This window comes from Saccharopolyspora flava (assembly GCF_900116135.1).
GTDB lineage: Bacteria > Actinomycetota > Actinomycetes > Mycobacteriales > Pseudonocardiaceae > Saccharopolyspora > Saccharopolyspora flava.
The window spans coordinates 114,377-227,185 of record NZ_FOZX01000002.1 but is presented as its reverse complement, the minus strand read 5'-3'; the positions used below and the strand labels follow the sequence as shown (position 1 = coordinate 227,185).

Genomic DNA, 112,809 nt, shown 5'->3' with positions numbered 1-112,809 from the left:
CCGAGGAGCACCCGCAGCTGGCGGTCTACCAGCTGGCCGCCGCGCTGGGTGCGTTCGGGGACGAGGACGACGAGCCCGGCGGGGCCCGGCTGCTCTACGTCGCCAAGTCCGACCGCAAGGGCGCCGCCACCGAGCGCGCGCAGGAACCCCTCGACGAGGACAAGATCAAGGTGTGGCTCGACGTGGTGCACAGCGCCGCCGAGTCCAGCCTCGGACCGGCCTACGTGGCCAGCGAGAACACCGACTGCCCGCGCTGCCCGGCGCGCACCAGCTGCCCGGTCCACCCCGCGGGGAGGCAGGTTTCGCAGTGATCACCCCGCAGCGGATCGCCCAGGCCCTGGGCCTGCACGAGCCGACGCCCGAGCAGGCCGAGGTCATCGCCGCCCCGCCCGAACCGGCCCTGGTGGTCGCGGGCGCGGGCGCCGGCAAGACCGAGACGATGGCCGCCCGCGTCGTCTGGCTGGTCGCCAACCAGCTGGTCACGCCGGAACGCGTGCTGGGCCTGACGTTCACCCGCAAGGCCGCCCGCCAGCTCGCCGACCGGGTGCGCGCCCGGCTGCGCAGGCTCGCCGGTTCCGGGCTGCTCGACGAGGTCGACCCCAGCGGCCAGCTGCGCTCGGCGGTGCTCACCGAGGAACCCACGGTGCTCACCTACCACGCCTACGCGGGCCGGATCGTCGGCGAGCACGGTCTGCGGGTGCCGGTCGAGCCGGGGGCGCGGCTGCTCACCGCGACCGCGTCCTGGCAGCTCGCGCACCGCGTCGTGTCGACCTGGACCGAGGACCTCGACACCGACAAGGTGCCCACCACCGTCACCGGCTACCTCCTGGCGCTGGCCGGGGAGCTCGCCGAGCACCTGGTCAGCCCCGACGAGCTGCGCGCCCACGCCGACAAGCTCTGCGAGGCGGTGGAGAACGCGCCGCGCGCCAAGGGCCAGCGCGCCAACCTGCCGCAGGACCTGGTGAAGGTCGTTGCCGCGCAACGGCTCCGGGCCGCGCTGCTGCCGCTGGTCGAGGAGTACGGGCAGCGCAAGCGCCGCGAGGGCGCGATGGACTTCGCCGACCAGATGTCGCTGGCCGCCCACCTCGCCGCCGAGCACCCGGAGGTCGTCGACGGCGAGCGCGCCCGCTACGGCGCGGTGCTGCTCGACGAGTACCAGGACACCGGCCACGCCCAGCGCGTCCTGCTGCGGTCGCTGTTCGGCGGTGACGCCGATCCGCTGCCGGTCACGTCGGTGGGCGACCCGGCGCAGGCCATCTACGGCTGGCGCGGCGCGAGCGCGGCGAACCTGCCGCGCTTCCGCACCGACTTCCCGCGCACCGAGGTCGACCGGCGGGTGCCCGCGCACCGCTACGGGCTGCTGACCAGCTTCCGCAACCCCGACGAGGTGCTGCGCGTGGCCAACGCGGTCTCCGAACCGCTGCGCCGCATCGGCCTGGAGGTCGACGAGCTGCGCGCCCGCGACGGCGCCGACGACGGCGACATCCGGGTGCTGCTGGCCGAGCACGTCCGCGCCGAGCGCGAGTGGGTCGCCGACCGCATCCACGCCCAGTGGCAGTCGGCGATCGACGAGACCGGCCGCCCGCCGACGGCGGCGGTGCTGGTGCGGCGGCGCGCCGACATGGCCGACATCGCCGTGGCGCTGCGCGAACGAGGCCTGCCGGTGGAGGTCGTCGGGCTCGGCGGGCTCCTCGACGAACCCGAGGTCCGCGACCTGGTCAGCGCCCTGCGGCTGCTCGTCGACCCGCTGGCCGGCACCGCCGCCGCGCGGCTGCTCACCGGGTCCCGCTGGCGCATCGGCGCCGCCGACCTGGCCGCGCTGTGGGAGCGGGCGCGGGAGCTGGGCACCCAGTTCTACGGCGAACCCGACCCCGACGACCCGGCCGCCGTCGTGCACGCGGCGCTGCCCGGGGAGAACGCCGAGCAGGCGGGCCTGGCCGACGCCCTCGACGACCCGGGCAAGCCCGAGCGCTACTCGGAGCAGGGCTACGAGCGCATCCGCAGGCTCGGCGGCGAACTCGCCGCGCTGCGGCGGCGTCTCGACCAGCCGCTGCCCGAGCTGGTCGCCGACGTCGAGCGCACCTTGATGCTCGACATCGAGAGCCTGGCGCGCCCGACCGGTGCCGGGCGCATCCACCTCGACGCGTTCGCCGACGTCGTCACCTCGTTCACCACGGCCAGCCCGTCGGCGACGCTGCCGTCGCTGCTGGACTACTTCGCCGCCGCCGAGCGCGCCGAGGACGGCCTGGAACCGGGGGAGGTGGAGGTCGCCGACGACCGCGTGCAGATCCTCACGGTGCACGCCGCCAAGGGCCTGGAGTGGCAGGTGGTGGCCGTTCCGCACCTGGTCAACGACGTCTTCCCGGGCAAGCGCAAGTCCTCGTCGTGGCTGCGGTCGGTGACCGCGCTGCCCGCCGAGCTGCGCGGCGACGCCCCCGACCTGCCCACCCTCGACGTGAACCGGCTCGACGGCCTGGACCGCAAGGAGCTCAGCGAGGCGCTGAGCATCCACGACGAGGAGTTCGAGGCCCGCCGCCTCGCCGAGGAGCGCCGCCTGTTCTACGTCGCGGTGACCCGCTCGGAGCGCACGCTGCTGCTGTCCGGGCACTGGTGGGGCGAGAGCGGCGACCGGCCCAAGGGCCCGTCGGACTTCCTCACCGAGACCGCGCAGGTGGTGCACGACGACAAGGTCGGCGTCATCGACGAGTGGTGCCCGGCGCCCGACGAGGACGCCGAGAACCCGCTGGCCGACGAGGTCCGCTCCGCCGAGTGGCCGGTGGACCCGCTGGGCCCGCGCCGCGAATCCGTCGCCGAGGGAGCCGAACTCGTGCGCGCCGCCATGTCCACTTCGGACCCGGCGCCCGACGAGGAGGACCCGGACGGCTGGGCCCGCGACGTCGACGTGCTGCTGGCCGAGCGGGCCGCCGCGGCGCAGCGCCGCGAGCAGGTGCGGCTGCCGGACCACCTGTCGGTGAGCCAGCTCGTCGAGCTCGCCGGCGACACCGACGCGCTGGCCCGCAGGCTGCGGCGTCCGCTGCCCTACCCGCCGAACCCGATGACCCGCCGCGGCACGGCCTTCCACGCCTGGCTGGAGCACCGGTTCACCTCGTCCGCGCTGCTCGACGTGGACGAACTCCCCGGCGCCGCCGACGATTCCGCGCCGATGCACGAGGACCTCGAGGAGCTGCAGAAGGCGTTTCTGCGGGGCTCGTGGGCGGACCGCACCCCGCACCGGGTGGAGGTGCCGTTCGAGACGCAGGTGGAGGGGATCGTGCTGCGCGGCCGGATGGACGCGGTGTTCGCCGATCCCGACGGCGGCTGGACGGTCGTGGACTGGAAGACCGGGGGAGTGCCGGGTGGCGACCAGATCCCGTCGCTGTCGGTGCAGCTGGCGGCCTACCGGCTGGCGTGGGCGGAGCTGTCGCGCACGCCGCTGGAGAAGGTGCGCGCCGCGTTCCACTACGTGCGCCACGACTACACGCTGCGACCTGCGGATCTGCGCGATTCGGCGGGTCTGCGGGAGCTCATCACCGCGATCCCGAAGAACGATTGAAGGTCTACACGTTCGGGTGGTGAAGCTTGAGTTCGGCGTGCGCGGCGGACGACTATGCCCGCGATGAACACCGACTGGAAGCTCTCCACTCCGCCGGAATCCGCTGTGCGCGTGGACACCGAAGTGCTCGCTCTGCGCGCCCCTCTGGTGCGGGTCCACCGCGACGATGAGGGAACCTGGTCCTTCGAGGGGCCGGGCGCCACGGGTCGGGAGTCCAAGCAGACCAAGCTGCAGGCCGTCGTCGGCGCGTGGCCGCACGTGGCGGCGCTGTCCGACCTCGACGCCGGGACCGCCGTGGTCTGGTCGTGGCAGCAGCACGGCTGGGCCAGCGAGTTCGAGTGCGAGTGCGGCAACTGCGAGACGCCGGTCGCCGGCGACATCGACCGCCAGTCCTGGCCGTCGGAGCTGCAGCCGCAGACCATCATCAGCGTCGAGCAGGTGGCGCTGTCCGGGCAGCGGCCGCTCACCGACATCCTGTCCACGCCGGGTGGGATCGCGATGCTCGGTCCCGGTGATCACCGGCGCACGGTGGACCAGATGACCCCGGTCGCGCTGGCCAACGTCATCCGCCGCTGGCCGCACACGGTTCAGGCGATGCGCGTCCTCCAGGAGGGCCGCGGAATGCGCTGGAACCCCGAAGGTCTCAACTGGCACGAATACGTCCTCGCCTGACCTGGGGTGGGGAAGTTTTCATGAAAACTTCCCCACCCCCAAGACCACGACGAAATCCGGAGAAACCTCCACGACGTGGGGTTTTCCCGGCGACTTCCCTCGTGGGTGGGGGAAGTTTTCATGAAAACTGTCACTCCCCGGGGGTTCGACAGTTTTCATGAAAACTGCGCCCACGTCGGGGACGAGAGAGTCGGGATCGGGAGAGTCGAGGGATCGGGAGAGTCCGGGGTCGGAGGACTACTGGGTCAGGCGTTCTCCGTGATGTGCGGGTTCTCCAGCAGCCGCGAGTACAGGACCTCCAGCAGCCACCGGCCGAACATCGACGAGCCGAACTCGGCCGCCCGGTTCTCCGGCTCCAGCACGAGCCTGCCCGCGTCGTCGGGACCGGTGGTGACGATGCCGGCGCCGTAGTAGTCCAGCTCCAGCATCGACAGCGGGTCCTCCTGGTGCTGACCGGGCAGGACGACGGCGCACGGCGCGAGGCTGAGCAGCATCCCGCACGCCCGCAGCGCGCGCGAGGGCTTCGACACCGGGACCAGGATCCCGATCAGGTCGACGGCCGCCACCGGCAGCTGGTCGTGGTGCTCGGGTTCGGACCACGCCTTGAACCAGGCGGGGTCGAGCTCGGGTCCCCACCCGTGGTGCAGACGCCACTGGTGGACGTCCTGCCGGATGCGGGCCACCGCCGTGAAGCGGGTGCCGAGCACCTCCACATCCGGTACGAGTCGCCCGTCCCACCCGAGGGCGCGGGCCGCGTGCTGAAGCTGCTGCACCGTCGCATGGTAAACGTCCGAACCGCCTTTTCGGGATGGTGTTCTGCCAGGAATTCGACACAATTCCGGGCGGTCGTCGTCCACATGTGCGGAGCGGTTACTGTTCAACGCCGTGAGTGGTCGGAACGTCGGGGAGCGCAACTCATGAATCGAGGTCCGAGCCAGCTGTTCGGCAGGCACAACGCCGAGGAAGAGCTGAGCACCAGACCCGATCACGCGCTCGTCGGGGTCATCCGGATGCCGGGAACCGTGATCAGCCCGGTGCGCTCCATCATCCGCCGCATCATCGGTGCGCTGATCGCGCTGGCCGCCACGGTCGCCATCGTCTACGTCGGCCGCGACGGGTACGAGGACTCCGCCGGTGGTGAGCTCAGCGTCCTCGACGTCATCTACTACGCGACGGTGTCGCTGTCGACGACCGGCTACGGCGACATCACCCCGGTCACCGAGCAGGCGCGCCTGGTGAACGTGCTGGTCATCACTCCGCTGCGGGTGCTGTTCCTGATCGTGCTGGTCGGTACGACACTGGAAGTGCTCACCGAGCGTTCGCGGCAGGCTTTCAAGATCCAACGCTGGAGGTCGAAGGTGCGCGACCACGTGGTCGTCATCGGATACGGAACGAAGGGCCGTTCCGCGGTCACCGCGCTGCTCGGCGAGGGCGCGGACCCGGGTCGCATCGTGGTGGTCGACACCGACCGCGCGTCGCTGGAGTCGGCGTCGGCGCAGGGCCTGGTGACGGTCAACGGTTCCGGTACCCGCTCGGACGTGCTGCGCGTGGCGGGTCTGCCGCGCGCCCGCGCGATCGTGATCGCCCCGGCCCGCGACGACACGGCGGTGCTGGTGACGCTGACGGCCCGCGAGCTGGCGCCGAAGGCCCAGATCGTCGCCGCCGTCCGGGAGGCGGAGAACGTGCACCTGCTGCGCCAGTCGGGCGCGGACTCGGTGGTGGTCTCCAGCGAGACGGCGGGCCGGCTGCTGGGTATGGCGACGTCGACGCCGTCGGTGGTGGAGATGTTCGAGGACCTGCTCAGCCCCGAGGTGGGGTTGGCGATCGCCGAGCGCGAGGTGGAGCGCCAGGAGGTCGGCGGTTCGCCGCGGCACCTGGGCGACATAGTGCTGGGCGTGGTCCGCAACGGCGAGCTCTACCGGGTCGACGCTCCGGAGGCGGACGCGATCGAGGAGGGCGACCGGCTGCTCTACGTGCGGAAGGTGTCGCCGCCGCAAACGTGATCGTCTCCTGACCGGGTATCCCGGGATGCCGCAACGCGTTTCTGGGACTATCGGTGATGTGGGAAGCACGCGAGGTGAGGCCTCGGTGGCGTCGATCCTGCTCGTCCTGGGATTTCTCGGTGTGGTGGTCGCGGGCGTGACGGTGTGGCCGCTGGTCGCGGCGTCCGGTGAGCGGAAGACCGCCGAGCGCGAGGCGACGGCGGTGGTCGTCGAGCCGCGTCCGTGCGGTCAGCGCGCGGCGGGCGATGTCGTGGAGGTGCGGATCGACGGCAAGCCGCAGCGCGCCACCTTCGACGGCTGCGGGCACACCCGGGGCCAGCGCCTGCAGGTGATGGTGCCGACCCACCCGTCGGGCCAGTTGCGGGTCGGTCCGGTGAAGGACCAGGCGACGGAGCTGGAAGCGCTGGCGTGGCGCACCAACATCGTGCTGGTGACCCTGGCCGCCGTGGCGGGCGGCGGTTTCGGGATGCTGCTGGGTCGGCGCTAGTCCACGTCGCTGGACGGCGACAGCCAGGTGTTGCACTGGGTGACGCGGTTCTTGCTGAATCCCTGCTGCACCCAGGTGGAGTTGGTCTGGATGCTGCCGTGGTCGGCGACGCTGCTGTTCTCGTCGCCGCGTCCGGCGGAGTCGCGCAGCGCGGGGAAGATGATGTCGTCGCTGACCCCGCCGTTCTGCAGGGCGGCGAGGGTCATGCCTTCGAAGCAGGTGGCTTGGAGTTCGGAGCGCCGGGTGAGTTCGAGCCCGGCTTCGCCCTGGGCGGTGGCCGAGGCCTGCCCGTAGGCGGCGTTGATGCCGGAGAGCCGTTGCAGCGCGTGGCCGAACTCGTGCGCGAACTGGCCGAGGAACACGCCGGCTTCGCTGCGTCCCTCGACTTCGGAGTAGTAGCGCGCGGTCATGTAGATGGTGTTGTCCTGCGGGCAGTACAGCGCGGTCTGGTTCCAGGTCCGCAGCCCGCAGGGCGTGTTGGTGTCGCTGCCGGTGGTGACGACGCGAGGCATGTCGGTGGGCAGGTTCGCCTGCTGCAGCGCGGGTTTCCAGGCGCGCATGAGGCAGGGGAGCGCGGCCTGGTAGAAGGCGTCCTGCGCGGCCACGTCGGTGTCGAAGGCCGGTAACGAGCACGGGGTGGTGACGGCCCCGCTGCCGTCGATGTTGATCGGGTTGTCGCCGAGCTTGACCACGGGTCGCGCGGTCGAGGACGGTGCGTCCGAGGTGGTGGGTTCGTCGGAAGTGGTGGTTTCCGAAGTGGTTTCGGTGGTCGTGGTGGGTTCGTCGCTGGAGCTGGGCGCGGTCTGCTGGTAGGAGCGCTGCTCGGCCCGGTTCGCCGACATCGACGCTCCGACGGCTCCGACGGTCCCGATCACGAACACGGTCACCGCGGCGAGCACGATCCCGACGACGAGGCCGTGGTTGTTCCGCTTCGGAGGCTCCTGGTGGAAGGCGGGGCCGGGCGGCACCCAGGCGGGCGCGGCCCGCTGCCACCCCGCCTGCTGCGACCCGGCCTGTTGCGATCCGGCCTGCTGTGGCCCGGCCTGCTGCGCCCCGGCCTGCCAGGGGTCGGTTTGCCATTGCGGCGCTTGAGGATTCGCCTGCCAGGCCTGCGGTTGCCCAGGCTGCTGTCCTTGGTGTCCGGATTGCTGGTGACCGGGCCGAGGCTGTCCGGGCTGTTGCCCTGGCTGCCCGGTCTGCGGGAGACCCGGCTGCTGCCCGAACGCCGCGGGAGGCGGGCCGACGTGCGGACGTCCGACGGGCGCCGCGGGGAGCGGCTGCCCGGGCGGTGGTGCCGGGAAGGCCTGCCCACCCCGGTCACCGTTCTGCGGCTGCTCCCAGGGCGGGCGCGGAGGTAAGGGAGGCCGAGTCATCCTCGCAGCTCCGACCACCGGAAACGACGGGTCTCAACCACCCCGCCCAGCCATAACGCGCTCATGCCACCGACTTCCCACAACACGAAGATCGCTCAGCACCCTAACCCCAGCAGCACCCCCGCACCCCCACTTTCCCCAAACCCATCCCCCCGGATCCCGGGTACGGCGTCTCCTCACCCGGGAAGCGGCGTCGCGTGCCTGGGGACCTCACCAGGGGACAGTTTTTTCTAGAATTGCCCCATGATCATGTCCGTTTTGTCTGGACAGTTTTAGCTAAAACTGCCCTCTCGCGAGCTGCGCCCCTCACGAGTCGATGGCTTCGAGGCGGACTCCTCCGAGGATCGGACCTCCGCGCAGGACGAGCTTCGAGCTATAGGTCCCGGCGGGCACACGCGAGGCGTTGAGCTCCACCGCTCGGAAGATCTTGCCGTCCTGCATGAAGAAGAGAAGCTGCCCAGGTCCGGAGTAGTGGTCGTCGATGTCGACCTCGCTGTGAACCTTGGCCTGAACGTCCTTCTTGCTGGTGTACTCCTCGAAGACGTGCACCGTGTCCCACGGGCCCGGCTGCATGTCGCGCATCGCCCGCTCACGCCCGGGTTGGGTGAGACTGTTGATCTGTTCGTAGAGGCCCGGATCGCGCTCAGGCTCGACGCCACCCGGAGCGCAACCTCCCGCCAACAATGCGAGCAGTGAACCCACAGCGATACGCCGCAGCATGTCAGTAGTTCCCATCGGTCGTTCCGTAACTGTCCGCGTCGTTGCCTGGGTTGTAACCCCCGGACCAGTGGTAGTCGGGTTCTCTGGGGGTGTGGCCTCCGGTATCCGGTGCTGCCTGTGCCTTCCCGGACTGACCGATCTCGACCTGGTCGCTGTACTTCAGGTTTCCTTGTTGGTCGTGGACGAGCACGTCCCCATTGCGTACCGCTTCCTCAACGTGGCGGGCTAGCTCTTCGGGACCCGCATCGGGGTGGGCCTGGGCGATGTTCCGGCCGACCTCGTTGTTGTACAGATCCATTGCTTCGACCGTCGATGCGTTTGCCTGGTCTTGAGGTAGCCGCTCGTGCGCGGTCGTGTAGCTCTCGGTCCATTCGGGTCCGAAGCGTTGGGTCAGAAGCGCGTTCCAGTAGGTGTGCCGGAACGCGTCTCCGTGCCCGTCGGTGGTGCCCTGGCCTCCGAACGCATCGGCTCCGGAGGCTTGGGCGCGTTCGTAAATGTCGTACGCGTCCTTGATCCCAGCCACACCGAGGTCGGTGAGCAGTGAAGCCTCTCCGGCGGTCATCGTCTTGGGTTCAAAACCGAGCTGGTCGGCGAGCCAGCCCATTGGTCCGTCGGGGAAGGTGACCATGCCGTCCGGGTCGGGGGTGACCTGGTACTCGCGCAGGATCTCGTCGATCGGTTTTCGCTGGTCTCCGTTGGCGGCGGTGAGGAACACCACGGGGCCGAAAGGGCCTGACGTGATCGAGGTGAGCTTCTTCGCGGTCTCCTCGTCCGAGGTCTGGACGTTGGTCAGGAGCTTCGCGGCGTTCTGCACGGCTTCGCTCGCTTGCGTCGCGAGGTCGGTCGCGACAGGCGAGGTTGCTGCGTCGGGCGGGAGCGCGTCTGCCTTGTTCTGCAGGTCGAGCAGGTATTGCTGCAGCGCCGAGTGCTCTTGGTGCGCGGATCGAAGCGAATCGGCGACGGTGGTCAGCAGTTTGCTCGCTGCGGTGAAGAGCGCGGTGTCGGTCTCCAGTTCTTTCGCCGACGAGGTCAGCGCGCCGGTTGCCGCGTCGGCTGCCTGGCCGCTCCAGACAGCGGGCAGCTGGTCCGTGGCCATCCTCGTCGAGTCCTGCTGGGTTCCGTCGAGGCCTTGACCTGCTCGGCTGAAGGCGTGAACGAGATCATCGAGTCCGCCAGGATTCCCGAGCGGTTCTCCAAGGGACCGACGAGCGTTGGCGATCGACGCGGCGAGGTTGTCGGGTCGCATGGACTCCGCGATCCTCTGCAGGTCAGCGGCACGGCTTGCCAGGTCGTCGATGGTCGCCTGGTTCACCGGACGCCGCCGATCTGTCCTCGACCGGACTCGTCGGCGGCGTCGTAGGTGTTTGCGCTGGTGTGCACGTCCTGCGCGGTCCGCTCCAACGCATCCAGTCGCTTCGACAGGTTGTCGAACAGGGCTTGTTGGAAGGCGTTGAAGGCTTCACCGCACGTCGTGGTCGCGAAAGCTCGGGCGCCCTCGGCGGTAGCTCCGTCCCAGGCGGAGCGGACCGATCGCAGATCCGTCGCCAGCATGTCGATCTCGCGCGAAGCGTTCCGCATCTCATCGGGCGTGGTGTTGAACCCGGTCATGCTTGCGACTCCTCCCCGGTGTGTGCGCCATGTCCGGAGAGTCTTGCAAAACAGGAGCGGCCACATCGGCGAATTGGGTGATCTTGTCGGGTTCTGGAGGAGTGCTTGCGTGCCCGATGTGGAGGTGCGGTTGGTGCTCTGCGTCGCCAGGGGACAGTTTTTCCTCTAATTGCCCCATGATCATGTCCGTTTTGCCCGGACAGTTTTAACTAAAACTGCCCTGTGCCCAGTAGTGCGGGGCGGGAGGTGACGGAGTTCGGCGGGAGTGCATCGCCCGGGTCGTGGTGGGGAGCCACCAGAGGGTGGCGAGGGGGAGGGCGATGAGGAGTTGGGTGAGGCTTCCGAGGTTGCCGTTGAGGAGGGTCGTGGTGCCACTGATCGCGTAGAGGGCGCAGCAGATCGTGACCAGGATTCTGCCCGTTCGGCTGCCTCGGAGGAGGGAGAGGAGGCTGCCTCCGATGCCGAGGGTGATCGTGAGGGTGGCCGCGGTGAGCAGCAGCGCGCCGGCGAGGTGGTGACCCGTTTCGAAGCCGCGCTTGATGCTCATGGCTCCGAGCAGCGCGAAGCCGCCGAGGGAGACGCCGGAGGTGGTCAGCGCGGCGACGATCAGGACTGCGATGGAGCCCTGCTTAGGCGGATCGGCCGGGGGCCGGGTGAGTTGGGGCGGGAGTTGCGGGTCGAACATCGGGTTGTGCACGGCGGGAATTCCCTTCAGTAGTCCCAGGTGTGGTCGCGGTGTTCTTCGCGGTCGGCGATGACCGCGCATTCCGGGCAGCGTTCGGTGATCGCCTTGGTGAGGGGCTCGCGCGGCCACGGGGTGGCGGTGGGGATGAGCAACCAGGTTTCGCAGAGCGCCGGAACCCAAGCGCCGGTATATACCGATCCGGGAAGCGTCGTCATCGCGTGGCGAATCTTGAATCCCGAGCCGACGATCCAGAACACGTCCGTTCGCTCTCGTCGAAACACGTCGAAAACCATCCCTTTGAGTCCTCTGCTTCTGAACACGTGGAACCGGAATGGGATGGGAAGTTAGGTTCGTTTCGGCAGTTCATCCACCAGTGAAACGTTTCCCCGGGAATCGAAGCAGTGAAACGGAATTCGAAACGGGGAGCCGGTCACGCATCTCCCCGGAGGTCAGGGTGTCGGCGAGATCCCGACTGTTTCGCGTCAACCTCGGCGCGGAGCTCCGAACCCTGCGCGAGCGCGCGAGAATGTCCACCCGAACGGTGGCCACGCGATTGGGCACCAGCCCGGCGTGGGTCAGCAGAACGGAGACCGGAGTCCGCTACCCGACCCCGGAGGAGGTCGCCGCCCTCTGCGACCTCTACGGCGCCACCGGCGAGATGCGCGACCTGCTCACCGCCAAGGCTGAGTCCAACGACGGCACGACCATCAACCTGCCGTCCCACGACCAGTTCGCCGACCAACTGGCCAACATCATGCTGCTGGAGACCGAGGCCCGACGGGTGACGGAGTACGAGCTGGCCCTCGTACCAGGGCTGTTGCAGACGGCGGGCTATGCGCGCGAGATCTTCTCGACGATCGAGCGTCCGCAGGCGGAGATCGAGCGCCTGGTCTCCACGCGTCTGGGACGCCAACCGCTGCTGACCAGGCCGAGAGGCCCGGAGCTCCAGTTCCTTCTGGACGAGTTCGTGCTGCGCAGGCTGATCGGTGGTCCGGAGGTGATGCGTGAGCAGCTGTGCAAGATCGTCAGGGAAGCGGAGCGTCCGAACGTTCGCGTGCGGGTCGTACCTGCGACGGCCGGGGCGCACGCCGGTTTGGTGGGGACTTTCGCCGTGTACGAGTTCGCAGCGGTCGAGACCTACGTGTACCTGGAGCACAAGAGAGGTGGCGTTTTCCTTACTGACCCCGAAGACACGCGTGGGTATGTTGATGTTCGGGACGAACTTTGGGAGTCGGCGCTCGACGAGCAGGCATCGGTCGAGTTGGTCGGCACGTTGGCAGAAGGGCTTGTCGATGACTGACCTCGTGTGGCGGAAGAGCAGCCGTAGCGGCCCCGAGACGAAGTGCGTCGAAGTCGCGCAGGCCCCCGATTCGATCGCCGTCCGTGACTCCAAGGATCCGGAGGGTGGTCAGCTGCGAGTCCAGGCAGCCCAGTGGGGCGCCTTCATGCAGGGCCTCAAGAGCGGGCGGTTTCGCTCCGCCGAGTAGGTGATCTTCGCGTTGTGACCTGGGCGGGAGTGTGGCCCAGGTCAAGTTTGTCCAGATTCCCCGGAACCGTTACGCGCGCGGGCGCGTCCAGCTAAAGTAACCACGGTTCATGGGGGATCACAGGGTCCGGAGGATCTGGGATGACTAGCGCAGAGAGCGGGTTCGCCGCCGCCAAAGAGGGCCTGAAGGCCGTCAGCGGCCAGACGCAATGGATCAACTCGCAGGTCAGCGCGGGCAAGCTGGCGCTGGACCCCGAGGTCGCCGAGAGGGCTGCCAAGCGTTGCGAGGAGGAAGGCGACGAGCTCACGAAGCTGATCAACGAAGCGCGTGCGATCACTCGTGTCAGTGGACTTGGCGATTACAAGCCCGGAGCACAGCTGGCGCAGCGTTTCGAGGACAAGGCTGAGGGGGAAGCCGGAGCCTTGAAATTGATCCGTGACATGCAGGCTGAGCTGGATAAGCAGGCCGCAGCCTTCCGTGAAGCTGCGAAGCAGTACCGAGCCACCGACGAGCAGAACGCCGACGACTTTAGACGAGGTTTGCAGTGAAGAAGCTTTCCCGGTCCCTGATCGCAACGGCCGCAGGTGCAGCCCTTCTTGGGCTTTCTGCTTGCGGAACTGGATCGGGCTCTGGCGGTGGCAACACGGAGGCGCCCGAAACGACTTCGTCGCAAGCCGGGTTGGCTAGTTTTGACCCGTGCACGTTCTTTCAGCCCGATCAGCTGACCTCGTTCGGCTTGGGGACTCAGTCGGAACCGTTTGCGCCGGTCAGCTACGAGCCTGGCTGTCGCTGGACGGGTGAGAAGTTCATCCTCTCGCTGCAGAAGAACGCGGAGGAGACCGTCGCGTCGTACGAGACGACGGGAAGCTGGGACAGCTACACGAAGAAGACCATCGCAGGCCGGTCAGCTGCAGTGGCTCTTGAATCCGGAGCGACCGGCGTCGGCAGCTGCTCGGTGCTCGTTGACGCCGGAGGCGGCGTGGCCATCTTCATGCTCGATGGTCAGCGGCAGGATTCCGTGCCGGACCCGTGCGGGGAAACCGAAAAGATCGTTAGTCAAGTGGCTTCTCAATTGCCGAAGTGATTTGGGGGAGTTATGGGATTGCTTGGCGACCTCGTCGACACGGTCGACAACGCGGGTGCCCATGTCTTCGGTGGCCTTGGCTGGGAGGGTGCAGCTGACGACCAGCGCAACGAGCTGGCCGCGCAGGGCAAGCAGTTCGCTCAGCAGCAGCAGGCTGCTATCGCCCAGAACGTCAAGGGCCTGAACGTTTCAGGGTATGACTCGCCCGCGATCAGCGAGTGCGTCAACTGGGACGGATACAGCCACGCTGACATCTACAAGACCAACGAAGAGTCGATCAAGCCCAGTAGGGTCGGTGAGTCTGCCCAGGCCTGGGTCACCCTCGCTGAGAAGCTCCGCGAGCGCGGCACGAACTACAGCCGGGACCTGGGTGAGATCGTTCGCGGCGGTTGGCAGGGTGAAGCAGCTGAAGCGGCTGCTGAAGTCGGCAAACCCGCCTCTGAGTGGATGATCGCCAGCGCGGACGCGTTCCAGGCGACCGGCGAGAATCTCCGGATCGCGGGCGATGCGGCGGGTGAGTCGAAGAACCTCGTGCCCAAGCCCGAGGGATTCAGCTGGGGAGAGACGGCGGCCAGTGCAGTTCCGTTCGGGCTTGCTGGTGGCGGAATCAATGCGCTTTCTCAGATGGAAGCGCAAGAAGAAGCTGAAAAGGCTGCTCGCGAGACCATGGGTCGGGTTTACAGCCCCACGCTGACTCAGGTCGACGCGAAGATGCCGCAGTACACCGCCCCGGACGGGTCGACCGCGAACCCTCCGCCGGTGTCTCCGCCTCCTGGAACTGACTGGGGTGGCGGCCCTGGCAACGGCGGCAACGTCCCTGGTGGTTCCGGAGCCGGTTCGGGTGCTGGCGGCGGTTATTCCGGTAGCGGAATGCCTGGTGGTTCGGGCGGCATTCCAGGTGGGGGTTACAGCGGTGGCGCCTACCCGGGCGGTACGAGTCCGGCGGGCACTGGAACTGCATGGGCGAACCCGCCTGGCGGTGGTGCTTACCCCGGCGGAATGCCCCCAGGAGCGGGCGGAGCCGGTGGGGCTGCTGGCGGCGCCGGCGGTTTTGGTCTCGCCGGTGGTCTCGGTGCTGGAGCTGGCGCGGGAATGGGCGCTGGTGGCAAAGCTGGCGGTGTCGGCGGTGCTGGTGGTGGCGCCGGTGCCCGCGGTGCGGGAATGGGCGCCGGTGGTCGCGCAGGCGCAGGTGGCCTTGGTGCCGGTGCGGGCGCCGGAGCAGCTGGCGCTGGTGCTGGCGGTCGTGGTGCTGCTGGCCGCGGTGGCATGGGCGGCATGGGTGCCGGTGCCGGTCGTCGCGGTGAAGGCTCTGAGGACGACGAGCACGAGCGTCCCTCCTGGCTTGAGGAGCAGGACGACGTGTGGATGAACGACATGCCTAAGACGGCGCCTCCTGTCCTCGGGGAGTGATGACCTGACCTCCGTTCTCTGAACGGACCTTTTGTGGATCGAGTGGTGGGGAAGTTTTCATGAAAACTTCCCCACCACCTCCACGAGTCTCTTTCTGCTTCCACGGGTGGGAGAAAGCTCAGTGAGTGTGTTGGGGCGGTGGCAGCTGCTGCCGGTTCACCTGGACATCGTTCTCAAGTATCTGAAGATCGACGGGTTGACGTTGCCGATCAGCAGTCGATCTTTCGGACGTACTGGGTCGGAGTTCAACGCGATCGTGAGGACGGAAGTCCCGAACATGGAGGCGGCCGGGCTGGTCGTCGACGACGAGGTGGTGCCTCCGCTGGTGGAGGCGCTGAAAACCCTTGCCACGCCCTATCTGTGGGTCGACTCGATGTGGTTCCCCCAGCCGGGTAGCGACCACTGCTGGCGGGCCGTCGCCGTGTTCACCGAGGGCGATCGCGTGGTGCTCGGCGTGCAGGCGCCCAGCGAGGACCCCAAGCGCGGCGGGCTGCTGACCGTCGAGGTGCACCAGAACGTGCCGCTGCCGTCGGTCGTGCTCGCCACGCTGCCGCCCGCGAAGCCCGGCATCAACGGTCCGATCCGGGTGCCGCACTCGTCGCTGCAGGGCGAGCAGATCGAGGACTACGACCCGTCGAGCATGATGCAGACCGCCACCCGGCAGCGCGGCAGCAGCGGTGACCAGCAGGTCGAGCTCTACGAGCGGGTCGGCAAGGCGCAGCACGCGCGGCTCGGTCAGCTCGCGGCGAACCTGCGCGACCAGCACGGCCGGCGTCGCCGCACCCAGCCCGTGTCCTGGTTCGACAACCTCGAACCGGACGGTCGTTACCTCGATCGTGTGGAACGCGGCAGCACCGGCGAACCGCTCTACGCGCTGCTGCCCGCCGACGCCCGCATGATCGGAAACGAGATCAACTCGTTGATCAACCAGGTCCGGGCGGGCTGAGCGCATCCCGGCTGGTCGGTATGTCGCATCGGGGCAGGTCAACGGCCTATCCGGCATTACTCCGGTTGTCGTCTCGACGCCTCCGGCAGCCCGCCCGACACGCCGAAAGCGTTCGAAGGGGGCACGCGCGGCTTGACAGCCCGCACGTAGGCTGCACGACATGGTCGAACCCCAGCTGCATCGCGTTACTCTGCCCAATGGGCTGCGCGTGGTGTTGGCACCGGACTCGGCAGCGGGCCAAGCGTCATCAGGGCAGGCCCCTGTGGTCGGTGTCAGCGTGCACTACGACGTGGGCTTCCGCTCCGAACCCGAAGGGCGCACCGGCTTCGCGCACCTGTTCGAGCACCTGATGTTCCAGGGCAGCGAAAGCCTCGAGAAACTCGCCCACTTCCGGCACGTGCAGGGCTCCGGCGGCACGTTCAACGGTTCGACGCACCAGGACTACACCGACTACTTCCAGGTCCTGCCCTCCGCGGCCCTGGAACGCGCGCTGTTCCTGGAAGCCGACCGGATGCGCGCCCCCAAGCTCACCGAGGAGAACCTCGCCAACCAGGTGGACGTGGTCAAGGAGGAGATCCGGCTCAACGTCCTCAACCGCCCCTACGGCGGCTTCCCCTGGATCCTGCTCCCGCCGGTGCTGTACTCGACCTTCGCCAACGCGCACAACGGCTACGGCGACTTCACCGACCTCGAACAGGCCACCGTCGACGACTGCGCCGCCTTCTTCGACACCTTCTACTCGCCCGGCAACGCCGTGCTCACCGTCGCCGGTGACCTCGACGTCGACCGGACGATCAAGCTGATCGAGAAGCACTTCGGCGACGTCCCCGCCCGCGACGTCCCGCAGCGGCCGTCGTTCGGCGAGCCGTTCCCCACCAGCGAGGTCCGCGGCAAGCACGCCGACCCGCACGCGCCGCTGCCGGCCGTCGCGCTCGGCTACCGGCTGCCCGACCCGGTCGGCGAGCTCGACGCCTACCTGGCCAACGTCGTGCTCTCCGGCATCCTCTCCGACGGCGACGCCTCCCGGCTCCAGCAGCGGCTCGTGCACGGCGAAGCCCTCGTCGTCGACGTCAGCGCCGGAACCGGCCTGATGGGCGCGCCGCTGGACGCGCGCGACCCCGACACCTTCACCTTCACCGCCATCCACACCCCCGACGTCGGGGTGGAGCGCGTGATCGGGGCCATCGACGAGGAGATCGACAAGCTCGCCACCGAAGGCCCCAGCGAAGAGGAACTGCACCGGGTCACCGCCCGCTGGGCCGCCTCGCTGCACCGCGAGCACGACCGCGTCGTCTCCCGCACCCTCGACCTCGGCAGCGCCGAACTGCTGCACGGCCGGGCCGAGCTCATCGCCGAACTGCCCGAGCGCATCGGCAACGTCCGCGCCCAGGACGTCGCCAACGCGGCCAAGGAGCTGCGCTCCGACGCCCGCGCCGTCCTGGAGATCGAACCCGCAGGTGACGAGAACGGAGGTGCGGCATGACCCGCGCAACGCACCGCAGCGCCGAGGAGATCGGCCGCACCGAGCTCGGCCCGCGGCCGCTGCCGCCGCTCGGTGAGCCCCGCACCGGCGTCCCGCCGGCCGTCGTCGACACCGTCCTGTCCAACGGGCTCCGCGTCATCGCCGCCCGCCACGGCCAGGTGCCGATGGTCGAGATGCGGCTGCGCATCCCGTTCGCCGGAGACGACGCGCTGCACCCGGCCACCGCCGAGGTGCTGGCCGAAACGCTGCTCACCGGCACCGAACGCCGCGACCGCGTCAAGATGGACACCGACCTGGCGGCCGTCGGCGGCGACCTGCACGCCGTCGTCGACCCCGAGCGGCTGAGCATCGCCGGCGACGCCCTCGCCAGCGGTCTCGACACGCTGCTCGACGTCCTCGGCGACGCGCTCACCGGCGCCACCTACGCCGACGACGAGATCAACGCCGAGCGCGCCCGCCTCGTCGAGCGCATCGGCGTCGCCCGCTCGCAGCCGCGCGTCATCGCCCGCGAGGAGCTGCAGCGCCACCGCTACGGCGACCACCCCTACGTCCGCGAGGTGCCCGAGGCCGAGGACGTCGCCCAGGTGACGCCCGAGCAGGTCCGCGCCCTGCACCGCTCGCACGTGCTGCCGCGCGGCTCGGTGCTGGTGCTGGTCGGCGACATCGACCCCGACGCCGTCACCGGCGAGGTCGAACGCGCCCTGTCCGGCTGGACCTCCTCGGAATCCGCGCACGAACTGCCCGCGCTGCCCCCGGTCACCGGCGGCAACGTGCGGCTCGTGCACCGGCCCGGAGCCGTGCAGTCGCAGCTGCGCTTCTCCGCGCAGGCGCTCGCGCGCACCGACGAGCGCTACCCGGCGCTGCAGATCGCCAACCTCGTCTTCGGCGGCTTCTTCTCCTCCCGCCTGGTGGAGAACATCCGCGAGGACAAGGGCTACACCTACGGCGCGCACTCGTCGTTCGAGTTCACCCGCGGCAACGGCACGCTGCTCGTCGACGCCGACACCGCCAGCGAGGTCACCGCGGCCGCGCTGCTGGAGACCCGCTACGAGCTGGCCCGGCTGTCGCTGGTGCCGCCGTCGGAGGCCGAGGTCGAGTCGGCGCGGCAGTACGCCATCGGCGGGCTGCTCACCTCGACCGCCTCCCAGGCGGGCCTGGCCTCGACGCTCTCGGCGCTGGCCGCGGCGGGCCTGGACCAGAACTGGCTGACCGCGCACCCCGAGCGGCTGCGCGAGGTCACCGTCGAGCAGGTCGCCGAGGCCGCGAAGCTGTTCGCCCCCACCGCGTTCACCGGCGTCGTCGTCGGTGACGCCGACAAGCTCGCCGACCAGCTGCGACTGCTCGGCGGCGTGGAGCTGCCATGACCCGGTTACCGGATGGAGCGCAAGAATGACCAGCGAAGTGTTCGCCGGTGCGGGCTTCCAGCTCGACTCACCGCCCCTCCTCTCCCGGTCCACCGTGGACCGTCGGGAGGAGCTGCGGGAATCCCTCGACGGCGGCGCGAAGCTGTGGCACAGCGGCAAGGTCGTCCTCGTCGACGCCAAGGGACGCACCCAGATCGACGAGAACTCGCGGCTCGTGGTGCAGCCGGCCGTCGACTTCGGCGACCGCCCGTCGCCGAACGCCGTGCTGCTCGGCGTCGAGGACGATGTCAGCTACTGGGCCCTGCGCACCGACCACGACGGCGCGGCCGACGACTGGCGTGACCTGCGCACCGGCGGCGCCCTGCTCAACGACACCGACGCGGGCCTGCTCACCACGGCCGTCGGACTGCTCGGCTGGCACGACAACGCCCGCTACTGCGCGGTCTGCGGCGCGGCGACCACCCGCGTCAAGGTCGGCTGGGCCCGGCGCTGCTCGGGCTGCGACCGCGAGGAGTACCCGCGCACCGACCCGGCGGTGATCTGCCTGGTCAGCGACGGCGCCGACCAGGTGCTGCTGGCCCGCCAGCCGGTGTGGCCGAAGCACCGCTACTCGGTGCTGGCCGGGTTCGTCGAGGTCGGCGAGTCCCTGGAGGCGTGCGTGGCCCGCGAGGTCGCCGAGGAGGTCGGCGTCCGCTGCACCGGCATCCGCTACCTCGGCAGCCAGCCGTGGCCGTTCCCGCGGTCGCTGATGCTCGGCTTCGCCGCCGTCGCCGACCCGGAAGAGCCGCTGGTGCCCGCCGACGGCGAGATCGAGGAGGCCCGCTGGGTCCACCGCGACACGATCCTCGCCGCCCTGGAAGCCGAAGGAGAACCGGTCGACGGAGTCCGCCTCCCGCCGAACGTCTCCATCGCCCACCGCATGATCAAGGGCTGGGCCACCACCAAACCCTGACGAGCCGCCACTGGCAGGGCGATTCGACTGTCGCGCGGGGTTCGCGCCGGAACCTCGCGCGACATTCGTGTCCATTCGCGCTGGTCAAGGTTGTGGGGACGCGATCTGGGCGACACACGGTGGTGGGTATCGGCTGGGTGGGGTCGAGGGTCTGCGAGGATGCCTGCATGGCCGATCAACCGCGACTCCTGGAAGGTTTGGACCCGGAGCAGCGGCAGGCCGTCACCGCACCGCGCGGACCCGTGTGCGTCCTGGCCGGTGCGGGAACGGGGAAGACCCGGACCATCACCCACCGCATCGCCTACCTCGTCCAGCGCGGACTCGTGACGCCCCGGCAGGTGCTGGCCGTGACCTTCACGGCGCGCGCCGCCGGTGAGATGCGCACCCGGCTGCGGGAGCTCGGGGCCGCGGGGGTGCAGGCCCAGACCTTCCACGCCGCGGCCTTCCGGCAGCTCCGGTACTTCTGGCCCCGGGTGCACGACACGGCGATGTGGCAGCTCACCGACAACAAGTTCCGCCTGGTCATGCAGGCCGCGAACCGGCTGGGGCTGTCCACCGAGCGCGAGGACGTGCGCGACCTCGCCGGTGAGATCGAGTGGGCCAAGTCCTCGCTGATCAGCCCCGAGCAGTACCCGGCCGCCGCGCAGCAGGCCGGGCGCGAGACACCGGTCCTGCCCGAGCTGATCGCCAAGGCCTTCGCCGGGTACGAGCGGATCAAGAGCGGCGCGCAGCTGCTCGACTTCGACGACCTGCTGCTGCACATCGCCGCGATCCTGGAGGACCGCGACGACGTCGCGGAGGAGTTCCGCAGCCAGTACCGCTCCTTCGTCGTCGACGAGTACCAGGACGTCAACCCGCTGCAGGCGCGCGTGCTCGACGCCTGGGTCGGCAACCGCGACGACCTCACCGTCGTCGGCGACGCCAACCAGACCATCTACTCCTTCGCGGGCGCCTCCCCGAAGTGGCTGATCAACTTCCCGCGGAAGTACCCCGAGGCGACCGTGGTCCGCCTCGAACGCGACTACCGCTCCACCCCGCAGGTCGTGGGCCTGGCCAACCAGGTCATCGGCGCCGCCCGGGAGCGACCCGCCGGGACCCGGCTCAAGCTCGTCGGCCAGCGGCCCGACGGCCCGCGCCCCGACTTCGCCGAGTACGACGACGAGACCGACGAGGCCGACGCCATCGCCCGCAAGATCGCGCAGCTGGCCAAGCGGGGCGTGCCGCTGTCGGAGATCGCGATCCTGTTCCGCGTCAACGCCCAGTCCGAGGTCTACGAGAAGGCGCTGTCCGACGCCGAGATCCCGTACCAGGTGCGCGGCGGCGAGCGGTTCTTCGCCCGCGCCGAGGTCCGCCAGGCGATGGCCACTTTGCGCACCGCCATCGCCCGCGACACCGACGCCACCGACCTGCCCGGCACCGTGCGGGAACTGCTCGTCGAGGTCGGCCTGACCGACGAGCCGCCCGCCGGCGGTTCGGCCCGCGAGCGCTGGGAATCGCTGATCGCGCTCGTCGAACTCGCCGAAGGCCTGGTCAGCACGGTCCCCGACGCCGACCTGCGGCGCTACGTCGCCGAACTCGACGCCCGCGCCGAAGCCCAGCACCCGCCGACCGTCGAAGGCGTCACCCTCGCCTCGCTGCACGCGGCCAAGGGCCTGGAGTGGGACGCGGTGTTCCTCGCCGGGCTCGTCGAGGGCACGCTGCCCATCCAGCACGCCGACACCGACGCCGCCGTGGAGGAGGAGCGGCGGCTGCTCTACGTCGGCGTCACCCGCGCCCGCGAGCACCTGCACCTGTCCTGGGCGCTCGCCCGCGCCGGGGGCAAGCGGTTCCGGCGCCGCAGCCGCTTCATCTACAACCTCGTCCCCGACGGGCACCCGGCCGCGCTGCCGAGCAAGGCCAAGGCGCCGCAGCCGCCCCCGCGCCAGGCGGCCACCGTCAAACCCCGGTGCCGGGTGTGCTCGGCGACGCTCGTCCAGACCATGGACATCAAGCTCGGCCGCTGCTCGGACTGCCCGTCGGACGTGGACGAGACGCTGCTGGAGCAGCTCAAGGCCTGGCGCAGCGAACGCGCCCGGCAGCTCAAGGTGCCCGCCTACGTGGTGTTCACCGACGCGACGCTGACCGCGATCGCCGAGCAGCGGCCCGCCGACGAGTCGGCGCTGGTCGGGATCTCCGGCATCGGGGCGTCCAAGATCCAGCGGTTCGGCAGCGACGTGCTCGCGCTGATCAACCGGGTGAACTAGCGAAATCGCAGGTCAAAAATGTGTTGCGGCGTCTGGTGCCCGGCGCCTAACCTCGTAGACACGCGCGGGCCGAGAGGTCCGCTTTCGCCGACCGAGACCGAGAAGGAGGTGGGGACAGTGAAGATCTTCGAGATCATCAACAACGCCCCGCGTTCCTTCATGGCCGGGGTTGTTTCGCTGCTCCCGGGCGCCTTTGTGCCCTTCGCCGATGATCTGCGCGTCGAGAAGTCGCGTGGCTACCGCACCACCCCGGCGATTACGCAGCACCCGTGCACTTCGGTCCGTTGGCACTTCCTGGATCCGCTGATCTAGGAGAGCCCCAGGCTTTTCACAAGGCCGCGGACCTGCACACAGGGTCCGCGGCCTTTTTGTGCGCTCCGGGTGATCCACAACCACAACCACATCCATCCACGACCACGATTCGCCTGCCATCGACTACTGGAGGAAGTCGTATGTTCACCGCGAGTGTGCCGATACCCGAGTCGGCCGTGGACTCGCAGTTCGAGCCCGAGCAACCCTCGGCCTCATCGCTGCAGCGCCGCCTGCCCTGCCGCCGGGACCCGGACCTGTGGTTCGCCGAGAACCCGTCCGACCTGGAACAGGCCAAGGTCCTGTGCAGCGACTGCCCGATCAAGACCGAGTGCCTGGCCGGCGCGCTGGACCGCTGCGAACCCTGGGGGGTCTGGGGCGGCGAGATCTTCGAGCGCGGCGAGGTCGTAGCCCGCAAACGCAGGCGCGGACGCCCGCGCAAGCACCCCCGCCCGGAGGAGACCGGGCCCAGCAAGCAGGAGCGAGCAGCATGACCGACCACACCATCAGCCTCATCCAGCCGAACGCCCTGGAGACGCGCATGTACCCGACCGAGGAGCTCCTGCGATTACATCGCAAGGAGAGACTGGCCGAAGCCGAGCGACAACGCGAAGCCCGCTCGCTCACGGCCGGACGCAGATGGCGGGCCCTGGCCCGCTACGCCACGAGAAAGGCCGAAGCCGCTGAGCAGCGCTGAAATCACGTGAACGCGCGCTCGCGGATGCCGCGTCGGCCGTCGTGATCGTGGTGGGCGCAGTTTTCATGAAAACTGTCCCCACCCCCGACGGCCGACGCACTCTCGGCACCCGAGGACGTGGCCTTGCCGAGACCGCAAACGAACGTGCGTGATTCGCCGCGCCGGGTCTAGTCTTCCGGCTCGTGGGAGCACATTCGCACGACAACATCGACTGGGACGCGCACCTGGACCGGCTTCGCGCGGCCGACGACTTCATCGCACCCGACATCACCCAGGTGATCGGCCGGTTGCTGCGACCCGGCGACCGCTCGGTCATCGAGATCGGCGCCGGAGCCGGTGGCACGGCGGCGATCATCGCGAAAACCCTGGCGTCGCGCGGAGACGGCGGCCGGCTCACCGTCGTCGACACCGCCGAGCAGCTGCTCAACGCGGCAGGGGAGCGGGCCACCGGAGCCGCCGGCGGCGTCGAGATCCGCACCGTCCGCGCCGACGCGGCCGACGACACCCTCGCCGAGGAGATCGAGAAGGCCGGAGCCACCCCGCAGGCCGACCTGGTCTACGCGGCGTTCGTGGTGCACCACCTGCCCGACCAGCTCGCCGGGCTGCGCAGGCTCGCCCGGCTCGTCAAGCCCGGCGGACGGCTCGCCGTCGTCGAGTTCGGCCTGCAGACCCGCGTGCTGCCCGCCGACATCGGCCTCGGCGAACCCGGCCTCGAAGCGCGGCTGCTCAACGCGAGCGAGCAGTGGTTCCAGCAGATGCGCGCCGAGATGGACGGCTCCGTCCGGCTGCCGATGGGCTGGGCGAAGGCCATGACCGAAGCCGGGCTCACCGAGGCGACCTCGTTCAGCTACCTGATCGACCGACCGGCCCCGCTCGACGATCTCGGCCGGGCCGCCGCGATCCGCCAGCTGGGGATGCTCCGCCGCGACGCTGACGAACGCCTGCCCGCCGCCGACGTGGAGATCCTCGACCAGCTCCTCGACCCCGGGAGCGAGCACTACGCCGGCAACCGCGACGACCTCCACTACCTCAGCGCCAACACCGTTCACATCGGCACCAAGCCCGCCTGACCTGCGAGATCAGGCGTCGGCCTCGGCGAAGCCGGGTTGCCACTCGGCGATGATGTCCCGAGTGGCGACCTCGGCGTCGAGCTGGCAGAGGATGCCCGTCGCGCCCAGCGTGACGCGGTGGATCAGCAGGTAGTCCGGCGGCAGGTTCAGCAGCCGGCCGGTGCGGAAGTCCTGGCCGCGCAGGTCGGAGACCCGCTCGGCCTGGTGCTGCAGCCAGCTGCGGGTGAAGTGGAACGTCTCGGTGCGCGCCGGGTCGACGAACGGCGCCAGGTAGGCGAGCACGTCCTCGGCGTGCAGCTCCTGATCCGGCTGGACGAACCGCTCCTCGCGCAGCAGCTCCAGCAGCTCGATCGACTTGTCCTGCAGCGCCAGCCGGATCATCTTGCCGAACGTCGGCGGCAGACCGCCGGGAAGACGCGACACCGCGCCGAAGTCGATCACGCACAGCCGCTCGTCCGGCAGCAGCATGAAGTTGCCCGGATGCGGGTCGGCGTGCAGCAGCCCGACCTTCGCCGGGGTGGAGAAGTGGAACTCCGCCAGCAGCCGCCCGGCCAGATCCCGCTCGGCTCGCGTCCCCTCGGCGATGATCTTCGAGAACGGCGTTCCGGTGACCCACTCGGTCACCACGACCTTCGGCGCGCTCGCGATCACCGCGGGAACCTTGACCCGCGGATCGTCGGCGAAGACCTTCGCGAAGGTGCGCTGGTTGTCGGCCTCGATGCGGTAGTCGAGCTCCTCGACCATCCGCTCCTGCAACTCCTCCAGCAGCGGCTTGACCTCGGCACCCGGCGCCAGCGACTGGAACACGCGGGAGAACCGCATCAGCTGCCGCAGATCCGAGCGCAGCGCCTCGTCGGCGCCCGGGTACTGGACCTTGACCGCCACCTCGCGGCCGTCGTGCCACACCCCGCGATGCACCTGACCGATGCTGGCCGACGCGGCCGGTTCGTCGTCGAACGACTCGAAGCGCTTGCGCCACGACGAGCCCAGCTGCTCGGTCAGCACCCGGTGCACGCTGGAACTCGGCATCGGCGGCGCCGCCGACTGCAACTTGGTCAGCGCCTCGCGGTAGGGGCCGGCCATCGCGTCCGGCACCGCGGCCTCGAACACGCTCAGGGCCTGGCCGAACTTCATCGCCCCGCCCTTGAGCTGCCCGAGCACCGCGAACAGCTGCTCAGCGGTCTTGGCGGCCACGTCGGCGTTGACCTCGGCGGCGTTCTGGCCGGTCAGACGACGTCCCCAGCCTGCGGCGACCCGTCCGGCGACGCCCAGTGGCAGGCTGGCGAGCTTGGCGGTGCGGTGAGCTGCTTGGCGGGGAATGTCGGCCACGAATTCTCCCTAGGTGCGCGCAGGAAAACCCTCTCGAAGCCCGAAAGGCGCGAGGTCGCCATTCGGAAAACGAGAAACCCATCAACATGCTAGTCGTTCAAACGGGCATGGTGGGTCGTGATCGGCATTCTGGGTGAGCGGGGTTCGTTCCCGCGGCCTAATGAGATGGGCCGGCGGGAACGGGTGAGCGGCTCAAAACGGATTAACTGCGTCGGGAAACCCCGGGAAACCAGCGCGGGGTGGGCCGCTGGCGGCCCACCCGTGCCCGGTCACGCCTTGCCGAGGATGCGGGTCATCTTGGTCCCGCACACCGGGCATGTGCCCTTGGCCATCCGGCGACCGTTGGTCTCCGAGACCTCACCGGAAAAGTCGCGCTTCTCCCGGCACTTCACGCAGTAGCCGTTGTACGTCTCGGCCACGGCTCCCCTCCTTCTGGTAATTGACCCAGCGCCATAGCTGGATCTCCTGCGCCCTCCTGCGGACGGCTGGGGGAACCGTACAGGCGGAGTAATTGAGATGCATGCATTACGCACAGGGCATGTTCGACTCGATGGAGTAATCATTCGGCCATTGACTCCAGCCGCGCGTTGAGGTGCAGCTCACAGGGGGAACCGTTTGTCGGAGCCAGTCGCTAGGGTCCACTTCCGTGGCTGAACCGCAGGTCGAGGTCCGCCGCAGCAAGCGCCGCCGCCAGACGGTGAGCGCCTATCGCGACGGCGACAAGATCGTGGTGCTGCTCCCGGCTCGGATGAGCCGTGCGGAGGAAAAACGCTGGGTGGCGGACATGCTGAGCCGTCTCCAGCGCAGTGAGACGCGACGCCGATCCCCCGCGCGCAACTCGGACGAGGCGCTGGTGCAGCGCTGCCGTGAGCTGTCCGTCAAGCACCTCGACGGCAGGGCGGAACCGAGCAGTGTCCGGTGGGTGCCTCCGATGCGCACGCGGTGGGCTTCGTGCACGCCCAGCGAGGGCACCATTCGGGTGAGTCAGAGGCTGCGAGATGTACCCGGATGGGTGCTCGATTACGTGCTCGTCCACGAGCTCGCGCACCTGCTGGTGCCCGGCCACGGGCGCGACTTCTGGAAGTGGGTCGAGCGCTACCCCAAGACCGAGCGGGCCATCGGCTACCTCGAGGGCCTGGTGGCCGCCTCCCAGCTCCAGATCGGCCTCACCGACGACGAGACGGGAGCCGAGGACGCCGAGGACGCCGACGAGTCCGACGGGGACTGACCCGCAGCGGCCTGACGTTGTCGACGGCCGTTGGTGTTGGGACAGTTTTAGCCATAATCACCCATGATCAATGTCCGTTTTGTCCGGACAATTATGGCTAAAACTGTCCCAACGCAAGACCACCCGCCCTCCGCGGGGTGCGGCGAGCGGGTGGTGCGCGCGAATCAGGGCCGCGAATCAGGGCTTGGGGTTGTCCGGGCCCTGGTCTTCGTCCTGGTTCGGGGTGGGGGGTTCGTCGTCCTGGTTCTGGGGGTTGTTGGACTTCTCCGACTTCTCGGCTTCTTCGGCTCGGCGGATGGCCGCGATCGGGTCGTCGAGGTCCGAGGACGAGCCCCAGCGGTCGGCGAAGTCGAGCGGTTCGTCCAGGTCGGAGCTGTCCGGCAGCAGGTCCGGGTGGTCCCAGACCTGGTCGCGGGCGTCGGTGCCGTGGCGCTCGGCCATCAGCCGCCAGAGGTTGGCCGCGTCGCGCATCCGGCGCGGGCGCAGCTCCAGCCCGATCAGCGTCGCGAAGGTCTGCTCGGCCGGTCCGCCGCTCGCCCGACGGCGACGCATCAGCTCGCCCAGCGCCTCGGCACCCGGCAGCCGGTCGCCCAGCGCGTCGGCCACGACGACGTCGACCCAGCCCTCGACCAGCGCCAGCAGCGTCTCCAGGCGCGTGAGCGCGGCCTGCTGCTCGGGCGTGGTCTTCGGCTCGAGCATCCCGGAGCTCATCATCTCCTGCATCGCCGCCGGGTTCGACGGATCGATCTTGCCCGCCATGTCCTCCAGCGCGGAGGTGTCGATGTGGATGCCGCGCGCGAACTCCTCGACGCCCGCCAGCAGCCGCTGCGACAGCCACGGGACGTGCCCGAACAGCCGGTGGTGCGCCGCCTCGCGGGCGGCCAGGAACAGGGTGGCCTCGCTGATCGGCCGGTCCAGGCCCTCGGTGAACCGGGAGATGTTGGCGGGCAGCAGCGCCGCCGTGCCCTCCGGCCCCAGCGGCAGGCCGACCTCGGTGGAGGTGAGCACGTCGCCGCCGAGCTGCGCGAGCCCGCTGCCCAGCTGCGACCCGAAGGTCATGCCGCCCATCTGGCCGAGCATGCTCAGCAGCGGCCCGGCCGCCTGCTTGGCCTCCTCCGGCAGCGCCTCCAGCCACGCCGCCGACATGCGCTGCGCGATCGGGTCGCACAGCCGCTGCCACACCGGCAGCGTCTTCTCCACCCAGTCGACCGAGGACCAGGTCTGCACCGAGCGGACCCCGGCGGGCAGCGAGGTGCTGCCGTCGAGCCACAGCTCGGCGAGCCGGACCGCGTCCTCGATGGCCTTGACCTGCTCCTGGCTGGGGCGCTCGGTCTTCTGGTTGTTGTGCAGCTGCTGCACCGCGAGCTGCTTGGCCAGGTCGTAGTTGACCGGCCCGGACTGGCCGCCACCGGAGTGGCTCAAGGCCTGACCGAGCTGCGTCAGCATCTGGCCGAGCTGCCCGAGGTCGAAGTTGCCGCCCGGTCCGGGCATGCCGGCGAAACCGAAGGGGTTGTCCCCAGGGTTGCCACCGGACCCGCCCTCAGAGCGGCCTTGCGACGAGTCGCCCTTGTCAGGGTCGTCGGGGTCCTGCGAGCTGAACCCGAACGGCATGTTGGTCATAGTTCCACCGTACGCGGCATCGGCCGCCCCTTTGAAGGATCCACTGGACTGGTCGGGTGCGAGCACCGGGCACATCGCCAACAGCGAACACGTACGCTGTCGCCTCGTGAACCGCCGTACCTGGACGCTGTTGACGAGTGTCGTGCTGGTTGTCGCCTTCGGTCTGCTCGGCGCGTTCGCGCGAGTGCCGTTCGTGGCGCTGGGCCCCGGGCCCACGTACGACACGCTCGGCCTGGAAGGCGACCACCCGGTGATCAGCATCGAGGGGCACGAGACCTACCCGACCGCCGGTCACCTGAACATGACCACGGTATCGGTCACCGACCAGCTGTCGCTGTTCGGTGCGCTGGGCCTGTGGGTCTCCGGTCGCTACGCGCTGGCACCCCGCGACGTCTACTTCCCGCCGAACAAGAGCGAGCAGCAGATCGAGCAGGAGAACACCGAGGCGTTCAACGACTCGCAGACCACGGCCGAGACCGCGGCGCTGCGCTTCCTCGGGTACCCGCACAAGGTGCTGATCGGGCAGATCGTCAAGGGCAGCCCGGCCGACGGCACGCTGGAACCCGGCGACCGGCTGCTCTCGGCCAACGGCAAGCCGATCACCGACGCGACCTCGCTGAAGGACGCGCTGGCCGGCGCCAAGCCGGGCGACCGGGCGGAGATCCGCTACCAGCGCGCCGACCAGCCCGAGCAGGTCGCCAACGTGCAGCTGGGGACCAACACCCAGCCGGGCGGCGACCCGGGTCAGGGCTTCCTGGGCGTGGCCGCGACCGAGCGCCCGGACGTGCCGTTCGACATCAAGATCAGCCTCGCCGACGTCGGCGGACCCTCGGCCGGTCTCATGTTCACCCTGGCGATCATCGACAAGCTGACGCCGGGCGAGCTCAACGGCGGCAAGTTCGTCGCGGGCACCGGCGAGATCGACCCGGCGGGCAACGTCGGCCCGATCGGCGGCATCCCGTTCAAGATGATCAAGGCCCGGGAGGCCGGCGCCACGACGTTCCTGGTCCCGGCCGACAACTGCGCCGAGGCCAAGTCGCAGGCCCCGGAGGGCCTGCAGCTCGCCCGCGTCGCCAACCTCGTCGACGCCACCAAGGCGCTGGACGCCCTCCGCAACAACCAGGTCCCGGCGCCCTGCTAATCAGGCGGGGCTGATCAGGCGAAGGTCGCCTGCAGGGCCTTGATCAGGTTCGGGGCCAGCGACGGGTCGTTGAAGATCTCGTCGTCCTGGCCCTCCTGACCGCGCAGCCGCATGACGCAGGAGTGGGCCGCGCCGCCGCGCAGCACCGCGCCGACCAGGCGAGCCTCGCGGCGGTCGGGGTGCTCGGCGGCGAGCTTGCGGGCGCCCTCGGCGTCCTCGGGCAGCGCGGCCTCGGCCTCCGGCGGCAGCACCACGATCTCCTGGACCAGGGCGCAGCCGATCACCTGCTCCGGCCACTCGATGCGGGCCAGCGCCTCACCGAGGTCGTCGGAGGGCAGCGACTCCTGCGCCAGCGGCGTCAGGGGAGAGGCCTCCGGGTCGAGCTGATCGGCCATGTCGGGAGCCGCGGCCAGCATCGTCTCGGTCGCCACCAGGGCGAAGATCTGCGTCGGCTGGTCCCAGCCCGCAGCGGCGACGAACTCCTCGACCTCGCGGGTCGCGACGGGCAGGGCGAACCCCAATTCCTCAACGGACGGCATGCCGGTCATCGTCCCATCACCGGCGGCGACGTCGGGCAGCGCGCCGCGTCGAGTCGATCGATACCGATCTGTGTCCGAAAAATACCGTTCGCGCGGGGCCTTCCAGGAACTTCACACCTGGGTCGTAGAGTTGAACATCACGAGGGATCGTGTTCACCAGCACGATTGCCAAGTTCAGCTGACCGTCCCCAGGAGCGTGCGCTGTGGCCATGCGGCCCCCGGTAGGAATGCCGAAACTATCCCGGCGAAGCAGGATCCTGCTGATTCTGGGCGGGGTGGTCCTGCTCGCCCTGATCCTCGGATCACGACTGCTGGGCGCCTACGTCGACTGGTTGTGGTTCGGCGAGGTCGGCTACCGCGGGGTCTTCACCACGCAGATCGTCTCGCGACTCGGCCTCGGCGTGGTCGCCGCGGTGTTCCTCGGCGGCGTGCTGCTGCTGAACCTGTGGATCGCCTACCGCAACCGCCCGGTGTTCGTCCCGGTCAGCGGTCCGGACGACCCGCTGACCCGGTACCGGACGGTCATCAGCGAGCACTCCCGGCTGTTCGGGCTGGGCGTCCCGATCGGGATCGCGGTGATCGGCGGGCTCGCGGCGCAGGCCGACTGGCAGACGCTGCAGCTGTTCCTGCACAGCACCCCGTTCGGCAAGGTCGACCCCGAGTTCGGCAAGGACATCAGCTTCTACGTGTTCCAGCTGCCGTTCTGGCGACTGGTGCTGTCCTGGGCGTTCATCGCGGTGACCGTGTCGTTCCTCGGCGCGCTGGTCACCCACTACATCTTCGGCGGCATCCGGCTCACCGGCCGCAGCGGCCAGCTGTCGATGCCCGCGCGCGTCCAGCTGGGCGTGCTGGCCGGGCTGTTCGTGCTGCTCAAGGCCGTCGACTACTTCTTCGACCGGTACGACCTGCTGCTGTCCCAGCGCAACAGCCTGTTCACCGGTGCCAGCTACACCGACCTCAACGCGGTGATGCCGGCGAAGCTGATCCTGATGTGCATCGCGGTGTTCTGCGCCCTGGCGTTCTTCTCGGTGATCTTCCTGAAGAACCTGCAGATCCCCGCCCTGGCGACGGTCCTGCTGCTGCTGTCCAGCGTCGTGGTCGGCGCGGTCTGGCCCGCTCTGCTGGAGCAGTTCTCGGTGCGGCCGAACGCCAACCAGCGCGAGGCCATGTCCATCGAGCGCAACCTCGAAGCCACCAAGTCCGCCTTCGGCATCGGCGACGACAAGGTCAAGTTCGTCGACTACCCGGGCCGGACCCAGCTGCAGCCCAGCGAGGTCGCCGACGACGCGGGCACGATCCCGAACATCCGGCTGCTCGACCCGAACATCCTGGCGCCGACGTTCACCCAGCTCACGCAGCAGTACAACTTCTACGGCTTCCCGGACAAGCTCGACGTCGACCGCTACCGCGACGCCGACGGCAAGCTGCAGGACTACCTGGTCGCGCTGCGCGAGATCAACACCGACGGTCTGGCGGTCAACCAGCAGAACTGGATCAACCGGCACACCGTCTACACCCACGGCAACGGCTTCGTCGCCGCCCCGGCCGACCGCGTCGACTCGACCTTCAACGAGGGCGCCACGCAGGGCGGCTACCCGGTGTTCCAGATCAGCGACGTCGCCAACGACGGCAAGGGCGCCATCCCGGTCTCCCAGCCGCGCGTCTACTACGGCGAGCTCGTCGGGCCCGACGACTACGCCATCGTCGGCGGCAACCCGGGCGAGGCCCCGCGCGAGTACGACACCGACACCCAGCAGTTCACCTACGACGGCAAGGGCGGCGTGCCGATCGCCAACCCGCTGAAGCGGCTGGCCTTCGCCGCCTACTACGGCGAGCGGAACTTCCTGTTCAGCGGCGTGATCGGGCAGAACTCGAAGCTCATCTACGAGCGCAACCCGCGCGACCGGGTCCAGAAGGTCGCGCCGTGGCTCAAGCTCGACGGCGACCCGTACCCGGCCGTGGTCGACGGCCGCATCAAGTGGATCGTCGACGGCTACACCACGCTCAACAACTACCCGTACTCGAAGATGACCGAGCTGGGCGAGGCCACCAACGACACCCTCACCGGGGTCGAGCGCCAGCCCAACCAGCAGATCAACTACATCCGCAACTCGGTCAAGGCCACCGTCGACGCCTACGACGGCACGGTCGACCTGTACTCCACCGACGACAACGACCCGGTCCTCAAGACCTGGGAGGGCGTGTTCCCGGGCGTGGTCAAGCCCTCCAGCGAGATCTCGCCGGAGCTGCGCCAGCACTTCCGGTACCCGGAGGACATGTTCAAGGTGCAGCGCAAGCTGCTCACCGAGTACCACGTGGACAACCCGGGCGACTTCTTCTCCACCCAGACGTTCTGGGAGGTGCCCAACGACCCCACGGCCCGCGGCACCGTCGGCAGCAGCGAGGGCCAGCAGCCGCCCTACTACGTGCTCGCCCAGGTGGAAGGCCAGCAACAGCCGAACTTCCAGCTCACCAGCGCGTTGACCGCGCTGCGGCGGCAGAACCTCTCGGCGTGGGTGTCGGTGTCCTCGGACCCGCAGAACTACGGGCAGATGACCGTGCTGCGGCTGCCGACCAACACGCTGACCCCGGGCCCGAACCAGGTCCAGAACCAGATGGAGTCGACTCCCGAGGTCACCGAGAACCGGACGTTGTTCAACAACCCGAACGTCACCGCGATGTTCGGCAACCTGCTGACGCTGCCGGTCGCCGGGGGCCTGCTCTACGTCGAGCCGATCTACATCCAGCGCAACGAGCAGGAGTCCTACCCGCAGCTGGCCCGGGTGCTGGTGTCCTTCGGCGGCAAGGTCGGGTTCTCCGAGACGCTGCAGGGCGCGCTCGACCAGGTCTTCGGCTCCGGCGCCGGGCAGGGCACCCAGCCCGGTGAGCAGCAGCCGCCGCAGCAGGGGCAGCAGCCCGGCCAGCAGCAGCCGCCCGCGCCGGGCACGCCCGACACCGGGCAGGCCGTCGGCGACATCCGGAACGCGCTCGAACGGGTCCGGCGGGCCCAGCAGTCCGGCAACTTCGCCGACCTGGGGCAGGCGTACCAGCAGCTCGACGAGGCCATCAAGCGCTTCGAGCAGACCCAGGGCACCGGCGGCTGAGCCGACCGTGTGGAAAGTCGGCGGGGTGGTGACCGGCGCGGTCGTCACCCCGCCGACGCTTCTGCGGGCCAGGTCAGCCGGGGTGCGGATGCGTTCACGACCCCCGGTTTGAGGCGCCGGTGAGCGGTGCGTAAACTTGAGAGCACAACAGAGCAGCCGGGAGTTTTCGGCTGACGGCGCGGGGTGGAGCAGTTCGGTAGCTCGCTGGGCTCATAACCCAGAGGTCGCAGGTTCAAATCCTGTCCCCGCTACTGAGCGAGAGGCGCTTTCCGGAGATTTCCGGGAAGCGTCTCTCCGTTTTCTGTGATCATGCGGGGATGATCCAGCAGATCCAGGACCGCTTCGCCATCGAGGACGTCCTCATCCGCTACACCCGCGCCATCGACACCGGCGAGTGGGACCGGCTCGACGAGGTGTTCACCCCCGACGCCCGCATCGACTACACGGCCTCCGGCGGCATCGAGGGCGACCTGGCGACGGTGAAGCCGTGGCTGGCCGAGAACCTGCCGATCTTCCCGAGCCGGATGCACTCGCTGCACCAGATCGCCATCGACCACGACGGCCCGGACGAGGCCCGGGTCGCGGCCTACTTCCACAACCCGATGACCCTCCCGCAGGGCGACGGGAAGCCGGACCTGCTCGTCGAGTTCGGCGGCATCTACCACCACGTCTTCACCCGCACCCCGGACGGCTGGCGAAGCCGGCACCTCCACGAGCAGATCTGCTGGAAACGAGGGCTGTGACCTCGCCGTTCACGGTCCGAGGACTCCCAGCGGCACCACGTGGACACCGTCATCTCGGGTGTACGCGAGCGAGGTACCGGTGACGATCACCAGAGCTTTGGGCTTGCGCGTGACCCGTTCCGTCAAGCGGTGCAAGGAGGCCGCAGCCTTGTCGGTTTCGGACTCACCGAGCTTGACCTCGACTCCCACCCAATCCCCGTCGCGGGTTTCCAGGATGTAGTCGACCTCCAGGCGTCCGTCGGTCTCCCGGTAGTGCATGCACGAAGCACCCGCGGCTTCGGCGTACACGCGCAAATCGTGTGCGACGAGGCTTTCGAACAGGAAACCAGCGGTCTCCAGGTCGTCGAGCATCCGCGCAGGCGACATCTGCAGGAGGGCAGCAGCGAGGGACGGATCGCCGAGATGACGTTTGGGCTTCGTGACGAGCCGTTTCGATGACCGAACCGAGGGATCCCAGGCGGGGATCTCGTCGACGATCATCATGCGGCTCAGGGCATCCAGGTAGGGCTCCGCCGTGTAGCGCGAGGGCCCTTCCGAGTCGTGATCGTCGCGGGCTCGCTTGACGATCGAAGCCAAGGTCGCAGGCTGGGACACGACCTGGGCGTAAGCCTGGAGGAAGCGTCGCACCAGTCGGGGATTCCGTGTCGTTCCGGAAACTTCGTCCACGTCGTGTTCCACGATGATGGAGAGGTAGCCGTCCAGGAACGTGCGCGCGGCATCCTCATCGGCTCCGACGAGCAAGGGCCATCCGCCGACGGCGATGTGGTGGAGGTAGTCCCTGAACGAGACCGGCGAGTTGGCCGGTGCGGGGGCGGATCCGGCGATGAGGTCGGTGACTGAGACCTTCGGCGTGATCGCTTGCTTTTCGGCCAGCGTCATCGTGCGCATGCGGACCAACCCGAAGCGGCCGGCTCCGGAGTGCCGAGTGACCGTGTCATCCGGCGTTGCCGACCCGGTGAGGATGAATTGGCCGGGTGCACCGCGATCGTCGACTTCACGGCGTACCGCATCCCAGAGCTGGGGTGCGCGCTGCCATTCGTCGAGGAGTCGGGGCACCGCGCCATCGAGGAGCAACCGCGGATCGAGCTCTGCGCGTCTGGCCGCGTTGGGATCTGTGTCGAGGAGCGTTTCGCTGGATGCCAGCTGGCGGGCCGTCGCCGTCTTGCCGCATCCCTTCACGCCTTCGATCAGCACCGCTCCCATGGCCTTGAGTTGCGCGCTCAAGGTGGCGTCCGAGTGGCGTGGCAGGTACGGCCGACCTGCGGTCCTGCTGTTCATCTACCCTCATCCATCAAAATTCACATAGATCAATCAACATTCTGCACGTTACTCAGCAGGCAGAACGCACGCAAATCAGCCCACGTTCTGCACAGGAGGCGGGTTGGTGCTCGTGCGTGGATCTACCGCGGTCCGGTGCGGTGTGGTCTGCTCGCGGGATGATGAAGCTGGTGCTGTGCCTGCACGCTGACGACCTGGAGGGGGCGCTCGACAGCGACGGGTTCCGGGCGGAGCTCGCGGCGGTTGGGGTGCGGGGTGTTCAGCTCAACGTCGATGATGCTGATGTGGCTCCGGCGATGCGGTTCGGGCCGGGGGAGCGGGTGACCGGGCTCGTGTCGGTGTGGACCGCCGGGGACCCGGCCGCTGCCGTCCGGGTCGTGGCCGAGGCGAGCGGCGAGGCGCGCCCGCACGCCTACCGGGTGAGCGAGAAGGTGCGGCTGGACCCGCTGCCGGTGGCCGACGGGGAGCGGGCCGACGTGTACGCGCAGGTCGCCCTGCTGCGCAGGCCCGAGTCGATGACGCGGGAGGAGTACCTGGAGTACTGGTTGGTGCACCACACGCCCATCGCGATCCGCACCCAGAACACCTCGGGATACGTGCAGAACGTCGTGGAGGAGGCGCTGACGCCGGAATCCCCGGACGTCGCGGCGATCGTCGAGGAGCACTTCCCGATGGCGGCGATGACCGATCCGCACGCCTTCCACGGCAGCGGCGGGGACGACGACGAACTCCACCGCCGGTTCACCGAGCTCATGGGCAGCGTCGCGCGATTCGGCGGCGGCGACGGGCTCGACGTGGTCCCGACCAGTCGCTACTCGTGGAGTCTGTGACCTGCCGTTCCGGAGGTCCGGGAGAAAAGCGCACCCCCGCGTTCCGATCGATTTCGCGGGGTGTAGAGTCTTATTCACAACAGAACGAAGCAGCCGGGAGTTTTCGGCTGACGGCGCGGGGTGGAGCAGTTCGGTAGCTCGCTGGGCTCATAACCCAGAGGTCGCAGGTTCAAATCCTGTCCCCGCTACTAGAGAAAGAGTGCCTCCGGTTTTCCGGAGGCACTTTTCTTTCGTTCAGTCCTTCAAGCCCTCGGCCCACTTGCGAGCGCAGGTGGGGGAGCAGACCCTGCCCTCGCCTCGGACCACGGCGGTCTGGCGCATGGTGCGACCGCAGACCATGCAGGAATCCGTCTCGGCGCCGCGCTGCGTCGGGACCATGGACTTGGCTCGTTCGGTGACCCGCTGGGCCACCTTCGTCTTGTTCTCGTTGACCTTGGTACGCAACCAACTGCGATGCACGCCCGAACCTCCTGCTATCCATGCCGTGCGCTCGCCGGTAGCCCGACGACCAACAGCAGCCTGAGGGTAACCACCTGTAGTTGTGCAGTTTCAGAACGTGATAGCACCTCATTGCGCGCCCAAGAACCCCCATCCAGGCGAACGGGAGGCCGGGCGGTTGCATTGCGTGTCGAACGCGTGGCTGCATTCGGGTGGGAATCGGGATTCGCCGACGCTCCGGCGTCGAAGAACCCGTAATCCGGGTCTGGAACCAATGGCGGAATCGTTCGTCCACTTGGACCAGCAGGGTGCAACCACTGTGGACAGAAGCGCCGACCACTGTGGACAGCTCTGGCGGGACGTGGCACCGTTGGTGTCGTGAGCGAGCTGAATGCGACATCCGCTGCCCTGTTGGGACTACTGCACGAAGGGCCGAAAACCGGTGGCCAGCTGGTCGCCGCGGCCACCGAGCGCTTCGCCGGGTTCTTCAGCGTCACCCGCAGCCAGGTCTACCGCGAGCTGCCCGCGCTGACCGAGGACGGCCTGCTGCGCCTCGGCAAGCAGGGGCCGCGCTCCAGCCAGCAGTACGCGATCACCGCCGCAGGCAAGAAGGCCTTCAAGGCGTGGTTGAACACCGCTCCCGGGCCGGACAACGTCCGCAGCCCGCTGATCCTCCGGCTGGTCTACTCCGGCACCCTCACCCCGCGTCAGCGCGCCTCCCTCGTGGAGTCGGCCCGCGCCCAGACCGCGGTGAAGATGGACGAGGCACGCAACGCCGCCAAGACCGCGGGCGACCCCTACGAGAAGGCCGCCGCCGACTTCACCGTCGCCTACAACCGGGCGATCATCAAGCTGCTCGACTCGATCCCCGACTGACAGCGGGTCCGCGCTCGCGAACGACGGCTGCGCCGATCATCGGCGCAGCCGTCGTTCGCGTTCAGCCGAGGGCGGAAGCCGATCTCGCGCCAACCCGCCGTCCTCGTGGGCGGCCGCTCACCCGTGAAGTACCCTGAGCTCTGTGAATCCCGACGTCGCGGCCTCCCTCAAGGAACTGTCCAACACGCTCGAAGGCATCGAGAGCGTGATGGATCTCGACGCGCTCCGCGCGGAGATCTCCGAGCTGGAGGAGGAGGCGGCCAAGCCCGACCTCTGGGACGACGTCGAGAACGCCCAGCGCGTCAGCAGCCGGCTCGTGCACCGCCAGGCCGACCTGCGGCGCATCACCGAGCTCCGCCAGCGCGTCGAGGACCTGGAGGTCCTCTACGAGCTCAGCGAGGACGAGGGCGACAGCTCCGGTCTGGCCGAGGCCGACGAGGAGCGCGAGCGCCTCGCCAAGGACCTCGAAACCCTCGAGGTCCGCACCCTGCTCTCCGGCGAGTACGACTCGCGGGAGGCCGTGGTCACCATCCGCGCCGAGGCCGGTGGCGTCGACGCCGCCGACTTCGCCGAGATGCTCATGCGCATGTACCTGCGCTGGGCCGAGCGCCACGACTACTCGACCGAGGTCTACGACACCTCCTACGCCGAAGAGGCCGGTCTGAAGTCGGCGACCTTCCGGGTCAACGCCCCCTACGCCTACGGCACCCTCTCCGTCGAGCAGGGCACGCACCGCCTGGTGCGCATCTCGCCGTTCGACAACCAGGGCCGCCGCCAGACCTCCTTCGCCGGCGTCGAGGTGCTGCCGGTCGTCGAGGAGACCGACCACGTCGACATCCCGGAGAAGGACATCCGCGTCGACGTCTTCCGCTCCTCCGGTCCCGGCGGGCAGAGCGTCAACACCACCGACTCGGCGGTGCGCATCACGCACATCCCGACCGGGGTGGTCGTGTCCTGCCAGAACGAGAAGTCGCAGCTGCAGAACAAGGCCGCGGCGATGCGCGTGCTCCAGTCCAAGCTGCTGGCCCGCAAGAAGGAGGAGGAGCGCGCCGAGCTGGACGCCCTCAAGGACGGCGGCTCCAGCTGGGGCAACCAGATGCGCTCCTACGTGCTGCACCCGTACCAGATGGTCAAGGACCTGCGCACCGAGCACGAGGTGGGCAATCCCGACGCGGTGCTCGACGGCGACATCGACGGATTCCTGGAGTCCGGCATCCGCTGGCGCCGCCAGCAGCAGAGCGTGGCCTGATCGACCCACAGCGGGTCGATCAAAACCCCAGGTCACCACTGGTGCAACCACCTCTGTGGGTGAGTGCGGGTCGCCTCATCGGGCGGGGGTAAACTGCCGCCCGTGATCCGCCTTGAGCACGTGTCCAAGTCTTACAAGACGTCGACCCGGCCCGCTCTCGACGATGTCTCGGTGGGCATCGACAAGGGCGAGTTCGTGTTCCTCATCGGGCCATCGGGCTCCGGCAAGTCGACGTTCATGCGGCTCCTCCTGCGCGAAGACGTGCCCAGCCGCGGGCGGGTCTTCGTCGCCGACTGGAACGTGGCGAAGCTGCCGCGCCGCCGGGTGCCCCGGCTGCGCCAGCGCATCGGCTGCGTCTTCCAGGACTTCCGGCTGCTGAACAACAAGACCGTGGCGGAGAACGTCGCGTTCGCACTGGAGGTCATCGGCAAGCCCCGCGGCGACATCCAGCGGGTGGTCCCGCAGGTGCTGCAGCTCGTGGGCCTCGACGGCAAGGCCGACCGGATGCCGCACGAGCTCTCCGGTGGTGAGCAGCAGCGCGTCGCCATCGCGCGCGCGTTCGTCAACCGGCCGCTGGTGCTGCTGTGCGACGAGCCGACGGGAAACCTGGACCCCGACACCAGCCAGGACATCATGCTGCTGCTGGAGCGGATCAACCGCACCGGCACCACCGTCGTGATGGCCACGCACGACCACGGCATCGTCGACTCGATGCGCCGTCGCGTCGTGGAGCTCAGCTACGGCCGGGTCATCCGCGACGACGCCCGTGGCGTGTACGGCGTCGGTCGCTGATCCGCGGCGCGATCGCCCGGCCCGTGCACCCGAGGACACACACCCCCGAACGGCAGGAAAGCTGACCCAAGATGCGTGCGAGCTTCGTATTCAGCGAGGTCGTCAACGGCCTTCGGCGCAACGTGACGATGACCATCGCGATGATCCTGACGACCGCCATCTCGGTGGGTCTGCTCGGTGGCGGTCTGCTCGTCGTCCGGCTCATCGACAAGATGCAGGACACCTACCAGGACCGCGTCGAGGTCGTGGTGTTCATGACCGACGACGTCAGCGCCAATGACACCGACTGCAGCCAGCAGCCCTGCGCCTCGATCAAGTCGGCGCTGAGCAAGGCCGAGGGCGTCGAGTCGGTCAAGTACGAGAACCGCGAGCAGGCGTTCGCCAGCTTCAACAAGGTCTTCGAGTCGCAGCCCGAGCTCAAGGACGTCGCCCGCGCCGAGGCGATGCCGGCGTCGCTGCGCGTGAAGCTCTCCGACCAGGAGCGGTTCCCGCAGATCCAGGCCGAGTTCGCCAGCAAGCCGGGCGTGGACAGCGTCGTCGACCAGGCCGAGTACCTGGACCGGCTCTTCGACATCCTCAACGGCGTCCGCAACGCGACCTTCTCGATCGCGCTGGTGCAGGCGCTGGCGGCACTGCTGCTGATCTCCAACACCATTCAGCTCTCGGCGTTCACCCGCCGCACCGAGACCGGCATCATGCGCCTGGTCGGCGCGACCCGCTGGTACACCCAGCTGCCGTTCCTCCTGGAAGCGATGGTCTCCGGTCTCATCGGTGCGATCCTGGCGATCGCGGGCCTGCTGATCGCGAAGGCGGCGTTCATCGACAGGGTCATGGGCCCGGTGCTGGGCACCGGCATCATCCCAGCGGTCGAATGGGGCGACATCGCGCTCATCTCGCCGATCCTGCTGCTGGTCGCGGCCGCGATCTCGGCGGTGACCGGCTACGTCACACTGCGGTTGTACGTGCGGCTGTAACCTGGTGCTCGGCGGCTCCCCGGTTGGGAGCCGCCGAGTTCCGTTTAAACGGGTGACACGAGGACTAGAGTTGTTCGCATGGTGAAGGAACGCGGCCGCAAGGTCATCTCGCAGAACCGCAAGGCGCGGCATGACTGGTCGGTGCTCGACACCTACGAGGCGGGCATCGCGCTGACCGGCACCGAGGTCAAGAGCCTGCGCCAGGGCAAGGCGCAGCTCGTCGACGGTTTCGCCACCGTCGACGACGGCGAGGTCTGGCTGCGCAACGTCCACATCCCCGAGTACACCGAGGGGACCTGGACCAACCACGAGCCGCGTCGGTCCCGCAAGCTGCTGCTGCACCGGCACGAGATCGAGCGGCTCGTCGGCAAGATCAAGGAGAGCGGGCTGAGCCTGGTGCCCATGTCGCTGTACTTCAGCGACGGCAAGGCCAAGGTCGAGCTCGCCCTCGCGCGAGGCAAGAAGGCGCACGACAAGCGCCAGGACATCGCCAAGCGCGACGTGGAACGCGAGATCCAGCGCGCCATCGGGCGCGCGCGAAAGGGCCGGCGCTGACTTGACGGCACCGCGTGACGACAACCGAATCCCCACCTGGCTCGACGAGCTCGGCCTGCCGGGGCTGGTCGACATCCACACCCACTTCCTGCCGCCGAACGTGCTGGACAAGGTGTGGGCGTACTTCGACAACGCCTCCGAGCACTACGGGATGCGGTGGGACATCTACTACCGCCACGACGAGCCCACCCGGGTCCGGCTGCTGCGCGAGATGGGCCTGCGCGCCTACGCCCCGCTGGTCTACGCGCACAAACCGGCGATGGCCGAGTGGCTCAACGACTGGGTGCGCGACTTCGCCGAACGCACCCCGGACGCGGTGCCGACCGCGACGATCTACCCCGAACCCGGGGTCGGCGACTACCTCGCCCGCGCCCTCGACGAAGGCGCCCGGTGCGTCAAGATGCACGTCCAGGTGGGCGGTTTCGACCCGCGCGACCCGCTGCTGGACCGCGCGTGGGGCCTGCTCGCTGAGACCGGCGTGCCGGTCGTCGTGCACTGCGGGCACGGGCCCATCCCCGGCTCTTACACCGGGCTGGACGTGTTCGAGGGCGTGCTGCGCAGGCACCGTGACCTGACCGCGGTGCTCGCCCACGCCGGAATGCCGGACTACCTCGCGGCGTTGGGACTCGTGGAGCGGTACCCGCGGGTCCACCTGGACACCACGATGGTCGGCGTCGCGTTCAGCGAGAAGTTCGCGCCGCTGCCCAAGGACTGGGCCGCCCGCATCGCCGCGCACCAGGACCGGATCGTGCTCGGCACCGACTACCCGAACATCCCGTACTCCTACGCCGACCAGCTCTCCGCCATCGCCGGCTGGGCGGCCTTCGACCAGCGCCTCGGCAAGCAGTTCCTGCGCGCGGTGCTGCACGACACACCGGCGAAACTGCTGGGTGTGGGCGGTTGAGGGATATGGGAATGATCGTCGGGACCCGACGCGTTATCCTTGTGGACACCGGTTCGAAAGCCGGATGAGTGGAAGTACAGACATGGGGGTGAACGGTTTCGACTCCGTACGTTGATCCTTGGGAAGCGTGCCAGTGCAGGCGGGAGACCACTGTGAGCGTCGCCGCAAACAAATAAGCGCCGACAAGAGTCAGCGCGAGTTCGCCCTCGCCGCCTGAGCGAGGAGCGACTCTGTCGGACCGGGAACGCCTCCGTCCCGGAATCCGGCATCAGCTAGGAGGCTCCACTGCGAGGTTCGGTCGCGGGACCTCGCAGGACACCCAACAGCGACTGGGCTCGTCACACCGGCTTGTTCGCGTGACCGGTGGAGCCGAGTAGAGGCATAGCGGACTGCGCACGGAGAAGCCTTGGTGAAGCGACGGAGGACCCGGGTTCGATTCCCGGCACCTCCACTCGATGGGCGGCGAGTGCTCGCGGAGAGCGCTCGCCGCTTCTCGTTCCGGATTCGATTGCGGGGGCCGAGCCCCCGCAGGCCCCCACGGTGCGGTTGTTGCGTCTCGTCGGCTCCTCGGGTGGGGTGGCGTTCCCAGCCTGCTCATGGACCAGCTCTCCGTGGTTCGCGTGTCTTGGCGCTGGGTGTCGCGGGGGCTGTGCGCGAGTGGCTTGTGGTGTTCGTGGGGTTGGTGTGGTGGAAGCGGAGCGATGGGCTCCTATTCTTTTGCGTTTTGTGACTGCTGTCACGGCGATCTCTGTGACATGTGGCCTACGTTGACGCCCATTCGGAGTAGTGCTCCAGGGCACAACGACCACTCCGCGTGATGGGAGTCAATGTGGACGAGACGACGGGTGGCCGGACTCGGTGGCGCGTGTTCGGGCTGGTTCTGGTGGCCGGGATCTTCGGGGTCGTGCTCATGTTCACCGGCCTGTCGCAGGGTGCGATCGCGGCGTCGTTCGCCGTGGCCGGGACGAGTTACAAGGCCTCCGCGGACAAGCTCGACGCGCAAGGCGTCGTGCAGTACGGGTCGGTCGACCGCAGCGCCGACCAAGCGCACCCGGTGCTGGTCAACGGGTTCCGCAAGGCCGAGCTCTCCAACTTCTGCCAATCCATCGTGGTGCCGGAGCTGCCGGGCATCGGCGACATCACCGTCAAGATCGCCGCGCCCGGCGGGATGAGCGCGAACAACCTCGTGCTCGGCATCGAGGAGGTCACCGGCGACCTCACTCTCAACAACGTCGAGATCGGCCGCGACGCCGGAACGATGGACAAGGGACCCAGCGGGGCGACCGGGGGAGCGGGCACGTTCGGCATCCAGGCCGACAGCACCCAGATCACCGGGCTCCGCCAAACCGCCTGGTCGACCACGGCGTCCACGCTGAAGCTCAACCAGGTGCACATCACGGCCAGCGCAGGCCGTCACGAGTGCTTCTGATAGGTGGGTGAAGACATGGCTGCGAAGACGAATTTCCGCCAGTGGCGGCGTTCCCGCCCGTTCTGGGCCGGGCTCTGCACGCTCGCCTCGGGGCTGTTGATCCTGTTCCCGCCCTACGCCTCGCTGAAGTTCGGCGACATCGTCGTCTCGCTGAACACGCTCACCGGCGTGTCCGCGATGGTCATCGGTGTGCTGCTGGTGTGCTGCGGGCTGTCGTTCTGGACCCGCCAGGAGTTCCGGATCCCGGCCGGGATCGTGGCGCTGCTGCTGTCGGTGGCCGCGATCGTGACCGCCAACCTCGGGTCGTTCCTCATCGGGACGCTGCTCGGAGTGGTGGGCGCGGCGCTCGGCCTCGCGTGGACGCCGAAGGCGCGTCAGCGCAAGGAGGTCCGGGAACCCGCGCAGGACACCTCCGCGCGTCCGGTGGGGTACGCGGGAGGCCATGCGTGAAGTCACCCCGCCTGCTCGCGGGGGTGCTCGGTGCGGTGGTGGTGTTCGGGTCGTTCGGCCCGAGCGCCGCCGCGCAGGACGGCGGCCTGCTGCCGGACGTCGGGGAGCTGCTGCCGCTGCCGACCTCGCCGGCCCCCTCGACGTCGACCGAACCCGCGCCGTCGAGCTCGCCGGAGCCCGCGCCCCTTCCGGCGCCGTCCGCCCCGGTGCCCGCCCCGCTTCCCGGGGTTCCGGCGCCCGCCCCCGCTCCTGCGCCTGCGCCTGCGCCGAAACCGCTTCCGCCCGCGGGGAACTCCGACACGCGGCCCGGACCCGGCAGGTCGTGGACCATGACGGGCAGCGCGCTGAAGCTCGTCGGCTCGCGCTACCGCGGCGTGGAGGAGCGCGACGGGGTGCGGACGCTGCACTTCACGGTCGACCGGCTGGAGATCACCGACCTCGTCCAGCGCGGCGACCTCGGCAACGGCCGCATCCTGCGCACCGCGGGCAGACCGGGCAGCGTGTCGACGGTGACCGACGGCCCCATCGAGCTCTACACGCAGGAGCTCACCGGCACCCTCGCCGTCGCCGGGCACCCGCTGGCCCGCACCACGCTGACCGCGGAATCGCTGGCGATGCCGGACCTCGACCTCGGATTCCTCCAGCTCCCCGAACTCACCTTCACCGACGTCGTCGTCCGCAACACCGACCTCGCCGGAGGCACCCTCACCATCCCCGGCGGCCGCGTCGGGATGGAGTGATCACGCGCGCGTGCGGCGCAGCAGGTGCAGGAAGTACGGGGTGCCGATGAGCGCCGTGATCAGCCCCGCCGGGAGCTGCTCCGGAGCGATCGCGCTGCGGCCGATCGCGTCCGCGGCGCACACCAGGACACCGCCGAGCAGTGCCGCGACCGGCAGCGACCGGGAGTGCCTGCGGCCCACCAGGGCCCGCGCCGCGTGCGGCGCGACCAGCCCGACGAACGCGATCACGCCGACGGCCGCCACCGCCGTCCCGGTCAGCAGCACCGCGCACAGCAGCAGGAGCAGACGCGCTCGCGGCACGGGAACGCCCAGCACGCGCGGGGTCTCGTCGTCCAGCGACAGCAGGTCGAGCTCGGAGCGGGCACCGGCCAGCAGCGGGATCGCCACCAGCAGCGCCAGCGCGATCGGCACCAGGTGCTCCGGCAGGCGGCCGTAGGTCGAGCCGCCGAGCCAGGTCAGGGCCTTGGTCTCGTTCCACGGGTCGGTGAGCGTGATGAGCAGCGTGATCAGGGCCTGGGTGCCCGCCTGCACGCCGAAACCGATGAGCACCAGGCGTTCTCCGGCGAACCCACCGCGCGCCGCCACGGCGAACACCAAGCCCGCCGCGATCGCGGCGCCGACGCCGGCCGCCCCCGCCTGGATCCAGAAGCCCGCGCCCGGCGCGAACGTGATCACCGCGACCGCGGCGACGCCCGCGCCGCCCGAGGTGCCGAGGATTCCCGGCTCCGCCAGGGGATTGCGGGTCACGGCCTGGATCGCGGCACCGGCCAGCGCCAGCGCCGCACCCGCGAGCAGTGCCGCGAGCACGCGCGGGACCCGGTTGCCCATCACGTTCGACACGATCGGACCGGCCTGCCCGCTCGCCCAGTTCACGACGTCGCCGAGCAGCAGCAACCGGTCCCCGAGCAGCACCGACGCCACCACGACCAGTGCGGCGACGAGCACCGAGGACACCAGCACGAGCCGGAAGCGCCCCGGGCTCACCGAGCCTCGCGCACCCGCTGCCGGAGGTTCGGACACCGCGCGCGAGACGCGGAGGCCGCGCGCGAGCGCGATCAGGAACAGCACGCCCAGCAGCGTCGTCACCACGCCCGCCGGGACCTCCAGCGCGCCCTGAGCACCGACGACCGCGCGCAGCAGCACGTCCGCGCCGAGCAGCAGCACCACGCCCGTCATCGCCGACACCGGGATCAGCGCCGCGTGCCGGTGCAGGCCGGGGACGACGTTCGCCGCGAGCCGCACCAGCGCCGGTGCCGCCAGTCCGACGAAGCCGATCGGCCCGACCAGCGTGACCGCCGAGGCCGCCATGAGCACCGCCAGCGCCACCGCCCCCAGCCGGATCCGTCCAACGTGGACACCGAGGGTGCGGGCGTGGTCGTCGCCGAGGTGGATCAAATCGAGCTTGCGGGCCAGCACCAGCAGCCCGGCCAGCGCGCACAGCACCACCGGGGCGAGCGCGGTGACGCCGTCGAGCCCGTTCTGGCTCAACGATCCCGCGCCCCACGCGAACAGGCCCTGGGTCTCCTCGGAGAACAGCAGCAGCACCATCTGCGTCACCGAGCTCATCGCCAGCGCCAGCGCCGTGCCCGCCAGCACCAGCCGCGCCATCGCGGTGCCGCCGGACAGGCCGAGCACCACCAGCGCCGCGGCGAGCCCGCCGACGAAGGCGATGCCGGCCATGCCCAGCAGCGGCACCGACACGCCGAACGCGGCGACGGCCACAATCGCCAGGTGGGCGCCCGCCGACACCGCCAGCGTGTCCGGCGCGGCCATGATGTTGCGCGACACCGACTGCAGCACCGCGCCCGCCACCGCCAGGGCGGCTCCGACCAGCACGGCGGCGAGCAGGCGCGGCAGCCGGGATTGCAGGATCACCGCGGCCTGGGCGTCCGGGTTCAGGACGTCGACGTCGGCGGTGCCCTGCGTCAGGTGCACCAGCGAGCCGGCGGCGATGAGCGCGCCGAGCCCGATGATGACCAGTGGCAGCCTCACTCGCGGACCGCGGCGACGGCCGCGTCGACGAACCGCTCCATCGACTTCGGGCCGCCGAAGGTCCACAGCGCGTCCGGGAGGCGGTGGACCTCGCCGCGCCGCACGAACGGCAGGTTCGTCCAGATCGGGTTGGTGGCCAGGTTCTCGGCGAACGGGTCACCGGAGCTGCCGGAGTACCAGAACGGGACGTCGCCGAGCTGCGTCAGTCCCTCGACGTCGGTCTGCGCCATGCCGTAGGACGGGTCGCCGGGCATCCGCCAGGCGCTGGGCAGGCCGATCCGGTCGAAGACCGCGCCGACCAGGGAACCACCGGTGTAGGGGCGGATGGTGACCGAGCCTGCGTTGACGTAGCCGTCGGCGAAGGCCACCGGCCTGCCCGCCATCCCCGCCTGCTGGACGGCCGCGCGGCCCTGCTCGATCTTGGCGTCGAACTCGGACTTCAGGCGTGCGGCGGCGGTTTTGGTGCCGGTGGCGCGGGCGATCAGGTCGACGTTGCCGAACATGGCGCCGATCGGGTCCTGCGCGTTGCCGCCGGGGACGACGATGACGGGGACCTTCGACTCGATCTGGGCGAGCGCGCCCTCGGGGAGTCCGCTGGTGACGACCACCAGGTCCAGGTCCAGCGAGCCGAGGGTGTCGATGCTCGGCTCACCCCGGGTGCCGATGTCGGCGACCGAGGCGTCGAGCGGAGCGGCGCTGGAGTACTCGCGGTAGCCCTGCACATCGGCCACGGCGGCCGGCATGACTCCCAGCGAGACCAGGTATTCCGCGGCGTTCCACTCCGTGGCGGCGACGCGGCGGGCCGGGTGGTCGAGGTGGACCTCCTCGCCGCGCGAGTCGACGACCGTGACCGGCGGGCCGCTCGCCTCCGGTGCCGGACCGGTCGGTGCTTCGGTGGTGCCGCAGGCCGTCAACAGCGCGCCCCAGGCGAGAACGGCGGCGAGCAACGCACGTCTGGTGCGCATGGTTGTCTCCCTCGAGGGTTAGAGCGAGGTGGCGTTGAAGCGGCCGACCGCGCGTGTGTGGAGGCGTCCGTCGGCCCGGTGGACCTCGACCTCGATGCCGTAGGCGCGGGTGAGGTTCTCGCCGGTCAGGACGTCGTCGGGGGTGCCTTCGGCGCTGATGCGGCCGTGTTCGAGCAGCAGGACGTGGTCGGCCAGGGCGGCGGCCTGGTCGAGGTCGTGCAGCACCACGCCGACCCCGACGCCGTGCTCGTCGGCGAGATCGCGCACCATGTCGAGGATGTCGACCTGGTAGCGAAGGTCGAGGAAGGTCGTCGGCTCGTCGAGCAGCAGCAGCGCGGTGTCCTGCGCGAGGCAGGCGGCCAGCCACGCCCGCTGGGCCTGCCCGCCGGAGAGCGCCTGCACCGGGCGGTCGGCGATGTCGCCGAGCCCGGTGAGCTCGATGGCCCGCTCGACGGCGGCGGGTCCGTCCGGGTCGTGGCCGCTCCAGCGGGAGCGGTGCGGGTGGCGGCCGAACTCCACGAGCTCGCGGACGTTGAGGCCGCCGGGCGCGGTGCGCTGCTGGGAGAGCAGGGTGATCCGGCGGGCCAGGTCCTTGGCCGACAGGGCGCGCAGCTCGGCGCCGTCGCCGAAGCGGATGTCGCCGGAAGCCGGCGGGTGCAGCCGCGCCAGCGTGCGCAGCAGGGTCGACTTCCCGCTGCCGTTCGGGCCGATCAGGGCCGTCACGCTCCCGGCCCGCAACGTCACCGACGCGGCCCGGACGACGACGTCCCGCCCGTACGCGACGTCGACCCCCTCAGCGGAAACGGACCCCGACGATGAGTAGCGCGACACGCGATCACACTAAAGTGAGCCTTACCTAAACCTCAACCCGGGTCGGTCATCACGACAGTTTTAGCCATAATTGCCCATGATCAATGTCCCTTTTGTCCGGTCAATTATGCCTAAAACTGTCCACGGCCGGCGCGTTCCCGCCCTCAGCGAGGAGTCCGCTCGCGCACGGCCCGGGCCACGGTCTCGACGAGCTGATCCGCAGAGGTCGCGAGGTCCTCGGCCGTAACGACGATGACGAGCCAGCCGTTGGCCCTGAGCCAGGCGCGGCGGCGCTCGTCACGGCGGAACTGCTCGGGGTCGGCGTGCCAGCGACCTTCGTACTCCACGACGACCTTGGCCTCCGGGAACCCGAGGTCGCCTCGGAGCGGTTGGCCGAACTCGCCGGGGATCTCCAGCTGTGGCACCGGGCGCAACCCTCGTAGTGCGAACTTCACCCGGAGAACCGATTCCGGCACTGACTCGGCACGTTCGTCCAGGAGCTCGAATCCATGCCTCGCGCGGCGGATGCCGTTGTCGTGGCGCCCGTTCATGAAGCGACCGAGGGCGTCCTTGGACAGCATTCCGGAGCGCAGGAGGGTGTCGACGCAGGCCACTCCCTGCGTCAGCGGATTCTTGGTGAGCAGGTCCAAGGCTGCGCGCACCAGCGTTGCCAGCCGAACACCTCCCCAGGGGAGGTGTTCCCAGTGATACCTGCGCGTGTCCCACACCCGCAGGCCATGGACCCGCTTGTGGTTGCGGGTCAGGACCTCTACCGGGTCCGTCGGTCTGGCCAGGTCGATGCCGTGCAGCGATGCCGCCGATCTGCCGGTGATGACCGCATCCGGTGGCAGCACCATCGCTGCGCCCCGGCAGAGCAGTTCGTGGGTCAGCGGTATGGATTCGAGGAGGTAGACGCCGTGGAAGATTCGACGGTAGGGGCCGTTGCGCAGATCCTTGTCGGAGAACCCCTGCTGGAGGGCCTCCTTGCGCGTGAACAGTCCCCGAGTTCCACCGAGCGCCACCTTGTTGGAAGCGGCCATGAGTCCAGAGTGGGCAATGGAAGTGGTTCATCCCAAGGGTATTTCCGAATCTGTGGAGAAACCCGGGGGTTGTGGAGAACTCTCGTTGCTCGTTGGGGTGACCGTGGGCAGTTTTAGCCATAACTACCGGTGCTCAGTGCCCGTTTTGTCGGGTCAGTTATGGCTAAAACTGCCCGCTGCCGAGCGGCCGCACGGACCCGACCCCCGCACTGCCTCGGTGCCGAGGGCGGGATGCGTGCGGGAGGATCAGTGCGGGGGTGCGCGGCACCGGCCGCCGTCGTTGCGGGTTGGGAGGTGATGTGATGGAGGTTCCTGTTGAGATTCCTGCGGGGCCTTACCGGCTTCGTCGTTGGCGGTCGGGGGATGTCGGGCAGGTGTTCCGGGCTTGCCAGGACCCCGAGATCCAGCGGTGGACGACCGTTCCGGTGCCCTACACCGAGGCGGACGCCGAGGGGTTCGTCGCCGGGGTCGGGGACCAACCGGTGTTCGCGGTGACCGAGCGCGGCGACGACGTGCTGGGGTCCTTCGGGCTGGTCGTCGAGGGCGAGCACGGTGAGGTCGGCTGCTGGGTCGCGCCCTGGGCTCGCCGGATCGGAGTGGGGGAGGCGGCTGGGCGGGGGCTCGCGCGGTGGGCGCTCGGAGAGGCGGGGTTGCGGAGACTGGAGTGGATCGCCGACGTCGGCAACGGGGCCTCGCTGCGGCTGGCCGCGCGGATCGGGTTCGTCCCGGAGCGAACGCTGCCCGATTACCTGGAGAACCGGGACGGGACTCGCTCCGACGCCGTGCTGGCTGTGCTCCACGAGTCGCCCTGAAGCGGGCGGGCCGGGGGCGGTGTTGAGCGTGGCAGAATGCGCGGGGTCGAAACACGCAGAGTATCCACGTGAGCACGGGCGATTGAAGGGTTCGGGACCGGTGACCGAGAGCAGCACACCGACGATGCAGGACGCGCTGCTGGCGCTGCAACGCTACTGGACCGAACGAGGTTGCATGATCATGCAGCCGTTCAACACCGAGGTCGGGGCCGGCACCGCCAACCCCGCCACCATGCTCCGGGTGCTCGGGCCGGAGCCGTGGCACGTCGGCTACGTCGAGCCCAGCGTCCGGCCCGATGACGCCCGCTACGGCGAGAACCCGAACCGGCTGCAGACCCACACCCAGTTCCAGGTGATCCTCAAGCCCGACCCGGGCAACCCGCAGGAGCTCTACCTGGGCAGCCTCGAAGCCCTCGGCGTCGACACGAAGGCGCACGACATCCGGTTCGTCGAGGACAACTGGGCCTCCCCGGCGCTGGGCGCCTGGGGCCTGGGCTGGGAGGTGTGGCTCGACGGGCTGGAGATCTCGCAGTTCACCTACTTCCAGCAGGCCGGTGGCCTGGTGCTCGACCCGGTGTCGGTGGAGATCACCTACGGCATCGAGCGGATCATCATGGCGCTGCAGGGCGTCGACCACTTCAAGGACATCCGGTACTCCGACGGCGTCACCTACGGCGAGATCTTCGGCCAGTCCGAGTACGAGATGAGCCGCTACTACCTCGACGACGCCGACATCGAGGCCACCCACCGCATGTTCGACACCAGCGCCGCCGAAGCGGACCGGCTGCTGGACCTGCGGCTTCCCTCGCCGGCGTACGTGCACGTGCTCAAGTGCAGCCACATGTTCAACGTGCTCGACGCGCGCGGCGCCATCAGCACCACCGAGCGCGCCAAGGCGTTCGGGCAGATGCGCAGCCTCACCCGACGCGTCGCCCAGCTGTGGGCCGAGCGGCGCGAGGAGCTCGGCCACCCGCTCGGCGTGGTCGAGGCCTCGCCCGCCGCCACCGCCGGGGACCTGCCCGAGGTGAGCGAGCCGGCGACGCTGCTGTTCGAGATCGGCCTCGAGGAGCTGCCGCACGCCGACGTGTCCACGATGGCCGCTTCGGTGCGGGACTCGCTGGAGGCCAAGCTCGCCGGAACCCGCCTGGCGCACGGCGAGATCAGCGCGTTCGCCACGCCGCGGCGGATCATCGTGCAGGTCGCCGACGTGGCCGCGGCCGAGCCGGACGCCGAGCGCACCGTGCGCGGCCCGAAGACCGCCGCCGCGTTCGGCCCGGACGGCGCGCCCACCAAGGCCGCGCAGGGCTTCGCGGGCAAGCACGGCGTGGCGCCGGAGGACCTCAGCCGCGTCGACGTCGACGGCACCGAGCACGTCGCGGTGGTGCGCACCGAGGAGGGCCGCACCGCCCCCGTCGTGCTGTCGGAGCTGCTGGCGCAGCTGGTCGGCGAGCTGCGGGCCGACAAGAACATGCGCTGGCGCGACCCGAAGCTGTCGTTCAGCCGCCCGGTGCGCTGGCTGCTGGCGCTGCTCGGCGACACCCCGCTGCCGGTGGCGGTGTCCTCGCTGGTCAGCGGCACCACCACCCGCGTTCACCGCACCGCGGCCGAGCCGGTGGTCGAGGTCGCCTCGGCCGACGGCTACCTGGAGTTCCTGGCCGGGCACGGCATCGTCGCCGACGCCGCCGAGCGCCGCCGCAGCATCGTCGGCGCGGCCACCGAGCTCGCCGCCGGCGTCGGCGGCACCGTCGACTTCGCCGGTGAGGCGGGCCTGGTCGACGAGGTCACCAACCTGGTGGAGAGCCCCACGCCGATCCTCGGCGGCTTCGCCGAGCGCTACCTGGAGCTGCCCGAGCAGATCCTCACCACGGTGATGCGCAAGCACCAGCGCTACCTGCCGGTGCGGGGAGAGAACGGCCTGCTGCCGCACTTCATCACCGTCGCCAACGGCGACTGCGACACCGACCTGGTCCGCGAGGGCAACGAGTCGGTGCTGCGGGCCCGCTACGAGGACGCCGCGTTCTTCTGGCGCGCCGACCTCAAGCGCAAGCCCGAGGAGCTGCGCGAGGGCCTGCACAAGCTGACCTTCGAGGAGCGGCTGGGCTCGATGGCCGACCGCGCCGACCGGATCGCCCGCGTGGCGGTCGCTCTCGGCGACGCCACCGGCCTGTCGGAGGCCGACCGGGCGACCGTGGCGCGGGCCGGTGAGCTGGCGAAGTTCGACCTGGCCTCGCAGATGGTCGTCGAGCTGTCCGGCCTGGCCGGGACGATGGCCCGCGAGTACGCGGTGCGTGCGGGCGAAACTCCCGCCGTGGCAACGGCTCTGGCCGAGATGGAGCAGCCGCGCGGCGCCGGGGACGCGCTCCCGGAGAGCAACCCGGGCGCGGTGCTCGCGCTGGCCGACCGGTTCGACCTGCTGGCGAGCCTGTTCGCGATCGGCGCCAACCCGACCGGTAGCTCGGACCCGTTCGGGCTCCGCCGCGCCGCCGGTGGCGCGGTGACGATCCTGCGCGCCACCCCGGCCGCGGCGGCGGTGACGCTGCGGGCCGGGCTGGAGGCTGCTCGCGCGCAGGTCGCCGAGCAGGGCACGACGCTCAGCGACGAGGCGCTGGCCGAGGCGCACGAGTTCATCGTCCGCCGCTACGAGCAGCAGCTCCTCGACGCCGGTCACGAGCACCGGCTCGTGCAGGCGGTCCTGCCGCTGGCCGACACCCCGGTGCTGGCGGACGCGGCGCTGGCGGAGCTGGAGAAGCGGATCCACGACGAGGACTTCGGGGCGCTGGTCGCGGTGATCCAGCGGGCCCGCCGCATCGTGCCGGAGGGCACGGTGGCGGCCTACGACGCGGACGTGCTCACCGACCAGGCCGAGCGGGACCTGCACGCCGTGGTCGCCGAGGTCGCCCAGCAGCTGTCGGGCACCACGACGCTGGCGGAGTTCACCGCGACCGCGGGTCGCCTGGTGGATCCGGTCAACCGGTTCTTCGACGAGGTCATGGTCATGGCCGAGGACGCCGACCTCCGCCAGGCCCGCCTGGGTCTGCTCGCCACCATCACCGACCTCGCGGACGAGGTCCTGGACTGGCGAGCGCTCTGAGGGTTCCGCGCCACCGAGCAGCCCCGGAACCGCGTGGTTCCGGGGCTGTTTCGCGTCTCACGTGGGGTGTGTCCCGGGGCAGGGGACAGTTTTAGCCATAATCACCCATGATCAATGTCCGTTTTGCCCGGTCAATTATGGCTAAAACTGTCCCCCTCCCGCACCCGCTCGGGACCGCGACGGCGTTCGGGTCAGCACCAGCTGCGTGACGGCGAAGGTCGCGGGGACGGCGAGGACGGTGGCCAGCAGCGGGGCCGTCCGCTGGTCCATCCCGAAGAATTCGACGAGCACGTAGAGGAACACCGTCACGCCCGCGAAATTGGTGATGTTGGTCAGCGGAAAGAGGAGGAATTTTCGCATTGACGGCCGGGTGCGGAACGTGAATCGGCAGTTGAGGAAATAGGACACGATCACCGCGGGAACCATCGCCATCAGGTGTGCGACCAAGTACGGGAGGGCTCCGCGCAGGAACAGGTAGGCCCCGTAGTAGACGAGCGTGTTGATCAGTCCCACGACGCCGTAGCGCGCGATCTTGCCCAGCAGTGATGTCACGTTTCGCGACCCTCCAGCCGAATTCCCGGGAGCGCACGAGAATTCATCCGGACTGATGAGCGCAATTCCCTCGATGGGGCGAGGGTTGGCTCGCAATTCCATCCGAATTTAAGGGGGAAGCCGGTGTTGCGCTACGGTGCCGGGCGTTCCTTCCACGGTCAGCTTGCACGAATGAACCGTGAATTCGCAAATCGCTTTCACAGTTTCGGGAGATTCCGTGTTCTCCTCCACGACCGAGCTGCGCCCGCTCCCCGAGCCCGCAGGCCCGCGGATCGTCGCGATCGTGCCCTGCCACAACGAGGCCGTCTCGGTGACCGCGGTCATCCGCGACCTGCGCGAGGCCGTTCCCGGCGTCACCGTCTACGTCTACGACAACAACTGCACCGACAGCACCGCCGAGATGGCGGAGCGGGCCGGCGCGATCGTGCGCCGGGAACGTCTCAAGGGCAAGGGCAACGTCGTCCGGCGGGCCTTCGCCGACATCGACGCGGACGTCTACCTGCTTATCGACGGCGACGACACCTACGACGCCTCCCGCGCGGGCGAGCTCGTCGCCGCGCTGCTGGAAGGCCCGTACGACCACGTCATCGGCACCCGCACCGGCTCGGCCTACCGGCGCGGCCACGCGGCAGGCAACCGCATGTTCAACCTGCTGGTCGGCTCGCTGTTCGGGATGCCGGTGCGCGACATGCTCAGCGGCTACCGGGTGCTGTCGCGGCGGTTCGTGAAGTCCTTCCCCGCGCAGTCGCGGGAGTTCGAGATCGAGACCGAGCTGACCGTGCACGCGATGAACCTCCGCGTCCCGCAGGTCGAGGTGCCCGTCAAGTTCAAGGAACGCCCCGAGGGCAGCGAGAGCAAGCTCCGCACGGTCCACGACGGCAGCCGCATCCTGTGGCTGATCTCCGAGCTCACCCGGCACGAGCGCCCGCTGCTGTACTTCGGGGTGATCTCGATGGTGATGGCCGCCGCGGGCCTGCTGCTGGGCATCCCGGTGATCGCCGAGTTCGCCGAGACCGGCGCCGTGCCCCGGCTGCCCACCGCGCTGCTGGCCTCCTCGCTGATGATCCTGGCCCTGCTGATGCTGGTCAGCGGCCTCGTCCTGGACGGCCTGCGCCGCTCCCGCCGGGAGGCGACGCGCCTGGCCTACCTCGCGCTGCCCGCGCTCGACGACCACGGAGATGAAAGTGACGAATACCGACACCACCGCGTTCGAGCACGTTGACGACGTCGCGGAACCCGCCGCGCCCCCGGCACCGCGCCGCCATCGGCTGAAGGACCCGTGCGGACTGGTGTTCGTGGCGCTGAGCCTGCTGTTCGGCTGCGCGTTCTCGCTGATCACACCGCCGCTGTGGGGTTTCGACGAGACCACGCACTTCTCCCGCGCCTACGCCGTCGACCACGGCCGCTTCCTGCCGCAGGTCGTCCCCGGGAACCCGGGCATCTACGGCGGGCCCATCCCGGAGACCGTCGCCGAGCTGTCGTTCTTCGCCGCCGACGGCTTCAACAACGTTCCCGAGTTCCCGGAGCACGCCGTCACGCGCCCCGAGGGGTACGCCGAGCGGCTCGCCCAGCCGCTCAACGCGCCGCTGGTGGACGTGGGATTCGTCAACACCTCCTCGTACTCGCCCGTCGCCTACGTCCCCAGCGCCCTGGCGCTGCGCGCCGTGGAGATCGTCGACGGATCGGTGGGGCTGGCGCTGACGCTGATGCGGCTGGCCGACGTGCTGACCTTCACCGGCATCGTCTGGCTGGCGCTGCGGGCACTGCGCGGACTGCGGTTCCGGTGGGTCGTGTTCGTGGTGGCGCTGATGCCGATGACAATGTTCGTGGCCGCGATGATCACCGCGGACGCGCTCACCAACGCGCTGGCGCTGCTGTTCGGCGCGCTGTTCGTCAAGGCGGTGTTCCTCGCGAACCGGTTGTCGCGCTGGGAGACCGCGCTGCTGCTGGCCGCGGCCGTCCTGCTGCCGCTGGCGAAACCGACCTACGTGCTGATGGTGCTGCTGCTGCCGTTCGTCCCGGGCCCGCGGATGGCCGTGCGCCGTTGGGCGGGCATCGCCGCGACCGCCGTCGGCATCACCGGGTTCGGGATCTGGACGGCGCTGTCGGCCAAGACCAGCGAGGGCATGAAGGTCATGCGCCCGAACGAGGTCGTCGACCCGGGCCTGCAGATCCAGTACCTGCTCACCCACCTCAGCGACGTGCCCGGGCTGTTGGCCAGGACCTTCGTGAGCCAGGAGCAGCCGATCGTCGCCGGCTTCTTCGGGGTGTTCGGCAGCAGTTTCGTGCTGGCCCCGGGGACGGCCGGGCTGGCGACGCTGGCGGCGGGCTCGCTGGCCTTCGGCATCACCGACCGGATGCGCGGCACCCGCGCGCAGTGGATCATCGCCGCCGTGATCGTGCTGGTCGGCGCGGCGGCGCTGTTCGGCACGCTCTACCTGGAGTTCTCCCCGGTCGGCCGGTACCAGATCGAGGGAATGCAGGGCCGCTACTTCCTGCCGCTGGTGGTCGTGGCCGTCGCGGTGCTGGCGCGGGTGATCCCGCTGCGGCTGGACGTCCCGAGCGCCCGCCTGCTGCGGGGGACCGAGGTGGCCATCGTGGTCCTGGTGTTCTACGCGCTGCTCAGCAGCGCTTTCAAGTACGAATTCGTCCTCTAGGAAAGAGAATCCGATGACGCAGATCAGCGGTGACACGCACTTGCAGTCCGACGCGCTGGAGGACCTCACCTCGGCGGTGAACTACCGGAAGTGGTTGTGCTCGCTGGGTTTTCCGCACTTCGGTGACGACGTGCTGGAGATCGGCTCGGGTCTGGGGCACTACGCCTCCGAGTGGGCCGACATGGGTGCCCGCATCACCGCCAGCGAAGCCGACGAGAGCCGCCTGAGCACGCTGCGGGAGCGCTTCGCCCACGACGCGCGGGTGACGGTCCGCGAGCTGACGGTGCCGATCTCCGAGACCGCGGACTACTCGACGGTCGTGGCCTACAACGTGCTGGAGCACATCGAGGACCACGTGGGCGCGCTGCGCTCGTTCTCCGGCCTGCTGCGGCACGGCGGTGCGATCGTGCTGGTCGTGCCCGCGTTCGAGTTCGCGATGAGCCGGTTCGACCGCGCGATCGGGCACCACCGCCGCTACCGCACGGCCGGGCTCTCCCGGGCGCTCACCGAGGCGGGGCTGATCGTGGAGCACTGCCACTACATCAACGGTCCCGGCCTGCTGGCCTGGTACGTGACCTGCCGGCTGCTGGGCGGGCGTCCGAAGGAGGGACCGATGCTCACCGCCTACGACAAGCTCTACGTGCCGGTCGAGCGTCGCATCGAGTCCCGCCTGCGGATGCCGTTCGGCCAGTCGGTGTTCGCCGTGGCCCGCCGCCCGTGACGGGCGTCAGCAGGCGTCCATGCCCGCGGCGTCCTCCAGGCCGAAGTCGGACAGGTAGCCGTCGTCCTTGAACGCGAAGATGTAGCGCACGCCCGGATTCCCGGGGATGTCGTGGGCGTAGGTGAAGTCCAGCGGCGGGACGTTGTAGAGGTCCGGGTAGGTGGCCCGCACCTGGTCGAGGGTCTGCCCGAAGCCCACGCCCTCGGTGGTGGTCATGTTGTCGGTGCCCTGGATCTCGACCACGCCGTGCTCGGGGTGGACGAAGATCCCGTTGCCCGGGTGCCCCTGGCCCTCCTCGGGCCGGAAGTCGAGGATGTTGCAGCCTTCGGCGGGCGCGCCGGGCGTCTCGTCGACGACCAGTCCGGTGGCCAGGGCCTCCTGCTCGGTCTGGCCGAGGCACAGGCCCTTGTAGCAGTCCGGTCCGAGCGGGACGGGTTCCTGCTGGGCGTGGGCCAGTCCGGTGCCGCCGACGGTCAGCGCCGCCGCCAGCGCGCCTGCGATCCCCAGTGCACGTCGCATCGTCGTTCCCCCAGTGAGTCGGTTTCGGCGTACACCCGGCAGACGTCCCGGCAGCACGCGAGGTTGCCGCCGGGACGGGGAGCAATTCAGTTCGACGAGATCGATTTCGCCTGGTGGTACGCGGTTTTCGCGATCAGTCGAGGTCGGCGGGGACGACGCCGAGGACGCCGTAGCTGACCGCCCAGTACAGGACGTAGCCGGCGAGCAGGACGACGCCGTGCCAGCGGCGCAGGCGGCCGGTGGCCAGGAACGCGGCGGCCAGCGCCGTGAGCACCACCAGCGCGGGCAGGTGCCAGCGGAGCACGCTGGAGTCGACCACCAGGCCGCCGGCCAGCAGGATGATGCCGAGCTTGCCGGTCACCGAGAACAGCACGCTGCCGATGACGTTGCCGACGCCGATCTCCGGAGCGCCGCGCCGGGCGGGCTCGACGGTGAGGAAGATGTCCTCGACGGTGAGCACCAGCGTCGCGATGGTCGCGCCGAACAGGGTTCCCTCCAGGCCGAACTCCTCGAGGATCCCCTCGGTGCCCATCCCGGTCGCCGAGGCGCCCACGATGAGCCCGACCAGGGCGAGGACGGCGAGCCCGGCACCGGCCCAGCCGGAGAGCCTGCGGGCCGAGGCGAAGGGCATCTGGTCGGCGAAACCGGGCCGCCCCGGCACGTCGGGCGGCAGCTCGGCCACGGCCGTGCCACCGCCGTCGCGGGTCGCGGCGTAGGCCTCGTAGAGCTCGGCGTCGCGGAACACCGGCTGCGAGCTCCGCGACTCGCGCACCACGACGTAGCCGAGGAACGCCGCGAACAGCGCCAGCAGCACCACGCCGGTGAGCGCGGTCATCGGCACGAACGCCACGAACCCGGCCAGCACCAGCGGCGCGCAGGCGAACAGCAGCAGGTAGTCGCGAGGGATGCTCACCTTCGTCGGGGTGATCAGCGCGGCCACCGCCAGCACGACGCCCGGCAGCGACAGGGCGGTGCCGAACACGATGCCGAGCGCGACGCCGTCGAGGTCCTCGAGGTTGAGCGCCACGCCCAGGAAGATGTCGTCGAACTCGATGCCGGTGAAGATGATCGCCAGCAGGAACAGCGAGATCCGCAGTCCCGCAGCCATTCCCACCAGGTAGCCGACGAGCTTCTCCGCGCTGTAGATCAGCAGCGCCGCACCGGCGGCGAACACGAGCATCGATTCCATGACACCTCGCATCGTCGCGCCGGCGGGATCTCACATCACCATGGAGCGGACGAAACCGGCGGGCAACCTTCCGCACCACCGGCGGGAGATCATCCGCAACGAACGGCCCCGTTCTGGGAACGGGCGGTCTAGACGCCCAGGATGCGGCGGACCTGGGCGACGTGCCTGCGGGCGACCGGGATGAACTCGGGTGCGCGCGGGTCGGTGATGAGCAGCAGCTCGCCGCGGCCGCCGCGTTCGAGTTCGGCGACGCGCCGCATGTTCACCAGGAACCGCCGGTGCACGCGGCAGAAGCCGTGGGGCGTGAGGACCTCGTCGACGTGGTCGAGTCCGCGCATCGCGGCCTGGATGCGGCCCCGGTCGGTGCTCAGCCACACGGTGTTGCGGTCGGCCTCGGCGTAGCGGATCTCCGCGGGCATCAGCACGACCAGGCGTTCGTTGCGCAGTCCGATGATCCGGTCCGGCGCGGGGGAGGGAACGTGGTCGTCGCGCGGGGTGTGCGGTTCGCCGTCGGCGACGCCGAACTCGCAGGTGAAGCCGATCAGCCGGTCCTGCGCGTGCAGCGGCCGGAGGGTGACGGGCTGCTCCCCGGAGGGCGTGGTGACCACCGCGGAGCCGGTCCAGCCGGGGAAGCCGGAGGCCCGCCCGGCCGCCCATCTGACCACTGTGGACAGCTCTGCCGCTTCGGGCTCCCGGCGGTCGCCCGGGGAGATCATCGGGGTCGCCCCGGGGAGTCCGAGCAGCGGTTCGGCGGCGTCGTTGCCGATGACGGCGCGACCGCCGACGTCCACGCCCAGCAGGGGGTTGCGGGTCCGCCGCTCGGCGAACGCGGCGACCAGCCGCCGCCCGTCGGCCACGGCGCGCTGGTGCAGCTCGGCCTCCACGCCGCCCGCCGCGCTCTCCAGCCAGCCGGTGACGTGGTCGGACAGCGGCTCGCCCCAGCGGGAGACGTCGAGCATGCCGATGGGGGAGCCGGTGACGACGTCGCGCACGGCGATGCCCGTGCAGGCCCAGTCGTGGAAGCCCTCGCACCAGTGCTCGGCGCCGGTGACGGTCACCGGGCCGGTCGTCTCCAGGGCGGTGCCCAGGCCGTTGGTGCCGGTGGTGTCCTCGGCCCAGGTGGCGCGCGGGGCGAGGTTGCTGGCCTCGGCGCGGCGCTGCGCCTCCGGGTCGCCGTAGGCGGCCAGGACGCGGCCGGAGCCGTCGGCGACCGCGATGATGCCGCCGGAGCGCTCCATCTCCCGGCCCGCGATGGCGGCGAGTCCGCCGAGCTCGGCGAGCACGACCTCCTGCTCCAGGCAGTGCTCGGCGTGCTCGGGCGCCGCGGGCGCGATGCGCAGGCCGGGATCGACGTCGTAGCGGTCGCGGCAGCGCGACCAGGACGCCAGGATCTCCGGGCGCACGCCCGCTGCGACGTCGCGGCCGGCGGCGAAGTCCTCCCGGGCCCGAGCGACGGGTTCCGCGCTGATCGTCACCGGTAGCCACCTGCCCATCGCGAACGCAGCTCCACCGTGACCCCCATCACAGGCTAGCGATCTCAGCGCACCGGCTCAACCCGTCTCCGCAGGCCACGGGGGCTGTGGGATCCGCGCGGCGCCCGGTGCGCGAGACTGGGGGAGTGACTGGTGGGGCGTGGTTGATGCTGGTGTACCGGGTTCCGGGCGAGCCGTCGCGGCTGCGGGCGACAGTGTGGCGGCGGCTCAAGGCCGCCGGCGCGGTGTACCTGGCGAACTCGGTGGCGGTGCTGCCGTCCTCGACCGAGGCCGAGCGGACGCTGCGCAAGCTCCGCGCCGAGATCGAGGGCATGGGCGGCACCGGGCAGCTCCTGCGCGCCGAGGCGCTGGCCGGGCAGGACGAGGTCGTCGCCGCGTTCAACGCCGCCCGCGACGCCGAGTACGACGAGGTCCTGTCGCGCTGCGAGGACTTCCAGGCCGAGCTCGACAAGGAGTCCGCGGCGGGCAAGTTCACCTACGCGGAGCTGGAGGAGAACGAGGAGGACCTCGCCAAGCTCCGCCGCTGGATGGACAAGATCCGGGCCCGCGACAGCCTCGGCGCCCCGCGCGGCGAGGAGGCGGTCGAGGCCGTCGAGCGCTGCGCCCGGGCGCTGGACGCCTTCGCCGAGCGGGTCTACGCGGCCGAGACCGAGTGAGCGGTCTCTCACGGTCACTACCAGCGAAGTCTAACCGCCGTTACACTCGCAGGATGACGATCGTGACCGCCCTGGTGGGTCTGGCCGCGGGGCTGCTGCTGGCGTGGCTGGCGCTCGTGGTGGTCCTGCTCGTGATGTGCCCGCGCAAGGGGATGCTGACCGAGGCGCTGCGGCTGCTGCCGGACACGCTGCGCCTGCTGCGCAGGCTCGCCGCCGACCCCGGGATGCCGCGCGGCGTGCGGTTCCGGCTGGGCGCGCTGCTGGCCTACCTCGCGCTGCCGTTCGACCTGGTGCCCGACTTCGTGCCGGTGCTGGGCTACGCCGATGACGCGATCGTCGTCGTGGCGGTGCTGCGCTCGGTGGTCCGCAGGGCCGGTTCGGAGGCCGTGCAGCGGCACTGGCCGGGCACCGACGAGGGATTCGCGGCGCTGTCGCGGCTGGCCGGTCTGCGGGCGCACGCGGTGGACTAGAGCGGATTTCTCGTTTTTGGAATAAACCAAGGACGTCTTCGCGGTAATTCGGAAGAAATACCGCCGGATTTCTTGCGCGCGGCCCCCGAAACCGAGGAAACTCGGCAGATCGGTGTGATCTACGTTCTCTGCGTGGGGGTGGAATTCCGTTGCGGTTCGACGTGCTGGGGCCGGTTCGGGTGCGGCACGGCACCGTGGAGGTACCGGTTCCCGGTCTCCTCCGGCAACGTCTGCTCGGTCTGCTCCTCGCGCACGCCAACACCCCGGTCTCCGCCGAGTGGTTGTCGACGGCGTTGTGGGGTGGCGAATCCGAGCGCCGCGGCGGCAGCAAGCTGCACCTGCTGGTGCACCGGCTGCGCAAGACCCTCGGCGAACCCGAGCGCCTGGTCTCCGACGCGGGCGGGTACCTGCTGCAGGTCGAACCCGACGAGCTCGACTCGGAGCGGTTCGAGACGCTGCTCGACCTCGCCGAGCGCAACTTCGACCCGCAGCGCCGCGCCGACCTGCTGCGCCAGGCGCTGCGGTTGTGGCGCGGAACGCCGTACCAGGACCTCGACCTCGCCGAGCTCGCCGGTGAGGCGCAGCGCATCGAGGAACGCAGGCTGGCCGGGCTCGAACAGCTGCACGCCGCCGAACTCGATTGCGGCAGGCACTCTTTCATCATCGCCGAGCTCTCCGACCTGGTCCGCGAGAACCCGCTGCGGGAACGCCTGCACGCGCTGCTGATGACCGCGCTGTACCGCGCGGGCAGGCAGGCCGACGCGCTCGCGGTCTACCGCCGCGCCCGCCGCACGATGGTCGACGAGCTCGGGCTGGAACCCGGTCCCGCGCTCCGCGATCTGGAGCAGCGCATCCTCGCCGGCGAGCACATCGAGTTCGAGCCGCCCACCGCGCGCCCGCCCGCGCGCCCGGCCCAACTCCCGCACGACGTCCCGGGTTTCATCGGTCGCGACGCCGAGCTCACCGAGCTCGACCGGCTCAGCGAGAAGGCCGAGGTGCCGATCGCGGTCGTCGCGGGCACCGCCGGTGTCGGCAAGTCCGCGCTGGTGACGCACTGGGCGCACGCCGCCCGGGAGCGCTTCCCCGACGGCCAGCTCTACGTCGACCTGCGCGGCTACGGCCCGGATCAGCCGCTGACCACCACCGAGGTGCTCGCCGGATTCCTGCGCGCGCTGGGCATCCCCGGTGACGCGATCCCGGCCGACGCCACCGAGCGCGCCGCCCGCTTCCGCACCGTCGTCGACCAGCGGCGGATGCTGATCGTGCTGGACAACGCCGCCGCGCCCGGCCAGATCCGGCCGCTGCTGCCCGGCACGCCCACCAGCTTCGTGGTCGTCACCAGCCGCGATTCGCTGTCCGGGCTCACCGCCCGGGACGGCGCCTACCGGCTGGTCCTCGACCGCATGGACCCCGGCGAGGCGCACGCGCTGCTCACCGACCGGCTCGGCGAGGACGTGCTGAACGCCGGCACCGCGAAGCCGCTGATCGAGCGCTGCGCGCGGCTGCCGCTGGCGCTGCGGGTCGCCGCCGAGCGGCTGCACCAGAGCGGCAGCCGCGACGTCTCCGACCTGCTGGAGGAGCTCACCGACGAGCAGCGCGGGCTCGACGCGCTCGACACCGGCGACGAGCACACGTCGGTGCGCGCGGTGTTCTCCTGGTCCTACCGCAACCTGCCCGACGACGCCGCCCGCCTGTTCCGGCTCTACGGCTTCACCTGCCGCCACGCCGGGCACCGCATCGGCGTCTTCGCGCTCACCGCGCTGCTGGGCTGCGACGACGTGCAGACCACGCGGCGGCTGCTGGACGTGCTGGTGCGCGCGCACCTGCTCACCGAGGTCAGTTACGGGCGCTACGAGATGCACGCGCTGCTCGGCGACTACGCCGCCGAGCTCGCGGAGCTGGAGCAGGACCGGCCGGCGATCGTGGCCCGGCTGCTCGGCTTCTACCTGCACACCGCCGACCAGGCGATGCGCATCCTGCACCCCGAGCGCGATCCGGACGCGGGCGGTCTGCCGCGCCCGGTGGCGATGCCGACGCTGTCGAACCAGGAGTCGGCGGTGAAGTGGCTGGACACCGAGCGGCCCAACCTGATGTGCGCGGCGGAGAGCGCCGCGAAGGCGGGGATGCAGGACCTGGTCACCGTGCTGTTCCGGATGCTGCACGGCTACTTCGCCGACGGCGACCGCTACTACGACGACGCCCAGCGCCTCGCAGCCCTAGCAGGAGGCGCGATCCCCGACGACTGCTGAGCCGGGACGATCGCTGCGTGCAAGCCCGGTGCAAGCCGGGCTGCGCACGCTGTCCGGATGACAGGCGAATACCACTTCCGGACCGCCTCCGACCTGGGGCGGGAGCAGACGGAACTGCTGCAGGAGATGCTCGACGAGCCGACGCACCGGCTGGTCGAACCGGCCGCGCGCCCGGGAGCGCGGTGCCTGGAGATCGGCGCGGGCAGCGGTTCGATCGCCCGCTGGCTGGCCGAGCGGGGCGCGTCGGTGGTCGCCGTGGACCTCGACACCGAGCACCTCACCGGCCTCCCCGGCGTGACCGTGCTGCAGCACGACATCAACGACGGGGTCCCGCCCGGCGGCCCGTTCGACCTCATCCACGCCCGGGCGGTGCTGATGCACCTGCAGCGGCGGGAGCACGTGCTGCGCGAGCTGGCCGGTGCGCTGGCGCCCGGCGGGATGCTCGCGCTCGGCGAGGTGGCGTTGCACAACCCGCCGCGCGTGCTGGCCGCGCCGGAACCCGGTGACGTGGAGGTGTTCCTGCGCGTGCTCGGCCAGGCGAAGGAGGCGTTCAGCGGGGCCAACGGGATGTCGTTCGACTGGGGTTTCGAGGTGGACGGGCACCTGGCCGCTGGGCTCGCCGACGTGCGCAGCAGGTTGTTCAGCGAGCCGCTGGTCGGCGGCTCCACGCAGGGCCGCTACGTGCACAACCTCGCGGTGCAGCTCTCCCCGGGCCTGCTCGCGCGCGGTGCGGCGGAAGCCGATCTCGACCGCTTCTGCTCGCTGTTCCTGGACCCGGGGTTCCGCTGCTGGTACCTGCAGTTCGTGTTCAGCAGCGGAGTGCGGAACTGACGTCGGCTCACGGCTTTTCCCACGCCCGGTTCGGGATGTTCCAGGTGGCGAGGGTGTTTTCGGTGTGGGTGTGCAGGGTTCGGGTGTCGGGGACGTGGTCGGGGTCCAGGGCGAGCATCGCGAGCGTGAGGGTGCCGCCGGTGCGGGTGAGCCAGGCCGTGAGGCCGCCGCCCCGGGCGCGCAGGAGCGCCGGGCTGGTGCCGCCGGTGAGCGAGCGCATCATCACCGAGGTGGCCGGAAAACCCGTGGGGGCGGCGAATTCCCGGGGGAGCTCGCCCAGGTTCGAGCACAGGCACAGCGGAACCGGCGAGTTCTTGGCGGTTCTGGCGACCACCGCGTCCGGCAGGAGTTGGACCAGCGGCTCCAGCAGGCGGGCCGGGGTCTCGTCGGCCGCTGCGGCGAAGGCCTGTTTGCTGGCGGCGCGGATCGCGGCGAGGTCGGTGACGCGACCGTCGGCCGGGGTGACCGCGAGGGACACGCCGGTGGTGGCGTTGGAGCGGTCGTCCTGCTCGCCGCGGGTGCTGACCGGGAGCGAGACCTTGATCGGGGCGTCCGGCGAGACCCGCCCGGAGGCCAGCAGGATCTCGGTGAGCACCGCGATGAACAGCGTGTTCGCCGACCCGCCCCGGGCCGCGGCGGCCGCGTCCCACGCCTCGGCGTCGCAGTCGAGCACCGCGAACGGCGGCAGCGCCGGGGTGTCGTCGCCGACGGGCTCGCGGGTCCGGGACGTCTGGGTGCCCGGTGGCAGCGGCGAGCCCTTCGGGGCCCGCACCGCGCGCAGCACACCGCGTCCGGCGCGGCGGATCTGCCCGGCCGCGTCGCGGACGTCGTCCCACCAGCGGACCGGTGTCTCCGGCGGACGTCCCGCGCTGATCCCGCGCACCGCCTCGACGACCGCGTTCACGTGCACCCCGCCGTCGCCGACGACGTGCGAGACGACCAGCGACAACACCGACCCGCCCGCCTCGGTGGGTGCGCAGGCCAGCCGCCAGCCGGGGCCGCGCACGGGGTCCAGGGGCTTCGCCGCCTCGGCGTCGGCCCAGCTCAGCACGGACTCGACCGGTTCGGAGCGCACCGCCACCGGCGGCACGGTCTCCGACGGCACCCAGCGCGCCCGCGCGCCCGGGAACGCGCCGCGCACCACGCGCCTGCCCAGCCGCCCGGCACTCAGCCTGCGGGCGAGCTCGTCGAGCTCGGCGGGGTCCAGCGCGCGGTCGAACCGCCACACGCTCTGGTTGGTGACCGGGATCCCCAGCACCCGCTCGGAACGCAGGAACAGGTCGTCGTCGAAGGTCAGCCGGTTCACCACGGGCGCACCGCCACTCCCCACGCCGCGAACTCCGAGACCACCAGCTCGCGCAGCTCCTCGACGTCGTTGATCCGCCCGGGCGCCAGCCCGCACACCGAGATCGTGCTGCGCTCACCGCTGTCGCTGAGCCACCCGGTGACGCCGTCGCCGATGGTGGCGACCTCCTCGGGCCCGGCACCGGGGTAGTGGGCGGTGGCCGACACGCTGCGCACCGGCGCCCCGCACAGCTCGCCGGGCAGCCGCCCGACGTTGGAGGCGAGCACCGTCGCCGCAGGTGGCGGAGGTAACCGGCGCACCACGGTGTCCGGCAGCATCTGCAGCAGCGCCAGCGGCTGGGAACCCGGGGAGGCGGCCGCGAGGCGCTGGTAGGCGCGCTTGCACTCGGCCTTGACCTCGGCGAGGTCCTGCTCGTCCAGCACCGACCGGTCCAGTCCCGCGACGGCGATGCGGGTCGAGTTCGCCCGCGCGTCATCGGGCTCCCGGCCGCTGACCGGAAGTGCGGCCGGGACCACCGCGTCGGCGCAGCCGGCGGTCGCGGCCACCCGCGAGAGCGCGGCCACGAACAGCGAGTTGACCGAACCACCGCGCGCGGCAGCGGTTCTCGCGAGATCGGCGCTGTCGCACTCGACGACGACGTGCGGCACCCGCCAGTCCGCCGGGGCCTGCGGGGAGGTCTTGGCCGGTGGCGGGGTCTTCTTCGTGCCGCGCGGACGGTTGAGCACCCAGCGGGCGGCGGCGCTCAGCTGCTTCCGGGCGTCGGCGAGGTCGTCGAGGATCGCCGCCAGGGGGCCGCTCGGCTCGGTCACCGGGGCCGGGGTTCCGCCGTCGGCGCGGGTCACGGCGTCGAGCAGCGCGGCGCCGTCGGCGATCGCGTGCGCCGCGACCAGCGACAGGACGGCTCCGCCGTCGGTGGTGCGGGCGAACGACAGCTGCCAGCCGAGCCCGGTCGCCGGGTCGAAGTCCGCCGAGACCCGGCCGTCCAGCCAGCCCAGCACGTCGGCGACGGGTTCCGGTTCGACGTGCAGCGGCGTGCGGCCGGAAGCGCGCGACCACCTGTCCCGGGCACCCGGAACCCACGTGCGTTCCACTTTCCGGGAAAGCGCGCCCTTCGCGATTTCTTCATGGAAAATTTCCACGTCGGACATATCGGGCGGGCTGTCGAATCGCCAGCCGAACTGGTTTATCGCGGGTGTTCCGAGTCCGCGATGACGCCGCATGAACAGATCGTCGGCGAATTCGAGTCGTGCTGAGCGGAAAATGACGCCTCCTGCTGTGGAAAACCCCGAGTTCCGGCGTGTTTCACCAGGTTGAAACAGTTCGCTTCGAGGTGGTACCGATTGTGGCCAATGCCCGTCCGGGCATGAACCCGACATTGTGGTGACCATCAACACATTCGATCGGGTGTCTGTTGTGAGGTTAATCTGCGTGCTCCGCCGGTCAACGGGGATTGCGCGTGGAGCACTTGCTGAAATACCCGGGAGATCGCGACGTGGAATACACCGAATTATCCGACTACCCGCTGCCGGACGGCGCGGTCACCACGTGGTCCCCGGTGTGCGACGCGGAGTCGTGGACCGATGACGACCGCAGGCTCACCCACGACCACGAGGCGCACCTCGCCTCGGCCGCAGCCGGGTCCTGGATCGGCTCGGTGCTGCGCATCCCGCTGCGCCACGACGCCGGTGCTCTCCGCCGCGCGCTGCGCGCCTGGGTCGCCCGGCACGAGGCGCTGCGCACCACGGTCAGCCGCGACGGCGAGTCCTGGCGGCGGCACCTGGTCGCCGAGGACGCCGTGGACGTCGAGCCGCAGCCGCGCGGGGAGCTGACCGGCGCGGCCGCCCACGACCTCATCGCCGAGTTCTTCGCCGGCGTCACCCCGGACCGCTGGCCGCACTGCCGGTTCGCCACCGTCGTCGGCGACGACGGGTTCGTGCTGGCCTTCGGCGCTGATCACAGCGTCATGGACGCCTACTCGCAGCTGCTGTTCTTCGGCGAGATCGTCGAGCTCTACGAGCGCGCGCTGGCCGGCGACCACGACGGGGAGATGGCCGCGCTCGACGTCGGCAGCCACGTCGACCACAGCGCCGCCGCCCGCTCCCTGTCGGAGGTCGTCGACGCCGAGCACCCGGTGGTGGCGCACTGGCGCGAGTTCCTGCGCGACGGCGAGTTCCCGGCGATGCAGGGCGCCTCGCCGCAGGTCCCCGCGCCGCCGGAGCTGCCGCAGCACTCGCTGTCGCGGTGGGCGGTGCGGCCCGCCGACGCCGAGCGCATGGAGCGGGTGTGCTCGAACCTGGGCACCGGCCCGCAGTCGGGAGTGCTCGCCGCGCTGGCCCTGGCGATGCGGGAGCGCACCGGCTCCGAGCGGCTGCGGTTCGTGCTGCCGATGCACACCCGCAGCGACCGGCGGCACGCCGGAGCCGTCGGCTGGTACGTGGGGCTGTGCCCGGTGGACGTCGACCTGGGCGGCGTCACCGACTTCGCCGAGGTCGTGGCCCGCACCCGCGCCGGCATCTCGGCCGGTCGCGGCTGCGTGAAGACCTCCTTCGCGCGCGTCGCCGAGATCCTGGAGCTGGATGCCGAACCGCGCTTCGTCATGTCCTACGTGGACGTGCGCAAGGTGCCCGGCGCCGAGCGCTGGCCCGAGTGGAACGCCCGCGCGCTGCGCAGCCCCGAACCCAGCCGGGACGAGGTCTACCTGTGGCTGGTGCACTCCGAGGAGGGCATCAGCGTCTCGGCCCGCTGCGGCCGCTCCGAGCACTCGCTGCTCGCGGTGGAGGGCCTGATCACCGGGTTCGAGAAGAAGTTCACCGAGGTCCTGGGCGCTCCGGAAGCGCTGGAGGTGGGCGCGTGAAGCTCGCCGCGATGGCCGACTGGCGCACCGCGCCCGGCCGCGTCCTGCGCTGGAGTCCCACGCCCGCGGCCCGCGTTGCCGCCGCCGACGCCCCGGTCGACCCGGGCCCGCCGTCGGACCTGCAATCCGACCACCTGGGCGCGTTCCGGGCGCTGGGCCGCAACCGCGCGTGGACCGGCGTGGCCACCGACGTCGACGGCGACCTGGACCGCGACGCGATGACGCGCGCCCTGCGGCGACTCGTGCGCACCCACGGCGGTTTCCGCACCTGGTTCGACCTCTCCGGCCCGGAACCCGTGCGGCACCTGGTCCCGGCCGAGGCCGTGGACTTCGAGGTCGAGGAGGTCCCGGTCGACGGCGGTGACTGGGACGCCGCGCTGCAGGAGCACCTGACCTCCCGCTTCGACGAGGAGTGCACGCCCGACTCCTGGCCCGGCTTCGCCTTCGGCGTCGTCGAGCGGCCCGGCGGGTTCGGCCTGTTCTGGGGCTGCGACCACGCCTTCACCGACGGCGCCTCGCAGATCCTGCTCGGATCCGAGCTCGCCGACCTCTACGCCGCCGAGCTCGCCGCTCCCGGCGGACCCGAGGTCGTCGAGGGCGCGCTGCCGAAACCCGAGGAGCGCGGGGACTTCCGCGACTACGTGGAGGAACAGCGCAAGGCCGCAACGGATTTCACCGCCGAATCGCCCGAAGTCCGCGAGTGGCTGCGGATGGTGTCCTCCCACGGCAACCGGCTTCCCCGGTTCCCGCTGCCGCTGGGGCTGGAGGAGGGCGAGAAGGCGCCGGTGCGCATCCGCACCCTGACGTTCCTCGAAGGTGACGAGGTCACCGCCTTCGACCGCGCCTGCAAGGCGGCGGGCGCGCGGATCAGCGGTGGTGTGTTCGCCGCCGTGGCCGCCGCCGAGCGCGAGCTGGCCGGGCGGGACCACTACTTCGGCATGACGGTGCTCAGCACCCGCGACCGCGGTCCGTACTCCCGGTCGCAGGGCTGGTTCTGCACGTTCGCCCCGGTCGAGTTCGAGGTCGGCGACGCCGGTTTCGGCGAGCTCGCGCACCGCGCGCAGGACGCGCTGCGGCACGCCAAGCAGCTCGCCCGGGCCCCGATCCACCTGGTCGTCGACACCCTCCTGCGCACCGGCACCTGCACCCCGGCCGACATCGGCAGCCCCCAGCTGCTGTCGTACCTCGACCTGCGCTGGTTCCCCGGCGCGGGCCGCCCGGCCGACGAGCGCGGCGTGCACTTCACCGGCACCGGCCGCACCTCCAACGCCTCGATGTGGATCAACCGGGACGCCGACAGCCTCTACCTGCTGGCCCAGGTCCCGGACACGGCCCAGGCCCGCGAGACGGTCGAGACCTACCACGGCCGGCTGCGGGAGATCTTCCGCAGCGCCGCCGGCTGACCATGCACGTCACCGCCGCCGACCTCTGGCACCTCGCCCCGGGCGACGTCCGCGCCTGGACCGTCACCCCGACCGGCACCCCGGAACCCGCCGCGCTGTCGGTCAACCAGCGCAACCACCTCGCCTCCGCCGCAGCGGGCAACCCCGCCGTCTGGCTGGCGGCCACCTTCGAAGTCGAAGGCCCGATCAACGACCAAGCCCTCACCCAAGCCTTCAAAGCACTGGTGAGCAGGCACGACTCCCTCCACCACGAGTTCCACCCCGACACCACCACCGCCGTCCGCCACAACCCCACCCACCTCACCGTCCACCCCCTCCCACCCTCACCCGACCTCCCCGGGGCAAATACCGCAATATTCGACCGGTCAAAAACTGCGGTATTCGACCGGTCAAATACCGCAGTTTTCGACCCGACGAATACCGCAGGATTTGACCGGGCGCGGGTGCGGGAGTTGTTGGATCGGGAGTGCGCGCCGGGGTCGTTTCCGGCGTTCGTGCTGGTGGCGGTGTCGCGGCCGGGGAGTTCGACGGTGGTGTGCGGGTTCGATCACGCCCACGTGGACGCGCACTCGATCGCGTTGATCGCGAGGGATCTTCACGCGCTCTACACCGGGGACGAGCTACCGGCGGCGGGGAGCTTCGCCGCGCGGGTGGCGGAGTGGTCGCAGCCGTCGGAGGAGTCCGGTCCCGCGATGGCGAGCTGGCGCGAGTTCCTGGACGCCGTCGACTACCGGTTACCCGTGTCGCCGGTGAAAACCGGTGTGCCGGAAGGGAAAACCGCGGAGCAGGCCACGGATCGGCGGCTGCTGGCCGATTCCCGGACCACGGCCGCGCTGAGCGAGGTCGCCCGCGCGAAGGGCACCACGACCTTCGGGGCGCTGCTGTCGACGATGGCCTCGGCCGTGGGGGAAGTGCTGCCGGTGCTGGTGCCGGTGCAGACGCGGGGCCCCGAGGACGCCGACTCCGTCGGCTGGTTCACCACCACCGTCCCCGTCTGGGCCGACCCCGACCTGACCCGCATGGGCGAACACCTCGCGCGAGGACGCGAGCGGGCCGAACCCCCGCTGGACCAGGTCCTGTCCTCGCTGCCGCGACCGCTGCGCGCGGACCGCCGCGACGTGTTCATGGTCTCCTACATCGACTACCGCAGGCTCCCGGAAACCCCGTCCGCCCAGCACGTTTCCGGCACGGCCCCGGCCGACGACGTGCAGCTGTGGCTGGCCCGCACCGCCGACGGCGTCCACGCCCGCACCCGCTTCCCGGACACCCCCGACGCTCACCGCGCGGTCACCTCGCTCCTGCAAACCTGGTCAACCGAAATCCGAAAAGCCGCACAGCAGTAGCGAACCAGCTCCCGCGCCGCCGCTCCGGCACCCGGCCGCCACGTCAGGGCGAGCAGCGCGGGCTCGGTGGCATCGGTGATCGGCACCGCGGTGAGCTCGTCGAACTCGGCGGCCATCGACCGGCTGAGGATCGCCACCCCGAGCCCGCGCGCCGCCAGATCCGCGATCGCCTGCGCCGCGCCGGCCTGCAGCGCGATCGTCGGCTGCGCACCGCGTTCCGCGCACGCCCGGTCGAACACCGCCCGCTGCCCGGTTCCCGAGGGCATGCACACCACGGGGTGCGCGGCGAGCTCGGCGAGCGACACCGCGTTCCCGTCCAGCTCGTGACCCGCCGGGACGGCTGCGACCAGCGGTTCCGCGACGATCGTGAGGGAGTCCAGGCCTTCGGGTTCGGTCTCGGCGCCGATCAGCGCGAGATCCAGCGACCCGGTGCGGACGTCCGCGACGAGCCGGTCCGAATTGTCCTCCCGCAGCGACAGCTCCACTCCCGGATGGGCTTCGTGGAAGGCCGCCAGCGCGTCGAACAACGGCGTCACGGTGCACCCGATGACCATGCCGACGCCGAGATTCCCGCGCAGCAGCCCGGTGACCTCCCCGACGGCCTGCCCGACGGCCCCCGCCGCGGCGAGCGCGGCCCGCGCGTGTTCCAACGCCGCCTCGCCCGCCACCGTCAGCTCGGCCGACCGCCCCGAGCGGTCGAAGAGCTCGGCGCCGAGTTCCTTCTCCAGCCGCCGGATCTGCGCGCTCACCCCGGACTGGCTGATGTGCACGCGCTGCGCGGCCCGGGTGAAGTTCCGCTCCTCGGCCACCGCCACGAAGTACTCCAGCTGCCGCAAGTCCATAACCGCTGATTCTAGTTCCCATCAGAAGCATCTGTTGGACTTCTGATTCAGGTCGCCGCAGGCTGGAAGCAGAACCGGAGAGGAGAACTGCCATGCGCGACAAGGCCCGCGAACCCGAAGACCTCACCCGACTGTTCGTCGAACGCAGCAACGCCGGAGATGCCGAAGGGGTCGCCGAGCTCTACGAACCCGACGCCGTCATGGCCTACCCTCCCGGCGAGACGACGGTCGGCCGCCCGGCCATCCGAGCGCTCTGGGAGGAAGTCCTCTCCCACAACCCCCGCTTCGAACCGGAACCGCCGCTCCCGACCCTGATCAGCGGGGACATAGCCCTCACGGCCACCCCGCCCAAGGACGGCACGCGCGCCCGCGCCCAAGTCGCCCGCCGCCAGCCCGACGGCACCTGGCTCCGCCTCCTCGACCAACCCGAATTCCGCCCGCCTGAGTGACACTCCGTCGAAAACCGCGGTTTTTGTCGCGTGAAAACCGGGGTTTTCGCGGTCACGGGGTGGTGGGGTGGGCGAGCCAGAGGAGGTCTTGGGCTCTGGTCATGGCCGTGAGGCGGCGGCGCTGGTGGGTTTCGCGGTCCTCGGCGGTGTCCGGCGGGGGAGTGGGCTCTACCGGGAGGAAGACCGAGCGGAACTCCGAACCCTTGGCGTGCAGGTAGGTGCCGACGAGCGTGTCGGTGGTGTCGCGGCCGTCCCAGGAGGCCAGTTCCCGGGCGGCGACACCGGCGTCGCGCAGCACCCGCAGCCAGTGCTCGGCCGCGGACTCGGTCTCGGTGAGCACCGCCGCCGACGAGTCGTCGTCCAGCGCCAGCAGCGCGCACAGCAGGGCCCGCTCCTGGTCCCGGCCGTGCCACTCGACGACCTGGCCGCCCCCGCGGACCGGCAGGGCCGCGCTCAACGGCAGCGACGGGCCCTCGTCGAACCGGTTGATCGCCTCCACCTGGCTCGCGCGCTCCAGCAGCATCGCCCGGTTGCGGTAGTCGTGCCGCAGCGCCTCGCCGCGCCCGTGCAGCGAGATCCCCGCCTCGGCCAGCCGCCAGCCTCCGGCCAGCGCCTGCTGCTGACCGTCGCCGACCAGCAGCAGCTGATCCGGCCCGGCGCCGCTGATCGCGTGCGCCAGCCGCAGCCCGATCAGCGTGAGCTCCTGGGCCTCGTCGACGACCACGCCGGTGTACTGGCGGGGCAGCGGACGCCGCTCCAGCTCGGCCAGCGCGCGCTTGAGCACGTCGTTGTGGTCGAACACGCCCCGCTCGGACAGCTCCCGCTCGTACTCGCAGTAGAAGCGCCAGGCGTGCGACCGGAAGTCCGAGGGCAGCTGCCCGCCCCGGCCCTTCCGCGACACCGTCCGGTAGGCGTCGAACGACGAGATGCCCCGGCCCTTGATCACCCGGTCGATCTCGTCCCGCCAGTACTCCCGCGAGTTCCGCAGCCCGTGCAGCACCACGTCCCGCGACCACACGGCGTCGAACGCGCGCCGCACCTCCCGCTCGTCGACCTCGGCCGCGCGCCCGCGCCCGGCCAGCAGGTCCCGCGCCCACGCGTGCAGCGAGGTGAACTCGATCTGCCCGGCCAGCTCCGGCGCCATCCGGCCGAACCGCGCCGCCGCCCGCGCCGGGATCCACGGCAGCGGCGACGTGCACAGCAGCTTGCCGTCACCGCGCCGCGCCAGGTAGGCCAGCCGGTGCAGCGCCAGCGTCGTCTTGCCGGTGCCTGCGGGGCCGCTGATCTGCGCCGGGCCCGAGTAGCTGCGCCGCACCGCGCCCAGCTGCGCGTCGTCCAGGAAGTACCGCCAGTCCCGGAACGGCCGCCGCGCCGACGGCGCCACCGGTTCCTGCAGCACCTCCGGCACGCCGCCGCGCTGACGCGGGATGCGCTGCGAGTTCCACATGATCGGCGTCAGGTCGAACGTGCGGCTGTCCAGGTGCTTGGCCAGCGCCAGCGCCTCGTCGGAGGTCAGGATCCGCTCGCCGCGCTTGAACAACCGGTCCAGCTCGTCCTCGGTGATCGCCAGGTGATCGGCGCTGCGCCCCTTGCGCCCGGTGTGCTCGATCGGGTGCACCACGACCGTGCGCAGCACCGACTCGCTGAGCATCCCGGACCCGATGGACGCGCCCGCCAGCAGCTCCGCGGCCCACACGAACGCCGCGCGCGAGTCCTCCCAGTCCGGTTCGGTCTCCCGCAGCAGCACCACCAGCACGCCCATCCGGCCGACCAGCACCAGGTCCGGGCGCTGCCTCGGGGTGTGCGGCGCGAACTGGTTGAGCAGCGGGTACCAGCCGTTGTCCCGCTCGGCGGCGAAGCGGTGCAGCACCCGCTTCTGCCACGACGGCAGCGGCCGGTCGCGCAGCTGCACCTCCGCTTCGCGCCGGAGCAGTTCCTGGCGGTGGTGAAAGGTCCCGGTCACGGCGCCTCCTGTCCACACAAGGCCTGGTCGCGAGCAGCAGCGAACACGCTCGGTGTCGACAGTAATGCGTTCCGTGTCGATTTCGGCCGTGTTGGAACGGCGTCACCTGGATGTAGCAGGGGGCTGATCGTTGATCAGGAATTCCAGCGTCGAGATTGGCAGCGCCCCGTGCCCGAGGACCGCGTCGTGGAACCGGCGGATGTCGAACTCCGCGCCCAGCCGCCGCCGCGAGGCCTCCCGGATCCGCTCCAGCTCCAGCCGTCCCACCAGGTACGACAGCGCCTGACCGGGGTAGACGATGTAGCGGTCGACCTCGGAAGCCGCCTCCAGGTCCGACAGGGTCGTGCTGGAGATCATCGTCTCCAGCGCCCGCTGCCTGCTCCAGCCGAACTCGTGCAGCCCGGTGTCGACGACCAGCCGCGCCGCGCGCAGCAGGTCCTGCACGACCATGCCCAGCCGCATCAGGTCGTCGGAGTACAGCCCCATCTCGTCGGCCAGCCGCTCGGTGTAGAGCCCCCAGCCCTCGGCGTAGGCGTTGAACTCGGCGATCCGGCGCAGCAGCGGCAGCTCGGTGAGCTCCTGGGCGAGGCTGACCTGCAGGTGGTGGCCCGGCACGACCTCGTGGAAGGCGATCACCTCGGAGGCGAACCGGGGCCGCTGCTCGGCCCGCAGCGTGTTCGCGAAGTACACGCCCGGCCGGGACCCGTCCAGCGCCGGCCCCAGGTAGAAGCCGATCGGGGTGCTCTCCGACGGCGTGCCCGGCACCGGCCGCACCTCGCACGGCTGCTGCGGCAGCTTCCCGAACCAGCCCGGCGCGGCCTGCTCGGCCTTGGTGATGGCCGCGCGGGCGGCGGCCAGCATCTGCTCGCCGTCGTCCCAGCACAGCGACGGATCGGTCTGCATCCGGTGCAGCACCGCCGCCGGGTCGGGCTCGTTCCAGATCCGCGCGCCGAGCGTGGAGATCTCCGCGCGCAGCGACGCCAGCTGCGCCCGGCCGGTCTCGTGCAGCTCGGCCGGGGTGCGTTCGGTGGTGGTGTGGGCGTGGATCAGCCGCTGGTAGATCTCGTGCCCGCCCGGCAGCCAGCACAGGCCGGGCCGGTCGTCGTCGCGCGCGTGCGGCGCGATCTCGCTCGCCAGCACCTGCCGGTACTCGGCCAGCGCCGGGTTGACGACGTCCTCGATCAGGCGTCGCCGCTGGTCGGCGAGGTCGTCCGTGAGCTCCTGGGTGAGCAGCGGGTCCTGATCGGGGTGGGCCAGGTGGGAGTCGAGGTGGGCGACCGCGTCGTCGAGCAGCGAGCGCACCGGTACCCGCCCGGCCCGCACGCCCTCGCGATGCCGCTGGGCGGCCGCGGCGGTGAAGTCGGGGATGCGGGCGATGCGCCGCAGGTAGTCCTCGCCCTGCTGCCGCTCGCGCACCGGCACCTGCCCGAGCAGGAACAGCAGGCCCGCGACCGGCGCGAACATGTTCCCGCTCAGCGTGTACTCGGGGGAACGGGAGTCGAGCCGGTCGACCGTGGACTGCGCGTGCTGCACGACGACGGCGATGGTCAGCCGCTCCTCCAGCCCGCAGTGGGTGGTGTCGACGGCCATGGCGCGCACCCGGATGTCCTCGGCCCGCTCGCGGTGGGCGAGCTCGGCCGCGGCGGAGATGTCCGGCAGCAGGTGGTCGCGGCCGGGCAGACCGTAGAGCGAGGCGCCGATCGGATCGGCGTCCAGGTCCAGGTCGAGCAGTTCGTCGGCGAGCTGATCCGGGGTCGTCACAGACCAATCGTGCCCCTTCGGGCCGACATCCGGCAGGGCGTCCGGTCCTGCGTTCGGGCGAGGGGACAATGGTCCCGTGGACCCGCTGCACGATCCGGACGACGACACCCTCCTCGACCCCAGGCAGGCCCGCGACCTGGCCGGACTGGTCGAAACCGCCCGTCTGGCCTCGGCCGTGGTCCGCTACGGCGTGCGCACCCGCGTCGGGGTGGCGACGGTCGTGCTCAACCAGGACAACCCGCTGCCGGTCGCCAACCACGCGTGCGCGCTGTGGGGTACCGGCGCGCAGGTCGCGGGCACGCTGATGGAGCTGGAGCAGGTCTTCGCCGAGGCCGGCCGCTCGGAAGCCGTCGTCTACGCCTCCCCGACGACCGTCGGCGAGATCGAGGGCATCGCCGACGACGCCCTGTGGCGCGCGGTCGAGGAGCAGGTCGTGCTGCTGCACCGGAACCGGGGTTTCAGCCGCGGCGTCGCCCGGCCCGTCGAGGACCGGGACCTGGAGGGCATCGTCGAGCTCTACGCCGACGAGACCGGCCTGTCGGAGGAGGGCGAGCAGCGCCTGGCCCGCCACCTCGGCCACCGCGCCGACGACAACCGCGCGGTGCTGCTCGTCGTCGACGACCCCGGGGTGGACCGCATCGCGGGGTTCGCGCAGGGCTTCGTCGAACGCGGCGTCGGCCTGATCGAGCAGGTCGTGGTCCGGCCGGGCCGTCGCCGCAGGGGTTACGGCCACGATCTGGTCACCGAGACCGCCGAAGAGCTCCGCCGGATGGGCGCCCTGCTGGTCGCCGGTCACGCCGAGGAGGGCGGCACGGCCCAGCGCTTCGCCGAGGCCACCGGCTTCGAGGTCGCCTACGGCGTCACCGCCTACGCGCGCCGCATCGACGACCTCCTCTGACCACCCGCGGGCGTCCCGCGATGTGGACTGGACCAGCCGGGTGAGGTTCGCGCCACGAAACCCCCCGGGGGAATGAAGACGACATCGGGCGGCGTTGGGACTTCCTGGCTTCGAGTGTCGAAAAACCGGGGAGGAAACCTGTGGCCAGCGGCGCAGCGTCGGAGAAGACCAGCAAGGGCCCAGGGATCACCGACCTTCCCCGCGAGATCTGGATCCTCGTGGCGGGCAGTTTCATCGTCGCCGTCGGCATGGGGATCGTCGCCCCCGCGTTACCGGCGTTCGCCACGAGTTTCGACGTCGGCGTGACCGCGGCCGGGTTCATCGTCAGCGCCTTCGCGATGATGCGGCTGATCTTCGCGCCGCTGAGCGGGCGGCTGGTCTCGGCGGCGGGCGAGCGCACGATCTACGTCATCGGCATCACGATCGTCGGCATCAGCAGCACCGCGTGCGCGTTCGCCGACTCCTACTGGCAGCTGCTGGTGTTCCGGGCGCTCGGCGGCATCGGCTCGACGATGTTCACCGTCTCCGGCGTGGGCCTGCTGATCCGGTTGTCGCCGCCGCACCTGCGGGGACGCGCCTCGGGACTGTGGGCGACGAGCTTCCTGCTGGGCAACATCTCCGGTCCGATCGTCGGCGGTCTGATGGTCGGCTTCTCGCTGCGGCTGCCGTTCGTCACCTACGGCATCGCCCTGTTCGGCGCGGCCTTCCTCGGCTGGTTCATGCTGCGCAAGTCGACCCTGGCGGCCCCGCTCGGCGACGACGCCACCCCGGCGATGCCGCTCGGCGAAGCTCTGCGGATGCGCTCCTACATCGCCGCGCTGCTGTCGAACTTCGGCACCGGCTGGGCGGTGTTCGGCGTCCGGATCGCGCTGGTCCCGCTGTTCGTGGTGGAGGCGCTGAAGGCGCCGCAGTCGATGTCGGGCATCGCGCTGTCGGTGTTCGCCGCGGGCAACGCGGGCGCGCTGCTGCTGTCGGGGCGGATGGCCGACCGGCACGGCCGCAAGCCGCTGGTGCTGATCGGCCTGGTCGTGCAGGGCGTGGCGACGGCGTCGCTGGGCTTCACCGACTCGGTGCCGCTGTTCCTGGCGGCGTCGCTGGTCGCGGGCATGGGCGCGGGCGTGCTCAACCCGGCGCAGAACGCGGCGGTCGCCGACATCATCGGCGGCAACCGGCGCGGCGGCACGGTGCTGGCGACCTTCCAGCAGTCCGCCGATCTGGGCGCCATCCTCGGCCCGCTGATCGCCGGTGCCCTGGCCGACACGGTGTCCTACCAGGCGGCGTTCCTGGTCACCGGTGCCACCGCGGCCCTGGGGCTGCTGGCCTGGATCGGCGCCCCGGAGACCCGGCCGCGCCCGGAGTCCGACTCGCAGCCGCAGCGCGCAGCCGCCTGAGAGGTGTCGATCCCGCCCGCCTCGGGTACTCGGGGAGCGTGACGCCGCCGGCGTCGCGGTGGCCCCTGCCCGATGCGGGAGGACGACATGAACACCACCGGGATTCCCGGACATGAGCTGACCGAGGACCTGCTGCTGCGGGAGCTCGGTCACCTGCACCGGACGCGCAACGAGACGTTCCTGCACGGTTCCCCGGGCGCGCTGCGCGAGCACACCGCCCGCACGTTCGAGCTGGAGCAGGAGTACCTGCGTCGCCACCCGGAGCGCGAGGTCGACCCGCGCCGGACCCGCGACGGCGCCCGAGAGGAGCCGCAGCATGCCTAGTCCACGCGTGGTGATCATCGGCGGCGGGCACGTGGGACTCACCCTGGCGTTGCGGCTGCAGAAGAAGCTGGACGCCGGTGAGGCGAGGGTGACCGTCATCGACACCCAGCCGCACATGACCTACCAGCCGTTCCTGCCGGAGGCCGCGGCCGGTTCCCTGGAACCCCGGCACGTGGTGGTGCCGTTGCGGGAGGCGCTCAAGCGCTGCGAGGTGCTGACCGCGCAGGTCAGCACCATCGACCACGCCCGCCGCTGCCTGACGGTGACGCTGGGCGACGGCAAGGTCGAGCAGCTCGGCTACGACATCCTGGTGCCGGTGCCGGGTTCGATCTCGCGCGCGCTGCCGATCCCGGGCCTGGCCGAGGAGGGCGTGGGCTTCAAGACCATCGGCGAGGCGATCTACCTGCGCAACCACGTTCTGTCCAGGTTGGACATCGCGGCGAGCACGGAGGACGAGCGGCTGCGCCGGAGGCTGCTGACGTTCCTGTTCATCGGCGGCGGGTACGCGGGCATCGAGGCGCTGGCGGAGCTGCAGAGCATGGCCCGCTACGCGATCCGCAGCTACCCGCAGCTGTCGGAGCACGACATGCGCTGGGTGCTGGTGGAGGCGATGGGCCGGATCATGCCGGAGGTCAGCCCGCCGATGGGCGAGTACACCCGGCAGCAGCTGGAGGACCTGGGCATCGAGGTCAAGCTCAACACCACCGCGAACTCCCTTGTGGACGGACGCGTGGAGCTCTCCGACGGCGACGTCTTCGACGCGGACACGATCGTCTGGACGGCGGGCGTGAAGCCGCACCCGATGCTGGAGGACAGCGACCTGCCGCGAGACGCCAAGGGCCGCTTGGAATGCACGACGCGACTCCAGGTCAAGGGCACCGACAACGTGTTCTCGGCGGGTGACTGCGCGGCCGTGCAGGACCTCACCAGCAGCGACCCGGAGGCGCTGACGAGTCCGTCGGCCCAGCACGCGGTCCGGCAGGCGAAGCTGCTGGCGGACAACATCATCGCCCAGCTGCGCGGCGAACCGCTGCAGGAGTACCGCCACAAGCACGCGGGGTCGGTCGCGGGCCTCGGCCTGTTCCGCGGCGCCGCCGAGGTCTACGGCATCAAGCTCAAGGGACTCCCGGCGTGGCTGCTGCACCGCGCCTACCACCTGATGAAGATGCCCACGGCCTCCCGCAAGGCCCGCATCCTCGGCGACTGGCTCCTGGAACTCCCGTTCCACCGCCAGGTCGTGGCCCTGGGCGAACTCCACGACCCGAGAGCGGAGTTCGTGAAGGCCGCCAACACCAGAGGCCTGCCCAAACCCCGCGGAACCACAGCGGCGGGATGATCGAGGTGACCGTCCTCACGGGGCCGCGACAACCCTGTGAGGACGAGTACCGTGGGAACCGGAGGTCGGCTCCGTCTTCGCAGGTCAGGAAGGCCGCGCGGCCTCTCGGGCCGTTAAGGGGACCCCCCTGAAAACGGCTCCGAACGGCTGTTGTACTGTATTGGCACACGAGATGAGCGGGGCGGAAACAAACCGAACACCTCGGAGAACAGAACAAGGGGCTGTGGCGCAGCTGGTAGCGCACTTGACTGGCAGTCAAGGGGTCACGGGTTCGAATCCCGTCAGCTCCACCTCAAACAGGGCCGATGCTTCCGAGCTCGGCCCTGTTGCTTGTTTGTCTACTGTGGTCGTACCTGGTGGTCACGTTCGTGGACCATCTGTGAACCAAGCCGTCATGGGCCCGCCGGCCTCGGGCTTGCGACAGTGGTCTGTGCGACGCAAGTGAAGCGAGAGTGGATTTCCTGCTTCCGGTGACCGTTTGAGGAGCGCAACTGTGGCTCGCGTGGACTACTTCAACGACCCGAACGCACCGGCGGCCAACTCGGTCGTTCCCTCGGTGACCGCAGCCATCCGCAACGACGCCGGCGACATCCTGCTGATCCACAGGGCTGATAACAACCTGTGGGCACTGCCGGGTGGCGGCCACGACGCCGGCGAATCCCTCACCGACACCGTGGTTCGCGAGGTCAAGGAAGAGACCGGCCTCGACGTCGAGGTCGTGCGCCTGGTCGGCACCTACACCAACCCCAACCACGTCATGGCCTACGACGATGGGGAAGTGCGGCAGCAGTTCTCGCTCTGCTTCGAGGCCAAGTGGCTCGGCGGCCGGCCGCGCGAAGACGGCAGCGAAACGAAGGAGGTCCGCTGGGTCGCCCCAACGGACCTCGATCGCTTGAACATCCACACCTCAATGCGCCTGCGCATCGATCACGCGCTGGACGAGACCCGCACGCAGCCCTACTTGGGCTGAGAAGCGCTCGTTCAGAGGTAGGCAAGCGCCAGGAAAGCGTTGGTTCGGATCGTGGTTGACGTCCTATTTCCCATTGGAAGGCGTTTGATCATGAGACGAGTCGTTCGTTTAGCAGCGACCATCCTGCTTGCAGCAGGTGTGGTGGTTGCAGTTTCCGCCATGTCCAGCACAGGCGCGCCTGATTCCCGGAGCGTGGACGCTGCCGAGAAGGGCGGTGGTCCTGGAACCGGTAGCCGTGATGTTGATGCTGCTGAGAAGGGCGGTGCCCCTGGAGGCGGTGCCCGCAGCGTGGACGCCACGGAGAAGGATGGTGGTCCTGGAACCGGTAGCCGTGATGTCGAGGCTGCCGAGAAGGACGGTGCCCCTGGAGGGGGCGCAGGATGAGGCTCCAGGCGTGAGCCTTACCGAGCCTGGTTCGGGAGGCGCTGTTCGGTGCGGTGGACAGCTTCAGCCAGCACCGGACGCGCCTTCATCCACGTGCGGTGAACCGGGTCTTCGCGCGCGTAGCGGCTGAAGATCTCTTCGATCCGCTCGTCGGAGGTCAGGCGTTGCCCGGCCAACCCTGTAGTGAGGTCGGCCGTGACCTGGGCGTCCAACCGAACTTCCCCGAACCGACGTGGCAGCCCGCCTGCAGTTCGTCACCGACCAGCTCGGTCAACGACCGGCCGAACCTGGTGACTGATCTCGGCCGGGGGTTCCTGCGTCGGTGGGGCGCACTTCGGTCGCGCGCCGTTTATCCTGATCAGCCTTGCCGCGCTGGGCGCGCACCGACGGACACCGGGTGAGGAACCGATCACGATGACGATCTCTTCTCTGCAGGGGCGCACCGCGCTGATTACCGGCGCGAGTCGGGTTGGGGGCATTGGTGCGGCGGTGGCTCGGCGGTTGGCCTCGATGGGCGCCAGTCTGGTGATTCATCACCACCAGCCCCACGACACGACCCAGCCGTGGGGCGCCGATGACCTCGCACAGGTCCTGGACTCGATTCGTCCGCACCTGCGCGAGGACGCGGGCCTGGTGGATCTACCCGGTGACCTGACGGAGCCCGGCGCGCCGGAGAACCTGGTGCAGCAGGCCGTGGCCGCGGCCGGGCCGCTGGACGTTCTGGTGTGCAACCACGCTCGTTCCGGCGGAGACGCCACTCTGACCAACATCACCCTCGAGCAACTCGACGAGCACTGGGCCACCGACGCGCGTTCGGTGCTGCTGCTGACCAAAGCGTTCGCCGCCCAGCACGATCCGGCGCGTCCCGGCGGTCGGGTGGTGTGGATGACCTCGGGGCAGCAGGACGGACCGATGGTCGGTGAGGTGGCTTATGGCGCGGCCAAGGCCGCCTTGGCGGGCATGACGCTGACCGTTGCCGATGAGCTCGTCGATCAGGGCATCCTTCTCAACACCGTGAACCCCGGGCCGGTGAACACGGGATTCCTCGATCCCGGCATGGGCATCGACGAGAACACCCTGGAATCGCTGCGCCAGCGGTTTCCCAGCCGGCGCTTCGGCACACCGGATGATCCAGCCCGCCTGATCTCCTGGCTGGTCTCCGACGACGGGGAATGGGTGGTGGGCCAAGTCCTCAACACCGAGGGCGGATTCCGCCGCTGGTAAGGGTTCCCCGGGAGCCGGGCCGGACTGCGCCTCGAGTGGTGGCCCAGACGGCGAGGGCGGCTAGCGCGAAACCGGTCCCCAGCACGCTGGAGCCGTGCCATCCGGTGGTGGCGTAGAGGCTGGTGGTGGCGGTGGCTCCGAGAGCGGAGCCGAGGGAGTAGAAGAGCATGTAGCCGCCGATCGCGCTGCTGGTTCGGTCGGGGTATGTGGTGGTCAGCGTGTGTTGGTTGCTGACGTGGACGGCTTGAACGGCGAAGTCCAGGGCGATCACCCCGACGACGACCAGAGCCAGTGACCAGGTTGCTTGCCCGGTTGCCCACCAGGACGCGGCCAGCAGGAGCAGGGCGAGGCCGGTGACGGTGTTGGCCCGACCGTGGTCGGCCCAGTGCCCGGCCCGGGCGGCGCCGAGCGCGCCGGCGAGTCCGGCGATTCCGAACAAGCCGATCTGGGCCGTGTCCAGGTGCCATGGTGCCGCGGCCAGCGGGAGGGCCAGACCGCTCCAGAGCGTGCCGAAGGACGCGAACAGGAAGAACGCGATCAGCCCGCGGGAAAGAAACACCCGCTGACGGAAAAGCCCTCCGAGTGAGGACAGCACCGCGCCGTAGGAGGCTCGGGTGGTGCGGGCGTCGGTGGGCAGAAGCTTCCAGGCGAGGTAGGCCAACACGGCCAGCAGCAGGGCGAGGGTGGCGTAGACGCTGTGCCATCCCGCGAATGCGGCCAGGGCTCCGGCGAGGACACGGGCTGCCAGGATGCCGGTGATGACTCCGGAAGTCACCACACCGAGAGTGCGTCCCCGTTCTGCCGGAGTGGAAAGGTCAGCAGCGTAGGCCACGGTTGTTTGCACCACCACGGCGAACAGGCCCGCCAACCCGAGCCCGGCCAGCAGAAACCAGAGCTGGCCCGCGACCGCAGCCAGACCTACGCCCGCGGCGGACGCGAGAAGATGCGCGGTGATCAGTGCACGCCGGTCGACCATGTCGCCGAGCGGGACCAGCAACACCAGTCCCACCAGGTAGCCGAGTTGGCCGACGGTGATGATCCAGCCCAGGTTCGACTCGGTCACCCCGAGATCGCTGCCGATCTGGGCCAGCACTGGTTGGGCGACGTAGACCGTCGCGACCGCTACGCCGCAGATCATGGCCAACAGCATTCGTCGACTCGTCGTGAGATCCACCAGCACCCCACCCAATCAGTAGCAAATTGCAACTGTTTGGACGCTACGGCACAATGGTTTCAATCCGCAACTCTTCTGGAGGGTTGATGACCCGCGCAGAGGCCGATGCCGGCGAGACCGTTTGGACCGACCCCGGCTGCCCCGTGGCACGCACGCTCGACCTGATCGGCGATCGGTGGAGCCTGTTGATCATTCGGGATGCCATGGATGGCGCCCGGGCCTTCACCGACTTCCAGCACCGCACCGGAATCGCGCGCAACATCCTCACCGACCGCCTCCGACGCCTGGTCGAACGCGGGCTGCTCGACAAACACACCGCCACTTCGGGGCGTCGCCAGGTTTATGCGCTCACCCCAGCCGGCCGGGATCTCTTCGCTGTCATCGTGTCCCTGCGCCAGTGGGGCGAGCGACACGCCTACACGTCCGCCGAGGCGCATTCCCTGCTCGTCGACGAACACGGCCAGCCGTTGCCCGAACTTCGCCCCACCGACTCACGCGGTAACCCCGCCACCCTCGACACAACATCCGTGGAGAAGTGAACGAACGGGAGTCGAGTGGTCGCTGTCGGCGGTGGTCGGCTGGCGGGTGTCACTTCCAGCCGAGGAGGGAGAAGGGGTTTCCTCGGCGGTAGGCGGTGATTCCTGCGGCCGTGTAGTCGATCAGGTCTTCGGGGAGGTTGTGCAGGTCGAACCAGCCGAGCTCGGAGCACTTCTCGGGTTCGCGGTTGACCGGTTCGCCGATCCACGTGGTCGTGGTGAAGAACAGGCCGAGTCTTGGTTCGGGGCCGGAGTCGTTGACGTGGATCGTGTGCACGTGGGTCAGGTCGCTGGGGTCGATCACGACGCCGATCTCTTCCTCGGCCTCGCGGGCGGCGGCGGTGAGCACGTCCTCGCCGGCGTCGAGTTTGCCGGAAGGCAGATGCCACATGCCGTCGAACTGTCCGCCTCGGCGTCGGGTGAGCAGCAGCTCCGCCTCGCGGGTCAGCAGGACGTGGACGTCGATGAGGTGGCGGTCGGGCACAGCGGCGGTTCCTCGGTTGCTGGTCAAGGTCACTTCGAGGCAGAAACGGCGGCTCGGGCCAGGTGCAGTCTGCGCGCAGGCGTACCCCAAGGCGGTGGTCTGCCTTGCAGTGGGTCGCCTTGCTGCACTCGCCGGATTTGGCCGGCGCTGGGTCGCGTTCTCCGGTCGGGCGTACCGGAGTCGACGGTAAGGGCTCCAGTCAACTCGAAGCCGATGCCGATGAGCTGCTCGTCACTGTTCTGCACCCGTGCCGGCGAGGGTGGCTTTGGCTCTCTTCGCCATTGCGTCGAGGATTTCCTCTTCTCCTGCTTCGAAGGCGTCGAGGGCGGTGCGGGCCAGATCGGCTGGGTCGTGGAGGTCCTCTTCGGGGAGGGGAAGGTCGTGTTCCTCGGCGAAGTCGAGCAGGGTTCGGGTGGCGATGAGGCTGGGAACCATGGCCGTCACCTGCGTTCCCCGGTCCGCGAGTTCCAGGCGCACTCCGTTCGTCAGACCCCACTCGGCTGATTTGGCCGCGGCGTAGGCCGTGTTGCCGTCGACCGTCACCCAGGCCGCCCCGGAGAGGACGTTGAGGATGGCCCCGCCGCCGTTGCGGGCGAGGGTCGGTGCGAACGCGCGGATCATCGCGAGAGTCCCGTAGTAGTTCGAATCCATCACCGCGCGGATCGAATCCATCTCGCCCGTCACGAGGTTGCCGCCTCCGGTGAAGGCCGCGTTGTTGATCAGCACGTCGACGTCGCGCGCTGCTGCGGCGGCCGCCTCGACCGAATCGGGATCGGTGATGTCCAGCCGGAGGACCTCTGCTCCCGGGATGTCGACGAGTTCAGGGCGGCGAGCGGTGGCGTAAACCTTGGCGCCGCGGCGAACGAGATCGGTGGCCAGGGCGAAACCGAGTCCTCGATTGGCGCCGGTGACCAGCGCTGTTGCTTCGTTGAGCTTCATCGTTCCTCCCATCGCGCAACATGACCGGACGGTCATGTTGCGCTCAAGGCTACACCCAAGATGACCGATCGGTCATCTTGGTATTGTGGGGCCGTGTCCTCCCCGAATCGACCCCTGCGCGTCGACGCGGCGCGCAACCGCGAGCACCTGCTGGCTGCCGCCGAGGCGGAGTTCGCCGAGCGGGGGCTGTCGGTGTCGGTCGCGGACATCGCGCTCCGGGCCGGAATTGCGAAAGGCACCGTCTTCCGGCACTTCGCGAGCAAGGAGGACTTGATCGCCTCGATCGTCAGCGGACACCTCACCGCGCTCACGGGATGCGCCGAACGGCTGGCCGACGCGGCGGATCCAGGTGACGCGCTGTGGGAGTTCCTGTCCTTCGCCGCCGATCAGCGTCACCGGCACAACATCGACTTCCTGTGGGCCGTCAGCGAAGGCGACGCTCGGGTGACCGAGCTGCGGGATCGACTCTTCTCCGGGATCGAGCGACTCGTCGTGCGGGCGCACCAAGTCGAGGCCATCCGGTCTGACGTGACCGCTTCCGATGTCTACTTGCTGATGTGCGCGCCCGTGCACGCGGTCGAAAACCTGCCGAACCCGAGCCCCGATCTGTGGAAGCGCTACCTCGGGATCATCTTCGACGGCCTCCGCCCCGAAGGCGCCAACCCCCTGTCAGAACCGGCCCCGACCGTCTTCTGACCTCGGACATCGCTGCCGGTCGCGCCGCCGGAATCGTGTGGTCGTGCTCGGCGTGCTCGGGCGCTGTGGGTTGTTCACCGCGCGTGCCATCCTGCTCCCGGACCGCTTGGTGTCGTCCTCGAACTCCTCGGCCTGGTCGGCGGGGAGGTGAACACGTCCACGCGGAAGTGAGTGGCCATGCCCGGTGACGATGCGAGAGGCGGCACGGCGACCGTCCCGGTACCCCTGATCAACGTGCCGTGAGCCACCTGACCTGGGCTGGCGCTATTCGGGCGTGGCTATCGGGGGATGGCAGAACCTCCCTCGGGGCGTGGGTGTGGCCTAGCGTGGAGGTAGGTACGCCGTTGATCTGCTGACTTCGGGCAGTGTCGTTGTGCGATGGGGGTTTCCATGTCTACGGAGCGGACGGTTCTGGTGACCGGGTCGACCGATGGAATCGGGCGGCGGACCGCTGAGAAGCTCGCCGGGCCCGGGGTTCACCTGCTGGTCCACGGCAGGAGCGCGGAGAGGGGAGCGGCCGTGGTCGAGGACGTCGAGCGGGCAGGGGCGTCGGCGACGTTCCTCGAAGCCGATCTCTCCTCGCTGGCCGGGGTTCGGGCGCTGGCCGACTCCGTGCTGGCGCGCTGCGAACGTCTCGACGTGCTGGTCAACAACGCGGGGATCTCGAAACCGAGCGCGCCGCGCGAGGTCACGGTCGACGGCTTCGAGAGCCACTTGGCGATCAACTACCTGGCGTCGTTCCTGCTCACGCGCCTCCTGCAGCCGCTTCTCGGAACGTCGCGGGTGGTGAACGTCGTCTCCGCGGCGCAGGACGCGCTGGACTTCGACGATCTGATGCTCGAACGCGGCTACTCAGGTTTTCGCGCGTACGGGCAGAGCAAGCTCGCGCAGGTCATGCTGACTCTGGACCTGGCTGCCGAAGGCGTGACCGCGAACTGCCTGCACCCCGGCACCCATCTCGACACCACCATGGTGCGCGCAGCGGGTATCAGGCCTGCGGGGACGGCCGACTCCGGCGCTGCCGCGGTCGTCGCGCTGGCGACCGCCGACGGCATCAGCGGGCGGTACTTCGACGCCAGACGGGAAAGCCGCGCTCACCCTCAGGCCTACGACGAACAGGCGCGTGAGCGGCTCGACGCCGAGGCCCGGCGACTGACCGCGCTCGACCGCTGAAACCCCGCGCTCGCTTTCACGCTCGGAAGGTCTTGCGGTAGGTGCTTGGGGTGACTCCGACCGTCTGGGTGAACTGGGTTCTGAAGTTGCTGGGGGTGGGGAAGCCGGTTCGGGAGGCGATGCGGTCGACGGTGTGGTCGGTGGTTTCCAGGAGTTCCTGGGCGTGGCGGATTCTGACGCCCGCCAGCCATTGGACGGGGCTTTGGCCGACCTCCGCGGTGAAGCGGCGGGTGAGGGTGCGGACGCTCGTACCGGCGGCTTCGGCGATGTCGGTGAGGGTGAGGCCGCGGTGGGCGTTCTCCTCGATCCAGGAGAGGACCGGTTCGAGCGTGGCCGTCTGGTAAGTGGGGCGGTTGCGCAGGATGTACTGGGCCTGGCCACCGCTGCGGTGGAGTGGGACGACGGCGAGGCGGGCGGCGTCGGCGGCGACGGCCATCCCGTGGTCTTCGCGGATGATGTGCAGGCACAGGTCGAGTCCGGAGGCCGCGCCCGCCGAGGTGAGGATCTGGCCGTTGTCGGTGAACAGCACGTCCGGGTCCACGCGGACGGCCGGGTAGGCGCGGGCCAGTTGTTCCGCGGCCAGCCAGTGGGTGGTGGCGTCCTTGCCGTCGAGCAGGCCGGCTTCGGCGAGGGTGAAGGCGCCGACGCAGACCGAGGCGATCCGCGAGCCCCGCTCGGCGGCGGAGCGCAGGGCTTCCAGGACCGGTGGCGGGGTGGGTTTCGACGGGTCGTTTCGGCCCGGTACGACGACCAGGTCCGCTCGATCGAGGGCGTCGAGACCGTCGCCGACGACCAGCCGCAAGGGTCCCGCCCCCACTTCCGGCTCCGGGCCGGCGACCACGACCCGGTAGCCGGGGCGATCGTCGGGCAATCGAACTCGCGAGAAGGTCTCGACCGGCGTGGCCAGATCGAAGGCGATCGTATCGTCGAGTGCGAGCACCACCACCGTCTGCATCCCCCGAGAGTAGCGAAATCGAGCGTTCCGAGGTGTGGCCGGATTCAGGAGGAACATGACCGAATAGCCACTGGGGGAGGCGGGAGGACTTGCGCAGCATGGGGTGACAAGTCCGAAGGAAGGAACCCCATGCCCCGAGCTCAGTTCGTGCTCTACGACGGCTTCGACCCGCTCGACGTCGTCGGCCCCTTCGAAGTTCTCTCCGCCGGAAGGGAATTCCTCGGCGGCGGCCTCGACCTCGAACTCGTCACCGCCGAAGGCCCGCGCGTCGTCGAGCCCGGCATGCCCGGCCTGTCGTTGACCGCCACCGGCACCGTGGATCCGAGCGCGCCCGGTTACGTGATCGTGCCCGGGGCGGCCGGGTCGGTCGAGACGATCACGGCGCTGCTGGCACGGTTCGCCGGTGGCGAGGCCGCGCCCCTGCTGCGGCAGGCGTTCGACAACCCCGAGATCACCGTCGTCGGGGTGTGCGGCGGCTCGCTGGCGATGGCCACGGCCGGTCTGCTGGACGGCCGCCACGCCACCACCCACGTCCTCGGGCACGACGCGCTCGCCTCCACCGGCGCCACCGCTGTGCGGGCGCGGGTGGTCGACGACGGCGACCTGATCACCGCCGGAGGTGTCACCTCGGGCATCGACGTGGGTCTCTACCTGCTCGAACGCGACTTCGGGCCGCGCATCGCGCACGCCGTGGAGCAGATGATCGAGCACGACCGGCGGGGCACCACCTGGAAGAACACCGGACTCGCGCCCACCGGAGCCGTCGCATGACGGGATTCCTGCTGTCCGTGCACGTCCTCGCCGCGATCCTGGCGATCGGTCCCGTGGCCATCGCGGCCAGCATGTTCCCGCCCGCCGTGCGCGCCGGCTCGGCGGAAACCTCGCGGGTGCTGCACCGGATCACCCGCGTCTACGCGGTGATCGGCATCGCCGTCCCGGTGTTCGGGGTGGCGACCGGCGCCGCGCTCGGGGTTCTGGGCGAGGTGTGGCTGATCGTCTCCATGATCCTCACCGCCGCCGCTGCCGGACTCCTGGTCGTCCTCATCCTTCCTGGTCAGCGCGCTGCGCTCGGGAGGATCGGCGAAGCCGCGGCGGAGCGGGCCGGCAGGCGGCTGGCCATGCACACCGGGATGTTCAACCTGCTCTGGGCAGTGGTGGTCGTGCTGATGATCTACCGGCCGGGCTCGACGACCGGAGCGGGCCTGTGAGCCCGCTGCGCGTCCTCGGCGGTGCCGAGCTGGGGACGCTGCTGCTGTTGCTGCTGAACCTGGTGACGATCCACGACCCGGTGCTCTCCGGCGCGCTCGGACCGCTGCACGGCCTCGCGTACACCGCCACCGTCCTCGCCGCGGTCCTGCTGATGCGGGGGCGTCACCGGGTGTGGCTGCTCGCGCTCGTCCCTGGTGTCGGTGGGTTGTTGGCCGCGCGCGTCGTCGCCGGGTTCGGTGATTCCTCCGTCGCGGGGTCGTAGTGAGCGGGGTGAGCGGGTAGTCCCCGGGGTGAACACGTGTCTGCGAAGAGGAGTGGTCATGACCAAGCGCGACGAGATGCGGGTGGACAAGGCGCTGCAGGGGCTGGACTTCCCCGCCGACCGCGACGAGATCCTGGACTTCGCCACCGACCGCGAGGCCGATGCGGAGACGCTCACCGCGCTGCGGTCGATCCCGTCCGCCCGGTACGCCAGCAAGGACGAGGTGCTGCACGCGGTTCCCCAGGAACCGGAGGGCGACGCCCCGGGTGGTACCGCCCGCGGCTGAGCGATCGCGGGCCGCGACGGGTTTCCGGAGCTATCGTGACCGGCATGCTCCGGGGGCTGATTCTCGTCGTGTTCGCGCTGGTGGTGGCGGGTTGCGGGACGGCGGCGCCGCCCGCTCCGCCGCCACCGGCGCCGTCCAGCGCGCCCGCTCCGAGTTCCGCGCCCAGTCCCTCTCCGCCTCCCGTGCCTGAGGTGAAGCACGCGCCGGAGGGGTTCGTGCGGTTGCGCGACGTGGATCCCACGATCCTCGAAGAGGTGCGGTACGCGACGCCGCACAACTTCACCGGCGATCCCGTTCCCGGCTACGACGAGCCGATGTGCGTGCTGACGCGACCGCTCGCCGAGGCGCTCCGCGAGGCGCAGAAGGGGTTCCGCGCTCAGGGCTACACGCTCAAGGTCTACGACTGCTACCGGCCGCAGCCCGCCGACGACCGGTTCGTCGAGTGGGCCCAGAACGACGATGAGCGGATGAAGGCCGAGTTCTACCCGGGGCTGGACAAGTCGCAGCTGTACTCGGCGGGCTACATCGCCGAGAACTCCGGGCACAGCCGCGGCAGTTCCGTCGACCTGACGCTGGTGCGGCTGCCCGCGCCGCCGCAGCGCGCCTACGTGCCCGGCGAGCCGCTGACCTCGTGCACCTCGCCCGCGGGCGAGCGGTTCCCGGACAACAGCGTCGACATGGGCACCGGTTTCGACTGCTTCGACGACCTCGCGCACACCGACGACCCCCGCATCACCGGGCAGGCGAGGGCGAACCGCGACCTGCTGCGCGAAGGGCTCACATCCGTGGGTTTGCAGGGGTATTCGGGCGAGTGGTGGCACTTCAACCTGCCGCGCGAACCGTTTCCGAACGAGTACTTCGACTTCCCCGTCAACAGCGCGGCTTTCCGCTAGAACCTGCTGACGCCCCCGGTTCTTCCTCCGTCTGCGGTGAACCGACTCCGGTTGACGTCTTGTCACGATGTGATCCACTGCATAAGCTACTCCGGAGTAGATAAGGGGTGCGTGGTCACGAGCTGCGCGTTCCGACACGTCGTGCGGGGGCGGTGACCGGCTGCGGCCCGAGCGACTTGCGCAGTTCGCACCATCCAATGACGCAGGGAGCGACCCGCATGCCCCGATCCCCCCACCACCCGCACGTCGCGCGAGGCCTGCTCGCCGCGACGGCGTTGTCGCTGGTCATCACCGGTGTTCAAGCAGCATCCGCGGTGGCCGACGAGGCGCCGACCACGCCGCCGATGGTCAGCGCGGGCTTCTACGACCCGCCCGCCGAACTCCCCGAAGCCGACGGCGCCCTGGTGCGGACCGAACCGCTGCCGCTCGCGCTGAGCCTGCCCAGCATCGGCGGCCAGCGGCTGCCCGGGACGGCGACGCGGCTGATGTACAAGACCACCGACTCCACCGGCAAGCCCGCCGCGGTGACCGGGGCCTACATCGAACCCGCAGCTCAGTGGCGGGGTGAGGGTCCGCGGCCGGTGGTGGCCGTGGCGCCCGGGACGATGGGGCAGGGCGACTCCTGCTCGGCGTCGATGGGGCTGGAGCGCCCGATCTCGCTCAACGGCGACTCGGTGTCGGTCGGCTACGAGGACATCGCGATCTACCGGCTGCTCGCCGAAGGCGCCGCCGTGGTCGTCACCGACTACGTCGGGCTGGGCACCACCGACCGGCTGCACACCTACGTCAACCGGATCGACGGCGGGCACGCGGTGCTCGACGCGGTGCGCGCGGCCCGCTCGCTGCCCGGCACCTCGATCACCCCGGACTCGCGGGTCGCCCTCTACGGCTACAGCCAGGGCGGCGGCGCCACCGGGTCGGCGGCCGAGCTGCAGCCGACCTACGCGCCCGACGTCCCGCTCGCCGGCGCCTACGTCGGCGCGCCGCCCGCGAACCTGACCGAGGTCATCGGCGGCATCGACGGCAGCGCGCTGGTCGGCGCGCTCGGCTGGTCGCTCAACGGGTTCATCCAGGCCAACCCCGATCTGCGGCCGATCGCCGACAAGTACCTCAACGAGGACGGCAAGGCCGCGCTGGAGGACCTGTCGACCTCCTGCATCGGCGACGGCATCGCCCGCTACGCCTTCGGCCGCAGCTCGCAGTGGACCAGCACCGGGCAGACCCTCGGCGAGGTCGTCGAGGCCGAACCCGCGGTGCGGAAGGTCCTCGACGACCAGTTGATCGGCACCCACGAGCCCGCCACCGCGGTCCGCGTGGCGACCGGCGTGCAGGACGACATCGTGCCGCACGAGCAGGCCCGGCAGCTCGCCGTCGACTGGTGCGACGCGGGCGGCGACGTCACCTACGCGCCCGTTCAGCTCCCCGACCTCGGCAAGGGGCTGCTGACCAACCACCTGGCGCCGCTGCTCACCGACCAAGGCGCGGCGATCTCGTGGCTCACCGACCGCCTCAACGGCACCCCGGCGGACAGCAACTGCAACACCCTGCCGGAACAGCCCTGACCCCCGACCCCGGTGGGGCCCTGCGGCCCCACCGGGGGTTCGGGACGTCGTGGCGGTGGTGATCTCCCGTCGCCAGGGGACAGTTTTAGTGAAAACTGTCCCGACATTTCTGGCATCACCCCCGGACAATTAGGGCAAAAACTGTCCCCTGCCGAGTCCCGCAGAAGCCGCGCGCACAGGTGCAGGTGAGTACCGCCGAGCTGTGCGGGGTCGCCCCGCGTTCCGCCGGGCGTCGTGCGCAGGTCGCGTCCACGGACAACGGCCTCGCGGTCAGAGGAGGTGGGTGAAGGCTCGGGCGGCGGGTGAGCCCGGCTCTGCCGTGTACATCGCGAGCTGGTGGGAGCTGCTGGGGAGCTGGAGCGTTCGCAGGTCCAGGTCCAGCCGGCCGAGCTCGGGGTGGTGCAGGCGTTTGCGCAGCGCGAGGCGGGGCCGCACGTCGTGGGCGCGCCACGCCGCGGCGAACTCGGGACTGCGAGCGGCCAGGTCGTTGATGAGCTCGCCGAGGCCCCGGTCGGTCGGGTAGCGGGCGCTGGCCGTGCGCAGCTGGGCCGCGGTGTGCTTCAGGAATTCCCCTTCCGAACCCGGAGCGGCCGTGCAGAGGGTTCCCAGGACCGACGGCAGCTTGAGCGCGTTGCGGTCTTCGGCGGGGAGCTGCGCGAAGTCGGTGAGCAGCGCGGTGGCCGCCCGGTTCCAGGCCACGATGTCCTGCCGCTCGTCGACCAGGTAGGCGGGAATCGCGCCGAGACCGTCGAGCAGGCGGCGGGCGTCGTCGGGCACCGGCGCCCGCGTGCTGGGAGGGATCTGCCCGGCGAGCCGGGCCAGGTGCTCGTGCTCGGCGTCGGTGAGCCGCAGCGCCCGCCCGAGCGCGGCCAGGACCTGCGGCGACGGACGTGGCGCGCGGCCCCGTTCCAACCGCTCGTAGTAGTTGACCGAAACCCCGGCCTGCGCCGCCACTTCCTCCCGCCGCAGCCCCGGCGTGCGCCGGGCGCGCCGTCCCGGTGGAGCCGCGACACCGGCCGGGACGTGCTCCGGACGCAGGGATTCCCGTCGCCGACGCAGGAAATCGGCCAGGTCAGCGCTGCTCACCGCTCCAGCATGGCACGTTCTGACGCGCCGAGCCTCGGACTGCTGGTCCGAGGCTGAACGGGCGGTTCCCGCGTTCTGCCGCGATGACCAGGCTCGATCTCGTACCCGAGCTTGGAGGAGACCATGCCGAGCACTCCCGAGGCCACCATGCGCAGACTGCTGGAGCTGATGCTGGCCGGTGACACCGACGCCGTGGCCGACCTGTGGGTCGAAGACGGCACCGCCGAATTCCCCTTCGCCGCCGGAAGCTCACCGCGACGGCTCGTCGGCCGGGAGGAGGTGCGCCGGTACCTGGCCGGATTCCCGCAGGCCTTCGAGATGCGCGAGATCTCCGCGTTCACCGCGCACACCACGCAACGGCCCGGTACCGCGGTCATCGAGTACCACGCCGAAGGACGCACGGTGAGTACCGGAGCAACCTGCCAGGTGGACTACGTCGTCGTGCTCACCGTCCACAACGGACTGATCGTGAGCTTCCGCGACTACTGGAGCCCGCTGGCCGGCGCCGCGGCCTTCGGGACGCTGCCCGAACTGATCGAATCGCTGAAGCAGGAGGTCCTGTGATGACCGTGCTGGTGACCGGCGGAACCGGCAAGACCGGCAGCGCCCTGGTCGAACTGCTGCGCGCGCACGACCGTCCGGTGCGCGTCGCCAGCCGCCACCCGCTGCCCGGCGACCCCGCCTCGATCCGCTTCGACTGGCACGACCCGTCCATCCACGCCGCAGCGCTGCGCGGTGTCGATCGGGTGTTCCTCGTGGCGCCGGTGAACACCGTCGACCCGATGCCGCTGGTCAGGCCGTTCCTGAACGAGGCGGAGAGCCTCGGGGTGAGCCGGGTGGTGCTGCTCGGCTCGGCTCTCGTGCTGCCGAACGCGCCGAGCGCGCTGGAGATGGACGAGGCGGTGCGCTCCCGGCCGGGTTGGGCGGTGGTGCGCGCGTCGGCGTTCATGCAGAACTTCCTGAGCCCGCACCCGGTGGGGGAGCGGATCCGGCGGCACGGCGAGATCCGCACCGCCGCCGGTGACGGCCGAGTCGGCTGGATCGACGCGCACGACATCGCCGCCGCCGCGTTCTCCCTGCTCAGCGCGAACATCGACCCGACGGACCCGCGCGAGCACGTGCTCACCGGGCCGAAGGCGCTCAGCTACGCCGAGGCGGCGGAGATCATCGGCGCCCGCACGGGGCGTCCGGTGCGCGTGGTGCCCATCAGCGTCGAGGAGCAGGCGGCCGGGTATCGGGCGGCGGGGATGTCCGCCGAGTTCGCGGCGGCGATCTCGGCGATGGAGGACAACATCCGTGCGGGTCGGGAAGACCAGGTCAGCACCGATGTCCTCGACCTCACCGGCCGACCTCCGCGCTCGTTCGAGGAGTTCGTCCGGACGCACGCCTGGGAGCTCACCGTGCCGTAGCGGAGCGGCGAGCACTGCTGGAGTCCCGGTGTCGGGCGTGAGGGGTGTGCCGTGCGCAGGAGGTCAGGCCGATTGCCAGGTCTCGATGATTTCCTGCGGGCCCCAGGCGAGCTCGATGTCCGAGTCCTGCACCCGGCGGTCCACCCCCGATCGGGAGACCACCATCAGGTCGCCCTGCTTCGGGTCCCATCCCGGAAGGGAGTGGACGGCGCGCGCCAAGTCCGCCCGATCGTGCTGGTCGAACGGCGACTCCAGCCATTTGATCGAACCGGCGAAGTGGATCCGCTGCGCGATCGGTTCCCGATCGGTCCCGACGAGGTCGATCTCAGGATTGAACTGGCGATTCCACCAGCCGCCCACCGCGCCGACTTCGGGCCACGGCAGAGAGCCCGAAGTCGCTGCCAAGCAGAGCGTTTCGCGGATCAGCGGCTCGACAGCTCTGCCGCGCCAGCTCGCCCATCGCCGTTCGAAGGTGCGGAAAGCTGCTTCTGCGCGTCCTCGTCGGACCAGGTCGTGGGCCGACCGAAGTGCAGCGAGGTAGAGCCGGAGATTGCTGTCCGCCACTCGGTACAACCCGGGTTTTCCGGGGACTGTCGACAGTGGCTGATCCTGTGCGAGGACGTGCTTCTCGTTGATCAGCCGCTGCAGCAGCGGCGACAGCGTTCCGGACGGGATACCGCCCGCGGTGGCCGCGATCGCGGCGTGCGTGCGGTCGCCGCTGCCGACCGCCTCCAACACGCGGCGGGAGTGATCCGGGGAAGGGAATTCGGCGAGAAGCGTCGCCTCGGGGATGCCGAACAGCGGTGCGGCCGGGTCCGCGCACTCGTTCTTCACGAACTCCGTCGGTGGTGTTCCGCGCGGCCAGCTGCGCAGGATGCCGGGAAGCCCGCCGCTGATCAGATGTGCGTCAATCGCCTCGGGCGGGTCCAGCTGAAGCGCTCGGCCCGTTTCGGCGACGTTGAGCGGTGGCAGCACGAAGTTGTCGGCCCGGCCGTAGAACGGCCGGTCGTAGGAGGTCAGGCGCTCCATCATGTGGATATCGCTTCCCAGCAGGAGCAGCAGCACAGGTTTGCGGGAGATCAGTCGGTCCCACATCGCTTGGAGCGCGCCGTCGAAGGCCTCGTCCTGCTCCGCTAGCCAGGGCAGTTCGTCGAGAACGACGATCGAGGGGGAGTCCGGAAGCACCGAGGCGAGGATGCGCAGTGCATCCGGCCATCCCGATGCGGTCTCCGGGATCGCTTCGCGATCCGCCGGGAGCTCGGAACTCTTCAACTCCGCGAGGAACAGCCCGGTGGCTTCGGGGAGTGAGGCGCCCTTGATCGCCGTGTAGTAGGCGTAGGGCAGCCCGGAGGCATCGCAGAACTCCTGGACCAGGCGCGACTTGCCGACCTGGCGGCGACCTCGGATCGCGATCGCCGCACCTGATCGCGACTCGGCCACCCGGTCGAGTCGCTTCTGCAGCATCGCGAGTTCCGTCCGGCGCCCGATGAACTCCGCGGCCATGCACCCTCCCTGGAGTTGGGTAGATGTGATCTATGTAGACCCCATCTATGTAGATTGTATCTACATGAATGCGCGTCCTGCACCGGCGAAGAAGTTGTTCGGAGGTGCGGCGGGGTGGTGCACGCGGGCGCACAATCGGGGGCGGCTGACCGAGGGGTGTTGCGATGGTGTTGCCGGCTCTGCCTGATGAGACGTTTCGGCGCGTGCTGTGCGTCGTGGCGCATCCGGACGACATGGAGTACGGGACGTCGGCTGCCGTCGCCCGGTGGACGTCGCGCGGTATCGACGTCGGATATCTGCTGCTCACGCGGGGTGAGGCGGGGATGCCGAACCCGCCGGAGGAGACCGCTCGGCTGCGGCTGGCCGAGCAGCGGGCCGCGTGCGCGACCGTTGGGGTGCGGCACCTGACCGTGCTCGAACACCCCGACGGGGTGCTCGTCGAAGGTCTGGAGCTGCGGCGCGACATCTGCCGGGAGATCCGCCGGTTCCAGCCCGACGTCGTGCTCATCGGCACGCCCTTCGAGGTCGAGACGCCGATGGGGTTCAACCAGGCCGATCACCGCGTGGCGGGCGTGGCGACCGCCGACGCGGTCAACGACGCCGGCAACCGGTGGATCTTCCCCGAGCAGATCGACGACGAAGGCCTGGGCACCTGGGACGTGCGCTGGATCCTCATCCCCGGGATCGCCGGTGAGCTCGCCGCCACCCACGGCGTCGACGTCAGCGGTCGTCCCGTGGAGCTCGGCGTCGCCTCGCTGGAGGCGCACTCCGCCTATCTCGCCGCCATCCCCGAGCATCCCGCGCCCGCCGCCTTCATCCCGAAGATCCTGGCGGCCAACGGCGGGCGGATGGGCGTCGACCACGCGGTCCTCTTCCGGGCTCAGGACCGCCACGCGCCGCCGGACTTCCTCGAAGACCTGGTCTGAGCGGGGTGCGACCTGGTCCTCGGTGGCGTCCGGGAGGTCGGGAGGGTGGTTGCCAGGGGGCAGTTTTAGTGAAAACTGTCCGGGGGTGGTGCCCGAAATGTCCGGACAGTTTTCACTAAAACTGTCCCCTGGTGAGCAACGCGCCGAGGCTGAGGGGTCACTCGGCGGCGAGGGTCAGGAGGACTTTGCCGGTGGCGCCGTTCTCGAGGGCGCGGTGTGCTTCCGCGGCGTCCGCGAGGGGGTAGCGGTGCAGGGGGAGGCCGTGGGCCTCGCCGACCGGGAGCGCGCCGTCGGCGAGAGCGGCCGTGACGTCCTCGGCTCCGGCGGTGACGACGTCGTTGCTGATCGTGTAGAGCACGAGGAACTGGAAGCGCGTGTTGAGCATGTTGTTCTGCCGCACGTCCAGCCGCACCGGGACGTCGCCGTTGTTGGCGTAGGTCGCGATCGTGCCCTGCGTGCGCAGCACCGCCAGGTCCAGATCGAGGTTCGCGCCCAGCGCCACCTCGACGATGAGATCGACGCCGCCGGGCGCGATCTCGCGGATCGCGGCGGCCGGATCGCCCTCGCGGTAGTGGACGACGTGGTGCGCACCGGCGGCCGAGGCCAGTCGCGCCTTCTCCGGACCCGAGACCGTGCTGATCACGGTCGCCCCGGCCCAGCGCGCGAGCTGGATGGCGGCGTGCCCGACGGCTCCCGCGCCGCCCGCGACGAGCACCACCGCGCCGTCGAGCGCACCCGGTCGCAGCCGGCGCGGTCCGTCCTCGGCGACCGTGAGCGCCCGGTACGCGGTGAGCGCCGGAACGCCCAGCGACGCCCCGAGCTCGAAACCGGCCTGGTCGGGCAGCGGAACGGCGCGCTCGGCGGGCACGACGGTGAACTCCGCGGCGGTCCCGCGCGGCCTGTCGAGCGTGGCCCCGTAGATCCACACCCGCTGGCCGATCCGCCCGGCGTCGACCCCGTCGCCGACGGCGTCGACCACCCCGGCGCCGTCCAGGTGCGGGATGATCTCCGGAACGTCCTTCTGTCAGAAAATTCCCGCGCGGGTGTGGTGGTCGGTCGGGTTGATGCCGGACACCGCGACGCGCACGCGCACCTCACCGGGCTCCGGCTCGGGAACGTCGCGCTCGGCGAGCTCCAGCACCTCCGGGCCGCCGTGCTCGCGGTACAGAACGACCTTCACCCCACCGACACTACGCCGGTGCGACCGAAAGCGCGGGCGACCGCTCACTTCCGCTGGTATTCGGCGCGGTAGGCGTTGGGGTCGGACGGCGGTTCGGCGTCGTCGTGGTCGGATTCGTGCAGGCCGAGCTGGACGCTGCGGCGGATCTGGTCCCGGTTCTCCCGGACGACCTCGGTGAAGAACTGGTCGGTGCGCTCGTCGTTGAGCACGTCGAGGATGACCCGGATCGTGGTGTCCACGATGGACTTCACGATCTCGTCGTGGAACGGCAGGTGCTTGATCCGGCCCACCTGCTGGTCGTTCTTGAGCTTCTCGGTGACGATCTCGCGCAGCACCTCCCGGTGCTCGCCGAGCGAGCGCGCGACGTTCTCCGGGTAGTGCCCGGTCTCGACGACCTTGACGACCTCGTCGAGCACCGCGACCGTGATCGGCTTCTTGATGGCCAGCACGATCGGCCGGGAGAACTTCTCGATCACCCGCTGCGTGACGCGCTCGCCGAACGCGCGGTCGGCGGTGCGGGCCAGCCGCATCACCACCACGACGATCCGCAGCAGCCGGAACCCGCGCAGCGCCGGGTGGGCGACCGGGATCATGCCGAGGATCTCGTACCAGCTGGTCAGCGGGAAGCGCAGCTTCCAGCCCGTTCCGCGCCACCGCCACAGGAACTCGACGAAGAACACGCCGCAGATCACGGTGTCGATGACGAACACCGCGTGCGCGGTCTCGGGCGAGGTGTCGACGAACATCGCGTAGCAGAGCAGGCCGAGCGAGAACACGGCGAGCACGAGCATCGAGAGGTCCACGGCGGTGGTGCGCCGCGGAGCTGCGATCGCGCTGGTCATGGTCCTGCATTGTGACGGTCGTTCGCGTTGGGTCGGTACAGGCGCGCGTGGGGTCCGGCCGAACCGTTATCGGGGGCGTGATCGGGGGCACTTCGGTGCTCGGCTGTGGGCAGTTTTTGCCTTAATTGCCCGGAGGTGATGCCCGAAATGTCGGGACAGTTCGGGCAAAAACTGTCACCTGGTGACCGTCGATCGGCCGGGTGCGAGCATGGCTGCCCGTGGAGGAACTGCTGCTCGACAACCCCGTCATCGCCAGCGTCAAGGACGAGGACGGGGTGGACGCCGTGCTCCGGGCCGAGTGCCCGGTGGTGTTCTTGCTGTTCGGGTCCGTGCTGACGCTGCCCTCGCTGGTGGAGCGGCTGACCGCGGGCGGCAAGACCGTGCTGGTCAACGTCGACATGGTCGAGGGGCTGGCCGCCAAGGACGTCGCCGCGGAGTTCGTGCGCGCCAGGACCGGTGCCGCCGGGGTGCTCAGCTCCAAGGCCGCGATCGTCAAGGCCGCGCGGGCGCAGGGGCTGCTGGGCGTGCACCGCTTCTTCCTGGTCGACTCCTTCTCGTACCGCAGCCTCGGCAAGCAGATCGCCCACTCCCGGCCCGACTACGTCGAGATCCTGCCCGGCTGCGTGCCGCGCGTGATCGGCTGGCTGCGCGAGGACGTCGACGTGCCGATCATCGCCGGCGGCCTGGTGTGCGACAAGGACGACGTCGTCGCCGCCCTCGGGGCGGGCGCCACGGCCATCGCCTCGTCCAACGCCGACGTCTGGGCGATGTGACCCGCGTCGAAAACCCCGGTTTTCACGCGACGAAAACCGGGGTTTTCGACCGGGGGACACTCGACGCGGGGTCAGCCGAGGAGGGGTGTTGAGCGGCGGAAGATCTGGTCGGTGTGGTGGGTGATGTCGCGGTGGATCTCGCGCAGCCGGGCGTAGAGGTCGTGGTCGGCGGGGTCCGGGAGGAACGTTTCCGGGTCGGCGACCATCGTCGCCACCGCTTCGTCGGCGTCGGCGAACACGCCCAGGCCGATGCCCGCGGTGATGGCCGCGCCCAGGGCCGCGCCGCTGTTGGCCGTGCGCGAGGCCGGGACGCCGAAGACGTCGGCGACGATCCGCATCATCACCTCGGCCTCCGCGCCACCGCCGGAGACGAGCACCGTCGAGAACTCGGTGCCGAGCTCGGCGGCCATCGCGCCGGCGTGCTCGACCATCGTCAGCGCGATCCCCTCCAGCACGGATCGGTGCAGGTGGAAGCGGCCCTGCCTGCCGTCGAAGCCGAGGAACGCGCCCTTGCGGTGCGGCGCCTCGGTCGGGGCGAGCCAGTCGAGCACCGTCATCAGCCCGTCGCTGCCCGCAGGCACCCGCGACGCCCCGTCGTCGAGGTACTCCTCGGGGCTCAGCCCGGCTTCCCGCGCGGCGCGCGCGACCTCCTCGCCGAACAGCTCGCGCAACCAGCTGACCGTCCACATCCCGCGCCGGATCCCGCCGCTCTCGTAGAGGTACTCGCCCGGCACGCACCCGAAGTTCGTCCAGAAACCGGCCGCGTCGCGCGCGTTGCGGGACCCGGTGGTCATGCTCGCGATGTAGGTGCCCAGCGACAGCAGCAGCTGGTCCGGTGAGCGCAGGCCGCTGCCCAGCGCCTCCACCGCCTTGTCGTTGGCGGTGGCGACCACCGGCAGCCCCGCGGGCAGACCGGTGCGCTCGGCGGCCCCCGCGGTCACCCTCCCCAGCACGTCACCCGGCATGACCAGGTCGAACAGCATCTCGCGGGGGATCGGCGCGGTGTCCTCGCGCCACCGCCAGGTGTCGGTGTCGATCGGCCACGCGCCCTGGTAGTTCGCCGCGGTGTCGCGGAACTCGCCGGTCAGCCGGTGCGTGATGTACCCCGAGGACGTCGTGACGCGGGCGACCTCCGGGTCGGTGTGCTCGTAGGGCCGCGACACGCGTTCGTCCATCCAGCTCAGCACCGGTGCGGCGAGGGAGCCGTCGGCGCGCAGCAGCGCCCGGCAGAACCGGATCGTGCACAGCCCGACCCCGGCGATGTCGGCCGGATCGCCGTCGAAGCCCGCCATGGCCTCCCGGCAGGCCGCGCCGATCGAGTCCCACAGGTCGTCGTCGGGGTGCTCGACGACGCCGGGGCGCGGGGTGTCGTTGGGGCGCAGCGGTTTCCGGCAGCGGCTGACGACGGTGCCGCGCTCGTCGAAGATGCTGACCTTGGTGCTCTGCGACCCGTTGTCGATGCCGACCAGGTAACGCGTCATCGTTGGTACCAATCGAGGTTCGGGCGAGGTGGCCGCGCCGCGGCGGCCACCTCGCGCGGGGTCACGCCGGGAAGATGGTGCCCCGGTTCATGATCCCGTTCGGGTCGAAGGCCTGCTTGAGCCGCTGCAGCATCGGGTAGGCGCTGCCGTGCTCCTGCTCGGTCCACTCCGCGCGGTACTTGCCGATGCCGTGGTGGTGCACCATCGAACCGCCGTGCCGCAGCGCCTCTTCCACGATGATCGCGTTGATCGGCTTGTGGTACTTCTCGATCTCCTCGCGCGGCTCGCAGTTGATGACGTAGTCGTACACGAAGTACATGTTCGTGCCGGTCTGGTAGCTGTGCGAGGAGTGCCCGCCGAGCATCGTCACGTCCGCGGCGTGCGGGTACTCGGTGCGCACGCGGTGCATCACCGCGTCGTAGATCTTGCCGACGCTCGACCAGTCCGCCGAGACCTCGGTGGTGTAGCCGAGGCGGCGTTCGGCGAGCATCGCGTCCTGCTCGGCCTCGATCTTGTCCGGGCCCCAGTTCAGGTCGTCGAACCAGGTCTCGATGAGCGCCGGGTCGACGGCGGTGTGCGAGTGCCGGGAGACGACGCGCTCGATCTCGGCGCTGGTGGCCTCGACGATGCCCTTGGGTCCCTCGGCGACGAAGATCAGCACGCACTTGCCGTCGGCGAAGTGCGCGAAGTGCTGAGCCGCGTCCTCCTCGGAGTACACCCGCGCCACCGACGGCCGGAAGCCCTCGGTGATGACCTCGCGCAGGATCGCGATGCCGGTGTGCACGTCGTCGATGAGGTAGCCGTGGAACCGGTTGTTCTCCGGCCGGTGCTGGAAGATCTTCACCGTCACCTCGGTGACGAAGCACAGCGCGCCCTCGTTGCCGATCACCACGTGCCGGATGTCGGGCCCGGCGGCGCGGCGCGGCACGTTCTTGATGCGGCTGATCGTGCCGTCCGGGAACACCGCCTCCAGGCCGACGACCATGTCCTCGATGCCGCCGTAGAGCGTGGAGAACTGGCCGATGGAGCGGGTGGCGACCAGCCCGCCCAGCTGCGCCAGCGGCTTCGACTGCGGCGAGTGCCCGGTGGTGAGCCCCTGCTCGCGCAGGGCGTCCTCCAGCACCTGCAGCGGCACCCCGCACTGGGCGGTGGCCTGCATGTTCTCGGTGTCGATGCGGATGATGGCGTCCATGTCGGAGCCGTCGAGCACGATGGTGCCCTCGACGGCGGTCTCCAGGCCGCCCTCGGTGCCGGTGCGGCCGGTGCGCGGCACCACGTTGATGCCGCGCTCGTCGGCGAAGGCCAGCACCGCGGCGACCTGCTCGGCGGAGGCGGCGCGCACGACGGCGCAGGGCAGCGGCCCGTCGTAGATGCCGTGCACGGCGGTGTACTTCTTGAACCGGTCCACGCTGGACTCGCGCAGCTCCTGCTCGTCGGTCACCACCCGGTCGGCGCCGACGAGGTTGCGCAGCTCGGTGATGATCGGGTTCGAGGTCACGGGTGTCGTTCTCCGTATCGTGGAAGGGTTTTCAGCGGGTGAGGTAGCCGCCGTCGACGGTGAGCACCTGGCCGTTGACGTAGTCGGAGGCGCGGCTGGCGAGGAAGACGGTCGCGCCCATCAGGTCGGCGACCTCGCCCCAGCGGCCGGCCGGGATGTGGTCGAGGACGCGTCGGTTGGTCTCCGGGTCGGAGCGGGTCCGCTCGGTGATGGCGGTGGCGAAGTAGCCGGGCGCGAGGGCGTTGACCTGGATGTTGTGCTGCGCGAGCTCGTCGCAGTAGGCGCGGGTGAACCCGACGATGCCGTGCTTGGTCGCCGCGTAGGCCGGTGACCACTGGCCGCCGAGGAACGAGAACAGCGACGCGACGTTGATGATCTTCCCGGAGCGCTGCTCGATCATGAACTTCGACGCCTCGCGCCCCAGCTCGAACGGCGCGGTCAGGTTGACCCCCAGCATCGGGTCCCACTGCTCGCGGCCGAAGTCGGCGACGTCGGCGGTGTGGCAGATCCCGGCCGAGTTGACCAGCACGTCCACCGAGCCGAGCCGGTTCGCGCAGTCCTCGATCACCCGGCGCGGGGCGCCGTCGGCGGTGATGTCGGCGTGCAGGAACTCCATGCGGCGGCCTTCGGCCTCGACGAGTTCGCGGGTGGTGCCCTCGTCGTCGAGCACGCTGGGCACGAACACGTCGGCACCGGCCTTGGCCAGCGCCAGCGTGAACGCCTGGCCCAGCCCGGTGTTGCCGCCGGTGACGACGGCGTTCTTGCCCGCGAGGGAGAACACCTCCAGCGAGAAGTCGCGAATGTCCACGGAACCCCTTCCTCCGGCGTGACCGGGCGTTTCGGGCACGAAAAAAGAGAACAGCGGTCCCCGTGATGGGCACGGGTCGCTGTTCTCTGAGTCTCTGGCGACCGCCCGCGCGCAGCGGGCGAGTGTTCGGTTGTCCGGCCTGGGCCGTGGGTCGAGACGCTAGCCAGCGCTTTCGATCCTTGTCAAGACGGCTCGATCAGGACCGCGCGGCGGACCGCGTCGCGGAGCAGGGCGCGGCGCCGGTCGTGGTCCTCGCCGGGTTCGTCGGCCGAGGCGGCGTAGACGTTGCTGACCGGGGACCAGGCCATGGACATGGCGATGACCAGCGTCATCAGGTCGAACGGGTCGCCCGGGCGGACCTCGCCGGCCTCCTGGGCCTCGGCGATGGCGCGGAGCTTGTGGTCGTTGCGGGCCTCGGCGTCGGCCAGCAGCGGTCCCGTCGGGCGGCGCTCCAGGCGCGACCAGGTGGCCAGCCGGACCAGGTCCGGGCGTTCCAGGTAGTCGTCGTAGAGGCGCACGGCCCAGTCGGCGAGGTCGGCGCTGATCGGCACCGCGTCGACGATCCGGTCCAGCGACGCCGAGAAGATCGCGTCGAACAGGCCTTCCTTGCTGCCGAAGTAGCCGTAGAGCTGCGCCTTGTTGGTGCGGGCGGCGGCCACGATCCGCTCGATGCGCGCACCGGCGATCCCGTGCTCGGCGAACTCGCGGGTGGCGACCTCGATGATCCGGTCGCGGGTGGCGGCTCCGCGCGAGGTCAGGGGCTTGTCGACCATGCCAGGAGAGTAGCAAACAGAACAGTTGGTTTGCTTTCCCCGCCGACCGGGTCTAGCTTGGAATAGACCGACTGTTCTGTTTGAAGGAGTCCGGATGAGGACCACGACCGGCTGGCGAGCGGACGGACCCGGCGCGGCGCTGCACGCCGTCTCGCTGCCGCGGCGCGACCTGCGCGCCGACGACATCGCGGTGCGGGTCGACTACTGCGGCGTCTGCCACACCGACCTGCACAGCGTCAACCACGCTCAGGGCCCGGTCGTGCCGGGCCACGAGTTCACCGGCACCGTCACCGAGATCGGACCCGAGGTCACCGGGTTCGCCGTCGGCGACCGGGTGGCCGTCGGCAACATCGTCGACTCCTGCGGGGAGTGCGCGATGTGCGTCGCGGGTCACGAGAACTTCTGCCACCGGTTCCCGCTGATGACCTACGGCGGCGCGGACTCCGACGGCTCGACCACGCTCGGCGCCTACTCCCGCGAGTACGTCCTGCGCGAGGGCTTCGCCTACCCGCTGCCCGACGGGCTGGACCCCGCCGCCGCGGCGCCGCTGCTGTGCGCGGGGATCACGGTGTGGGAGCCGCTGCGCGCGCTCGGCGTCGGCGCGGGCACGAAGGTCGCGGTCGCCGGGCTCGGCGGTTTGGGGCACCTCGCCGTCAAGTTCGCCGTCGCGCTCGGCGCCGAGGTCACGGTGATCAGCCGGACGTCCGGCAAGGCCGACGACGCCCGCGCGCTCGGCGCTCAGGGCCTGCTGGTGTCCGGCGACGCCGAGGCCGTGGCCGCGGCGCGCGACACCTTCGACGTCCTCGTCGACACCATCTCCGCGCCCCACGACCTCGGCCCCTACCTGCGGCTGGTCGCCCTGGACGGGACGCTGTCGATGGTCGGCCACATCGGGCCGGTCGAGCTGGACTCGATGGATCTGCTGGTGGGGCGCAAGAAGCTCAGCTCGGCGGGCAGCGGCGGTCGCCCCGCGACCCGCGAGATGCTGGAGTTCGCCGCCGCCCACGGCGTCACCGCCGACGTCGAGGTCCTGCCGTCGGCGCAGGCCAACGAGGCCTTCGAGCGCGTGGCGCGGAACGACGTGCGCTACCGGCTGGTGCTGGACATGTCCGACCTGGACTGAGGGTCGTCCTCCGGCGCCACGTTGAGCAGGCGGAGTCGGCAGAGGTGGCGGACGTAGCGGCTGGCGCGCCCGTCGCCGGGGAGGACCAGGGTGGGGCGCTGCAGGGTCTCGCCGTTGTAGCGGGTGGCCAGCAGCGCCCGGTTGGCGCCGAACTCCGGGTCGATCTCGGCGAGCGAGAGCACCACCTGGAAGCCGTCCTCGGAGAGCGCGACGACCACGACGTTGAGCCGGCCCATCTTGTGCCGCCGGTCCCAGTGCGGTTCCAGCTCGGACAGGACCTCGTGCAGCAGGACCCCGCGCACCCGGTGCACCTCGCGGAAACGCCTGGTCACGTAGTCCACGTCCAGCGGGGCGCCCGCGCGGGCGTCGAGGTCGCGGGTGTCGATGAGCTTGTCGCCGGCCACGTCGCCGGTGATGAGCACCTGGCCTGGTTCGAGGGGCTTCCGCTGGGTCGGCACGAGCCTGTCCACCGCACTGCTCGACGAGTCCATGATCAAGCACGGTAGGGCGCGGCCCGCGGGGTCACATCCGCCGATCAGGGGTGGATGCGAACCGCAGACGATCACTCACAGCAGTGGATCACGCGCATCTGCGGATCGTTCACGTTCTTCCCGGCGCATCTGCGGAATCCGCTCCGAGGCGGGGGAGTTGTCGTCGCGGTGATCGGCGCTCACCCTGGTGACGTGGACAGCGCGAGTTATGCCCGCTTCCTGCCGGATTCCTACCGGCGGCGCGCCACCGAGGTGCGGCCGACGTCGACCTGGTGGCGCTGGCGCGGGGAGCACGTGCACATCGCGCGGGCGGCGGCTCCGGACGCGCCCGCCCGGGCGATGGTGATCCACGGCGCCGCCGGGCACTCCGGCGCGCTGTGGCCGGTGTGTTCGCCGTTCGCGGGCATGGCGGACCTGCTGCTCCCCGACCTGCCGCCCTACGGCGCGAGCGTCGTCGACCGGCCCGGCGGGATCCGGTACGGCGACTGGGTGGAGCTGCTGTGCGACCTCGTGCTCGCCGAACGGCTGCGGGACGACCGGCCGCTGGTGCTGGTGGGGGCGAGCATGGGCGGGATGCTGGCCTACGAGGCCGCCGCCCGCACCGGGCAGGTTTCCGCCGTCGTCGCCACCTGCCTGCTCGACCCCGCCGACCCCGAAGCCCGCAGGCACGCGGCTCGTGGGGGTCTCGGCTCGATCCCGAGGCCCGTGCTGGGGGTGCTGGAGCGGTTCGCAGGCGGGGTGCGGGTGCCGATGTCGTGGATGGCCGAGGTCGGCCGGATCAGCCGGAACCCGGAGCTCGCGGCGCTGTGCGCCGCCGACCCCCGGGGCGGCGGGCTGCACGCGCCGATCGGGCTGCTCACCAGCTTCGCCCGCTACCGCCACACGCCGCCGGAGGACTTCGCCGAAACCCCGGTGATCCTCGCCCACCCGGAGGCCGACGACTGGACGCCGCCGGAGATCAGCCGCCGCTTCCTCGACCGCATCAAGGCGCCCACCACGCTCGTCGAGCTCGAGAACTGCGGCCACTACCCGGCCGAGGAACCCGGCCTCACCCGATTCGCGGAAACCCTCTACAGCCTCATCGGCAACACCCTCGAAGAACCCACCGAAGCCTGACCCCCGACGTCCGACCCGACGTTGGTCCCGTAGGTGGGGGAAGTTTTCATGAAAACTTCCCCGACCCCCGGAAGTCGAAGTTTTCATGAAAACTGACCACCCCACGAACCCGAACCGAGGTTGGGAGGACCTCAGGACGGTCTCCTGAACTGGGGTTTCCTTGTGGGGTGGGGAAGTTTTCATGAAAACTTCGGTTGTGGGTGGGGGAGGGAGGTTTTCATGAAAACTTCCCTCCCCCGGAGACGGGAGCGGCCCGGGGTCGTCCGTGGGGACGAGCCCGGGCCGGGTCCGCGTCGGGGGATTACTTGAGCTCGGCGCTCGACTTGCCGAGCAGGCGGCGAGCGACGATGAGCTGCTGGATCTGCTGGGTGCCCTCGAAGATGTCGAGGATCTTCGAGTCGCGGGACCACTTCTCCAGCAGCGACTCCTCGGTGTAGCCGACGGTGCCGCACAGCTCGACGCAGCGCAGCGTGATGTCGACGACCGAGCGGCCGGCCTTGGCCTTGGCCATCGAGGCCTGCAGCGAGTTCGGCTTGCGGTTGTCGGCCATCCACGCCGCCTGCAGCGTCAGCAGGTACGCGGCCTCGTAGTCGGCCTCCAGCTGCAGGAACGCCGCGGCGGCGGCGTGCTGGGAGTTGGCCGGGCGGTCGTAGTCGACCGTCACGCCCACCTCGGCGAGGACCTTCTGGGTCTCCTCCAGCGCGGCCCGCGCGACGCCGATGGCCATCGCGGCCACCAGCGGCCGGGTGTTGTCGAAGGTCTGCATGACGCCCGCGAAGCCCGACTTGGTGTCGATCTCCGGCGAGCCCAGCAGGTTCTCCTTCGGCACCCGGCAGTTGTCCAGCCGGATGACGGCGGTGTCGGAGGCCTTGATGCCGAGCTTGTGCTCCAGCCGCTCCACGGTGATGCCCGGGCGGGTCTTCTCCACCACGAACGACTTGATGGCCGCGCGGCCCTTCGACTTGTCCAGCGTCGCCCACACCACGACGGTGTCGGCGCGCCCGCCGGCGGTGACGAAGATCTTCTCGCCGTTGAGGACGTACTCGTCGCCGTCGAGCTCGGCGGTGGTGTTGATGTTCGCCGAGTCCGAGCCGGTGTGCGGCTCGGTGATGGCCATCGCCGCCCACACGTTGGCGAAGCGCTTGGCCTGCTCCTCGTTGGCGACCGAGGCGATCGCCGCGTTGCCCAGGCCCTGCCGCGGCATGGCCAACAGCATCGCCACGTCGCCCCAGCACATCTCCATGGTGCCCAGCACCAGGTTCAGGTTGGCGCCGTTGCGGTTGCCCTTCTGGCCGTCGTCGCCGCTCTTGCGCACGCCGGCCGCGCCCGCGCCGCCCTCACCGGACGAGTTGAGCCCGTCGAGCAGCGCGGCGAGGGTGTCGAGCTCCTTGGGGTACTCGTGCTCGGCGCGGTCGTACTTGCGCGAGATCGGGCGGAAGACCTCGGAAGCGGCCTGGTAGGCCTGGTTGACCAGCGCGGTCGCCTTCTTCGGGACCTCAAGATTGATCATGGGTTCTAGTCCTTCGCGTCTCGACAAGCCCTCAGACGAGGACCGCGCCTTCCATCACGCCGATGGCGCGCAGGTCTCGGTACCAGCGCTCGACGGGGTGTTCCTTGGTGTAGCCGTGGCCGCCGAGCAGCTGCACGCCCGCGCTGCCGATCTGCATGCCCTTGTCGGTGGCGAGCTTGCGCGCCAGCGCGACCTCGCGGGCGAACGGCTTGCCCTGCTCGGCCCGGCCGGCGGCGCGCAGCGTGGTCAGCCGGATGCTCTCCAGCTCGATGCCGATGTCGGCGACGCTGAAGGCGACGGCCTGCCGGTGGCTGAGCGGCTCGCCGAACGCGGTGCGCTCGTTGACGTAGGGGATGACGTAGTCGAGCACGGCCTGCGCGGTGCCCGCCGCGAGCGCGGACCAGGCGAGCCGGGACAGCCGCACCAGGTCGGTGAACACGTCGAGCTTGCCCTCGCCGAGCAGCGCGGTCACCGGCACCTCGACCTGGTCCAGGTGCACCTTGCCGGTCGCCGCCGAGCGCAGGCCCATCGCGGGCTCGGCCTCGATGGACAGGCCCGAGGTGGAGGACTCGACGAGGAACAGCGCGGGCTTGCCGTCGAGGTCGGCCGAGACGATGAACAGCTCGGCCTGCGCGGCGCGCGGCACCATCGACTTGACGCCGGTGAGCCGGTAGCCCTGCGGGGTGCGCTGGGCGGTGGTGGTCGGCTTGAACGGGTCGCCGAGGGCCACGCGCTCCTGCAGCGCCAGCGCGGCGGCGGGCACGTTCTCGCCGGTGAAGGCGGGCAGGTAAGTGGCCTGCTGGTCCTCGTCGCCCCACAGGGTCAGCGCGGTGGACACCGCCGACGGCGCGAGCACCGCGACGGCCAGACCCATGTCGCCGTGCGCGAGGGCCTCGGTGACCAGCACGTTCGTCACGGCGGAGCGCTCGGTGCCGATGCCGCCGAGGGACTCGGGGATGCCCACGGCGCTCAGGCCGAGCTCGGCGGAGCGCTCCAGCAGGCCGTCCGGCGGCGCGAGCTTGCCGTCGGCGTCGGCCGCGGCCGGGCGGAGCTGCTCGGCGGCGAACTCGCGCACGGTCTCGGCGATGAGCGCCTGCTCCTCGTCGGGCTCGATGTCGAAGAGGTCCTTCGCGGGAGCCGGGGTGAGGCGGGCGGGCTTGTTGTGGCCCTGGGCCTTCTTGAAGGACCGGGTGGCGGCGCCGGCGGCCTTGAACCCGGTCCGGGTGCCGGACTGCACCAGGTTCTCGAACTGCTTGCGCAGGCCGAACTTGTCGATGATCGGCGCGCTGGCGATCTTGGTCAGGGCCGCGAGGCCGAGGCCCATGGCGTCGCGCTTCTTCGCGCCGCCAGCCTGTCCGGGTTGGGCGTTTGACACGGTGCGTCTCCAATCGGCCGGCTGCACGGCCGGGCATTACCTACTGACGAGTAAAATAACGCGTTCCGGCACCGCCACGCCAGAGACCCCGATCACGACTTGCTTGCGTTCTCACCCCACCCCTGCTTCGCAACCCCATCGCGGGTCCCCCGGACGAAAACCGCAACATTCGACGCGTCGAAAACCGCAACATTCGACGCGATGAAAACCGGGGTTTTCGTCCGGGGGACTGGAGCGGGGATGTCGTGAGGTCGCGCGGGTGAAGCGATTGGTTAGTATCACTGGCCGATTGTGTTCGGGGGACGCATGTCGTTGGAGCAGCTCTACCTGGCGCTGCTCGCCGGTGGGCTGGTGCTGCTGGCGGGCGTGGTGGGCACCCGCGTCGCGCACGGGGCGGGGTTGCCGAGCCTGCTGCTGTTCCTCGCGCTCGGCGTGCTGCTCGGCGAGAGCGGCATCGGGATCGACTTCGACGACGCCGGACTGGCGCGCAACCTCGGCACCGCCGCCCTCGCGGTGATCCTCGTCGAAGGTGGCCTGACCACGAAGTGGTCCGACGTGCGCCGGGTCATCGCCCCTGCCGGGGCGCTGGCCACGCTCGGCATCGTCGTCAGCCTCGTCGTCACCGCCGCCGGGGCGCACTACCTGATGGGCTTCGACTGGCAGCTGGCCCTGCTGCTCGGCGCGATCGTGTCCTCGACGGACTCCGCCGCGGTGTTCTCCGTGCTGCGGGTGCTGCCGCTGCCGCGCCGGGTGGCCGGGCTGCTGGAGGCCGAGTCCGGTTTCAACGACGCGCCCACGGTCATCCTGGTGCTGCTGTTCAGCGCCGTCCCGCTGCTGTTCGAGCCGGGCCACCTGCTGCTGAGCCTGATCTACCAGCTCGGGCTGGGTGCCCTGATCGGTGTCGGCGTGGGCTGGCTGGGGGCGGTGGTGCTGCCGCGCGTGGCCCTGCCGGCCTCCGGGCTCTACCCGCTGGCGGCGTTCGGGCTCGGCTTCGTCGCCTTCGCCGCGGCCGGGGCCGCGCAGGCCAGCGGGTTCCTCGCCGCCTACCTGGCCGGGGTCGTGCTGGCCAACAGCGGGCTGCCGCACCGCTCGGCGACGCGGTCGTTCGCCGAGGGTTTGGGCTGGCTGGCCCAGATCGGGCTGTTCGTGCTGCTCGGGATGCTCGTCTCACCGGCCCGGCTGCCGGTGGAGGTCGTCCCGGCGCTGGTCGTCGGCCTGGTGCTGCTGCTCCTGGCCCGGCCGCTGTCGGTGGTGCTGTCGCTGGTGTGGTTCCGGGTTCCGCTGCGCGAGCAGGTGTTCCTGTCGTGGGCGGGGTTGCGCGGCGCGGTGCCGATCGTGCTGGCCACGTTCCCGGTGGTGCAGGGCGTGCCGGGCAGTCAGCGGCTGCTGGACATCGTGTTCGTGCTGGTCATGGTGTTCACCGTCGTGCAGGGGCCGAGCCTGCGGCCGCTGGCGCGGTGGATGGGCCTGATCCCGAGGGAGGCCACCAGGGAGATCCAGGTCGAGGCCGCTCCGCTGGACGTGCTCGACGCGGAGCTGCTGTCGATGGAGGTGCCGCCGGGCTCGGCGATGCACGGCGTCGAGGTCCGCGAGCTCCGCCTGCCCGAACCCGGCGTGGTCACCCTGATCATCCGCGACGGCCGCACGTTCGTCCCGGCCCCGGACACCGCCGTGGACAACGGCGACGAGCTGTTCATCGTCACCACCGTCGCCCAGCGCCAGGCCACCGAGAACCGGCTGCGGGCGGTGAGCAGGCGGGGTCGCCTCGCTCACTGGTTCGGTGAGTTCGGCGAGCCCGCCTGATCGGCTACTCCTTCGCCGGTGCCTGCAGCGGGCGCAGTCGCATCCACAGCAGGAACAGGGCGCCCACGACCAGCATCGACAGG

General features: G+C 70.3%; 113 protein-coding genes, 3 tRNA genes and 1 other RNA gene (2 of these 117 only partly in view). 73 read left to right on the top strand and 44 right to left on the bottom strand.

The annotated features are described in order from the left end of the window. From BM424_RS07910 to BM424_RS07900, 3 genes are all read left to right on the top strand, one after another. Nucleotides 1–311, top strand: the end of a protein-coding gene (locus tag BM424_RS07910; RefSeq protein WP_093415007.1) for an ATP-dependent helicase. 2,872 nt of this gene lie to the left of the window's left edge; only the last 311 of its 3,183 coding nucleotides appear in the window; its start codon lies off the left edge, out of view; it ends in the stop codon at nt 309–311. Beyond that, nucleotides 308–3,553, top strand: a complete 3,246-nt coding sequence (locus BM424_RS07905; protein WP_093415006.1) for an ATP-dependent helicase — start codon at nt 308–310, stop codon at nt 3,551–3,553. The genes BM424_RS07910 and BM424_RS07905 overlap by 4 nt, the downstream gene beginning before the upstream one ends. Nucleotides 3,554–3,616: 63 nt before the next feature. After that, the gene (locus BM424_RS07900; RefSeq protein ID WP_245775697.1) at nt 3,617–4,225 is read left to right on the top strand and encodes a hypothetical protein; all 609 of its coding nucleotides are present in this window, start codon (nt 3,617–3,619) and stop codon (nt 4,223–4,225) included. Nucleotides 4,226–4,470: 245 nt separating this feature from the next. Here the strand turns inward: BM424_RS07900 and BM424_RS07895 are convergent, their stop codons facing one another. Beyond that, nucleotides 4,471–4,998: a hypothetical protein gene (locus BM424_RS07895; RefSeq protein WP_093415003.1), complete on the bottom strand. Its 528-nt coding sequence runs from the start codon at nt 4,996–4,998 to the stop codon at nt 4,471–4,473. Nucleotides 4,999–5,142: 144 nt separating this feature from the next. Between BM424_RS07895 and BM424_RS07890 the strand changes: the two genes are divergently transcribed. After that, on the top strand, nt 5,143–6,228 hold the full coding sequence (locus tag BM424_RS07890) for a potassium channel family protein (RefSeq protein WP_093415001.1): 1,086 nt from the start codon (nt 5,143–5,145) through the stop codon (nt 6,226–6,228). 58 nt (nt 6,229–6,286) lie between these two features. Then, nucleotides 6,287–6,715, top strand: coding sequence for a hypothetical protein (locus tag BM424_RS07885; protein ID WP_139274025.1), 429 nt, complete (start codon nt 6,287–6,289; stop codon nt 6,713–6,715). Here BM424_RS07885 and BM424_RS07880 read toward each other — a convergent pair. Next, nucleotides 6,712–7,683 (bottom strand): neutral zinc metallopeptidase, encoded by a 972-nt coding sequence (locus BM424_RS07880; RefSeq protein ID WP_139274024.1) that lies wholly within the window; start codon nt 7,681–7,683, stop codon nt 6,712–6,714. The two genes, BM424_RS07885 and BM424_RS07880, sit on opposite strands and share 4 nt — an antisense overlap. A gap of 120 nt (nt 7,684–7,803) precedes the next feature. On the opposite strand from BM424_RS07880, the gene BM424_RS29400 reads away from it, so the two are divergent. Continuing rightward, a complete protein-coding gene (locus tag BM424_RS29400) occupies nt 7,804–8,073 on the top strand; it encodes a hypothetical protein (RefSeq protein WP_139274023.1) in 270 nt (89 codons plus the stop codon). A 321-nt stretch (nt 8,074–8,394) separates the two neighbouring features. Here the strand turns inward: BM424_RS29400 and BM424_RS07875 are convergent, their stop codons facing one another. From BM424_RS07875 to BM424_RS07855, 5 genes are all read right to left on the bottom strand, one after another. After that, the gene (locus tag BM424_RS07875) at nt 8,395–8,670 is read right to left on the bottom strand and encodes a hypothetical protein (protein ID WP_245775696.1); all 276 of its coding nucleotides are present in this window, start codon (nt 8,668–8,670) and stop codon (nt 8,395–8,397) included. Between the two features lie 139 nt (nt 8,671–8,809). Further along, on the bottom strand, nt 8,810–10,120 hold the full coding sequence (locus BM424_RS29395; RefSeq protein WP_245775695.1) for a WXG100 family type VII secretion target: 1,311 nt from the start codon (nt 10,118–10,120) through the stop codon (nt 8,810–8,812). Continuing rightward, nucleotides 10,117–10,416 (bottom strand): WXG100 family type VII secretion target, encoded by a 300-nt coding sequence (locus tag BM424_RS07865; protein WP_175547978.1) that lies wholly within the window; start codon nt 10,414–10,416, stop codon nt 10,117–10,119. The genes BM424_RS29395 and BM424_RS07865 overlap by 4 nt, the downstream gene beginning before the upstream one ends. A gap of 205 nt (nt 10,417–10,621) precedes the next feature. After that, the gene (locus BM424_RS07860) at nt 10,622–11,113 is read right to left on the bottom strand and encodes a hypothetical protein (RefSeq protein WP_093414993.1); all 492 of its coding nucleotides are present in this window, start codon (nt 11,111–11,113) and stop codon (nt 10,622–10,624) included. Between the two features lie 14 nt (nt 11,114–11,127). Then, the gene (locus tag BM424_RS07855; RefSeq protein ID WP_245775694.1) at nt 11,128–11,394 is read right to left on the bottom strand and encodes a hypothetical protein; all 267 of its coding nucleotides are present in this window, start codon (nt 11,392–11,394) and stop codon (nt 11,128–11,130) included. 161 nt (nt 11,395–11,555) lie between these two features. On the opposite strand from BM424_RS07855, the gene BM424_RS07850 reads away from it, so the two are divergent. From BM424_RS07850 to BM424_RS07785, 14 genes are all read left to right on the top strand, one after another. Beyond that, entirely contained in the window at nt 11,556–12,401 is an 846-nt protein-coding gene (locus BM424_RS07850; RefSeq protein WP_175547977.1) for a helix-turn-helix domain-containing protein, read from the top strand. Continuing rightward, nucleotides 12,304–12,588, top strand: coding sequence for a DUF397 domain-containing protein (locus tag BM424_RS07845; RefSeq protein WP_342742600.1), 285 nt, complete (start codon nt 12,304–12,306; stop codon nt 12,586–12,588). The genes BM424_RS07850 and BM424_RS07845 overlap by 98 nt, the downstream gene beginning before the upstream one ends. 140 nt (nt 12,589–12,728) lie before the next feature. Then, the gene (locus BM424_RS07840) at nt 12,729–13,136 is read left to right on the top strand and encodes a hypothetical protein (protein ID WP_093414989.1); all 408 of its coding nucleotides are present in this window, start codon (nt 12,729–12,731) and stop codon (nt 13,134–13,136) included. Then, the gene (locus BM424_RS07835) at nt 13,133–13,672 is read left to right on the top strand and encodes a DUF3558 family protein (protein ID WP_093414987.1); all 540 of its coding nucleotides are present in this window, start codon (nt 13,133–13,135) and stop codon (nt 13,670–13,672) included. The genes BM424_RS07840 and BM424_RS07835 overlap by 4 nt, the downstream gene beginning before the upstream one ends. Nucleotides 13,673–13,684: 12 nt before the next feature. Beyond that, nucleotides 13,685–15,082 carry a PPE domain-containing protein gene (locus tag BM424_RS07830; protein ID WP_093414986.1) on the top strand — a complete coding sequence of 466 codons (1,398 nt, stop codon included), beginning with the start codon at nt 13,685–13,687 and terminating at the stop codon, nt 15,080–15,082. A gap of 106 nt (nt 15,083–15,188) precedes the next feature. Next, a complete protein-coding gene (locus tag BM424_RS07825) occupies nt 15,189–16,028 on the top strand; it encodes an ESX secretion-associated protein EspG (protein WP_342742599.1) in 840 nt (279 codons plus the stop codon). 160 nt (nt 16,029–16,188) lie between these two features. Then, on the top strand, nt 16,189–17,511 hold the full coding sequence (locus tag BM424_RS07820; RefSeq protein WP_093414983.1) for a M16 family metallopeptidase: 1,323 nt from the start codon (nt 16,189–16,191) through the stop codon (nt 17,509–17,511). Beyond that, nucleotides 17,508–18,875, top strand: a complete 1,368-nt coding sequence (locus BM424_RS07815) for a M16 family metallopeptidase (protein WP_093414982.1) — start codon at nt 17,508–17,510, stop codon at nt 18,873–18,875. Before BM424_RS07820 ends, BM424_RS07815 begins: the two co-directional genes overlap by 4 nt. Before the next feature lie 25 nt (nt 18,876–18,900). Further along, nucleotides 18,901–19,827 carry an NAD(+) diphosphatase gene (gene nudC, locus BM424_RS07810; protein WP_093414980.1) on the top strand — a complete coding sequence of 309 codons (927 nt, stop codon included), beginning with the start codon at nt 18,901–18,903 and terminating at the stop codon, nt 19,825–19,827. Between the two features lie 167 nt (nt 19,828–19,994). Then, a complete protein-coding gene (locus BM424_RS07805) occupies nt 19,995–22,070 on the top strand; it encodes an ATP-dependent DNA helicase UvrD2 (protein WP_093414979.1) in 2,076 nt (691 codons plus the stop codon). 117 nt (nt 22,071–22,187) lie between these two features. After that, nucleotides 22,188–22,382, top strand: coding sequence for a hypothetical protein (locus tag BM424_RS07800; RefSeq protein WP_093414977.1), 195 nt, complete (start codon nt 22,188–22,190; stop codon nt 22,380–22,382). Between the two features lie 140 nt (nt 22,383–22,522). Continuing rightward, nucleotides 22,523–22,873, top strand: coding sequence for a WhiB family transcriptional regulator (locus tag BM424_RS07795; protein WP_093414976.1), 351 nt, complete (start codon nt 22,523–22,525; stop codon nt 22,871–22,873). Further along, nucleotides 22,870–23,076 (top strand): hypothetical protein, encoded by a 207-nt coding sequence (locus BM424_RS07790; RefSeq protein WP_093414974.1) that lies wholly within the window; start codon nt 22,870–22,872, stop codon nt 23,074–23,076. The genes BM424_RS07795 and BM424_RS07790 overlap by 4 nt, the downstream gene beginning before the upstream one ends. Nucleotides 23,077–23,258: 182 nt before the next feature. Then, on the top strand, nt 23,259–24,146 hold the full coding sequence (locus tag BM424_RS07785; protein ID WP_093414973.1) for a class I SAM-dependent methyltransferase: 888 nt from the start codon (nt 23,259–23,261) through the stop codon (nt 24,144–24,146). Between the two features lie 9 nt (nt 24,147–24,155). On the opposite strand, the gene BM424_RS07780 is transcribed toward BM424_RS07785, so the two are convergent. After that, nucleotides 24,156–25,475: an ABC1 kinase family protein gene (locus BM424_RS07780; protein WP_093414971.1), complete on the bottom strand. Its 1,320-nt coding sequence runs from the start codon at nt 25,473–25,475 to the stop codon at nt 24,156–24,158. Between the two features lie 269 nt (nt 25,476–25,744). Then, nucleotides 25,745–25,894 (bottom strand): DUF5679 domain-containing protein, encoded by a 150-nt coding sequence (locus BM424_RS28740; protein ID WP_010693945.1) that lies wholly within the window; start codon nt 25,892–25,894, stop codon nt 25,745–25,747. Nucleotides 25,895–26,121: 227 nt separating this feature from the next. Here BM424_RS28740 and BM424_RS07775 point away from each other — a divergent pair, with 227 nt between their 5' ends. Further along, nucleotides 26,122–26,703, top strand: coding sequence for a M48 family metallopeptidase (locus tag BM424_RS07775; RefSeq protein ID WP_093414969.1), 582 nt, complete (start codon nt 26,122–26,124; stop codon nt 26,701–26,703). A 177-nt stretch (nt 26,704–26,880) separates the two neighbouring features. Here BM424_RS07775 and BM424_RS07770 read toward each other — a convergent pair whose 3' ends face one another. Then, nucleotides 26,881–28,323: a zinc-dependent metalloprotease gene (locus tag BM424_RS07770; protein WP_093415678.1), complete on the bottom strand. Its 1,443-nt coding sequence runs from the start codon at nt 28,321–28,323 to the stop codon at nt 26,881–26,883. Between the two features lie 106 nt (nt 28,324–28,429). Between BM424_RS07770 and BM424_RS07765 the strand changes: the two genes are divergently transcribed. After that, nucleotides 28,430–29,464, top strand: a complete 1,035-nt coding sequence (locus BM424_RS07765; RefSeq protein WP_217649650.1) for a YlbL family protein — start codon at nt 28,430–28,432, stop codon at nt 29,462–29,464. 14 nt (nt 29,465–29,478) lie between these two features. On the opposite strand, the gene BM424_RS07760 is transcribed toward BM424_RS07765, so the two are convergent. Continuing rightward, nucleotides 29,479–30,003, bottom strand: coding sequence for a PPA1309 family protein (locus tag BM424_RS07760; RefSeq protein ID WP_093414966.1), 525 nt, complete (start codon nt 30,001–30,003; stop codon nt 29,479–29,481). A 209-nt stretch (nt 30,004–30,212) separates the two neighbouring features. On the opposite strand from BM424_RS07760, the gene BM424_RS07755 reads away from it, so the two are divergent. From BM424_RS07755 to BM424_RS07745, 3 genes are all read left to right on the top strand, one after another. Next, nucleotides 30,213–33,107: a UPF0182 family protein gene (locus BM424_RS07755; protein ID WP_093415676.1), complete on the top strand. Its 2,895-nt coding sequence runs from the start codon at nt 30,213–30,215 to the stop codon at nt 33,105–33,107. A 177-nt stretch (nt 33,108–33,284) separates the two neighbouring features. Next, nucleotides 33,285–33,358, top strand: a tRNA-Met gene (locus BM424_RS07750). Between the two features lie 66 nt (nt 33,359–33,424). Next, nucleotides 33,425–33,850 carry a nuclear transport factor 2 family protein gene (locus BM424_RS07745; RefSeq protein WP_093414965.1) on the top strand — a complete coding sequence of 142 codons (426 nt, stop codon included), beginning with the start codon at nt 33,425–33,427 and terminating at the stop codon, nt 33,848–33,850. Nucleotides 33,851–33,859: 9 nt separating this feature from the next. On the opposite strand, the gene BM424_RS07740 is transcribed toward BM424_RS07745, so the two are convergent. Next, nucleotides 33,860–35,128, bottom strand: coding sequence for an ATP-binding protein (locus BM424_RS07740; RefSeq protein WP_093414963.1), 1,269 nt, complete (start codon nt 35,126–35,128; stop codon nt 33,860–33,862). Nucleotides 35,129–35,244: 116 nt separating this feature from the next. Between BM424_RS07740 and BM424_RS07735 the strand changes: the two genes are divergently transcribed. Together BM424_RS07735 and BM424_RS07730 are read left to right on the top strand one after the other, a co-directional pair. Continuing rightward, nucleotides 35,245–35,958, top strand: coding sequence for an EthD domain-containing protein (locus BM424_RS07735; RefSeq protein ID WP_217649649.1), 714 nt, complete (start codon nt 35,245–35,247; stop codon nt 35,956–35,958). Nucleotides 35,959–36,072: 114 nt separating this feature from the next. Further along, a tRNA-Met gene (locus tag BM424_RS07730) sits at nt 36,073–36,146 on the top strand. 46 nt (nt 36,147–36,192) lie between these two features. Here the strand turns inward: BM424_RS07730 and BM424_RS07725 are convergent. Beyond that, entirely contained in the window at nt 36,193–36,417 is a 225-nt protein-coding gene (locus BM424_RS07725) for a hypothetical protein (RefSeq protein WP_093414960.1), read from the bottom strand. A 357-nt stretch (nt 36,418–36,774) separates the two neighbouring features. Between BM424_RS07725 and BM424_RS07720 the strand changes: the two genes are divergently transcribed. The 10 genes from BM424_RS07720 (at nt 36,775) to BM424_RS29390 (ending at nt 44,365) form a co-directional block, all read left to right on the top strand. Continuing rightward, nucleotides 36,775–37,272, top strand: a complete 498-nt coding sequence (locus BM424_RS07720; protein ID WP_093414959.1) for a PadR family transcriptional regulator — start codon at nt 36,775–36,777, stop codon at nt 37,270–37,272. A gap of 142 nt (nt 37,273–37,414) precedes the next feature. Further along, the gene (prfB, locus tag BM424_RS07715) at nt 37,415–38,521 is read left to right on the top strand and encodes a peptide chain release factor 2 (protein ID WP_093414957.1); all 1,107 of its coding nucleotides are present in this window, start codon (nt 37,415–37,417) and stop codon (nt 38,519–38,521) included. A gap of 102 nt (nt 38,522–38,623) precedes the next feature. Continuing rightward, a complete protein-coding gene (ftsE, locus tag BM424_RS07710; protein WP_093414956.1) occupies nt 38,624–39,313 on the top strand; it encodes a cell division ATP-binding protein FtsE in 690 nt (229 codons plus the stop codon). 71 nt (nt 39,314–39,384) lie between these two features. Continuing rightward, nucleotides 39,385–40,287: a permease-like cell division protein FtsX gene (gene ftsX / locus BM424_RS07705; RefSeq protein ID WP_093414954.1), complete on the top strand. Its 903-nt coding sequence runs from the start codon at nt 39,385–39,387 to the stop codon at nt 40,285–40,287. A gap of 78 nt (nt 40,288–40,365) precedes the next feature. Further along, on the top strand, nt 40,366–40,842 hold the full coding sequence (smpB, locus tag BM424_RS07700; RefSeq protein WP_093414952.1) for an SsrA-binding protein SmpB: 477 nt from the start codon (nt 40,366–40,368) through the stop codon (nt 40,840–40,842). A gap of 1 nt (nt 40,843) precedes the next feature. Further along, nucleotides 40,844–41,746, top strand: a complete 903-nt coding sequence (locus BM424_RS07695) for an amidohydrolase family protein (protein WP_093414950.1) — start codon at nt 40,844–40,846, stop codon at nt 41,744–41,746. A gap of 84 nt (nt 41,747–41,830) precedes the next feature. After that, nucleotides 41,831–42,200: a transfer-messenger RNA gene (ssrA, locus tag BM424_RS07690) on the top strand. Nucleotides 42,201–42,575: 375 nt separating this feature from the next. After that, nucleotides 42,576–43,175 (top strand): DUF6230 family protein, encoded by a 600-nt coding sequence (locus BM424_RS07685; protein WP_245775693.1) that lies wholly within the window; start codon nt 42,576–42,578, stop codon nt 43,173–43,175. Nucleotides 43,176–43,190: 15 nt separating this feature from the next. Continuing rightward, nucleotides 43,191–43,625 (top strand): DUF6114 domain-containing protein, encoded by a 435-nt coding sequence (locus BM424_RS07680; RefSeq protein ID WP_093414946.1) that lies wholly within the window; start codon nt 43,191–43,193, stop codon nt 43,623–43,625. Next, complete coding sequence (locus BM424_RS29390; RefSeq protein ID WP_245775692.1) at nt 43,622–44,365, top strand: hypothetical protein; 744 nt, start codon at nt 43,622–43,624, stop codon at nt 44,363–44,365. The genes BM424_RS07680 and BM424_RS29390 overlap by 4 nt, the downstream gene beginning before the upstream one ends. On the opposite strand, the gene BM424_RS07670 is transcribed toward BM424_RS29390, so the two are convergent. The 4 genes from BM424_RS07670 to BM424_RS07655 all read right to left on the bottom strand — a co-directional run bounded on the left by BM424_RS07670 (nt 44,366) and on the right by BM424_RS07655 (nt 49,172). Then, entirely contained in the window at nt 44,366–46,357 is a 1,992-nt protein-coding gene (locus BM424_RS07670; RefSeq protein WP_245775691.1) for an iron ABC transporter permease, read from the bottom strand. It abuts the gene before it with no gap. After that, nucleotides 46,354–47,322, bottom strand: coding sequence for an ABC transporter substrate-binding protein (locus BM424_RS07665; protein ID WP_093414943.1), 969 nt, complete (start codon nt 47,320–47,322; stop codon nt 46,354–46,356). Before BM424_RS07665 ends, BM424_RS07670 begins: the two co-directional genes overlap by 4 nt. An 18-nt stretch (nt 47,323–47,340) precedes the next feature. Further along, the gene (locus tag BM424_RS07660) at nt 47,341–48,153 is read right to left on the bottom strand and encodes an ABC transporter ATP-binding protein (protein ID WP_093414942.1); all 813 of its coding nucleotides are present in this window, start codon (nt 48,151–48,153) and stop codon (nt 47,341–47,343) included. Nucleotides 48,154–48,296: 143 nt separating this feature from the next. Beyond that, nucleotides 48,297–49,172 (bottom strand): DUF559 domain-containing protein, encoded by an 876-nt coding sequence (locus tag BM424_RS07655; protein WP_093414941.1) that lies wholly within the window; start codon nt 49,170–49,172, stop codon nt 48,297–48,299. A gap of 302 nt (nt 49,173–49,474) precedes the next feature. Here BM424_RS07655 and BM424_RS07650 point away from each other — a divergent pair, with 302 nt between their 5' ends. Together BM424_RS07650 and BM424_RS07645 are read left to right on the top strand one after the other, a co-directional pair. Then, nucleotides 49,475–49,984, top strand: a complete 510-nt coding sequence (locus BM424_RS07650; RefSeq protein WP_093414940.1) for a GNAT family N-acetyltransferase — start codon at nt 49,475–49,477, stop codon at nt 49,982–49,984. Between the two features lie 100 nt (nt 49,985–50,084). After that, nucleotides 50,085–53,075, top strand: coding sequence for a glycine--tRNA ligase (locus BM424_RS07645; RefSeq protein ID WP_245775690.1), 2,991 nt, complete (start codon nt 50,085–50,087; stop codon nt 53,073–53,075). 141 nt (nt 53,076–53,216) lie between these two features. Here BM424_RS07645 and BM424_RS07640 read toward each other — a convergent pair whose 3' ends face one another. Beyond that, nucleotides 53,217–53,627, bottom strand: coding sequence for a GtrA family protein (locus BM424_RS07640; protein WP_245775689.1), 411 nt, complete (start codon nt 53,625–53,627; stop codon nt 53,217–53,219). Nucleotides 53,628–53,844: 217 nt separating this feature from the next. On the opposite strand from BM424_RS07640, the gene BM424_RS07635 reads away from it, so the two are divergent. From BM424_RS07635 to BM424_RS07625, 3 genes are read left to right on the top strand one after another with little or no spacing between them, the layout of a single operon-like run. Then, nucleotides 53,845–54,849 (top strand): glycosyltransferase, encoded by a 1,005-nt coding sequence (locus tag BM424_RS07635; protein WP_245775688.1) that lies wholly within the window; start codon nt 53,845–53,847, stop codon nt 54,847–54,849. Continuing rightward, nucleotides 54,812–56,284 carry a DUF2142 domain-containing protein gene (locus BM424_RS07630; protein WP_175547975.1) on the top strand — a complete coding sequence of 491 codons (1,473 nt, stop codon included), beginning with the start codon at nt 54,812–54,814 and terminating at the stop codon, nt 56,282–56,284. The genes BM424_RS07635 and BM424_RS07630 overlap by 38 nt, the downstream gene beginning before the upstream one ends. A gap of 13 nt (nt 56,285–56,297) precedes the next feature. Next, nucleotides 56,298–57,005 carry a class I SAM-dependent methyltransferase gene (locus BM424_RS07625; protein WP_093414937.1) on the top strand — a complete coding sequence of 236 codons (708 nt, stop codon included), beginning with the start codon at nt 56,298–56,300 and terminating at the stop codon, nt 57,003–57,005. Nucleotides 57,006–57,011: 6 nt separating this feature from the next. Here BM424_RS07625 and BM424_RS07620 read toward each other — a convergent pair whose 3' ends face one another. The 3 genes from BM424_RS07620 to BM424_RS07610 all read right to left on the bottom strand — a co-directional run bounded on the left by BM424_RS07620 (nt 57,012) and on the right by BM424_RS07610 (nt 60,188). Further along, nucleotides 57,012–57,524, bottom strand: a complete 513-nt coding sequence (locus BM424_RS07620; RefSeq protein WP_093414935.1) for a hypothetical protein — start codon at nt 57,522–57,524, stop codon at nt 57,012–57,014. A 133-nt stretch (nt 57,525–57,657) separates the two neighbouring features. Then, the gene (locus BM424_RS07615) at nt 57,658–58,713 is read right to left on the bottom strand and encodes a sodium:calcium antiporter (RefSeq protein ID WP_093414934.1); all 1,056 of its coding nucleotides are present in this window, start codon (nt 58,711–58,713) and stop codon (nt 57,658–57,660) included. Between the two features lie 128 nt (nt 58,714–58,841). Further along, nucleotides 58,842–60,188 carry a DNA-binding protein gene (locus BM424_RS07610; RefSeq protein WP_245775687.1) on the bottom strand — a complete coding sequence of 449 codons (1,347 nt, stop codon included), beginning with the start codon at nt 60,186–60,188 and terminating at the stop codon, nt 58,842–58,844. A gap of 143 nt (nt 60,189–60,331) precedes the next feature. Here BM424_RS07610 and BM424_RS07605 point away from each other — a divergent pair, with 143 nt between their 5' ends. From BM424_RS07605 to BM424_RS28345, 4 genes are all read left to right on the top strand, one after another. After that, entirely contained in the window at nt 60,332–60,862 is a 531-nt protein-coding gene (locus BM424_RS07605) for a Chromate resistance protein ChrB (protein WP_217649648.1), read from the top strand. 53 nt (nt 60,863–60,915) lie between these two features. Then, nucleotides 60,916–61,332, top strand: coding sequence for a YkvA family protein (locus tag BM424_RS07600; protein WP_093414929.1), 417 nt, complete (start codon nt 60,916–60,918; stop codon nt 61,330–61,332). A gap of 149 nt (nt 61,333–61,481) precedes the next feature. Beyond that, nucleotides 61,482–63,581 (top strand): AfsR/SARP family transcriptional regulator, encoded by a 2,100-nt coding sequence (locus BM424_RS07595; protein WP_093414928.1) that lies wholly within the window; start codon nt 61,482–61,484, stop codon nt 63,579–63,581. A gap of 57 nt (nt 63,582–63,638) precedes the next feature. Further along, nucleotides 63,639–64,412 carry a class I SAM-dependent methyltransferase gene (locus tag BM424_RS28345; RefSeq protein WP_139274022.1) on the top strand — a complete coding sequence of 258 codons (774 nt, stop codon included), beginning with the start codon at nt 63,639–63,641 and terminating at the stop codon, nt 64,410–64,412. A gap of 7 nt (nt 64,413–64,419) precedes the next feature. Here the strand turns inward: BM424_RS28345 and BM424_RS07585 are convergent, their stop codons facing one another. Together BM424_RS07585 and BM424_RS07580 are read right to left on the bottom strand one after the other, a co-directional pair. Next, nucleotides 64,420–65,721, bottom strand: a complete 1,302-nt coding sequence (locus BM424_RS07585; protein WP_093414927.1) for a hypothetical protein — start codon at nt 65,719–65,721, stop codon at nt 64,420–64,422. Then, nucleotides 65,715–66,809, bottom strand: a complete 1,095-nt coding sequence (locus BM424_RS07580; protein WP_093414925.1) for a hypothetical protein — start codon at nt 66,807–66,809, stop codon at nt 65,715–65,717. Before BM424_RS07580 ends, BM424_RS07585 begins: the two co-directional genes overlap by 7 nt. A 401-nt stretch (nt 66,810–67,210) precedes the next feature. Here BM424_RS07580 and BM424_RS07575 point away from each other — a divergent pair, with 401 nt between their 5' ends. From BM424_RS07575 to BM424_RS07565, 3 genes are read left to right on the top strand one after another with little or no spacing between them, the layout of a single operon-like run. After that, nucleotides 67,211–68,572 (top strand): condensation domain-containing protein, encoded by a 1,362-nt coding sequence (locus BM424_RS07575; protein WP_175547974.1) that lies wholly within the window; start codon nt 67,211–67,213, stop codon nt 68,570–68,572. Continuing rightward, entirely contained in the window at nt 68,569–69,975 is a 1,407-nt protein-coding gene (locus BM424_RS07570; protein WP_093414922.1) for a condensation domain-containing protein, read from the top strand. Before BM424_RS07575 ends, BM424_RS07570 begins: the two co-directional genes overlap by 4 nt. Nucleotides 69,976–69,977: 2 nt before the next feature. Then, nucleotides 69,978–71,318, top strand: coding sequence for a condensation domain-containing protein (locus BM424_RS07565; RefSeq protein WP_093414920.1), 1,341 nt, complete (start codon nt 69,978–69,980; stop codon nt 71,316–71,318). Here the strand turns inward: BM424_RS07565 and BM424_RS07560 are convergent. Then, nucleotides 71,252–72,160 (bottom strand): LysR family transcriptional regulator, encoded by a 909-nt coding sequence (locus BM424_RS07560; RefSeq protein WP_093414919.1) that lies wholly within the window; start codon nt 72,158–72,160, stop codon nt 71,252–71,254. The genes BM424_RS07565 and BM424_RS07560 overlap by 67 nt on opposite strands. A gap of 92 nt (nt 72,161–72,252) precedes the next feature. Between BM424_RS07560 and BM424_RS07555 the strand changes: the two genes are divergently transcribed. Beyond that, the gene (locus BM424_RS07555) at nt 72,253–72,609 is read left to right on the top strand and encodes a YybH family protein (protein WP_093414917.1); all 357 of its coding nucleotides are present in this window, start codon (nt 72,253–72,255) and stop codon (nt 72,607–72,609) included. A 52-nt stretch (nt 72,610–72,661) separates the two neighbouring features. Here the strand turns inward: BM424_RS07555 and BM424_RS07550 are convergent, their stop codons facing one another. Together BM424_RS07550 and BM424_RS07545 are read right to left on the bottom strand one after the other, a co-directional pair. Next, on the bottom strand, nt 72,662–74,572 hold the full coding sequence (locus BM424_RS07550; protein ID WP_093414916.1) for a UvrD-helicase domain-containing protein: 1,911 nt from the start codon (nt 74,570–74,572) through the stop codon (nt 72,662–72,664). Between the two features lie 102 nt (nt 74,573–74,674). Beyond that, nucleotides 74,675–76,333 (bottom strand): DUF885 domain-containing protein, encoded by a 1,659-nt coding sequence (locus tag BM424_RS07545; RefSeq protein WP_093414914.1) that lies wholly within the window; start codon nt 76,331–76,333, stop codon nt 74,675–74,677. Between the two features lie 76 nt (nt 76,334–76,409). Between BM424_RS07545 and BM424_RS07540 the strand changes: the two genes are divergently transcribed. The 6 genes from BM424_RS07540 (at nt 76,410) to BM424_RS07515 (ending at nt 81,252) form a co-directional block, all read left to right on the top strand. Beyond that, the gene (locus BM424_RS07540; RefSeq protein ID WP_093414912.1) at nt 76,410–77,231 is read left to right on the top strand and encodes a GNAT family N-acetyltransferase; all 822 of its coding nucleotides are present in this window, start codon (nt 76,410–76,412) and stop codon (nt 77,229–77,231) included. Nucleotides 77,232–77,371: 140 nt separating this feature from the next. After that, nucleotides 77,372–78,622 (top strand): MFS transporter, encoded by a 1,251-nt coding sequence (locus BM424_RS07535; protein ID WP_245775686.1) that lies wholly within the window; start codon nt 77,372–77,374, stop codon nt 78,620–78,622. Nucleotides 78,623–78,694: 72 nt separating this feature from the next. Then, on the top strand, nt 78,695–78,946 hold the full coding sequence (locus BM424_RS07530) for a DUF6158 family protein (protein ID WP_245775685.1): 252 nt from the start codon (nt 78,695–78,697) through the stop codon (nt 78,944–78,946). Continuing rightward, a complete protein-coding gene (locus BM424_RS07525; protein ID WP_093414909.1) occupies nt 78,939–80,282 on the top strand; it encodes an NAD(P)/FAD-dependent oxidoreductase in 1,344 nt (447 codons plus the stop codon). The genes BM424_RS07530 and BM424_RS07525 overlap by 8 nt, the downstream gene beginning before the upstream one ends. 217 nt (nt 80,283–80,499) lie before the next feature. Then, nucleotides 80,500–80,572, top strand: a tRNA-Ala gene (locus BM424_RS07520). A 203-nt stretch (nt 80,573–80,775) separates the two neighbouring features. Beyond that, nucleotides 80,776–81,252: an NUDIX hydrolase gene (locus BM424_RS07515; RefSeq protein WP_093414908.1), complete on the top strand. Its 477-nt coding sequence runs from the start codon at nt 80,776–80,778 to the stop codon at nt 81,250–81,252. Nucleotides 81,253–81,653: 401 nt separating this feature from the next. On the opposite strand, the gene BM424_RS07510 is transcribed toward BM424_RS07515, so the two are convergent. Beyond that, a complete protein-coding gene (locus BM424_RS07510; protein WP_217649647.1) occupies nt 81,654–81,848 on the bottom strand; it encodes a hypothetical protein in 195 nt (64 codons plus the stop codon). A gap of 202 nt (nt 81,849–82,050) precedes the next feature. Here BM424_RS07510 and BM424_RS07505 point away from each other — a divergent pair, with 202 nt between their 5' ends. Next, nucleotides 82,051–82,860 (top strand): SDR family oxidoreductase, encoded by an 810-nt coding sequence (locus tag BM424_RS07505; protein WP_093414904.1) that lies wholly within the window; start codon nt 82,051–82,053, stop codon nt 82,858–82,860. On the opposite strand, the gene BM424_RS07500 is transcribed toward BM424_RS07505, so the two are convergent. Then, complete coding sequence (locus tag BM424_RS07500; protein WP_245775684.1) at nt 82,829–84,034, bottom strand: MFS transporter; 1,206 nt, start codon at nt 84,032–84,034, stop codon at nt 82,829–82,831. The genes BM424_RS07505 and BM424_RS07500 overlap by 32 nt on opposite strands. Before the next feature lie 86 nt (nt 84,035–84,120). Here BM424_RS07500 and BM424_RS07495 point away from each other — a divergent pair, with 86 nt between their 5' ends. Next, nucleotides 84,121–84,573, top strand: coding sequence for a winged helix-turn-helix transcriptional regulator (locus BM424_RS07495; protein ID WP_093414902.1), 453 nt, complete (start codon nt 84,121–84,123; stop codon nt 84,571–84,573). 49 nt (nt 84,574–84,622) lie between these two features. On the opposite strand, the gene BM424_RS07490 is transcribed toward BM424_RS07495, so the two are convergent. After that, nucleotides 84,623–85,054 carry an NUDIX hydrolase gene (locus tag BM424_RS07490; protein ID WP_093414900.1) on the bottom strand — a complete coding sequence of 144 codons (432 nt, stop codon included), beginning with the start codon at nt 85,052–85,054 and terminating at the stop codon, nt 84,623–84,625. Between the two features lie 231 nt (nt 85,055–85,285). Then, the gene (locus tag BM424_RS07485; protein WP_093414898.1) at nt 85,286–85,993 is read right to left on the bottom strand and encodes an SDR family NAD(P)-dependent oxidoreductase; all 708 of its coding nucleotides are present in this window, start codon (nt 85,991–85,993) and stop codon (nt 85,286–85,288) included. 93 nt (nt 85,994–86,086) lie between these two features. Here BM424_RS07485 and BM424_RS07480 point away from each other — a divergent pair, with 93 nt between their 5' ends. Both BM424_RS07480 and BM424_RS07475 read left to right on the top strand, forming a co-directional pair. Next, nucleotides 86,087–86,689: a TetR/AcrR family transcriptional regulator gene (locus BM424_RS07480; RefSeq protein WP_093414897.1), complete on the top strand. Its 603-nt coding sequence runs from the start codon at nt 86,087–86,089 to the stop codon at nt 86,687–86,689. A gap of 378 nt (nt 86,690–87,067) precedes the next feature. Then, a complete protein-coding gene (locus BM424_RS07475) occupies nt 87,068–87,862 on the top strand; it encodes an SDR family NAD(P)-dependent oxidoreductase (RefSeq protein WP_093414895.1) in 795 nt (264 codons plus the stop codon). Between the two features lie 16 nt (nt 87,863–87,878). Here the strand turns inward: BM424_RS07475 and BM424_RS07470 are convergent, their stop codons facing one another. After that, nucleotides 87,879–88,817 (bottom strand): GlxA family transcriptional regulator, encoded by a 939-nt coding sequence (locus BM424_RS07470; protein ID WP_093414894.1) that lies wholly within the window; start codon nt 88,815–88,817, stop codon nt 87,879–87,881. A 129-nt stretch (nt 88,818–88,946) separates the two neighbouring features. Between BM424_RS07470 and BM424_RS07465 the strand changes: the two genes are divergently transcribed. From BM424_RS07465 to BM424_RS07440, 6 genes are all read left to right on the top strand, one after another. Then, nucleotides 88,947–89,588 (top strand): DJ-1/PfpI family protein, encoded by a 642-nt coding sequence (locus BM424_RS07465; protein WP_093414892.1) that lies wholly within the window; start codon nt 88,947–88,949, stop codon nt 89,586–89,588. Further along, nucleotides 89,585–90,025 carry a hypothetical protein gene (locus BM424_RS07460; RefSeq protein WP_093414891.1) on the top strand — a complete coding sequence of 147 codons (441 nt, stop codon included), beginning with the start codon at nt 89,585–89,587 and terminating at the stop codon, nt 90,023–90,025. Before BM424_RS07465 ends, BM424_RS07460 begins: the two co-directional genes overlap by 4 nt. Continuing rightward, nucleotides 90,022–90,288, top strand: coding sequence for a hypothetical protein (locus BM424_RS07455; RefSeq protein WP_093414889.1), 267 nt, complete (start codon nt 90,022–90,024; stop codon nt 90,286–90,288). Before BM424_RS07460 ends, BM424_RS07455 begins: the two co-directional genes overlap by 4 nt. A gap of 58 nt (nt 90,289–90,346) precedes the next feature. After that, nucleotides 90,347–90,574, top strand: a complete 228-nt coding sequence (locus BM424_RS07450; protein ID WP_093414888.1) for a DUF2795 domain-containing protein — start codon at nt 90,347–90,349, stop codon at nt 90,572–90,574. Between the two features lie 191 nt (nt 90,575–90,765). Then, nucleotides 90,766–91,467: a M15 family metallopeptidase gene (locus BM424_RS07445; RefSeq protein WP_245775683.1), complete on the top strand. Its 702-nt coding sequence runs from the start codon at nt 90,766–90,768 to the stop codon at nt 91,465–91,467. A 218-nt stretch (nt 91,468–91,685) separates the two neighbouring features. Beyond that, nucleotides 91,686–93,029: a lipase family protein gene (locus BM424_RS07440; protein WP_217649646.1), complete on the top strand. Its 1,344-nt coding sequence runs from the start codon at nt 91,686–91,688 to the stop codon at nt 93,027–93,029. A gap of 270 nt (nt 93,030–93,299) precedes the next feature. On the opposite strand, the gene BM424_RS07435 is transcribed toward BM424_RS07440, so the two are convergent. Then, entirely contained in the window at nt 93,300–94,115 is an 816-nt protein-coding gene (locus tag BM424_RS07435; protein ID WP_093414885.1) for a helix-turn-helix transcriptional regulator, read from the bottom strand. Nucleotides 94,116–94,238: 123 nt separating this feature from the next. Between BM424_RS07435 and BM424_RS07430 the strand changes: the two genes are divergently transcribed. Further along, entirely contained in the window at nt 94,239–94,679 is a 441-nt protein-coding gene (locus BM424_RS07430) for a nuclear transport factor 2 family protein (protein ID WP_245775682.1), read from the top strand. Next, nucleotides 94,679–95,524, top strand: a complete 846-nt coding sequence (locus BM424_RS07425) for an NAD(P)H-binding protein (protein ID WP_093414884.1) — start codon at nt 94,679–94,681, stop codon at nt 95,522–95,524. Before BM424_RS07430 ends, BM424_RS07425 begins: the two co-directional genes overlap by 1 nt. A gap of 63 nt (nt 95,525–95,587) precedes the next feature. On the opposite strand, the gene BM424_RS07420 is transcribed toward BM424_RS07425, so the two are convergent. Continuing rightward, the gene (locus tag BM424_RS07420; protein WP_093414882.1) at nt 95,588–97,027 is read right to left on the bottom strand and encodes an ATP-binding protein; all 1,440 of its coding nucleotides are present in this window, start codon (nt 97,025–97,027) and stop codon (nt 95,588–95,590) included. A gap of 164 nt (nt 97,028–97,191) precedes the next feature. Between BM424_RS07420 and BM424_RS07415 the strand changes: the two genes are divergently transcribed. Next, entirely contained in the window at nt 97,192–97,953 is a 762-nt protein-coding gene (locus BM424_RS07415) for a PIG-L deacetylase family protein (RefSeq protein WP_093414881.1), read from the top strand. 157 nt (nt 97,954–98,110) lie between these two features. On the opposite strand, the gene BM424_RS07410 is transcribed toward BM424_RS07415, so the two are convergent. Genes BM424_RS07410 through BM424_RS07405 form a run of 3 tightly spaced genes read right to left on the bottom strand, consistent with a single transcriptional unit; the run spans nt 98,111 to nt 99,975 of the window. Next, nucleotides 98,111–98,956 carry an NADPH:quinone reductase gene (locus BM424_RS07410; protein WP_425441989.1) on the bottom strand — a complete coding sequence of 282 codons (846 nt, stop codon included), beginning with the start codon at nt 98,954–98,956 and terminating at the stop codon, nt 98,111–98,113. 21 nt (nt 98,957–98,977) lie between these two features. Then, entirely contained in the window at nt 98,978–99,133 is a 156-nt protein-coding gene (locus BM424_RS29800) for a hypothetical protein (protein WP_342742597.1), read from the bottom strand. A gap of 44 nt (nt 99,134–99,177) precedes the next feature. After that, nucleotides 99,178–99,975 carry an ion transporter gene (locus BM424_RS07405; RefSeq protein WP_093414879.1) on the bottom strand — a complete coding sequence of 266 codons (798 nt, stop codon included), beginning with the start codon at nt 99,973–99,975 and terminating at the stop codon, nt 99,178–99,180. 218 nt (nt 99,976–100,193) lie between these two features. On the opposite strand from BM424_RS07405, the gene BM424_RS07400 reads away from it, so the two are divergent. Beyond that, entirely contained in the window at nt 100,194–100,748 is a 555-nt protein-coding gene (locus BM424_RS07400; protein WP_245775681.1) for a glycerol-3-phosphate responsive antiterminator, read from the top strand. A 71-nt stretch (nt 100,749–100,819) separates the two neighbouring features. Here the strand turns inward: BM424_RS07400 and BM424_RS07395 are convergent, their stop codons facing one another. From BM424_RS07395 to BM424_RS07380, 4 genes are all read right to left on the bottom strand, one after another. After that, nucleotides 100,820–102,229, bottom strand: a complete 1,410-nt coding sequence (locus BM424_RS07395; protein ID WP_093414877.1) for an FGGY-family carbohydrate kinase — start codon at nt 102,227–102,229, stop codon at nt 100,820–100,822. A 61-nt stretch (nt 102,230–102,290) separates the two neighbouring features. After that, nucleotides 102,291–103,727 carry an FAD-binding oxidoreductase gene (locus tag BM424_RS07390; protein ID WP_093414875.1) on the bottom strand — a complete coding sequence of 479 codons (1,437 nt, stop codon included), beginning with the start codon at nt 103,725–103,727 and terminating at the stop codon, nt 102,291–102,293. A gap of 31 nt (nt 103,728–103,758) precedes the next feature. Beyond that, nucleotides 103,759–104,535: an SDR family oxidoreductase gene (locus BM424_RS07385; RefSeq protein ID WP_093414874.1), complete on the bottom strand. Its 777-nt coding sequence runs from the start codon at nt 104,533–104,535 to the stop codon at nt 103,759–103,761. Nucleotides 104,536–104,717: 182 nt separating this feature from the next. Further along, on the bottom strand, nt 104,718–105,308 hold the full coding sequence (locus BM424_RS07380) for a TetR/AcrR family transcriptional regulator (protein WP_093414873.1): 591 nt from the start codon (nt 105,306–105,308) through the stop codon (nt 104,718–104,720). Between the two features lie 94 nt (nt 105,309–105,402). Between BM424_RS07380 and BM424_RS07375 the strand changes: the two genes are divergently transcribed. Further along, nucleotides 105,403–106,431 carry an NAD(P)-dependent alcohol dehydrogenase gene (locus BM424_RS07375; RefSeq protein WP_093414872.1) on the top strand — a complete coding sequence of 343 codons (1,029 nt, stop codon included), beginning with the start codon at nt 105,403–105,405 and terminating at the stop codon, nt 106,429–106,431. Here BM424_RS07375 and BM424_RS07370 read toward each other — a convergent pair. Next, on the bottom strand, nt 106,395–106,922 hold the full coding sequence (locus BM424_RS07370) for a molybdopterin-binding protein (RefSeq protein WP_093415662.1): 528 nt from the start codon (nt 106,920–106,922) through the stop codon (nt 106,395–106,397). The genes BM424_RS07375 and BM424_RS07370 overlap by 37 nt on opposite strands. A gap of 192 nt (nt 106,923–107,114) precedes the next feature. On the opposite strand from BM424_RS07370, the gene BM424_RS07365 reads away from it, so the two are divergent. Next, nucleotides 107,115–108,038 (top strand): alpha/beta hydrolase, encoded by a 924-nt coding sequence (locus BM424_RS07365; protein ID WP_175547973.1) that lies wholly within the window; start codon nt 107,115–107,117, stop codon nt 108,036–108,038. 301 nt (nt 108,039–108,339) lie between these two features. Here BM424_RS07365 and BM424_RS07360 read toward each other — a convergent pair whose 3' ends face one another. Both BM424_RS07360 and BM424_RS07355 read right to left on the bottom strand, forming a co-directional pair. Next, complete coding sequence (locus tag BM424_RS07360; protein WP_093414870.1) at nt 108,340–109,548, bottom strand: acyl-CoA dehydrogenase family protein; 1,209 nt, start codon at nt 109,546–109,548, stop codon at nt 108,340–108,342. A 31-nt stretch (nt 109,549–109,579) separates the two neighbouring features. Further along, entirely contained in the window at nt 109,580–110,872 is a 1,293-nt protein-coding gene (locus BM424_RS07355) for an acyl-CoA dehydrogenase family protein (RefSeq protein WP_093414869.1), read from the bottom strand. 363 nt (nt 110,873–111,235) lie between these two features. Here BM424_RS07355 and BM424_RS07350 point away from each other — a divergent pair, with 363 nt between their 5' ends. After that, on the top strand, nt 111,236–112,726 hold the full coding sequence (locus tag BM424_RS07350) for a potassium/proton antiporter (RefSeq protein WP_217649666.1): 1,491 nt from the start codon (nt 111,236–111,238) through the stop codon (nt 112,724–112,726). A 4-nt stretch (nt 112,727–112,730) separates the two neighbouring features. Here the strand turns inward: BM424_RS07350 and BM424_RS07345 are convergent, their stop codons facing one another. Beyond that, nucleotides 112,731–112,809: the 3' end of a hypothetical protein gene (locus BM424_RS07345; protein WP_093414867.1), read on the bottom strand. Its footprint extends 221 nt past the window's final position; the window shows 79 of its 300 coding nt (coding positions 222–300); its start codon lies beyond the right edge, outside the window — the gene reads right to left on this strand; the stop codon is at nt 112,731–112,733.

Excerpts from the sequence above, each read along its gene's own strand:
- BM424_RS07900 (WP_245775697.1), top strand. The coding sequence starts at position 3,617 with ATGAACACCGACTGGAAGCTCTCCACTCCGCCGGAATCCGCTGTGCGC.
- BM424_RS07890 (WP_093415001.1), top strand. The coding sequence starts at position 5,143 with ATGAATCGAGGTCCGAGCCAGCTGTTCGGCAGGCACAACGCCGAGGAA.
- BM424_RS07875 (WP_245775696.1), bottom strand. The coding sequence starts at position 8,670 with ATGCGCGACATGCAGCCGGGCCCGTGGGACACGGTGCACGTCTTCGAG.
- BM424_RS07865 (WP_175547978.1), bottom strand. The coding sequence starts at position 10,416 with ATGACCGGGTTCAACACCACGCCCGATGAGATGCGGAACGCTTCGCGC.
- BM424_RS07855 (WP_245775694.1), bottom strand. The coding sequence starts at position 11,394 with ATGGTTTTCGACGTGTTTCGACGAGAGCGAACGGACGTGTTCTGGATC.
- BM424_RS07845 (WP_342742600.1), top strand. The coding sequence starts at position 12,304 with ATGTTGATGTTCGGGACGAACTTTGGGAGTCGGCGCTCGACGAGCAGG.
- BM424_RS07840 (WP_093414989.1), top strand. The coding sequence starts at position 12,729 with ATGACTAGCGCAGAGAGCGGGTTCGCCGCCGCCAAAGAGGGCCTGAAG.
- BM424_RS07830 (WP_093414986.1), top strand. The coding sequence starts at position 13,685 with ATGGGATTGCTTGGCGACCTCGTCGACACGGTCGACAACGCGGGTGCC.
- BM424_RS07820 (WP_093414983.1), top strand. The coding sequence starts at position 16,189 with ATGGTCGAACCCCAGCTGCATCGCGTTACTCTGCCCAATGGGCTGCGC.
- BM424_RS07815 (WP_093414982.1), top strand. The coding sequence starts at position 17,508 with ATGACCCGCGCAACGCACCGCAGCGCCGAGGAGATCGGCCGCACCGAG.
- nudC (WP_093414980.1), top strand. The coding sequence starts at position 18,901 with ATGACCAGCGAAGTGTTCGCCGGTGCGGGCTTCCAGCTCGACTCACCG.
- BM424_RS07805 (WP_093414979.1), top strand. The coding sequence starts at position 19,995 with ATGGCCGATCAACCGCGACTCCTGGAAGGTTTGGACCCGGAGCAGCGG.
- BM424_RS07795 (WP_093414976.1), top strand. The coding sequence starts at position 22,523 with ATGTTCACCGCGAGTGTGCCGATACCCGAGTCGGCCGTGGACTCGCAG.
- BM424_RS07790 (WP_093414974.1), top strand. The coding sequence starts at position 22,870 with ATGACCGACCACACCATCAGCCTCATCCAGCCGAACGCCCTGGAGACG.
- BM424_RS07770 (WP_093415678.1), bottom strand. The coding sequence starts at position 28,323 with ATGACCAACATGCCGTTCGGGTTCAGCTCGCAGGACCCCGACGACCCT.
- BM424_RS07760 (WP_093414966.1), bottom strand. The coding sequence starts at position 30,003 with ATGCCGTCCGTTGAGGAATTGGGGTTCGCCCTGCCCGTCGCGACCCGC.
- BM424_RS07755 (WP_093415676.1), top strand. The coding sequence starts at position 30,213 with ATGCGGCCCCCGGTAGGAATGCCGAAACTATCCCGGCGAAGCAGGATC.
- BM424_RS07745 (WP_093414965.1), top strand. The coding sequence starts at position 33,425 with ATGATCCAGCAGATCCAGGACCGCTTCGCCATCGAGGACGTCCTCATC.
- BM424_RS07740 (WP_093414963.1), bottom strand. The coding sequence starts at position 35,128 with ATGAACAGCAGGACCGCAGGTCGGCCGTACCTGCCACGCCACTCGGAC.
- ftsX (WP_093414954.1), top strand. The coding sequence starts at position 39,385 with ATGCGTGCGAGCTTCGTATTCAGCGAGGTCGTCAACGGCCTTCGGCGC.
- smpB (WP_093414952.1), top strand. The coding sequence starts at position 40,366 with ATGGTGAAGGAACGCGGCCGCAAGGTCATCTCGCAGAACCGCAAGGCG.
- BM424_RS07680 (WP_093414946.1), top strand. The coding sequence starts at position 43,191 with ATGGCTGCGAAGACGAATTTCCGCCAGTGGCGGCGTTCCCGCCCGTTC.
- BM424_RS07665 (WP_093414943.1), bottom strand. The coding sequence starts at position 47,322 with ATGCGCACCAGACGTGCGTTGCTCGCCGCCGTTCTCGCCTGGGGCGCG.
- BM424_RS07655 (WP_093414941.1), bottom strand. The coding sequence starts at position 49,172 with ATGGCCGCTTCCAACAAGGTGGCGCTCGGTGGAACTCGGGGACTGTTC.
- BM424_RS07650 (WP_093414940.1), top strand. The coding sequence starts at position 49,475 with ATGGAGGTTCCTGTTGAGATTCCTGCGGGGCCTTACCGGCTTCGTCGT.
- BM424_RS07625 (WP_093414937.1), top strand. The coding sequence starts at position 56,298 with ATGACGCAGATCAGCGGTGACACGCACTTGCAGTCCGACGCGCTGGAG.
- BM424_RS07620 (WP_093414935.1), bottom strand. The coding sequence starts at position 57,524 with ATGCGACGTGCACTGGGGATCGCAGGCGCGCTGGCGGCGGCGCTGACC.
- BM424_RS07615 (WP_093414934.1), bottom strand. The coding sequence starts at position 58,713 with ATGGAATCGATGCTCGTGTTCGCCGCCGGTGCGGCGCTGCTGATCTAC.
- BM424_RS07600 (WP_093414929.1), top strand. The coding sequence starts at position 60,916 with ATGACGATCGTGACCGCCCTGGTGGGTCTGGCCGCGGGGCTGCTGCTG.
- BM424_RS28345 (WP_139274022.1), top strand. The coding sequence starts at position 63,639 with ATGACAGGCGAATACCACTTCCGGACCGCCTCCGACCTGGGGCGGGAG.
- BM424_RS07565 (WP_093414920.1), top strand. The coding sequence starts at position 69,978 with ATGCACGTCACCGCCGCCGACCTCTGGCACCTCGCCCCGGGCGACGTC.
- BM424_RS07560 (WP_093414919.1), bottom strand. The coding sequence starts at position 72,160 with ATGGACTTGCGGCAGCTGGAGTACTTCGTGGCGGTGGCCGAGGAGCGG.
- BM424_RS07555 (WP_093414917.1), top strand. The coding sequence starts at position 72,253 with ATGCGCGACAAGGCCCGCGAACCCGAAGACCTCACCCGACTGTTCGTC.
- BM424_RS07530 (WP_245775685.1), top strand. The coding sequence starts at position 78,695 with ATGCGGGAGGACGACATGAACACCACCGGGATTCCCGGACATGAGCTG.
- BM424_RS07525 (WP_093414909.1), top strand. The coding sequence starts at position 78,939 with ATGCCTAGTCCACGCGTGGTGATCATCGGCGGCGGGCACGTGGGACTC.
- BM424_RS07505 (WP_093414904.1), top strand. The coding sequence starts at position 82,051 with ATGACGATCTCTTCTCTGCAGGGGCGCACCGCGCTGATTACCGGCGCG.
- BM424_RS07495 (WP_093414902.1), top strand. The coding sequence starts at position 84,121 with ATGACCCGCGCAGAGGCCGATGCCGGCGAGACCGTTTGGACCGACCCC.
- BM424_RS07485 (WP_093414898.1), bottom strand. The coding sequence starts at position 85,993 with ATGAAGCTCAACGAAGCAACAGCGCTGGTCACCGGCGCCAATCGAGGA.
- BM424_RS07475 (WP_093414895.1), top strand. The coding sequence starts at position 87,068 with ATGGGGGTTTCCATGTCTACGGAGCGGACGGTTCTGGTGACCGGGTCG.
- BM424_RS07470 (WP_093414894.1), bottom strand. The coding sequence starts at position 88,817 with ATGCAGACGGTGGTGGTGCTCGCACTCGACGATACGATCGCCTTCGAT.
- BM424_RS07465 (WP_093414892.1), top strand. The coding sequence starts at position 88,947 with ATGCCCCGAGCTCAGTTCGTGCTCTACGACGGCTTCGACCCGCTCGAC.
- BM424_RS07460 (WP_093414891.1), top strand. The coding sequence starts at position 89,585 with ATGACGGGATTCCTGCTGTCCGTGCACGTCCTCGCCGCGATCCTGGCG.
- BM424_RS07450 (WP_093414888.1), top strand. The coding sequence starts at position 90,347 with ATGACCAAGCGCGACGAGATGCGGGTGGACAAGGCGCTGCAGGGGCTG.
- BM424_RS07440 (WP_217649646.1), top strand. The coding sequence starts at position 91,686 with ATGCCCCGATCCCCCCACCACCCGCACGTCGCGCGAGGCCTGCTCGCC.
- BM424_RS07430 (WP_245775682.1), top strand. The coding sequence starts at position 94,239 with ATGCCGAGCACTCCCGAGGCCACCATGCGCAGACTGCTGGAGCTGATG.
- BM424_RS07425 (WP_093414884.1), top strand. The coding sequence starts at position 94,679 with ATGACCGTGCTGGTGACCGGCGGAACCGGCAAGACCGGCAGCGCCCTG.
- BM424_RS07420 (WP_093414882.1), bottom strand. The coding sequence starts at position 97,027 with ATGGCCGCGGAGTTCATCGGGCGCCGGACGGAACTCGCGATGCTGCAG.
- BM424_RS07415 (WP_093414881.1), top strand. The coding sequence starts at position 97,192 with ATGGTGTTGCCGGCTCTGCCTGATGAGACGTTTCGGCGCGTGCTGTGC.
- BM424_RS07405 (WP_093414879.1), bottom strand. The coding sequence starts at position 99,975 with ATGACCAGCGCGATCGCAGCTCCGCGGCGCACCACCGCCGTGGACCTC.
- BM424_RS07395 (WP_093414877.1), bottom strand. The coding sequence starts at position 102,229 with ATGACGCGTTACCTGGTCGGCATCGACAACGGGTCGCAGAGCACCAAG.
- BM424_RS07380 (WP_093414873.1), bottom strand. The coding sequence starts at position 105,308 with ATGGTCGACAAGCCCCTGACCTCGCGCGGAGCCGCCACCCGCGACCGG.
- BM424_RS07375 (WP_093414872.1), top strand. The coding sequence starts at position 105,403 with ATGAGGACCACGACCGGCTGGCGAGCGGACGGACCCGGCGCGGCGCTG.
- BM424_RS07370 (WP_093415662.1), bottom strand. The coding sequence starts at position 106,922 with ATGGACTCGTCGAGCAGTGCGGTGGACAGGCTCGTGCCGACCCAGCGG.
- BM424_RS07360 (WP_093414870.1), bottom strand. The coding sequence starts at position 109,548 with ATGATCAATCTTGAGGTCCCGAAGAAGGCGACCGCGCTGGTCAACCAG.
- BM424_RS07355 (WP_093414869.1), bottom strand. The coding sequence starts at position 110,872 with ATGGGCCTCGGCCTCGCGGCCCTGACCAAGATCGCCAGCGCGCCGATC.